At 47.7% G+C, this 115,343-nt stretch carries 92 protein-coding genes (2 of these 92 cut by a window edge); 61 read left to right on the top strand and 31 right to left on the bottom strand.

Going from position 1 to position 115,343, the window contains the following annotated elements; genetic code table 11:
• Window positions 1–1,148, top strand: the 3' portion of a protein-coding gene (locus AMJAP_RS13010; protein ID WP_019620107.1) for a methyl-accepting chemotaxis protein. It extends 841 nt beyond the left edge of the window; only the last 1,148 of its 1,989 coding nucleotides appear in the window; its start codon lies beyond the left edge, outside the window; its stop codon occupies window positions 1,146–1,148.
• A 166-nt stretch (window positions 1,149–1,314) separates the two neighbouring features.
• On the opposite strand, the gene AMJAP_RS13005 is transcribed toward AMJAP_RS13010, so the two are convergent.
• The 7 genes from AMJAP_RS13005 to ilvC form a co-directional block, all read right to left on the bottom strand.
• Window positions 1,315–2,340: an AAA family ATPase gene (locus AMJAP_RS13005; protein WP_019620108.1), complete on the bottom strand. Its 1,026-nt coding sequence runs from the start codon at window positions 2,338–2,340 to the stop codon at window positions 1,315–1,317.
• Complete coding sequence (locus AMJAP_RS13000; protein ID WP_019620109.1) at window positions 2,337–2,660, bottom strand: hypothetical protein; 324 nt, start codon at window positions 2,658–2,660, stop codon at window positions 2,337–2,339. The genes AMJAP_RS13005 and AMJAP_RS13000 overlap by 4 nt, the downstream gene beginning before the upstream one ends.
• Window positions 2,653–3,060 (bottom strand): PilZ domain-containing protein, encoded by a 408-nt coding sequence (locus AMJAP_RS12995; protein ID WP_019620110.1) that lies wholly within the window; start codon window positions 3,058–3,060, stop codon window positions 2,653–2,655. Before AMJAP_RS12995 ends, AMJAP_RS13000 begins: the two co-directional genes overlap by 8 nt.
• 340 nt (window positions 3,061–3,400) lie before the next feature.
• On the bottom strand, window positions 3,401–4,333 hold the full coding sequence (locus AMJAP_RS12990; protein WP_019620111.1) for an MBL fold metallo-hydrolase: 933 nt from the start codon (window positions 4,331–4,333) through the stop codon (window positions 3,401–3,403).
• Between the two features lie 427 nt (window positions 4,334–4,760).
• Window positions 4,761–5,768: an MsnO8 family LLM class oxidoreductase gene (locus tag AMJAP_RS12985; protein WP_019620112.1), complete on the bottom strand. Its 1,008-nt coding sequence runs from the start codon at window positions 5,766–5,768 to the stop codon at window positions 4,761–4,763.
• A 230-nt stretch (window positions 5,769–5,998) separates the two neighbouring features.
• Window positions 5,999–7,432: a molybdate ABC transporter ATP-binding protein ModF gene (modF, locus tag AMJAP_RS12980; RefSeq protein WP_019620113.1), complete on the bottom strand. Its 1,434-nt coding sequence runs from the start codon at window positions 7,430–7,432 to the stop codon at window positions 5,999–6,001.
• Window positions 7,433–7,615: 183 nt separating this feature from the next.
• Entirely contained in the window at window positions 7,616–9,091 is a 1,476-nt protein-coding gene (gene ilvC / locus AMJAP_RS12975) for a ketol-acid reductoisomerase (protein WP_019620114.1), read from the bottom strand.
• 377 nt (window positions 9,092–9,468) lie between these two features.
• Between ilvC and AMJAP_RS12970 the strand changes: the two genes are divergently transcribed.
• Window positions 9,469–10,296, top strand: a complete 828-nt coding sequence (locus AMJAP_RS12970; protein ID WP_019620116.1) for a tetrahydrofolate dehydrogenase/cyclohydrolase catalytic domain-containing protein — start codon at window positions 9,469–9,471, stop codon at window positions 10,294–10,296.
• 50 nt (window positions 10,297–10,346) lie between these two features.
• On the opposite strand, the gene AMJAP_RS12965 is transcribed toward AMJAP_RS12970, so the two are convergent.
• Entirely contained in the window at window positions 10,347–12,194 is a 1,848-nt protein-coding gene (locus AMJAP_RS12965; protein ID WP_019620117.1) for a sensor domain-containing diguanylate cyclase, read from the bottom strand.
• 378 nt (window positions 12,195–12,572) lie between these two features.
• On the opposite strand from AMJAP_RS12965, the gene AMJAP_RS12960 reads away from it, so the two are divergent.
• From AMJAP_RS12960 to AMJAP_RS12925, 8 genes are all read left to right on the top strand, one after another.
• A complete protein-coding gene (locus AMJAP_RS12960) occupies window positions 12,573–13,178 on the top strand; it encodes a cytochrome b/b6 domain-containing protein (RefSeq protein WP_019620118.1) in 606 nt (201 codons plus the stop codon).
• Window positions 13,165–13,560, top strand: a complete 396-nt coding sequence (locus AMJAP_RS12955; RefSeq protein ID WP_019620119.1) for a DUF1924 domain-containing protein — start codon at window positions 13,165–13,167, stop codon at window positions 13,558–13,560. Before AMJAP_RS12960 ends, AMJAP_RS12955 begins: the two co-directional genes overlap by 14 nt.
• 1 nt (window position 13,561) lies before the next feature.
• The gene (locus AMJAP_RS12950; protein ID WP_019620120.1) at window positions 13,562–14,113 is read left to right on the top strand and encodes a diheme cytochrome c; all 552 of its coding nucleotides are present in this window, start codon (window positions 13,562–13,564) and stop codon (window positions 14,111–14,113) included.
• The gene (locus tag AMJAP_RS12945; RefSeq protein WP_051088382.1) at window positions 14,067–14,369 is read left to right on the top strand and encodes a PepSY domain-containing protein; all 303 of its coding nucleotides are present in this window, start codon (window positions 14,067–14,069) and stop codon (window positions 14,367–14,369) included. Before AMJAP_RS12950 ends, AMJAP_RS12945 begins: the two co-directional genes overlap by 47 nt.
• Window positions 14,366–15,034 carry a response regulator transcription factor gene (locus AMJAP_RS12940; RefSeq protein ID WP_019620122.1) on the top strand — a complete coding sequence of 223 codons (669 nt, stop codon included), beginning with the start codon at window positions 14,366–14,368 and terminating at the stop codon, window positions 15,032–15,034. The genes AMJAP_RS12945 and AMJAP_RS12940 overlap by 4 nt, the downstream gene beginning before the upstream one ends.
• A gap of 22 nt (window positions 15,035–15,056) precedes the next feature.
• On the top strand, window positions 15,057–16,370 hold the full coding sequence (locus AMJAP_RS12935; protein ID WP_019620123.1) for a sensor histidine kinase: 1,314 nt from the start codon (window positions 15,057–15,059) through the stop codon (window positions 16,368–16,370).
• A gap of 44 nt (window positions 16,371–16,414) precedes the next feature.
• Entirely contained in the window at window positions 16,415–17,044 is a 630-nt protein-coding gene (locus AMJAP_RS12930; RefSeq protein WP_026339937.1) for a DNA-3-methyladenine glycosylase family protein, read from the top strand.
• A gap of 114 nt (window positions 17,045–17,158) precedes the next feature.
• Window positions 17,159–17,788: a tetratricopeptide repeat protein gene (locus tag AMJAP_RS12925; protein WP_019620125.1), complete on the top strand. Its 630-nt coding sequence runs from the start codon at window positions 17,159–17,161 to the stop codon at window positions 17,786–17,788.
• A 19-nt stretch (window positions 17,789–17,807) separates the two neighbouring features.
• On the opposite strand, the gene AMJAP_RS12920 is transcribed toward AMJAP_RS12925, so the two are convergent.
• Window positions 17,808–18,344 carry a DUF924 family protein gene (locus AMJAP_RS12920; RefSeq protein WP_019620126.1) on the bottom strand — a complete coding sequence of 179 codons (537 nt, stop codon included), beginning with the start codon at window positions 18,342–18,344 and terminating at the stop codon, window positions 17,808–17,810.
• Window positions 18,345–18,593: 249 nt separating this feature from the next.
• On the opposite strand from AMJAP_RS12920, the gene AMJAP_RS12915 reads away from it, so the two are divergent.
• Window positions 18,594–20,198, top strand: coding sequence for an ABC-F family ATPase (locus AMJAP_RS12915; protein WP_026339939.1), 1,605 nt, complete (start codon window positions 18,594–18,596; stop codon window positions 20,196–20,198).
• Between the two features lie 87 nt (window positions 20,199–20,285).
• Here AMJAP_RS12915 and AMJAP_RS12910 read toward each other — a convergent pair whose 3' ends face one another.
• The 3 genes from AMJAP_RS12910 to AMJAP_RS12900 form a co-directional block, all read right to left on the bottom strand.
• Window positions 20,286–21,740, bottom strand: coding sequence for an ATP-binding protein (locus AMJAP_RS12910; RefSeq protein ID WP_019620128.1), 1,455 nt, complete (start codon window positions 21,738–21,740; stop codon window positions 20,286–20,288).
• 177 nt (window positions 21,741–21,917) lie between these two features.
• A complete protein-coding gene (locus AMJAP_RS12905; protein WP_019620129.1) occupies window positions 21,918–22,889 on the bottom strand; it encodes a C45 family autoproteolytic acyltransferase/hydolase in 972 nt (323 codons plus the stop codon).
• Window positions 22,886–24,397 (bottom strand): amidase, encoded by a 1,512-nt coding sequence (locus AMJAP_RS12900; RefSeq protein WP_019620130.1) that lies wholly within the window; start codon window positions 24,395–24,397, stop codon window positions 22,886–22,888. The genes AMJAP_RS12905 and AMJAP_RS12900 overlap by 4 nt, the downstream gene beginning before the upstream one ends.
• Window positions 24,398–24,553: 156 nt before the next feature.
• Between AMJAP_RS12900 and AMJAP_RS12895 the strand changes: the two genes are divergently transcribed.
• Complete coding sequence (locus tag AMJAP_RS12895; RefSeq protein ID WP_019620131.1) at window positions 24,554–25,042, top strand: hypothetical protein; 489 nt, start codon at window positions 24,554–24,556, stop codon at window positions 25,040–25,042.
• 70 nt (window positions 25,043–25,112) lie between these two features.
• Here the strand turns inward: AMJAP_RS12895 and AMJAP_RS12890 are convergent, their stop codons facing one another.
• A complete protein-coding gene (locus tag AMJAP_RS12890) occupies window positions 25,113–25,604 on the bottom strand; it encodes a PACE efflux transporter (protein ID WP_019620132.1) in 492 nt (163 codons plus the stop codon).
• 118 nt (window positions 25,605–25,722) lie between these two features.
• Here AMJAP_RS12890 and AMJAP_RS12885 point away from each other — a divergent pair, with 118 nt between their 5' ends.
• Entirely contained in the window at window positions 25,723–26,622 is a 900-nt protein-coding gene (locus AMJAP_RS12885) for a LysR family transcriptional regulator (protein WP_019620133.1), read from the top strand.
• On the opposite strand, the gene AMJAP_RS12880 is transcribed toward AMJAP_RS12885, so the two are convergent.
• From AMJAP_RS12880 to AMJAP_RS12870, 3 genes are all read right to left on the bottom strand, one after another.
• Window positions 26,619–29,135, bottom strand: coding sequence for an EAL domain-containing protein (locus AMJAP_RS12880; protein ID WP_019620134.1), 2,517 nt, complete (start codon window positions 29,133–29,135; stop codon window positions 26,619–26,621). The two genes, AMJAP_RS12885 and AMJAP_RS12880, sit on opposite strands and share 4 nt — an antisense overlap.
• A gap of 4 nt (window positions 29,136–29,139) precedes the next feature.
• The gene (locus AMJAP_RS12875; RefSeq protein WP_019620135.1) at window positions 29,140–30,792 is read right to left on the bottom strand and encodes a FecR domain-containing protein; all 1,653 of its coding nucleotides are present in this window, start codon (window positions 30,790–30,792) and stop codon (window positions 29,140–29,142) included.
• A gap of 337 nt (window positions 30,793–31,129) precedes the next feature.
• The gene (locus AMJAP_RS12870) at window positions 31,130–31,939 is read right to left on the bottom strand and encodes an IclR family transcriptional regulator (RefSeq protein ID WP_019620136.1); all 810 of its coding nucleotides are present in this window, start codon (window positions 31,937–31,939) and stop codon (window positions 31,130–31,132) included.
• A gap of 439 nt (window positions 31,940–32,378) precedes the next feature.
• On the opposite strand from AMJAP_RS12870, the gene AMJAP_RS12865 reads away from it, so the two are divergent.
• On the top strand, window positions 32,379–32,978 hold the full coding sequence (locus AMJAP_RS12865; protein WP_019620137.1) for an MBL fold metallo-hydrolase: 600 nt from the start codon (window positions 32,379–32,381) through the stop codon (window positions 32,976–32,978).
• 523 nt (window positions 32,979–33,501) lie between these two features.
• Here the strand turns inward: AMJAP_RS12865 and AMJAP_RS12860 are convergent.
• A complete protein-coding gene (locus AMJAP_RS12860) occupies window positions 33,502–33,846 on the bottom strand; it encodes a cupin domain-containing protein (protein ID WP_019620138.1) in 345 nt (114 codons plus the stop codon).
• A gap of 680 nt (window positions 33,847–34,526) precedes the next feature.
• Between AMJAP_RS12860 and AMJAP_RS12855 the strand changes: the two genes are divergently transcribed.
• The 15 genes from AMJAP_RS12855 (at window position 34,527) to AMJAP_RS12785 (ending at window position 50,958) form a co-directional block, all read left to right on the top strand.
• Window positions 34,527–38,279 (top strand): nitrate reductase subunit alpha, encoded by a 3,753-nt coding sequence (locus AMJAP_RS12855; RefSeq protein ID WP_019620139.1) that lies wholly within the window; start codon window positions 34,527–34,529, stop codon window positions 38,277–38,279.
• A complete protein-coding gene (narH, locus tag AMJAP_RS12850; RefSeq protein ID WP_019620140.1) occupies window positions 38,276–39,844 on the top strand; it encodes a nitrate reductase subunit beta in 1,569 nt (522 codons plus the stop codon). The genes AMJAP_RS12855 and narH overlap by 4 nt, the downstream gene beginning before the upstream one ends.
• Before the next feature lies 1 nt (window position 39,845).
• A complete protein-coding gene (narJ, locus tag AMJAP_RS12845) occupies window positions 39,846–40,580 on the top strand; it encodes a nitrate reductase molybdenum cofactor assembly chaperone (RefSeq protein WP_019620141.1) in 735 nt (244 codons plus the stop codon).
• Between the two features lie 16 nt (window positions 40,581–40,596).
• A complete protein-coding gene (gene narI, locus AMJAP_RS12840) occupies window positions 40,597–41,271 on the top strand; it encodes a respiratory nitrate reductase subunit gamma (RefSeq protein WP_019620142.1) in 675 nt (224 codons plus the stop codon).
• 74 nt (window positions 41,272–41,345) lie between these two features.
• Window positions 41,346–42,167 carry a peptidylprolyl isomerase gene (locus AMJAP_RS12835; RefSeq protein WP_019620143.1) on the top strand — a complete coding sequence of 274 codons (822 nt, stop codon included), beginning with the start codon at window positions 41,346–41,348 and terminating at the stop codon, window positions 42,165–42,167.
• 20 nt (window positions 42,168–42,187) lie between these two features.
• Window positions 42,188–42,814: a carbonate dehydratase gene (gene can / locus AMJAP_RS12830; protein WP_019620144.1), complete on the top strand. Its 627-nt coding sequence runs from the start codon at window positions 42,188–42,190 to the stop codon at window positions 42,812–42,814.
• Between the two features lie 152 nt (window positions 42,815–42,966).
• Window positions 42,967–43,968, top strand: a complete 1,002-nt coding sequence (moaA, locus tag AMJAP_RS12825) for a GTP 3',8-cyclase MoaA (protein ID WP_019620145.1) — start codon at window positions 42,967–42,969, stop codon at window positions 43,966–43,968.
• Window position 43,969: 1 nt separating this feature from the next.
• Complete coding sequence (locus AMJAP_RS12820) at window positions 43,970–44,677, top strand: Crp/Fnr family transcriptional regulator (RefSeq protein ID WP_019620146.1); 708 nt, start codon at window positions 43,970–43,972, stop codon at window positions 44,675–44,677.
• A 49-nt stretch (window positions 44,678–44,726) separates the two neighbouring features.
• On the top strand, window positions 44,727–45,275 hold the full coding sequence (gene moaB / locus AMJAP_RS12815; protein ID WP_019620147.1) for a molybdenum cofactor biosynthesis protein B: 549 nt from the start codon (window positions 44,727–44,729) through the stop codon (window positions 45,273–45,275).
• Window positions 45,272–46,501: a molybdopterin molybdotransferase MoeA gene (locus AMJAP_RS12810; RefSeq protein WP_019620148.1), complete on the top strand. Its 1,230-nt coding sequence runs from the start codon at window positions 45,272–45,274 to the stop codon at window positions 46,499–46,501. Before moaB ends, AMJAP_RS12810 begins: the two co-directional genes overlap by 4 nt.
• 1 nt (window position 46,502) lies before the next feature.
• Window positions 46,503–47,096 carry a molybdenum cofactor guanylyltransferase MobA gene (gene mobA, locus AMJAP_RS12805; protein ID WP_019620149.1) on the top strand — a complete coding sequence of 198 codons (594 nt, stop codon included), beginning with the start codon at window positions 46,503–46,505 and terminating at the stop codon, window positions 47,094–47,096.
• A gap of 284 nt (window positions 47,097–47,380) precedes the next feature.
• Window positions 47,381–47,899, top strand: a complete 519-nt coding sequence (locus tag AMJAP_RS12800) for a CBS domain-containing protein (protein ID WP_019620150.1) — start codon at window positions 47,381–47,383, stop codon at window positions 47,897–47,899.
• 422 nt (window positions 47,900–48,321) lie between these two features.
• Complete coding sequence (locus AMJAP_RS12795; RefSeq protein ID WP_019620151.1) at window positions 48,322–50,055, top strand: ribonucleoside triphosphate reductase; 1,734 nt, start codon at window positions 48,322–48,324, stop codon at window positions 50,053–50,055.
• 32 nt (window positions 50,056–50,087) lie between these two features.
• On the top strand, window positions 50,088–50,237 hold the full coding sequence (nrdD, locus tag AMJAP_RS12790) for an anaerobic ribonucleoside-triphosphate reductase (RefSeq protein ID WP_019620152.1): 150 nt from the start codon (window positions 50,088–50,090) through the stop codon (window positions 50,235–50,237).
• Between the two features lie 16 nt (window positions 50,238–50,253).
• Window positions 50,254–50,958 (top strand): anaerobic ribonucleoside-triphosphate reductase activating protein, encoded by a 705-nt coding sequence (locus tag AMJAP_RS12785; RefSeq protein WP_019620153.1) that lies wholly within the window; start codon window positions 50,254–50,256, stop codon window positions 50,956–50,958.
• Window positions 50,959–51,032: 74 nt separating this feature from the next.
• On the opposite strand, the gene AMJAP_RS12780 is transcribed toward AMJAP_RS12785, so the two are convergent.
• The 4 genes from AMJAP_RS12780 to AMJAP_RS12765 all read right to left on the bottom strand — a co-directional run bounded on the left by AMJAP_RS12780 (window position 51,033) and on the right by AMJAP_RS12765 (window position 57,515).
• Entirely contained in the window at window positions 51,033–52,787 is a 1,755-nt protein-coding gene (locus AMJAP_RS12780) for a bifunctional protein-serine/threonine kinase/phosphatase (protein ID WP_019620154.1), read from the bottom strand.
• A gap of 84 nt (window positions 52,788–52,871) precedes the next feature.
• Window positions 52,872–54,344, bottom strand: a complete 1,473-nt coding sequence (locus AMJAP_RS12775) for a NarK family nitrate/nitrite MFS transporter (RefSeq protein ID WP_019620155.1) — start codon at window positions 54,342–54,344, stop codon at window positions 52,872–52,874.
• A gap of 675 nt (window positions 54,345–55,019) precedes the next feature.
• Window positions 55,020–55,685, bottom strand: coding sequence for a two-component system response regulator NarL (gene narL, locus AMJAP_RS12770; RefSeq protein ID WP_019620156.1), 666 nt, complete (start codon window positions 55,683–55,685; stop codon window positions 55,020–55,022).
• A 9-nt stretch (window positions 55,686–55,694) separates the two neighbouring features.
• Entirely contained in the window at window positions 55,695–57,515 is a 1,821-nt protein-coding gene (locus AMJAP_RS12765) for an ATP-binding protein (protein WP_019620157.1), read from the bottom strand.
• Between the two features lie 254 nt (window positions 57,516–57,769).
• Here AMJAP_RS12765 and AMJAP_RS12760 point away from each other — a divergent pair, with 254 nt between their 5' ends.
• From AMJAP_RS12760 to AMJAP_RS12745, 4 genes are all read left to right on the top strand, one after another.
• Window positions 57,770–59,062, top strand: coding sequence for an MFS transporter (locus AMJAP_RS12760; RefSeq protein ID WP_019620158.1), 1,293 nt, complete (start codon window positions 57,770–57,772; stop codon window positions 59,060–59,062).
• A gap of 111 nt (window positions 59,063–59,173) precedes the next feature.
• Window positions 59,174–60,778 (top strand): MFS transporter, encoded by a 1,605-nt coding sequence (locus AMJAP_RS12755; protein ID WP_019620159.1) that lies wholly within the window; start codon window positions 59,174–59,176, stop codon window positions 60,776–60,778.
• A 464-nt stretch (window positions 60,779–61,242) separates the two neighbouring features.
• Complete coding sequence (locus AMJAP_RS12750; RefSeq protein WP_019620160.1) at window positions 61,243–62,508, top strand: DEAD/DEAH box helicase; 1,266 nt, start codon at window positions 61,243–61,245, stop codon at window positions 62,506–62,508.
• Window positions 62,509–62,752: 244 nt separating this feature from the next.
• Window positions 62,753–62,989, top strand: coding sequence for a hypothetical protein (locus AMJAP_RS12745; RefSeq protein ID WP_019620161.1), 237 nt, complete (start codon window positions 62,753–62,755; stop codon window positions 62,987–62,989).
• 42 nt (window positions 62,990–63,031) lie between these two features.
• Here the strand turns inward: AMJAP_RS12745 and AMJAP_RS12740 are convergent, their stop codons facing one another.
• Entirely contained in the window at window positions 63,032–64,978 is a 1,947-nt protein-coding gene (locus AMJAP_RS12740; RefSeq protein WP_083935219.1) for a diguanylate cyclase domain-containing protein, read from the bottom strand.
• Window positions 64,979–65,270: 292 nt separating this feature from the next.
• On the opposite strand from AMJAP_RS12740, the gene AMJAP_RS12735 reads away from it, so the two are divergent.
• The 4 genes from AMJAP_RS12735 (at window position 65,271) to AMJAP_RS12720 (ending at window position 69,545) form a co-directional block, all read left to right on the top strand.
• Window positions 65,271–65,483, top strand: a complete 213-nt coding sequence (locus tag AMJAP_RS12735) for a cold-shock protein (protein WP_019620163.1) — start codon at window positions 65,271–65,273, stop codon at window positions 65,481–65,483.
• Window positions 65,484–65,663: 180 nt separating this feature from the next.
• Window positions 65,664–66,341 (top strand): M15 family metallopeptidase, encoded by a 678-nt coding sequence (locus AMJAP_RS12730; protein WP_040403989.1) that lies wholly within the window; start codon window positions 65,664–65,666, stop codon window positions 66,339–66,341.
• A 442-nt stretch (window positions 66,342–66,783) separates the two neighbouring features.
• The gene (locus AMJAP_RS12725) at window positions 66,784–68,064 is read left to right on the top strand and encodes an alginate export family protein (protein ID WP_019620166.1); all 1,281 of its coding nucleotides are present in this window, start codon (window positions 66,784–66,786) and stop codon (window positions 68,062–68,064) included.
• A gap of 71 nt (window positions 68,065–68,135) precedes the next feature.
• Window positions 68,136–69,545 (top strand): aldehyde dehydrogenase family protein, encoded by a 1,410-nt coding sequence (locus AMJAP_RS12720; RefSeq protein ID WP_019620167.1) that lies wholly within the window; start codon window positions 68,136–68,138, stop codon window positions 69,543–69,545.
• Between the two features lie 226 nt (window positions 69,546–69,771).
• On the opposite strand, the gene AMJAP_RS12715 is transcribed toward AMJAP_RS12720, so the two are convergent.
• Together AMJAP_RS12715 and AMJAP_RS12710 are read right to left on the bottom strand one after the other, a co-directional pair.
• On the bottom strand, window positions 69,772–76,161 hold the full coding sequence (locus tag AMJAP_RS12715) for an AAA family ATPase (RefSeq protein WP_019620168.1): 6,390 nt from the start codon (window positions 76,159–76,161) through the stop codon (window positions 69,772–69,774).
• A 3-nt stretch (window positions 76,162–76,164) separates the two neighbouring features.
• On the bottom strand, window positions 76,165–76,887 hold the full coding sequence (locus tag AMJAP_RS12710; protein ID WP_019620169.1) for a response regulator: 723 nt from the start codon (window positions 76,885–76,887) through the stop codon (window positions 76,165–76,167).
• A gap of 341 nt (window positions 76,888–77,228) precedes the next feature.
• Between AMJAP_RS12710 and peaA (AMJAP_RS12705) the strand changes: the two genes are divergently transcribed.
• The 7 genes from peaA (AMJAP_RS12705) (at window position 77,229) to qhpG (ending at window position 85,747) form a co-directional block, all read left to right on the top strand.
• A complete protein-coding gene (peaA, locus tag AMJAP_RS12705) occupies window positions 77,229–78,824 on the top strand; it encodes a quinohemoprotein amine dehydrogenase subunit alpha (RefSeq protein ID WP_019620170.1) in 1,596 nt (531 codons plus the stop codon).
• A 61-nt stretch (window positions 78,825–78,885) separates the two neighbouring features.
• The gene (gene peaB / locus AMJAP_RS12700; protein ID WP_019620171.1) at window positions 78,886–80,319 is read left to right on the top strand and encodes a quinohemoprotein amine dehydrogenase maturation protein; all 1,434 of its coding nucleotides are present in this window, start codon (window positions 78,886–78,888) and stop codon (window positions 80,317–80,319) included.
• Complete coding sequence (gene qhpC, locus AMJAP_RS12695; protein ID WP_019620172.1) at window positions 80,320–80,646, top strand: quinohemoprotein amine dehydrogenase subunit gamma; 327 nt, start codon at window positions 80,320–80,322, stop codon at window positions 80,644–80,646. It abuts the gene before it with no gap.
• A gap of 11 nt (window positions 80,647–80,657) precedes the next feature.
• Window positions 80,658–81,794, top strand: a complete 1,137-nt coding sequence (gene peaD, locus AMJAP_RS12690) for a quinohemoprotein amine dehydrogenase subunit beta (RefSeq protein WP_019620173.1) — start codon at window positions 80,658–80,660, stop codon at window positions 81,792–81,794.
• 101 nt (window positions 81,795–81,895) lie between these two features.
• A complete protein-coding gene (locus tag AMJAP_RS12685) occupies window positions 81,896–83,626 on the top strand; it encodes an ABC transporter ATP-binding protein (RefSeq protein WP_026339943.1) in 1,731 nt (576 codons plus the stop codon).
• 1 nt (window position 83,627) lies between these two features.
• On the top strand, window positions 83,628–84,365 hold the full coding sequence (gene qhpE, locus AMJAP_RS12680) for a subtilisin-like serine protease QhpE (RefSeq protein ID WP_019620175.1): 738 nt from the start codon (window positions 83,628–83,630) through the stop codon (window positions 84,363–84,365).
• Window positions 84,362–85,747 (top strand): flavin-dependent monooxygenase QhpG, encoded by a 1,386-nt coding sequence (gene qhpG / locus AMJAP_RS12675; protein ID WP_019620176.1) that lies wholly within the window; start codon window positions 84,362–84,364, stop codon window positions 85,745–85,747. Before qhpE ends, qhpG begins: the two co-directional genes overlap by 4 nt.
• Window positions 85,748–85,806: 59 nt before the next feature.
• Here qhpG and AMJAP_RS12670 read toward each other — a convergent pair whose 3' ends face one another.
• The gene (locus AMJAP_RS12670; protein ID WP_019620177.1) at window positions 85,807–87,306 is read right to left on the bottom strand and encodes an aldehyde dehydrogenase family protein; all 1,500 of its coding nucleotides are present in this window, start codon (window positions 87,304–87,306) and stop codon (window positions 85,807–85,809) included.
• Window positions 87,307–87,798: 492 nt separating this feature from the next.
• Between AMJAP_RS12670 and peaA (AMJAP_RS12665) the strand changes: the two genes are divergently transcribed.
• The 6 genes from peaA (AMJAP_RS12665) (at window position 87,799) to AMJAP_RS12640 (ending at window position 96,121) form a co-directional block, all read left to right on the top strand.
• The gene (gene peaA / locus AMJAP_RS12665) at window positions 87,799–89,397 is read left to right on the top strand and encodes a quinohemoprotein amine dehydrogenase subunit alpha (protein ID WP_019620178.1); all 1,599 of its coding nucleotides are present in this window, start codon (window positions 87,799–87,801) and stop codon (window positions 89,395–89,397) included.
• A gap of 78 nt (window positions 89,398–89,475) precedes the next feature.
• Window positions 89,476–90,909: a quinohemoprotein amine dehydrogenase maturation protein gene (peaB, locus tag AMJAP_RS12660; RefSeq protein ID WP_026339945.1), complete on the top strand. Its 1,434-nt coding sequence runs from the start codon at window positions 89,476–89,478 to the stop codon at window positions 90,907–90,909.
• A gap of 1 nt (window position 90,910) precedes the next feature.
• The gene (qhpC, locus tag AMJAP_RS12655) at window positions 90,911–91,237 is read left to right on the top strand and encodes a quinohemoprotein amine dehydrogenase subunit gamma (RefSeq protein WP_019620180.1); all 327 of its coding nucleotides are present in this window, start codon (window positions 90,911–90,913) and stop codon (window positions 91,235–91,237) included.
• Window positions 91,238–91,255: 18 nt separating this feature from the next.
• Window positions 91,256–92,398: a quinohemoprotein amine dehydrogenase subunit beta gene (peaD, locus tag AMJAP_RS12650; RefSeq protein WP_019620181.1), complete on the top strand. Its 1,143-nt coding sequence runs from the start codon at window positions 91,256–91,258 to the stop codon at window positions 92,396–92,398.
• Window positions 92,399–92,528: 130 nt separating this feature from the next.
• On the top strand, window positions 92,529–93,857 hold the full coding sequence (locus tag AMJAP_RS12645) for an alginate export family protein (protein ID WP_019620182.1): 1,329 nt from the start codon (window positions 92,529–92,531) through the stop codon (window positions 93,855–93,857).
• Window positions 93,858–94,159: 302 nt separating this feature from the next.
• Entirely contained in the window at window positions 94,160–96,121 is a 1,962-nt protein-coding gene (locus AMJAP_RS12640) for a sigma-54-dependent Fis family transcriptional regulator (protein ID WP_019620183.1), read from the top strand.
• Between the two features lie 26 nt (window positions 96,122–96,147).
• Here AMJAP_RS12640 and AMJAP_RS12635 read toward each other — a convergent pair whose 3' ends face one another.
• Entirely contained in the window at window positions 96,148–96,780 is a 633-nt protein-coding gene (locus AMJAP_RS12635) for an MOSC domain-containing protein (protein WP_019620184.1), read from the bottom strand.
• Between the two features lie 173 nt (window positions 96,781–96,953).
• Here AMJAP_RS12635 and AMJAP_RS12630 point away from each other — a divergent pair, with 173 nt between their 5' ends.
• Complete coding sequence (locus AMJAP_RS12630) at window positions 96,954–97,604, top strand: YceH family protein (protein WP_019620185.1); 651 nt, start codon at window positions 96,954–96,956, stop codon at window positions 97,602–97,604.
• Window positions 97,605–97,680: 76 nt separating this feature from the next.
• Entirely contained in the window at window positions 97,681–98,367 is a 687-nt protein-coding gene (locus AMJAP_RS12625) for a 2-hydroxychromene-2-carboxylate isomerase (RefSeq protein WP_019620186.1), read from the top strand.
• A 65-nt stretch (window positions 98,368–98,432) separates the two neighbouring features.
• On the opposite strand, the gene AMJAP_RS12620 is transcribed toward AMJAP_RS12625, so the two are convergent.
• Window positions 98,433–99,329: a LysR family transcriptional regulator gene (locus AMJAP_RS12620; protein WP_019620187.1), complete on the bottom strand. Its 897-nt coding sequence runs from the start codon at window positions 99,327–99,329 to the stop codon at window positions 98,433–98,435.
• A 185-nt stretch (window positions 99,330–99,514) separates the two neighbouring features.
• Here AMJAP_RS12620 and AMJAP_RS12615 point away from each other — a divergent pair, with 185 nt between their 5' ends.
• Window positions 99,515–100,621 carry an alcohol dehydrogenase family protein gene (locus AMJAP_RS12615; RefSeq protein WP_019620188.1) on the top strand — a complete coding sequence of 369 codons (1,107 nt, stop codon included), beginning with the start codon at window positions 99,515–99,517 and terminating at the stop codon, window positions 100,619–100,621.
• Between the two features lie 172 nt (window positions 100,622–100,793).
• Here the strand turns inward: AMJAP_RS12615 and AMJAP_RS12610 are convergent, their stop codons facing one another.
• Window positions 100,794–100,982: a hypothetical protein gene (locus tag AMJAP_RS12610; protein ID WP_019620189.1), complete on the bottom strand. Its 189-nt coding sequence runs from the start codon at window positions 100,980–100,982 to the stop codon at window positions 100,794–100,796.
• Window positions 100,983–101,161: 179 nt separating this feature from the next.
• Window positions 101,162–102,061, bottom strand: coding sequence for a DMT family transporter (locus AMJAP_RS12605; RefSeq protein ID WP_019620190.1), 900 nt, complete (start codon window positions 102,059–102,061; stop codon window positions 101,162–101,164).
• Window positions 102,062–102,693: 632 nt separating this feature from the next.
• Here AMJAP_RS12605 and hisI point away from each other — a divergent pair.
• Genes hisI through AMJAP_RS12585 form a run of 4 tightly spaced genes read left to right on the top strand, consistent with a single transcriptional unit; the run spans window position 102,694 to window position 105,955 of the window.
• Complete coding sequence (hisI, locus tag AMJAP_RS12600; protein ID WP_019620191.1) at window positions 102,694–103,113, top strand: phosphoribosyl-AMP cyclohydrolase; 420 nt, start codon at window positions 102,694–102,696, stop codon at window positions 103,111–103,113.
• A gap of 2 nt (window positions 103,114–103,115) precedes the next feature.
• Window positions 103,116–104,447 (top strand): dihydroorotase, encoded by a 1,332-nt coding sequence (locus tag AMJAP_RS12595; protein ID WP_019620192.1) that lies wholly within the window; start codon window positions 103,116–103,118, stop codon window positions 104,445–104,447.
• 27 nt (window positions 104,448–104,474) lie between these two features.
• On the top strand, window positions 104,475–105,392 hold the full coding sequence (folE2, locus tag AMJAP_RS12590) for a GTP cyclohydrolase FolE2 (RefSeq protein ID WP_019620193.1): 918 nt from the start codon (window positions 104,475–104,477) through the stop codon (window positions 105,390–105,392).
• Between the two features lie 2 nt (window positions 105,393–105,394).
• On the top strand, window positions 105,395–105,955 hold the full coding sequence (locus tag AMJAP_RS12585) for an LbetaH domain-containing protein (protein WP_019620194.1): 561 nt from the start codon (window positions 105,395–105,397) through the stop codon (window positions 105,953–105,955).
• A 98-nt stretch (window positions 105,956–106,053) separates the two neighbouring features.
• On the opposite strand, the gene AMJAP_RS12580 is transcribed toward AMJAP_RS12585, so the two are convergent.
• Window positions 106,054–107,115, bottom strand: coding sequence for an alpha/beta hydrolase (locus AMJAP_RS12580; RefSeq protein WP_019620195.1), 1,062 nt, complete (start codon window positions 107,113–107,115; stop codon window positions 106,054–106,056).
• A gap of 382 nt (window positions 107,116–107,497) precedes the next feature.
• Between AMJAP_RS12580 and AMJAP_RS12575 the strand changes: the two genes are divergently transcribed.
• On the top strand, window positions 107,498–107,803 hold the full coding sequence (locus AMJAP_RS12575) for a helix-turn-helix domain-containing protein (protein WP_019620197.1): 306 nt from the start codon (window positions 107,498–107,500) through the stop codon (window positions 107,801–107,803).
• Window positions 107,804–108,208: 405 nt separating this feature from the next.
• Entirely contained in the window at window positions 108,209–110,680 is a 2,472-nt protein-coding gene (locus AMJAP_RS12570; protein WP_019620198.1) for a toll/interleukin-1 receptor domain-containing protein, read from the top strand.
• A gap of 223 nt (window positions 110,681–110,903) precedes the next feature.
• On the opposite strand, the gene AMJAP_RS12565 is transcribed toward AMJAP_RS12570, so the two are convergent.
• Window positions 110,904–111,944: a GlxA family transcriptional regulator gene (locus tag AMJAP_RS12565; RefSeq protein WP_019620199.1), complete on the bottom strand. Its 1,041-nt coding sequence runs from the start codon at window positions 111,942–111,944 to the stop codon at window positions 110,904–110,906.
• Between the two features lie 894 nt (window positions 111,945–112,838).
• Here AMJAP_RS12565 and glyA point away from each other — a divergent pair.
• Window positions 112,839–114,101 (top strand): serine hydroxymethyltransferase, encoded by a 1,263-nt coding sequence (glyA, locus tag AMJAP_RS12560; RefSeq protein WP_019620200.1) that lies wholly within the window; start codon window positions 112,839–112,841, stop codon window positions 114,099–114,101.
• A gap of 91 nt (window positions 114,102–114,192) precedes the next feature.
• Window positions 114,193–115,343: the 5' portion of a sarcosine oxidase subunit beta family protein gene (locus AMJAP_RS12555; RefSeq protein WP_019620201.1), read on the top strand. Its footprint extends 103 nt past the window's final position; the window shows 1,151 of its 1,254 coding nt (coding positions 1–1,151); it begins with the start codon at window positions 114,193–114,195; its stop codon lies beyond the right edge, outside the window.

Below are 115,343 nucleotides of genomic sequence, written 5' to 3'. Positions count from 1 at the left end.
AATTAAAAAAGGTAGAAGACAGGCTATCAAAAGACCTGTTACAGCTGACAGCTGCTCAGAAATCTTCAGCAAATAGTTCAATTATCAATTCTGTCAGCGCTACTCTGATTGCAATTTTCCTGGTTCTCGGTATGGCTGGGTATACGGTTAAGCTACTAACTTCACAATTAAAGACCCTTGTTAGTGCTATTGATAAAGCAGGGAAAACCAAGAATTTATCTGTTCGTGCAGACATTATTACACATGATGAGTTAGGTAATAGTGCTGAGCATTTTAACGGCATGATGACGACATTCGAAGGGGCTATTAAGGATATAGATAAAGGAAGTATGCAGCTGGCTGCTGTAGCTGAAGAAACGTCGACAACTGTTGAGAATAATTTGCAAAGCCTTGATCGTCAGCGTGATGAAACGGTGCTGGTTGCTAGTGCAACAGAGGAAATGTCTGCAACCGCTCATGAAGTTGCTACGAGTACTATGACAACCTCTGAAGCGGCGAGTCATGTTGATCACCTTACCAGTGATGGCGTGAAACTAATTACAGGAACTGTCGAAAGTATAAATCGTCTGGCAAGCGTTATGGAAAAAGCCAGTGGTGCCATTGTCCAGTTAAAAAACGATAGCAGTGAAATTTCTGCAGTTGTTGATGTGATTAAGAGTGTGGCTGAACAAACTAATTTATTGGCTTTGAACGCTGCTATCGAAGCGGCCAGGGCGGGTGAACAAGGGCGTGGGTTTGCTGTGGTTGCAGATGAAGTTCGCTCTCTTGCACAAAGGACTCAGCGTTCTACTTCAGATATTGAGAGAATAGTGGGTAATTTCCAAAGCAGTGCTGAAGTGGTATCAACGACTATGGAAATGTGTGCGAAAGACGCAGAAGACTCGGTCGATCAAACTCACCTTATTGAACAAAAACTGGTTATTATTCAAGAGCAAACAACCCTCATTAGTAATATGTGCCTTCAAATTGCTACCGCCGCCGAAGAACAGGTTTCAGTTGCGAGTGAAATGGCAGAAAATACAAAGAACATTAGCGTACTTGCTGTTCATGGTATTGAGGGTGGGAGTCAGATTGTTTCAGCTGCTCAAGAGCAAGCTGAGCTGGCTAGTAAACTACAGTCCTTATCAGGATCCTTCAAAATCAGTTGAGAAAGAAGCTGTTTGTTTGTGAGCTCAGTGTTTTCTGAGACGAGGTTTCTCCAAGCGTGCAACTTGAATCGTTGCTATGCCTGAGCGTTTATATGAGCTACGGATCAGCAGGGGGCGGCGCTTGGACAGCAAGCTACGTTCTCCTCCAGGACGAGGCGTTGCTTTATTAACTAACCTCTGGAGTACCAATGGGGTTAGTGGGCGCGCCCAGTAGTAGATTCTTATTCCCGGTGATAGTTCTGACTAATGCACCATAATCCGCTGCGGCATCCCCATCAGGGTGAAATTCAAAAATTGTTTTACCATGGGAAGGGATCTTGCTGAGCTCTTCATCATAACGCACAGGTGTGCAGACATTATCACCATAAATAGTCTGTAATTTTCTGTATATATCCTTAGGCTGCTCGACCCGGGTATCCAGAAATGTTGGCAAAATGTATTTAAGATCGATCTCTTTATAGCGCTTAATGGCATGAAGATTTTTGATAAATTCTGCCAGTCCATGCAGAGATAATACTTCCAGGGATACAGGGGTAAGAATCTCATCGGCGTAAAAAAGGACGTTGACGGTTAACTGATCCCAGCCTGGTGAAGTGTCTATAATGACATAGTCATAGCCTTTATCGATCTTCTCCAGCGCTTCCGAAAGGGTCCATTCAGAGCCGAAACTTCGTTTATCAATAATACGCTTAGCGCCCGCCAGTGAACGGCCTCCGCCGAGCAGATCAAGATTAGGTCTGGCTTCAATTATAGTTTCTGCAGGGGGGAGCTCTCCGGTCAATAATTCAGTCAGGCCAGCCGGCGGCTTTTTACCTAAGAGAAAAGAGGATTGCCCTTGAGTATCGGTGTCGATCAGTAAAACCTTGTAGCCTGACATCGCCAGTCCGGCACTCAGGTTAACGGCGGTAGTGGTTTTACCGACGCCACCTTTACTGAGTGTGACACAGATTTTACGTGGAGTTTTCATGCCCAGGGTTGAGGCTGGAGTCTCTATCTGAGTTGCAGGCTGCTCATGAATGGCAGGCTTCAAAACGGGTTGTGTTACGGGCTGCGTTATTTGAGAGTCATCAAGACTGAAAACAAATTTATGTTCACAGGCTTTACAGCGCACCAGAAATTTCTTCTTGGCTGCAACCTTACTGGTATCGGCACGATGTTTTTTAGCGCATTTTGGGCAAACGATAATAGTCATGGTTTAGCCTTCTCTAGATCTTCCAGGATCGCTTTTAGTGCAACCTTTGCCAGCCTTTCTACCGAGTATTCAGAGTGAGATTTAGTGATAAATTTCAGGCTGACTTTCCCGTTGATTTTCCAAACATGAACGGCAAACTTATCATTTTCCGTTTGCCATATGAGCTTGCCCTGATCTGTTTCCGTATCTGCATTGTCCATCGGCAGATTCTCTTTATCACAGAAAATCAGATCATTGAGTTGCTCCAGCTCGTCAATGTCATCGCTCACATCTTCACTTAGTAACAAACCCATGATGTCGAGATTGTCGTTATCAGGCATTTTCAAAAAACTCTCTCCGAAGCAGTGTGAGTGTCGCGTTTAGTTCTGATTGAATATCATCATCGATTGCAGTCCACTGGATACCACTAATCCAGTTTCCTTCCCCATCGACCGATATATGAACAATCTCACCGACAAGGTTATCAAAGCTGTTATCACCCAGAACAAGCTTACACCCGGATAAAATTGCATCCTGGGGAAACTCAGTATCCGCACTCACTTCAACACAGATGCCACTATCGCTGATATCAATTAACGGGAAGCAGTTGTCTTCTAGCTTAAGAAAGAACTGTTCTCTGTTCTTAACCGGTAAACGATATGATTTACGTATTACTTGCTCCGACTCAGAGTCACTGGGGATCTCCTCGAGCTCTATGGAGTCATCACTAATTTTTTCCATTTACCAGCCTCATTGAGCATAGCTTCTCTTACCGTTTCTAATGGTGCAAATTCAGTGGAATCACCATCTGCAGGTAAAGAAGGAATTCAGGTAACCAGCTATTCATATTATTTAATGTATAGTTTCATTAAAACAGGTGTTCCAGATAAACCGCAAATAAACTACCTCTTATAATGGGTAATAAGCATTGTGGAAGATAGGATTAAGCTTAGATAGCTGTCTCAAATCAAATGATTACCAGCATTGATCACCCTCGATAATGGCGCTTCTGAAGGCTTAAAGGTAGGTTGTTCCAGAGACTCAGTGTCTCTTCTTTGTCAGCGTTCGGTTTTTATTTTTCTTATTCCCACTCCATCTCTTCGTAAACTCGCAGTGCATTTCGCTTATGAAGAGATTTATATACCTTGAGATAGCTGTATGCGCTTTGATCGATGAGGGTGGCGTCTTCCATATCCGCACCGGCTTCAATAAGCTGGGCTACTTCGGTACGCAGCAGTTGAAGGTAGTCACGGGTTTCTTTTTGTGCCTTGCTCAGGTCGGCTGGCATGCCGTGGCCGGGAACAATAGTGGTTGGGTTCAGAGCTTCAATAGTGGCAAAGGCAGCGAGCCAACTGAGGTGTTGGGATTGGCTTCCAACGCCGAGCATACGGTCCAGATAGACTGTATCACCGCTAAACAAGATCTTATGTTGGGGCAGCCATACCAGCGTTTCTCCGCCGGTATGTGCGGGGCCGACCGGGATAATCTGAATTTCAGTTACGCCAAAGGTTATTGACTGTTTTTCTGTTATAGCTTGCTGGGCTGGCTGAGGTGTTGTGCCTTGCCAACTGTCGCCGGTCAGCCTGGATGTTGAGCCGGACTGATTGTCTCCTCGGGTCGCTTGGTCAGTCTGGGTTTGCATTGATGTAAGTGTGTCTGCTCCCCGTGCGGAAAAGTAGCTATTACCAAACCAACGGTGGTCCTGCCCACCGGTATTGATAACCAGAGTGACTGGTTTGTCCGTTATAGTGCGGATATGGCTCTCGATATCTTTAGCACCCGCAAGCGTACCCCCGCTGTCGATCAGCAAGACCCCCTGATCCGACACAATAAAGCCGAAGTTGGCGTTGTTGGCGAGATTAGTCGGTGACCGCTGTTCCATCGGGCCGATGAGTGCATAAACATTATCGGCGACATTGATTAGCTTCAGTGGATTTGCTGACAAGGGAGCTGTAATCAGAGTGGCAAGCGCGAAGAGTGCGAGGGTAAGGCAGCGGGGCAGGTTAGTTTTCATTGTTATAATCCGGCTCAGAGGTTAAACCGATCATAGCGATGATGGGGGATTTACTCAATTATTCGATATATGTATATCGCTATAGATTATAACGGGTAGGGGGTGCTTCCAACTGCTTACTGGATATACGTATCACCAACATCAGTTCTAGATGGATGTTGGAGGCTTGCTGATAGAAATATGAAAGTCAGCGGGCTGTGAAACCGGCTTATAAGCTGTTTTGAACAGCAAGCTACGGTCATTTTTAGATGCTTACCACTGAAGACGCAGAGAGCACAGAGAGTAGCGAAGATGCTTTCTCCGTGTCCTCGGTGTTCTCTGTGGTGATATTCTTTAGGTGGTAAGTTACGTAGACGCTCTTTCTAGCAAGTCGCGAAGCGACGTCTAATCACTAGCAAGTCACGTAGTGACGTTCTAGCCACTGCTCTTAAAACCCCTTCATCAACTGCGTATAGCTATCTAACCGGTCTGCCTGACTATGGGTGACGGCAACGGTGGAGACTTCGTCACAATTAAAGGCTTTGGCAAGTTGGCTGATCTCTTCTGCGCACTGCTCTGATGTGCCGACGGTAAAGCCATTAAGAATATGATCGTAAGCAGCCTGGTGAGACGTTGGAAAATCTTTGTACCGGTCCTGTACTTCGGAGGGGGTCAGGAATGCTTCCCGAATGCCCAGTTGGGCGGCGAGCTTCCGGTATACAGCAGTCCCTGCTCTGAGCCTGGCTTCCTGCTCAGTTTCTGCGCAGAAACAGGCAATGGCTAACATCTTGTTCGGTGTGCTTTCGTGCTCCGCTCGTTTCCATTGTTCAAGGTATTCAGTGAAAATAGATGGGTGGCAGTTGTCAGGATCGATAAAGCGAGCCAGGGCGATGTTATAGCCCAGCTGGCCAGCAAGGCCTGCGCTTCCTCCGCTGGAGCCCAACATCCATAGTTCCGGTTGAGGGCTGTTGTCGGGCAGTACTTTAATTGCGTGGAAGGGGTTGTTTGCTGGCAGATTACCTTCAACAAACCCTTTTAGTAACTGGGCCTGATGGGCGTACTGGTCACCGTGGCTGGGTTGATGGGGGTAAGCCAGTGCATGGGATGTCACGTTGGTACCGCCAGGTGCGCGGCCGATGCCCAGATCGATCCGGTCCGGGAAAAGGGTTGCCATCATTTTAAAGCTTTCCGCCACTTTAAGAGGGCTGTAATGGGTTAGCATTACGCCGCCACTTCCGACCCGTATGTTTGATGTTACGCTAGCGATGGCAGTTGCCATTATTTCAGGGCAAGGGCTGGCAAAATGGATACTGTCGTGATGTTCAGCTACCCAGTAGCGATAGTAACCCAGCTCATCGCAAGTTTTAGCCAGTTCTACGGTAAGGCTAAGGGCGTCGATAGCAGGGTGGGAACCATGCACCGGTGATTGGTCAACAACAGACAGTTTTAAGCTCATTTAAATCTCCTTAATATAATTAACATATTAACTATTTTTTGTGTTGAGATCAATGCAAGATAGTAGGAAGGCGAAACCCAGTGTCATGCAAATCGCTTCTTAGCTATTGTTTCTCGGCAGTGGCTTCGGCCTGTCTGTCATATCTGGTTGAGTGTGATGCCCTTAATATAAAAAGCCCGGCTGTCATGCCGGGCTTTCTTTTATCTGTTTATAAGCAAAGTACAAAGCTATCAGCTATTTTCAGGCTCACGTTTTTCCAGCGCCAGATAGTTTTCAATGCCTTTGATCTTGTCTTCAGGGTGATGGTTTACATACAGAACTGAGGTTTCACTTCCGGCGCAGATTTTTTCAATCAGGGCCAATACCAGTTGTCGGTTCATATCATCCAGACCCAGGCATGGCTCATCCAGAATCAGCAGAGGAGGGTGCTTCACCATCGCCCGAGCGATCAATAGTAGACGCTGATCGCCATAAGAGAGTTTATTGAACGGGGTATCTGCCCGGTCAGACATGCCCAGCAATGCCAGCCACTCATCGGCGATCTGTTTCTGTCGGTCGGTGGCTTTGGTGTACAGGCCGATACTGTCGTAGAAACCAGAGATTATAACGTTACGCAGGCCTGTGCCGACTTTGTACTCCCATTGCAGAGCGGTGGAAACGTAGCCGATAAACTGTTTTATTTGCCAGATGCTTTCGCCGCTGCCACGTTTAAAGCCAAAGACGAAGATATCGTTGACATAGCACTGTGGGTGGTCGCCAGTGATTATCGATAGCAGGCCGGTTTTACCGCTGCCATTGGGCCCACTCAACTGCCAGTGCTGATTGCGTTCGATGGTCCAGTCCAGAGAATCGATGATCCGGTGGCCATCGTAGGTAATATTGAGACTGCTCAGTTTTACTAATGGCTGGGTTGGGTCAAGGGTAGGAATCGCTGTTTCTGGATCTGCAGCAGGGACCGCAAGATCGGTTGTTTTCAGGTGCAGTAGTTGATAAAGCTCGTTGTATGCTTTTGTATCACTTCGGTCAATCCGATGGTGCAGGCGGCCATTATCCACATAGGCGATATGGGTGATGAAGTCCGGGAATTCATCAAAGCGGTTTAGCACCATCACCATAGGGACTGTCTCGACTAGCGTTGCCAGATACGCTTGTAACATCTCCAGCGTGTGGGCATCCAGTCCGTCGAAAGGTTCATCCAGTACCAGCAGATCTGGTTCGCTGGCCAGTGCGCGGATCAGCATTACCTTACGGGATTCACCGGTGGACAGTTTACGAAAAGCCCGGTCGACCAGTGTTTGCAGCTGAAACTTCTCAACCAGCTCATCGATCAGTTGTTGGTTACTATCACCGGGATTGAGGATCTCATGCACCGGGGTGCCTTCGGCGATAACATCCATGATATCGGCGTCATCTTTTTTCAGTTCGGCTTCGATCAGTTCCGCCTGCGCTTCAAAAGAGACCAAGCCTACTTTTGCAGGTATGCCGTCGATGCTGCCGGACAGGTTTTCGCCGGCGCTGGCTAATACAGCCGCCAGTGCGGATTTACCCGAGCCGTTGGCGCCGGTGACGACCCAGTGCTGACTGTCATCCAGCTGCCAGTTGATCTCTTCTAATTGAAAGCGGTCGTCAAAGTTAACGGTCAGGTTGTCCAGGCGAATATTCATATGTCACAGTATCCGGTAGGCGGTGTAAATGTTTAATAAGCGGTTGCTAGGCTAAGCGTGTTTTATAAGCACAGAGTAAAGTGCATGTTTACTTAATGCTTATAAAGCAGACCTAATTAATAAGCCCGAAAAAAAAGGCCAGGCGATTAAGCCCGGCCTCTTTTTAAGAAGTAAGCGTCGTTATCAAACGATCTTCTTCATGTCAGCCATGTGGCCACGCAGGGTAGTACCGATCGCTTCAACCGGGTGAGCGCGCAGTGCAGCGTTCACTTCGATCAGGCGAGCGTTGTCTACGCCAGTGTCTTCCAGATCCAGACCTTTACCGATAACGTCGGTCTTGATGTCCTTCATGAAGTCAGCCAGCAGAGGCAGACAAGCGTGGTTGTACAGGTAGCAACCGTATTCAGCAGTATCAGAGATAGTTGCATTCATCTCGTACAGCTTCTTACGTGCGATAGTGTTAGCGATCAGCGGCGTTTCGTGCAGAGACTCGTAGTATGCAGAATCAGCGATGATACCCGCAGCAGTCATAGTTTCGAATGCCAGTTCAACACCCGCCTTAACCATAGCAACCATCAGGATACCGTTATCGAAGTATTCCTGCTCGGAGATTTCAACATCGCCAGCTGGAGTCTTTTCGAAGGCTGTTTCAGCCGTTTCTGCACGCCAGCCCAGCAGGTTAACGTCATCGTTAGCCCAGTCTTCCATCATAACGCGGGAGAATGTACCGTTGATGATGTCGTCCTGGTGCTTGTTGTACAGCGGACGCATGATAACTTTCAGCTCTTCAGACAGGTCGTATGCCTTGATCTTAGCTGGGTTAGACAGGCGATCCAGCATGTTGGTAACGCCGCCGTATTTCAGTGCTTCAGTGACAGTTTCCCAACCGAACTGAATCAGCTTGGATGCGTAACCAGCATCGATACCTTCTTCAACCATCTTGTCAAAGCACAGCAGAGAACCAGTTTGCAGCATACCGCAAAGGATAGTCTGCTCGCCCATCAGATCGGACTTAACTTCAGCGATGAAAGAGGACATCAGAACGCCCGCTTTATGACCGCCAGTACCAACAGCGTATGCCTTAGCCAGTGCCAGACCTTCGCCTTTAGGATCGTTGTCTTCGTGAACAGCGATCAGGGTAGGAACACCGAAACCACGTACGTATTCGTTACGTACTTCAGAACCTGGGCACTTAGGTGCAACCATGATTACAGTCAGGTCGTCACGGATCTTCATGCCTTCTTCAACGATGTTGAAACCGTGAGAGTAAGAAAGGCAAGCGCCTTGCTTCATCAGTGGCATAACAGCGTTAACAACAGGTGTATGCTGCTTATCAGGCGTCAGGTTCAGAACAACGTCAGCAGTCGGGATCAGCTCTTCATATGTACCAACAACGAAACCGTTCTCAGTAGCGCTCTTCCAGGACTGACGCTTCTCTTCGATAGCAGCAGCACGCAGTGTGTAGGAAACGTCACAGCCGCTGTCACGCAGGTTCATGCCCTGAGCCAGACCTTGTGCACCACAACCGATTACAACAATCTTCTTACCTTTCAGTGCTTCTACGCCGTCTGGAAATTCAGAGATATCCATGAAGCGGCACTTAGCCAGTTGTTCCAGCTGCTCGCGCAGAGGCAGTGTATTGAAGTAGTTATTAGACATATCTGATAGTTCCGTTTAATTGAGTTCTTGCCCAGTTGGCAAAAACTGGAAATTCTATTTTTACCTTGTAGATGTAATGCTGTCCGCAAGGCTCAAATTCAGCAGGCCAATATTATATAGAGAGCTAGATAGATAGCTATACAGATGGGCCACTGAAATTTAATAAGCAGTACTCTATAGATTTTATGTTCTTGCGTATATTGATATATTTTCACTGCTGTATTGCGTATTTCGCAATAATGGAATTTATTTAATTTTTGCATAAAATTGCCGTAATCAGGCAATTTGAATGCGTAGTCTGTTATCCATTCATCAATTATCCGGCTATCATAGTTACCCTTTCCCATTTTAAATGTATCTGGAATATGAGGTTAACGATGTCGGCACTGATTCTTGACGGTAAAACTCTGGCGAAACAACGCGAGCAGATGTTAAAGCAGCGTGTGGATAAGCTGGAGCTAAAGCCGGTGCTGGCAACTATTCTGGTGGGTGATGATCCTGCGTCAGCGACTTATGTACAGATGAAAGTAAATGCCTGTGGCCGGGTAGGTATGGGGTCTCGTAGTGTAACGTTGCCAGAAACCACCAGTACCGAAGAGCTGTTGGCAACCATTTCTGAGTTGAATAATGACCCGCAGGTTTGCGGTATTCTGTTACAGCATCCCGTGCCAGCGCAGATTGATGAGCGGGCTTGCTTCGATGCGATTTCGATTAGGAAAGATGTTGATGGGGTCACGACTCAGGGATTTGGTCGTATGGCGATGGGGGAGCAGGCTTTTGGTTCGGCGACACCAGCAGGGATTATGACACTGTTGGATCACTACGGCATCGAACTGGCAGGTAAGCATGCAGTGGTGGTTGGCCGCAGTCCTATCTTAGGTAAACCGATGGCTGCGATGTTACTCAACGCGAATTGTACAGTGACCGTTTGCCACTCTCGTACAGCGGACCTGGCTGATCAAATAGGTCGGGCGGATATAGTGGTTGGTGCGGTAGGTAAGCCAGAGCTGATTCGGGCTGCATGGATTAAAGATGGTGCCGTGGTGGTTGATGCCGGATATCATCCGGGAGGTCTGGGAGATATTGAAAAAGATGGTCTGGAATCCCGGGTTTCCGCTCTAACCCCGGTACCGGGTGGCGTGGGACCGATGACTATCAATGCATTGATCAGCCAGACTCTGGAAGCCGCGGAGCTGTTCGCGTAACGAAAGTCGTTACCCTGTCCGTCGAGCTAAGCTTCGCGAGGTGACAACCATTATATGGTTAGTGCTTCGATGCTTGATTTGTAATCGGTAACCACACAGTTTTTACCTTTCTGTTTTGCCCTGTACAGGGCTTTATCCGCCTGTAAAATGAGATCCACCTCGGAGCTTTCTTGATTGAATTCTGAAACGCCAAAGCTGGCAGACAGTGGCTGATTATTGATATCGATTAATTTGAGTTCGGTAACCCGTTGCCGGATGCGCTCAGCCACTACCGCAGCCTCCCATATATCTGTCGCGGGCAGGATAAGGATAAATTCTTCTCCGCCGTAGCGACCACAATAGTCAGCCTCTCTCATGCAGGCTTTAAGAATTTTAGCGATGTTAATTATTACGCCATCACCGGCCAGATGGCCAAAGCGGTCATTGACCTTTTTAAAATCATCTATATCCAGCATGATGACTGACAATGGCTGGATATATCGAACGGCAATATGCAGTTGCTGTTCAAGCAGATCGATCGTGGCATTATGTGTTAGCAGGCCTGTCATGCTGTCTTGAAGACTGAGTTTCTTTAAGCGGATATTGTTCTCTTCCAGCTCATGTGTACGAGCCTGTACTAACTGTTCAAGTTCTAAATTTTTCTGTTCCAGCGACTCGCCTTTCAGCTCACCAATTTTTACTTTTTGGGCTTGCCTTAGTATGGCGCGATCAATCAGCGCATAGCCAAGCAGAATGACTTCAATAATCGAGCCAATCTGAATTGAATACAATGTCAGGAATGTTTGTGGCACCAGACCAAAATAGAGCAATCCTGCTATAAAAATACCAAAGAGGAAGATGATCCAGGCCATTAGGAAGTAACGGGCAGGCCGGTAACCACTGCGCCAGGATGAGATAGCGGCGAACAGTATAACCGGTGGAAGGCTGAGTCCGGCTAAGGTGGATAACTTAACTCCCAGTGCGTAATCCCCAAACAAACTCATGACAATACCCAGACTGTCCAGGCTGATCAGAAAGGCGACAATAGTGATCAGCTGAACGCTGTGTCGTTGCCAGATCCGTAAGAACCCCCCAGCAAACAGATAGCCGCCGATGCCGACAAAACCAACTGAGGCTGCTGTTAGACGACCAGAGTATTCAGATAGCTCAGGCCAGAGGTATTGATAGCTCAGGCCGTTCAGGCTGAGCTGAAAGATAATATAAGTTAGTAGATACAACGAATACGTAAGAAACAGCGGATCTCTGAGCTTGAGATAGAAAGCGGCCGCTACCATCATCAGTAAAATCATAATGCCGTAGTATGCGCCTAGCAGTAAATTGCTATTATCCAGGTATTGAATGAAAGCATCGTAACTCCAAAGATAAAGAGACACCTGGATGCTACCTTCTGAATCCATGCGCAGATAGTACGTACGAGACTCACCTGGGTGATTGGGGAGCTCAAACATAAAATTTCTAAACTGATACTCACGTTCGACAAAGGGTTTTGATTCACCCGCCTCGCTCATATGATAGCTACCGTCTGATTGGGGCAGATAGAGTTCGATATTATCGATACGAGGATTAGCAAACTCCAGTAACAGGGGAGGGGTTTTTTCGTTTTGGTGTAGGGTGAAACGGATCCAGTATGGGGTTGAGGTAAAACCCAGATTACTCCCTGTTTTGGCGATGGGTGCGAACGAGACGATTGAATCCGGTGTATCAATATCGGTGATCAGAATACTACGATTGGCATCTGCCGCTAATTCTAGTGAGGAAGTTATGGATAGCTTGTCAGTAAAACGGTCAGCAATGATTGTATTTGCGTTAGTTATAGGGCTGCTCATGATCAGCAGTAATAACAGAAGACCGTATATCGATAGTAGAGCTCTGGGAGGGGACTTTTTTACAGCGTCCATAACAAACACCCCTGGTACTGAGGCTGAGTTCTAAAATCCCTGAACACCTGAGACCGATCATCATGTAGGTCCCTTTTTTGTACCTGTGGCGACATTAGCATACGGCTTTGCATATTTCATTGATCAAAAGCATAACTTCACAGGTCAAAATTGATAAATTTCGCCAGCATATAGGTGAAATTTAAAAGGGAGTAATTGTTTAAATTTATGGCGTTAATATGGATAGCCTATGTTGAAACATGGGCAGGCCGAATTTAATTAATTACTCTGCGTTTCTTTCTCTTCGGTAAGTCTTTTTAAGCTTCTTTTAAGTACTTCTCATTAAGATAGGCGTTATAGGAGATCGGTCATCGATATGAGCGATAGAGGAGAAAGAAGATGCCGAATTTAGATTCACCCCAGGTAATAAAAGTCTGGGACCCCTTCGTCAGGATATTTCATTGGTCATTGGCACTGTTTTTTACGGTTGCTTATCTGACTGAAGATGATTTTGAAGCGGTACATTTTTATATGGGCTATGCCATCAGCGCGCTGATTGGGTTTCGTTTGCTTTGGGGTATCGTCGGACCAAAATACGCACGTTTTGGTAACTTCATTACCGGGCGTGACAAAGTCGTTAGTTATTTGAAGTCACTGTTAACCGGCAACGCTGAACATTACGTCGGTCATAATCCCGCAGGCGGCATGATGGTGATCGCGCTATTACTAATGCTGGCACTGACCTGTTTCTTCGGTATGACGCTGTTAGCCATTGAGGGTGATGGGCCACTGGCAGGTACTTTCGTTACGGTATTTAACGAAGACCTGATAGAAGATGTGCATGAGCTCTGCGCTAACGCCACTTTATTTCTGGTCTTTGTACATATAGCGGGTGTCATTGTCAGTAGTTTTCTACACCGGGAAAATCTGATTCGAGCGATGGTCACAGGTGTTAAAAAGGTCGTGGCTAAGAAGGATGAAGGAGAGACATATGTGGGCAAATAGGTGGTTGTTAGCAGGGGTGTTATCCAGCTTAGGAGTGGCTGCAAACGCCGATGTCATGGCGAATATTACAGATCAGAAACTGGATCAGTATCGTGTTCAGGGAGTTGAGAGTTTCAGCCCTGAAGCCGGATTGGAACTATGGCGTTCAGATAACAATGGCCGCAGCTGCACGCAGTGTCACGGTGCTAATCCAACCGAAGTGGGTAAACATGCAAAAACCGGAAAGGTGATTAAACCGATGGCACCTTCGATAAACCCCAAGCGTTTAACTGACAGCAAAAAAATCGATAAGTGGTTTTTGAGAAACTGTAAGTGGACTTTAAAACGAGAGTGTACTGCGCAGGAAAAAGGCGATTTCTTAGTTTGGTTGAGGGAGCAATAAAATGCTGAAGTCAGGTACGAAAAAAGTGATGGGCTATATTCGTTGGGGCGTGGCCGGTAGTTTTCTGATCGCAGCCTGGGGATTGGGCCTGACCGGGGTAAGTATCGCTTCGGGGAACTATGGTGGGCGCTCCGATAACTCTGTTGAAGCAGAGTTGTACCGGGAGGAATGTGGAGCCTGTCATCTGGCCTATCCAGCAAGGATGTTGCCAGTCGATAGCTGGACTGAAATTATGGCCACACTGGAAGATCATTTCGATGAGAATGCGGAAGTTTCTGATGAAACCGCGACAATGATCAATGCTTATCTCACTGATAAAGCGGGTAAACCGGGACGTGGAATGTTAAAAAGAGTTAAACAGGATATCCCCCTGCGTATCACTGAGCTGCCATACTTTGTTCATGAACATGATGATGTTCCGGTGCGATTGGTCCGTGGCAATGACGAGGTGGGGAGTTTTAGTAATTGTAATGCGTGCCATCAGCGTGCTGAAAACGGAGATTTTGATGAGGATTCGGTTCGTATTCCTGGCTATGGTCGTTGGGATGATTAACCTGGCACATGCCGGGTCTGATATTAGTGATAAACAGGTGAGGGCCTGGGTGGCTGAAGGGCGAATTCTACCTTTCGAAGAGATCTACGCCCGCAATAAGGATCGTTTGTCCGGTCACCTGCTAGATCTGGAGATCGAGCAGGAAGATGGTCGTATTGTCTACGAAGCTGAGCTACTGGATGCTAAGGGTGATGTATGGGAACTGTATATCGATGCGGTTACCGGCGAGGTAGTTAAAGAGGAACAGGACGATTGAGAATCTTACTGGTCGAAGATGATCTGGATCTGGCCGAGAGCTTAAAGCGTCGTTTGCAAAAGGCGGGTTACGTTGTCGAGATGGCGCATAATGGCACCGATGGTCAGTTTCTGGGAGATGAAGAGGTCTTTGATGCGATTGTTCTGGATCTTGGCTTACCAGAAATCGCAGGCCTCGATGTGTTAAAACACTGGCGGGAGAGACGTAATACTGTTCCGGTACTCATTTTGACGGCCAGAGATGCCTGGCATGAGCGGGTAGACGGGTTGAACGCGGGTGCAGATGATTATCTGGGTAAGCCCTTTCATGCGGATGAGGTGATTGCACGGCTGCAGGCTATTGTCCGGCGTACAGTGGGTAAAGCTGATAATGTGCTCGAATGGAATGGCGTGCAGCTATTACTGTCTGAACAGCAGGCGATCGACCAAAATGGCCAGCTTATCGCGTTAACGGCCATTGATTTCAGACTGTTGCGTCAATTTATGATGCACCCCGATACAGTCCATTCTAAAAATCAGCTGAGCGAGCAGGTTTACGAAGAGGATCGAATTAAAGACAGTAATGTCATAGAGGTCTACGTGAATCGGTTACGTAATTATTTTGGTAAAGATTTTATCAAAACCCAGTGGGGCAAAGGTTATCGTATCGGCCCCGTTGATAAATAGAGTTGTTAACTGAAAAATTATAATGACAGTATCTATCCGTAACCAGTTAAGCCGAAGTCTGATTATCGCCCTATGCGTGACGATGGGGGCTTTGTTGGTGGTGATTAACTGGGGCGTAGGGCAAATATCCCAGGAATATATACTTTCCCGTCTGAAGCACGATGCTGAGTCAATAGTGGCCGCGTTGGAACAAGACCCACTCAGTCAGTCCTGGCAGCTTAGCCCGCGAGGGGCGAGTAACGTTTATCAACGAGCGTTGTCGGGGCATTACTACCTGCTCTCAGGCCCCGATGTTGAGATTAGAAGTCGTTCCTTATGGGATTACCCAGTTAGTTTTGACACGCTAACAAAAGGCCAGGAAAACAGCTTCCAAATGCCAGGGGCTAACGACCAGCATTGGTTGGTCTGGCAGCAGGCATTTAGTAAAAACGGTACCCTTTTTACTCTGACGATCATCGAAGATAGCGCGCCACTGGATGCCTTAAAATGGCGTTATACCCTCTGGGCTGTGCTGGTGGTAGTCCTGGGTGCGATCGCTCTGTTCTTTATGCAGCAGTGGAGTCTGACACGAAACTTTCGCTATTTGGATTCTGTCAGAAAGAAGATTCAAGCCTTCCGCTATTCAGAAGAAAAACCGGATCTGAGTGGTATGCCCTCTGAACTGGCGCCGCTGGCAGATGATATAGATAAGTTATTGCAGCAACTCAAGCAACGGGTGAGTCACTCACGTAATGCTTTAGGTAATCTGGCCCATGAGATTAAGCGGCCCTTACAAAGGCTGCAACAGCTCCAGGATGAATCAGACATGGAGTTTGGGGCGGATATTAAAGGTCTGTTAAATGATATCCAGTGGTTGATTCAGCGAGAGATGAAGCGGGCCCGAATTGTTGGGGTTTCTTCACCGGGCCGACAAACGGATCTGCTAATAGACCTGCCCCCGGTGATTAATATTCTGGGTAAGCTGTATCCGGCCATCAGCATTGAAACGGACTTCTCTTCTGAGCATATTTTGCCCCAGGACCGGGACGATATGCTCGAACTGATCGGGAATCTTTTGGATAACGCCTGCAAGTACGCGATGAGTGAAGTAAATCTCAGCACCGCGGTGGTGGATAACCAGCTTATGATTCGTATCCGGGATGATGGTAAGGGACTGCCGCAGGAGAGTATTGAACGGTTGATGCTACGTGGGCAGCGCCTGGATGAGCGAGAAGAGGGAGCGGGTTTGGGGTTGTCTATTTGCAGCGATATTGTTGCAAGCTATCAGGGTCGGCTAACCCTGGAAAACATTGCCCCCCATGGCATTGAAGTAACCATTGGATTGCCATTGCGGTAGTGTATGTCTAACAAGTGGATACCGGAGGTCATATTAATAATCTGATGGATCAGTCCCATATTGATCTGGCACTGGCGGAATTGGCCAAACGGGATGCGGATATTGCCCGGGCGCTACCGCAGATTGGTACGCCCCTACCCCGCCAGCGTCCTTTCGGATTTTCTGCACTGTTGGCTATCATTATCGGCCAGCAGGTGTCGACTGAAGCGGCAGCAGCAATCCGGGGGCGGGTTGAGACCGTTGTGTTAGGTGGTGTCCCGGACGGAGAGCTAACCCCGGAACGACTACAGCTTACTGAGGATCAGGCGCTGCGGGATGCAGGGATGTCCTGGCGTAAAATTGAGTATGCTAATGGGCTGGCTGAGGCACTACAGACAGGGGTATTAGACCTGGATGCTTTGCCTGATATGACAGATGAAGAAGCGATTAAAGCGATATCATCATTACGCGGCTTTGGGCGCTGGAGTGCAGAGATCTACCTGATGTTTTCGTTGCAGCGGCAAGATATCTTTCCCGCTGATGATCTTGCGTTGCTGGTGGCTTTAGGACGGCTTAAACGGTTGGAACAAAAGCCGACACCAAAGCAGGCTCGTCAGTTAATTAAACACTGGTCGCCCTGCCGTAGCGCGGGTTCCCTGTTTCTTTGGCACTATTACCGAGGGGCTCCGGCGTAGCCAGAGTTGATAATTATTTCTGAATCTATTGTGCTTTGCGTGGTCGACTAGTGAGAGCAGTATCGATTAGTACTGCCGTCGCGTAGCCAAATGATCTCTACTTGAGGAGTATTTATGACCGATAGCCCTAAGGCTCACAGTATGAAATTCTGGCTCTCAATGGGGGTATTTCAGGTTGTCTTTGGTTTGGCTGTTTTTGGCCTGACCCGTGAGTACTATCTATCAGGTACTTCTGTGGTTAATACGCCTGCTAAGCCTGGTCTGAACTGGCCAACTGCCGGACAAACACTGTCTGGTGATCTGTTAACCGGCCAGGGTATGCCATCGCAAAATATGGGGCAGGGTAGCGGGAATACGGTTGGTGCAACTTCCGATCTTAATATACTGCAAGATCCGGTAGAGATCTCCCGTCAGGCGAACGAGATGTTCGCCCAGCAGGATTATGTGAATGCGGCGGAACTCTATGCAAAGCTCCTGGAGTTTGATCCTGAAAATGGTAATACCTATAACAACCTTGGATTGACACTTCACTACATAGGGCGCTCTGATGAAGCGCTGAAAATGTTGGAAGAAGGCTCTATTATTGATCCTGCTAACCAACGGCTTTTGCTAACACTTGGTTTTGTGAGTAATCAGTTAGGGGATACCGAAAAAGCACGTAATGCGCTTAAGTCGGCTGTGGCTTTAGGCGCTGATACGCAGGTAGGGCAATCTGCGACAAAGATGCTGGATGAGCTGCCCTGAAGCTTCGAAAACAGTGTGCTTAGAAACCTGAATCGGGACTGGTTAAGAAAATCTTTTCTTCAGGGGTAGAAATGCGACCGAGTACCTCATTTCTGTGAGGATAACGTCCGAAGCGTTCAATAATGACTTTGTGCTTATGTTCAAACTCGGCTGAAGAGGGGTTACCCAACTGTGCATAAAGTCGCTCTGCCTCTGTATGAATCATCAATGATTCGCTATGCATAAAAGGCAGATAGAAAAACGGACGTTTCTCTTCGCTGAGTTCTGTATCAAAGCCTTTCTCAATAGCAGATTGCGCTAGTGCTAAAGCCAGAGTGTCATGGGCGAACGACTGTGGTGTGTCCCGGAACATGTTTCGTGAGAACTGATCTAATACAATAATTTCTGCCAGGCTTCCAGAGGCTGTTTTTCTCCAGGGGAATAGCTCGCATGCTACCGCTTGAGTATGTATCTCGGAGAAGCGTTCAATGATCAGCTGATCAAACTTTACGTCTTTGATAAACCACTGGGCGTTATCTATTTCACTGAACCAAAAATTAATAATTTCCTGATACATCATTACCCCTAAAATACTTAGTTCTATTCCCTATTCCCAACCTGATCGGGTCAGGATTCTGATAGGTTTATAATAGCCTAATCGCAGTATCGACAACTATTCATCTGAAAAACAATATTTGTTCAAAAAATGTACAGTTTTGGCTCGACTTTAGGGCCTTAACTCTTTACAGTTCGCGCTTCTCTAAAGACTCTGTATTGCTCTGCTTACCGATACTTTATTTACTGCTCTCTTTTAGGACTTATCCCTTTGATCTCCTCTGCGAACATCACTATGCAGTTTGGCGCTGAGCCTCTGTTTGAAAACATCTCCGCAAAATTCGGCAATGGTAACCGTTATGGTCTGATCGGTGCGAACGGCTGTGGTAAATCTACCTTCATGAAAATTCTGAGTGGAGAGCTCACGCCGACAGCTGGCAACATCTCAATAACACCGGGTGAAAAACTGGGTATTCTAAGTCAGGATCAATTTGCGTTCGAAGAGTACAGCGTTATTGATGCCGTTATCATGGGCGATGCTGAGCTGTGGAAGGTAAAGCAGGAACGTGAGCGAATTTACTCCTTGCCGGAGATGTCGGAAGAAGACGGCATGAAGGTTGCCCATCTGGAAACCGAGTTTGCTGAGATGGATGGCTACAGTGCGGAAAGCCGTGCCGGGGATATTCTGCTGGAAGCGGGTATTGCAGAGAAATATCATTTCGGCCTGATGGGGCAAGTAGCACCGGGCTGGAAACTGCGGGTGCTATTGGCTCAGGCATTGTTCGCTAATCCTGATATTTTGTTGTTGGATGAGCCAACCAACAACCTGGATATTCACACGATTAGCTGGTTGGAGACGGTGCTGAATCAGCGCAAGTGTACGATGATTATTATCTCTCACGACCGTCACTTTCTGAATGCTGTCTGTACCCATATGGCCGATATCGATTATGGCGAACTGCGTATTTATCCCGGCAACTATGAATATTTTATGGAAGCTTCTTCGCTGATCCGAGAGCAGCTGCTGACTGAGAATGCAAAAAAGAGTGCGGAGATGGATGAACTACAATCCTTCGTTAATCGCTTTTCTGCTAACGCCTCTAAAGCAAAGCAAGCGAGTTCCCGAGCGAAGAAACTCGATAAAATAGAGTTGGATGAGGTGAAAACTTCCAGTCGACAGGTGCCTTCCATTGCCTATAAACAGGATAAGCGTTTGCACCGTCAGGCACTGATTCTTGAAGAGATGGGGCATGGCTTCGAGGGAAGCACTCTGTTCTCTGGTGGCAATCTGATCCTGGAAGCCGGGGCTAAGCTCGCGGTGATCGGCGAAAACGGGGCAGGTAAAACGACTTTTCTACGTTGTTTGATGAATGAGTTAGCGGTAAATGAAGGCACCGTTAAGTGGTCTGAAAATGCCAGAATCGGTTACTGCCCTCAGGATAGTTCAGCTGATTTTGACTGTGATCTGACACTTTTTGAATGGATGTCACAGTGGCGTACGCCGAAACATGATGATCTTAAAGTACGGGCGATGCTGGGACGCTTGCTGTTTACCGCTGATGACTTTAATAAGAAAGCCCGCGTCTGTTCCGGTGGTGAAAAGAACCGCCTTCTGTTCGGTAAGCTGATGATGATGGATATCAACGTGCTGATTATGGACGAGCCGACTAACCATATGGATATGGAAGCGATTGAAGCACTGAATGTTGCCCTTGAAGGTTTTGATGGTACGTTGATCTTTGTCAGCCACGATCGCGCTTTTGTGTCTTCGTTAGCCACCTGTGTTATCGAAATTAAAGACAAGAACGTGGTCCACTTTCCAGGGACGTTCGATGAATACCTGGAAGATCAAACTAAGGCGTCCAGAGTTGCCTGATCGTTTATCTTGCTAAACTGTTTCTGACAGATGTAAAAAAGCCCCAGTTTCTTACGCAGAAGCGTGGGGCTTTTTTTTATGCCCTTATCAGAGCATTTTACGTACGTTGTCGGTTGGAATGTAGGGCACTTCCAGTTCCTCCAGCTCTTTATACTCAAACTCTTTGTTAATTGCGGTGACCCATTTACTTGCCCGTGGCAGTAACTGACGGTCATCAGACTGCATCCGGCCTCGTGCAATTAGTATCCCCATGTCAGCGCCCAGGTAGCTGTAATCTCCCTCGCCGTAAACCCGCAGATAGAATGCATCATTGTTATCACTGACGTTGCCCCAGTCGATGCTTTGACGAACATAGTTGATGTCGCCATCGTCGTCCATGCGCCAGATACCCGTTTTTGGTGCTTTAGTGATCATCCGTACTCTGTCTTCGGTGTGCTTGAGAACCAGTTGAGTCCAGGTATCAAAGTCAGCCCAGCGCTTCTGAATCTCTTCAATATCGATGTCGAACTCTACATCCATAAATTCCAGCAGGTGCAGCAGCATCAATGGAATGCCGCCGTACTTTGAAGTGACCAGGTTGGTAAGCGGGCTGGCACCACTGATACGCGGGTTAATTTCACCCAGATATACTTCGCCATCATCCGTATCTACCAGATAATCAAAGCAGAAAGTACCACGGTAGCCGGTTTCATAGAGTTTATCGCCCATCGCTTTAACCATTAAGATGATCTTATCGCGCTGCTCACCTTTGAGTATTTCAGGGAAGATATCATTACCACACCAGCCCCCTTTATAGGGAGTTAGCTCTTCATAACCTGTAATATCGGTCTGTAATGGCCCCACTAAAGTGCCACAGCGAGTAGCTACAGCTTCCACTGTACCTGGGATGTGGTTGATGTATTTCATCACCTTCAGTGTTTCGCCAACGATTTTATCGGCGTTTTTATCCCAGTCAGCTTCGCTGCTGATGAAATAGGTGGTTTTACCTGAATCACCATAAGGGGTTTGTACTACCAGCTTATTCCCCAGCTTTTTCTCATCCGCTAACGCTTGTAGTTCTGCGTAGCTGGAGGCTTCGACATCAACGATATTGGGAGCACTCGGAACACCGGCTTCATTCGCGAGTTGGGTGGTGACAATTTTTGAATCCAGGCGGGTTCGCAAGCTTGCAGGCGGCAGAGCTATTTCCATGCCTAAACTTTTAGCGATCTCTTCTGTTTTCTCATCAAACATAACGGTCAGAATCTTACCCTTACCGCCCGATTTTTCGAAAAGTTCTACGGACTCTTTGTGGCTCAACAGATAGTTGGCCATATCTTCCATTGACTGAAACTCTCGCTCGGTATTCTGTGTTGGATTGGTCACCCGGAAGTGGCCTCCATCGAAAGAGTCGAAGTGAGAGATATATTTGAAGCCCTGAATCCACTGTCCCAATCCCAGAATGTTATAGGCGGTCGGTGAAACGAAGTAGATAGGTGTCGTATTGTTTCGAAAGAATCGATAGATGTCAGATAGGCTTCGAAGAGTATCAGGTGTGCTCATAGTAGCGTCCTTTATATTATTATCGTTAGATAAGGTTGAGTCTGTTGGTTTTATCTCACTAACACTCTTCGGTGTTTGCGGGAAAATGATGCTGCGAATCTTGCATAAGATTGAGGTGAATCTATTTGTCAGGATAGTCATGCGCTTTTTAATACACCCCGGTCTATGGCTGCTTGGTTATACATAGTGAATATCCAGTGTCTGTTCAGGGAACAGGTCGAAGCTCAGGTTGAGGCTTTGATGTGGCCAGAGATAGCTGACCTGTCCCTCTGCAGGCAGATATACAACGGTATACAGCGTGCCTGATGAGTGAATGTCATGCTGCCGATACAGGGGGCTGTAGAGAAATTGAGCAGCGCTGTCCTGTAAGGTCGTTTCCTGTTGTGCAGCAAGCTTATTGAGCGCATCCAGGCGGGTAACAGAGTCCTCAAGAAACACAGGTTTCCCTGGCTCTACCGATCCCTGATGATTGGTTGAGGTGGTTGCATGACTGACACAGATATCCCGGTCCGGTGCGATAAAAACGGTAGAATGATTACCTGTCTTATCAACCAGTGCGATGTTGTAATCCAGGTGCACGGGAACGCGTCTGAAAACCTCTATTGCTTCTTCTACATTACTGCAGGTTTCCAGTACATAGCGAACCACGATGGTGATCCCAAATCCTTTTCCTTCCACCAGGCGACCGCCATAGTTAATAGAGATACTCAGACCTGCATCGTTGATACCGTCGAGCGCCCCCCAGATACAATCTGCCGTCGCGATGACTTTTTTATCCAGCCATTGGCTCTGCATAATGGTGCCTTCACAGAGAAACGCAGGAAAATCATAGTTGCGGATCAGGGCTGTCTGCTCTTTCTTATAGATCAGTTGTGAACAAGCAGAATAGAAGGTCGGAGGACAGTACAAACTGAGAAAGCGAGCTTGTAAATCATCGCAATCTAACAGTGTCGTCAGCTTTTTATACAAGGGGACCAATTCAGGCATGTGTTGTTTGAGTGCATTGATGCACTCCAGATAGCTGGGGCGTGCTTCCTCTCCTTCATCCAGATACCAGGCCCGGTAGGCTGGCCAGCTTTTACTAAAAAGTTCGCTGAACTTCTCACCGGGTGAAAGTTCACTGATGACGTCAAACTGCAAATTTTTCACTTAGATACCGTCCCCCGAAGCTGTGCCAATCGAGCGCGGGCGCGTTTCATCTGATTGATGATGCCTTTGCTGTCATCTTCGTCCGGGTTGCTGTCTGCTTTAGGTTCAGCCGCAGAATCTTTCGGTGAGTTGTCCCACCCAATGACTTTTTCTAATTGCTCGGCAATATTAAGGACAGAGGCATCCGTCCCCCGGGGGCCTTGAATCTGAATTGATAGCGGCAGACCTTCATCACCTAACCCCATCGGCATGGCACAAGCTGGCATACCTGTCAGATTGGCATCGTACATAAAGGTTGCCCAGTCGAGCCAGGGGTAGGTAATGCGGGTGGAACCTACATATTTAGGGTGGCGAAGGGAGTGTTTGAACGCTTCAACGCCTAGAGTAGGCGTAATAAAAGTTGTACAGTTATTGCGTTCGAACATCGCCTGGTAAGCTGTATGAATTGCTTCCCGGTGATCTTCAGCCGCATCAAATTCTTCTTCGGTAATACTGGCACCAAAGGTCATAGAATCCAGAGTGCCTTGTTCCAGTCCTTTAAGGGGCTGATCCTTATCTTTTTGAAAGCTCCAGGTATCGTACATGGCTGAGGTTGCCCAGGCGATAACGGAAGAGGGCAGGTGCGGATTGTCGTATACGACTTCAGCGCCCGCTTCTTTTAGCTGAGCGACAACCCAGCGAAAGGTCATTCGCACATCATCGTCAATAGGTGCATGGCCTAGGTCTTCAGAGATAATCACTTTCTGGCCGGCCAGTGACAAGGGTTGAAGCGTGTGGGCATTCAGGGAATCAATATAGGCGTGTTCATCGTTATTTGCAGCTATGACTGAATACATCAATCGGGCATCAGCCACCGTCCTGGCCATAGGGCCATAGGAGACAATGGTGCTCCAGGATGGGTTGCAAGGTTCTCTCGGCACCGCTTTATAGGAAGGTTTAAAACCGACAATACCGCAAAAAGCGGCAGGGATGCGGATTGAACCGCCACCGTCACCTCCCAGAGATAAAGTGCCGGCACCTGCTGCTACAGCAGTGCCAGCACCGCCGGATGAACCACCACAGGTACGCTCTCTATTCCAGGGGTTGGTTGTTGTGCCAAAAAGTTCTGATGATGTTGTTCCTGTGAGACAGTATTCCGGGCAGGTGGTTTTTGCAAAGATAACCGCCCCGGCTTCTTCCAGACGTTGAACTGCTGCGCTGGTTTCCTGGGGGATAACGTCTTTTTCGGTGCGTGAGGCACTCGTCACGGGAACGCCTGCAAGCCACTGTGATTCCTTTATAGTGATCGGTAAACCGCACAGAGGTCCGCCCAGACCCTGGGCTAACAGTTCATCAGCTTTAGCGGCGGCCTCACGTGCACGATCGTATAGTTTTACAGAAAATGGATTATAGGTTTCAGCGACATACTCTGCTCGTTGAATCGTTTGCTCAAGCAGCTCAATGGCCGTCATACGGTGAGCGCGAAGGTCTTCGAGTAGTTCAATTGCTGTTTTATTACCTGAATCCATCTGACTTCCTTCATTATTTTGGGTGTTTAAGGTTCTGTGATTCGACCCTGTTTCGAGCTGTTCTATATCAATGTTGTCGAATCTAATTTGTTGTAGAACCTTACATCATGACCCATAATGTATGTCCGTATTTTTCAAAAAGCAACACCATGGATCATGATGTTTACTAATGAGAGTTTAGAAGTCTATCTGGAAATTGCCGGAAGTGTGACACAGGCAGAGCTCCCAATCTGCCGTGAGCAGGGGCGCCTGGGTGATTATGCTGTCGCTTATCGTATCTTTAGAAACAAGCAGGGCGGAGGTTTTGGCGATCCTGATAAACATCCTTATGCCTGGGCTGCATTAGTTTATGTGGATGGATTACCGTTACGATTAAACAGTGCCAGAGGTGACTGTCGTGAGTGGTCAACGCTGGATCGTATAGGTCAGTGGATGGTGGATAACGGTTTCAGGTACTGGTGGACCCGCAACGATCTTGAGTATGTAGAGGCTCCTTTGGCGGCAGAGGCACTCGCAACCATTCCAACCGTTGACACTGTAGTGGGAGCTACCACGGCTGATGTAACGGATGCAGAGTCTGAGGGTGTCCCGGCCGTTGAGTCTGGACTGTCAGCGGATGTTGATTCAGGCCCACTGGCGACGTAGGTTCAACCATTGCCAGAGCGGGTGTTGCCCGCTGCCGTCTCACACGATCAGAGGCCCTGGTATGGGGGAGTTATAAGCCCTCCGCCTGACAAGGCTTATCGGATATCTGATCTGTTAAGGGGCGTGTATGTTGGATAACAGGAAACACCCGGTCATATCCAATATTGAATAATAGCGTGTAAGTCATAACGGCGAACACCATCACAATGTCTACCATGAGTGCCTGTAAAAAGGTCACATTAAGCCACCAGATAATCAATGGCAGCGATGTGGCTGTCAGTGTTACTTCGAATCCAATCGCATGCAGTATTCTTCCGGCTAATTTCCGTTCGGTTGGAATCTTTCCCCGCTTCACGTCATAACGATCAAATCCATAGTTGAAAACTGGATTGATCAGCATCGCTTTAAGGCTGAGAACGATAGCCAGCATTCCCACATCAACAATATCCCGATTCAACATAAGCGACATCATGGGTGCCAGTAATGTTAGTAATAGCGCTTCAAACATGAGGGTATGGCGGAGCCGGTCTAGCGGTGTACGAGTGATAATGGCCTGATTCATGATGGCTCCTGACGGTAGATATAGGGTTGCAGATGATTAGATGGAAGTATTCTAGTCTTTAAATAGATAGATAAAAGTTAGATAATATCTAAAAATCAGATAGGTGGAAGGGTGGTACATGGCGGTAATCGATCAACTGGAAGCCTTTATTCTGGCGGCTGAGACCGGGTCATTTTCTGCCGCTGCCCGACGGTTGGGTAAAGCCCAGTCAGCCGTCAGTACTGCAATCAGCAATTTAGAGTTAGATAGCAATGTTGTGCTGTTTGATCGAAGTCATCGTAACCCGGTGCTCACAGAAAGCGGGGAAGCTCTGCTTGAATATGCCCGGACAGTTCGACACAGCCAGCGTGAGTTCCGAGTGCATGCACACGCCTTAGGGCAGAGCGGTGAGATTAAGCTTTGTCTGGCTGTTGAACAGAGTGTTTCTAACCCTCAGTTGCTGGATATTCTGCATCGGTTCGAGCAACGGTTTCCCCACATTCAACTAGAGTTACTCGATCCTGGTGGCAGTGATGTTGCCGAGCTGATTCGTACAAATCGGGCAGACATTGGTTTAATGTTAGAGCGAGAGGCATATCCACAAGGGTTTGGCTTTAGAGGAATCGGCTATTCAGAGCTGGTAGCAGTTTGCCGGCATGATCATCCGATGGTCGCAAAACAACCGGTCAGTCATGCCAACCTGCGAGGCCATCGGCAATTAGTATTAAGAAGTCTGGATCTGCACGATCAGAGTCATGAGCGCCTGACGTTCAGTCCGAGTGTCTGGTTCTCTGAAAGCCCGTATATTATTCTTGAACTACTCTGTAGTGGCTTAGGTTGGGCGTTTTTACACCGTAATGTAGTGCAGGCAAAGTTACGGACGGGGGAGTTGCTAATTTTGCAGCGGGATTACCAGAAAGTAGCGTCATTACAGGGGGTAGATGTGGTATGGGCGGAGAACCGTCCCCTCGGTAGTGCTGGTAGCTGGTTACTCGAAGAGCTTTCGCATCTGGATCTGACTTTATCGTCTGATAATTAAACGGATTCACACTCAGCTGATTTCAGGTTAATTCCAATCGTCGCACCGTCTCGTAACAGCTGGGTCATTTTGTCGGCGGGCAGTGGATGACTGTACATAAATCCCTGAAATTCGTCACACCCGTTATTGCGCAGGAAAGTAGCCTGCTCCTGGGTTTCTATTCCTTCGGCGATAACACTCATACCCAAACGCTTTCCAATGGTAAGAATTGTGAGGGTTATCTCTGTAGAGCCGCTACTGGTTCCTATTTCCTGGGTAAAAGACTTATCAATTTTCAGACGATCCAGCGGGAAGTGTCTAAGATTACTCAATGATGAATAGCCGGTTCCGAAATCATCAATGGCTAAAATGATTCCCTGCTGTTTGATCTGATTCATCATTTTAATCGCAGTTTCCATATCCCACATGAGAGAGCCTTCGGTTATTTCAAGCTCAAGATCTTCCGGCTTTATCCCGGTCTTCTGAATGATTCGTTTAACAGCGTTCCCCAGATCAGGGTCGATAAACTGGAGGGGTGATACATTCACGGCCAGTCGTAATGGAGGCAACCCTTCATCTTGCCAGGCTTTGAGTTGCTTACAGGCATTGTTCATTACCCACTCCCCGATCGGGCGGATTAAGCCGACATGCTCTGCCACGGGGATGAATTCTTCAGGAGAAACCGAACCCAGCTGAGGGTTGTTCCAGCGTAATAATGCTTCAGTGCCGATGATTTGGCCGCTATTTGCCAGAATTTGCGGCTGATAATAGATCTCAAATTCGTCTCGTTCGAGCGCGTGTATCAGTGCTTGTTCCAGTTGCGAGCGAATTTTGAGCTGTTGACCAATATCGGCGGAGTAAATGCAGAGATGCTCGCTATCATCTATTCGGGATTTAAACATTGCGGTATAAGCATTTCGAAGTAACTGATTATCTTCGTTGTCATCCCCGGACCAGACACTGACCCCTATCTGTGGGGACAGCAAAAGAGACTCTCCATTTACCTCTATTGGTTGTTGTAGTTGCTTTAGCAGGGCTACAGCGGTGTCTTCAATGCTTTCTTTATCGTTTGTTTGGGTTATCAGCACCGCAAAATCATCACCATTCAGATGAGCGATGAAATCATTCTCGGATACTTCAGACCTCAGGCGCTCTCCAATGGACTGTAATAATAGATCACCTATCGGTCTGCCCAATGTTGTACTGGCCGATCCTGGCCACTCAAAATGAATAATCATCAGCCCCGTGATCTGATTAGCTGCTTTTTTGAGCGTCAACTGGTTCAGCCTGTCTTCCAGCATCCCACTGTTGGGCATGCCGGTTGCGCGGTGGTGCTGTGCCTGATACTGAAGCTGCGTTAGAAGCTTCTTACGTAAACTGGTATTCAGATTTAGCTGCCACATGGTCCAGACTGGCCAGATAGCGGCGATAGTTATGACTGTTGAAACCGGCGAGAACCACAGCTGATAAAAACTGAGTAGCGTCAGCGTAGTAATCAGAGCGGCGCCTATCATGACGGCAGAGGACAACAGGCTGATCCGCAGAGGCAGTAAAAGAAGAATGACAACACTGCTGATTAGTATTAATGCTGAACTGAGTAAAAAGTGCTGTGTACGAGTGAGTGAATAGATCGCTTTACCTTGGATCAGAGCATTGAGAATATGTGCATTTACTTCCACCCCGGGCATCCGCTCATGGTCTTGGGCCGCCGGTGTAGCTAGAACGTCGCCTAACCCTGTTGCAGTTGCCCCTACCAAAATATATTTATTACGGATGAGCTGGCCTGGAACTGACCCATTGACCAGATCAATCCAGGAAATGATGGTTGGTTTTTGATCTCTTGCCGCAAAGGGGATGAACATGCTTTTTTGTCTCACCCAGCTTTCGGATTGGTTACTGTCTGTCGGGTGATTTTCTTGAAAATCGGACGGTAAGCTAAGAGAAGGGTCTTTACCTGCGGTCTGAAGCATTGCTAACGCCAGGGCTGGCCAATGAGCATCATTGATCCCACCATAAAGAAATACACGACGACAAAGGCCGTCTTTATCGAGTTCAGTATCGACATGGCCAATACCTGCAGCGTTGATGGCCAGCTCTGGCAAGGGGAGTAACTCGGTTATCATTCCGTCTTGTTGGATGCCGGGTGCGGCAGCTAATACAACTCGGTTACTTTGGTGTAGTGCGATGGCGAATGCTTGATCCGCACCGGGGTCATCTCTTTGGGGTTCAGTAAAAAGAATATCAATGCCGATGGCTGCTGCGTCCATCTCTGTCAGTCGATCAACTAATCGAGCGTGCTCCCGACGAGACCAGGGCCATCGGCCAAGCTGTTCAATGCTGTTGTTATCTACCGCAACAATGACAACCTCGTCGCTCATCTCTCCGGCATGAAAGGGATACATCAGGTCATATGTCATGAGATCCAGCCGTTCAAAGATACGGCTGCTGTTCAGGCCTGTGTTAAGCAGTATCAGCAGCAGTACTAATAGGCTGGCGTACAGCTGGGGACGGTGTGATTCGATCAACAACTTCATCTGTTTACAGCAATATAAGCAGCATAATGGAACCCCAGATAGCCACAGGCGTATAGTCGGTAACTGGTACCACTTTTTGAGTTGCTCCCCAAGGCCCGATATAACCATCGGTTGCAATTGTGCGTACTCTTAAATAACGAGGAGTATTTTTAACCGGCTGGAAACTCATTTCTGGTTTTGTGAGTATTGAATCGGTTTGAATATTATTAAATGCTTTATCGTAAGCCAGTTGAACCTGGTAGGTCTCTCTGTCATTGGTGGATGGCCAGCTGGCAACCAGCATTCCATCTTCCGACGCACTCATCTGTGCATCAACTTTAGCGGGAATTGGTTTGGTCTCCCATTCCCGAATAAGGCCTGCTGGCCCGAATTCATTATCCGCAGTGACACTCGTTAAACGCCAGAAATAGTTGCCCGGAACAGGCAGTGCTGAACTGTCATATCGGTTACCACTAATACCCTTATCATCCACAATTAAATTGTTAAATGTGGCATCGGTAGCTATCTCCAGGTGATAACGAGCGGCGTCTTCTGAAGCTGTCCATTGCAGTTCAGGTGATTGCCCCCGCAAGAGTTTTTTATCTGCGGGTGATAGTTGAACCGGGGGTTGTGGTCTGGCGTCCAGGGTGAACGCGAGAACACTGCTTTGTCCCTCAAGCCCCAGTTGGTCGATTCCGCGAACACGGGCAAAGTATTTACCGTCGGGGAGATCAGGTAAAGGAGCCCGGGAATATTCGCTGATCTGTTGCCATAGCAATGTATTAAAACTGGCGTCTTCTGATACTTCTATACGGTATTCGCGTGCATCTTCGTTAGTTTGCCAGTTGATTATCCAGTTGATGCTACGAATAGGGCCGTCAGGTTTTTTAAACGGTGGTGGCGGTAGTAATTTTTTGGGTGGGATAGGGGCCGTGCCGGTAGCAATCTGGGTGCCGTAGCCTGCTTTAATGAGTCTTTTCTTGTCGGCACCGCTCACGACTACTTTGCCGTGAAGCACCTCAATATTAGACAGCTGACCTTCATCAGCGACGGTTGCGCGGTATTCAGTTCCCCTGACCGCACTAATGGCTGAAGGGGTTTCAATTTCAAATCGAGAGCCAGGCCCTGACGCAGGGGTTACCCGGGTATCCATTCGACCTTTCAGCAAGTTTAATCTGGAATCAACCATCCCAGTTGTGCCGTGGGCACTGAGATGGTCAAATCGAATCAGACTGTCGCTGTAGAGTGTCAGCACGGTGTTATCGGCAAAGCGAATCGCCAGCGTGGTATCTGCACCGGAGCGAATCCGATCACCTAACTGAATCTGGCTGCCCTCTGTAAGAGGGATAACACTGTTGTCAGCCGCTCGCAGTAGTTCAGCTTCGCCACGTAACTCGGATATTTCAGCTGGTACCGGATTGCTTCGAATCCATTTTAACGGTACTCGCAAACGTGTGCCGGGCTGAAGCTGACGCGGGTTTTTAATATTATTGAGCTTCTGAAGCTGCTGAAACCGTGTGACCCGGTCCAGGTGCTTTTCACTGAGGTTCCAGAGGTTGTCGCCTTCAACCGTAGTATAAACCCACTCTTGTGCCTGGCTCAGTGATGAGTGGAGTGAGGTTGTAAGTAAAACGATTAAGCAAAAAGAGAAGTTAAGTGCTATCCGGCTGACAGTCATCGTTTGGCATTCCTTTCGTAATGGTTAGCCGTTATTGCTACATCCGAGCAGGAAGCTTCATGGCTACAAAGCCTCTGCATAGTCTTGTCTATAACGTAGACTAACTAAGGAAAATGCGAACCAGCTCTTGATGTCTTTGCGTGTTGGCAGAGAATACCCAGAGATGCTTTGCAGCTTCCTATAATTCAATGAATTATCAGAAACCTGTGAACCGCAGTTAACAACAAAACAATAAATTACAAAAGGTTAACTTCATTCAGGTTATTAACACTTTAGATCAGTTGACTGGAATACTACAGCCTATATGAGTGACATTTTTCTCAAAATGGTGATTCTCTTATATTTTCTGCGTTGAGCTGACAGATGGGTGTGAGTCTGAGAGTCTGGTTTCTTTATAACCTAACTGAACCGAGATCATTTTAGCGGCTTCTTTTAGCTCTTTAGTCCATTTCAAATTACGCCTTTCTATCGGCGCCGAAATAGATAGCCCTGCAACGGGCAGGTTCGTCTGATCATAGATCAGCACACCGATGCAGCCTACGCCGATCTCCGCTTCTTCATTATCCAGAGCATAGCCGCGCATGGCTGACTGCAGACACTCTTCGGTCAATAATGACAGCGAGGAGAAGGTATTCTGAGTATAGGATGGCAAATTGGTGCGTTCTGCATAACGACTGATCTCTTGTATGCCGCCCATGCCTAGCATCAGCTTTCCGACACCGGTGACATGCAAAGGAGCTCTACTGCCGACCAGTTGATGTACATGCATCATCCGATTCGGAATCGCTCGCTCAAAATAGATGATGACATCACCTTCGCGAATCGTCAGGTTAATACTCTCCCCCAGTTTGTCCCGTAATCGTTCCATATAGGGCAGGGCAACTGCTCGCAGATCAACGTCGGTATGACGTTTATTAGTGAGTTGCATTAGTCGGTTTCCCAACCAGTATTCACCGTTGCTGTTGCGATCGACAAAACGATTATCGATTAGCGAGTGGAGTATTCGGTGAGCAGTAGAAGGGTGGAGTCCTGTTTCGGCACTCAGTACCTTAAGCGTAACCGGTTGCGAGTAACGCGAGATGGCATCTAGAATCTGAGCTGCGCGATCGATTACTTGAATTCGGGTAGCGGGTTTGTTGTCTGACATTGAACGGGGTCCTGAATTTTCATATCTCGTATTCTAATAAATAATGGTCTGATTTCATATTGTGAAAAAGGTGGGCGTTTACTCCTGATGTTACAGCCTCATTGTTAGTCGTCATAAACAGGCCGAAAAATGACCGCTGCATTAGAGGTATTTGATTGGGGAATTTTAACGAGGTTTGAGCCACCCTTCCCAGGTGATCTTTGTTACTGAAGCGTCAAGGGGGGGATAGTGATCGGTTAGTAAAAGCTAATGTCGTACTTTCTTATACTTTGCATCGAGATGCATTGTATAAGGGGATGAAATGGAGCGGTGCTATACTGACATTCTGAATGAGGTTTACGGCTATAAGAGCGTCAACAGTTCATGGCATAACCGATGATTTTTCCCCGGCAGGACTCATCATTATAATTATGTTGCTGCAGTATAGAGAGAATAACTCATGAAATTACTCCACAAGAAAAATCTATTTTGCTGGACTCAGTTTGATGAAGACAGAGATATAGACTTTCACAGTTACCTTTGGGTGAGGGATGGCGGTAATGTGATTTTTGATCCGCTACCTTTAACAGCCCATGATGAAAACCATCTGAAATCATTGGGAAGTGTCAGTCACATCATCATTTCTAATTCTGATCATATTAGGAACGCTAAGGTTTTAGCTCAACAAACCGGTGCTGACATTTGGGGGCCAGCTGGTGAAAAGGCTAGCTTCCCTATTCCATGTACACAGTGGTTAAGTGAAGGCAGAAGTGTTATTGATGGGCTTGATGTCTATGCTTTGAATGGCTCTAAAACAGAGGGTGAGCTCGCCTTCATTGTTGAAGGAAGCACGCTTATCACGGGTGACCTTATCAGAGCGCATTCCGGTGGTAAGCTTTGCATGATACCGGACGCTAAACTACAACATCTAGAACAAGCGAAAGCCTCTGTAAAAAGGGTTGCATCAATCAAGGGTATTGACGCTATTCTGACCGGTGATGGCTGGCCTGTCTTCAGAAACGGTGAGCAAGCTTTGTCAGAGCTGATTGCTTCACTTTAACGAGTCACAAAGAAGAGCCTAAGCCTTTATATACATCAACCTCGGTGTTCTTTGTGCCCTCTGTGGTAAGCCGTTCTTAATGCTATTAACGGCAAAGATGCACCACCGAGAACACCGAGAACACCGAGCTCACAGAGAAAGACAAAAGCTTTTTAATTATTCCACTCGGTGCTTTCCGTGCCCTCCGTGGTAAACCGCTCTTAAGGCTTTTAACGGTAAAGATGAACTACCGAGAGCACAGAGTTCACAGAGAAAGATAAAAGCCTTTTAATTATTCCCTCGGTGTTCTCCGTGCCCTCTGTGGTAAACCGTTCTTAATGCTTTTAACGGCAAAGATGAACCACCGAGAACACCGAGCTCACAGAGAAAGACAAAAGCCCTTTAATTATCCCCTCGGTGCTCTCCGTGTCCTCTGTGGTAAACCGTTCTTAATGCTTTTAATGGCACAGATGCATCACCGAGAACACAGAGTTCACAGAGAAAAGCTAAAGCCTTAACCCTAATCTACGATCTGTCAAAGCGCTTAGGCAAAGACGAAGTATTTGCGCACGGTCTCTACTACTTCCCAGGTGCCTTTCATGCCCGGTTCAATAACGAATACATCGCCGCCTTTCAGGTGCACGGGTTCTTCGCCTTCGGGTGTGATGATGCAGTAACCTTCAAGGAAGTGACAAAACTCCCATTTATCGTAATCTACTTCGAATTTTCCCGGTGTGCAGATCCAGGTACCCATTATCTTGCTGCCATCTTCGGAAAGGTAGGCGTTAAGGTTCACTGTGTGTGGATCACCGCCAATACGCTTCCACTTGGTAGCGTCAACAATTGGAGTGGGGCAGGTTTCGCGCATGACTGTGATGAAATCGGACATATCAGCTCCATAAGATTGATTGAAAGATCTGTCATTGTAGGTTCGCTGGATATTCAGAGTTGTCCGGCTCCGACCTGATTGATGCCAAAACGCGTCGTCAAAGCACTAGATGATTAAAGGATCGGAAGAAGGCTATCGAGCTTCGGTCTTAAGGTGAATTCTCTTATAGGTGCTTTGAGCATTCGCTGCGGCAAAATAGCTGTTATCTGACCTTGTCTGAATCCCTGTTTTTTTCTTGCTGGAAGTTTCTTGCTCACCTTTCACTGCATGATGTTTCGCAGTAACCAATGCTGATAATGATTTTCTCAGATGGCATACCCATAAAGAACTCGAACAATGATTTTTTCTGTCTCAGTAAGGCGCTTAAACCTATTATCTTTTATAAAACATAGTGTTATGTGTTTTTTGAGGAAGTATCACTTTGGAGGTATAGTGCGGTTTTTGCCATTTTCGAGTTCCCCGGCTGTTGATCTGTGTCAACAGATCTAAACCCGTTATCACGTAGTTTGAGCTCTACATTAACCCGCAGGCGATCTGCAACCCCGCAGCGTCACTTGCAGCCAGACCGTTGGAATCCAGGTTAGCAGCCTATTAAATGTCTGCTTTTCTGGGGAAATATTCAGAGAGATTCATCATCCGGTGAATCTTGTCCTGACCAAGAGGTTTCAGGAGATAATGACATGAGCCATTTGCTTGATAGACTAAGATATTTAAAGAAAAAGCCGGAAAGCTTTGCTGACGGTCACGGCCAAACCACCACGGAAAGCCGTGATTGGGAAGATGGCTATCGCCAACGCTGGCAGCACGACAAAATTGTACGGTCTACCCACGGGGTTAACTGTACCGGCTCCTGCAGCTGGAAAATTTATGTCAAAAACGGCCTGATTACCTGGGAAACCCAGCAGACCGATTATCCACGTACCCGACCTGATCTACCGAACCACGAACCACGTGGTTGTCCGCGTGGTGCCAGTTATTCCTGGTATATCTACAGTGCTAACCGACTGAAATATCCGACTATTCGTAAGCGTCTGCTGCAACTTTGGCGTGAAGCTCGTAAAACCCATACAGATCCAGTGGATGCCTGGGAATCAATTGTCGAGAATCCAGATAAGGCTAATTCATACAAGTCTATCCGTGGTCTGGGTGGTTTTGTTCGTTCCAGCTGGGATGAAGTCAATGAAATCATTGCTGCTTCTAACACGTACACTATTAAACAGTACGGTCCGGACCGGGTTGTTGGTTTCTCGCCAATTCCTGCTATGTCCATGGTCTCCTATGCAGCAGGATCCCGTTATCTGTCACTGATCGGCGGTTCTTGTCTGAGCTTCTACGACTGGTACTGCGATCTGCCGCCAGCGTCGCCAATGACCTGGGGCGAGCAGACCGACGTACCGGAATCGGCAGACTGGTACAACTCAAACTACATCATCGCCTGGGGTTCTAACGTACCGCAGACGCGTACTCCGGACGCTCACTTCTTTACAGAAGTACGTTATAAGGGTACTAAAACCGTCGCAGTAACGCCGGATTATTCCGAAGTTGCTAAGCTTTGTGATCAGTGGATGAACCCTAAGCAGGGTACCGATGCTGCACTGGCGATGGCGATGGGACATGTGATCTTAAAAGAGTTCCATGTTGATAATCCAAGCGAATATTTCCAGGACTACGCCCGCAAATACAGCGATATGCCATTCCTGGTACAGCTGGATAAGCGTGAAGATGGCAGCTTTGCTCCGGGTCGCTTTATTCGTGCCGCTGACTTTGATGCGTCGCTTGGCCAGGAAAACAATCCTGAATGGAAGACCGTTGCTTTTGATGCTGGCAGCAATAGCTTTGTGGTGCCAAATGGCTCTATCGGTTTCCGTTGGGGTGAGAAAGGTAAGTGGAATATTGAAGAGAAAGAGGGCGGTGAAGGTAAAGAGACTAAACTGGCTCTGAGTCTTATCGAAAACAATGATGAGATCGTCTCTGTTGGCTTCCCGTACTTCGGCGGAGTAGAGCACGAGCACTTCCCTAACAACACCTTTAATGATGTGATTCACCATAATCTGCCGGCTAAGAAGATCAAGTTAGCCGATGGTGGTGAGTCTCTGGTTGTTACCGTTGGCGACTTGATGCTGGCAAACTACGGTGTTAACCGTGGTTTGGGTGGCGATTTTGTTGCTGAAAGCTTCGATGACAATGCACCGTATACGCCTGCCTGGCAGGAACAGATTACCGGCGTTGATCGCAAGGTAGTTATTCAGATCGCTCGTGAGTTTGCTGATACTGCGAATAAGACCAAAGGTCGCTCCATGATCATCGTGGGTGCCGGTATGAACCACTGGTATCACATGGATATGAACTATCGTGGCCTGATCAACCTGCTCGTGATGTGTGGTTGTGTCGGTCAGTCTGGTGGTGGTTGGGCTCACTATGTAGGGCAAGAGAAACTGCGCCCTCAGTGTGGTTGGTTGCCGCTGGCGTTTGGTCTCGATTGGCAGCGTCCACCCCGTCATATGAACGGTACCAGCTTCTTCTACAACCACTCTAGTCAGTGGCGTTATGAGAAGCTTGAAGTGGATGAAATTCTGTCGCCGCTGGCAGATAAGTCCAAGTATACCGGCAGCCTTATCGACATGAACGTACGTTCTGAAAGAATGGGTTGGTTGCCATCTACACCGCAACTGAATCAGAACCCGCTGGGTATTACTAAGGCCGCAGCAGCTGCCGGTGTATCGCCGCAGGATTATACTGTTGATCAGTTGAAATCTGGTGGTATTCAATTCTCAGCTGAAGATCCTGATAACCCAGTAAACTTCCCACGTAACATGTTTATCTGGCGCTCGAACCTACTGGGATCATCCGGTAAGGGCCACGAGTACATGCTCAAGTATCTGCTGGGCACCAAACATTCTGTGCTGGGTGAAGACCTGGGTGCAGGGGGCGGACCTAAGCCAGAAGAAGTTAAGTGGAATGACAAAGGCGCTGAAGGCAAGGTTGATCTGCTGGTAACGCTGGACTTCCGTATGTCCACTACTTGTCTGTATTCCGATATAGTCCTGCCGACCGCTACCTGGTACGAGAAGGACGATCTTAATACTTCAGATATGCATCCGTTTATTCATCCGCTTTCAGCGGCGACTGATCCTGCCTGGGAAGCTCGCTCTGACTGGGATATCTATAAAGAGATTGCGAAGAAATTCTCTGAGGTTTGTGTGGGTCATCTGGGCGTGGAAGAAGATCTGGTCAGCGTGCCTCTACTGCATGACTCACCGGGAGAACTTTCTCAGCCGTACGATGTTAAAGATTGGAAAAAAGGCGAGTGTGAACCGGTTCCTGGCAAAACTATGCCGAACCTGGTGGTGGTTGAACGTGACTACCCGAACACTTACGCCCGCTTCTCATCAGTCGGACCATTGCTTGAAAGCATGGGTAACGGCGGTAAGGGTATTAGCTGGGATACTAAGGATGAGGTTGAGTTACTGAAGAACCTTAACTGGACGCATACCGAAGAGGGTGCCAGTAAAGATCGCGCCAAAATAGAAACGGCGATTGATGCTGCGGAAATGATCCTCAGTCTTGCACCGGAAACCAATGGTCAGGTGGCCGTGAAAGCCTGGGCTGCGTTGAGCGAGTTTACCGGTCTGGATCATACTCATCTGGCGAAACCGAAAGAAGAAGAGAAAATTAGATTCCGTGATGTACAGGCGCAACCTCGTAAGATCATCTCCTCACCGACCTGGTCAGGTCTGGAAGACGAGCATGTTTCCTACAATGCGGGTTACACCAACGTTCACGAGCTGATTCCATGGCGCACCCTGACTGGCCGACAGCAGTATTATCAGGATCACCAGTGGATGCGTGACTTTGGAGAAAGCCTGCTGGTTTATCGTCCGCCGATCAATACCAAGACGGTTAAGCCGATGATGAACAAGGTGACTAACGGCAACCCTGAGATCGCACTGAACTGGATCACTCCGCACCAGAAATGGGGTATTCACTCTACCTATAGTGACAACCTGCTGATGCTGACGTTGTCTCGGGGTGGTCCGATTATCTGGATGTCCGAAGTGGATGCAGAGAAGGTTGGCATCGAAGATAACGACTGGGTTGAAATCTTCAACACCAACGGTGCAATTGCAGCCCGTGCGGTGGTGTCACAGCGGGTTAACGAAGGTATGACAATGATGTACCACGCTCAGGAACGTATTGTGAATATTCCTGGCTCGGAGACCTCGGGTACCCGTGGTGGTATTCATAACTCGGTTACTCGTGCTTGTCCTAAACCTACCCATATGATTGGTGGTTATGCACAGCAGGCGTACGGGTTCAACTACTACGGAACTGTGGGTTCCAACCGTGATGAGTTCGTCGTCGTACGTAAGATGAAGAACATCGACTGGCTGGATGGCGAGAATAACGATTATGTTCAGGAGGCGGTAAAATGAAAATCCGTTCTCAAGTAGGCATGGTGCTTAACCTCGACAAGTGTATTGGTTGTCACACCTGTTCGATTACCTGTAAGAACGTCTGGACCTCCCGCGAAGGTATGGAATACGCGTGGTTCAATAACGTTGAAAGTAAGCCTGGTATCGGCTACCCGAAAGAGTGGGAGAATCAGGACAAATGGAACGGCGGTTGGGTGCGTAAAGCCGACGGTAGTATTGAGCCGCGTATCGGTGGTAAATGGCGGGTATTGGCAAATATTTTTGCCAACCCGGATCTGCCAGAGATCGACGATTACTACGAGCCGTTCGACTTCGATTATCAGCATCTTCACAATTCACCGGAAGGTAAGCATCAGCCGGTAGCACGTCCGCGTTCGTTGATTACCGGCGACCGGATGAAGAAGATCGAGTGGGGTCCGAACTGGGAAGAAATTCTCGGTACTGAGTTTAAGAAGCGTTCTGTTGATAAGAACTTCGATAACGTTCAGAAAGAGATCTACGGCGAGTTCGAGAACACGTTCATGATGTACCTGCCGAGACTTTGCGAGCACTGCCTTAACCCGGCTTGTGCTGCATCCTGTCCATCGGGTGCCATTTATAAGCGTGAAGAGGACGGTATCGTTCTGATCGACCAGGACAAATGTCGTGGCTGGCGGATGTGCGTCAGTGGCTGTCCTTACAAAAAGATCTACTACAACTGGAAATCCGGTAAGTCCGAGAAGTGTATCTTCTGTTACCCACGGATTGAGTCTGGTATGCCAACCGTCTGCTCTGAAACCTGTGTTGGCCGTATCCGTTACTTAGGCGTGATGCTGTATGACGCAGACCGCATTCAGGAAGTTGCCGCTTCTGGTAATGAGCAGGATCTGTATGAGAAGCAGTTGGAAATCTTCCTGGATCCATTTGATCCAGCGGTGATTGAACAGGCGCGCCGGGATGGTGTGACCGACAACGTACTTAAGGCTGCGCAGAATTCACCGGTGTACAAACTGGCGATGGACTGGAAACTGGCTCTGCCACTGCACCCTGAGTACCGTACCCTGCCAATGGTTTGGTACGTGCCACCATTGAGTCCTATCCAGTCTGCTGCTGATGCTGGAAGTATCGGCATGAATGGCGCGATTCCGGATGTCGAGAGTCTGCGTATCCCAGTGAAATATCTGGCTAACCTGCTTACCGCGGGTGATGAGAAACCAGTCATAAGTGCTCTGAAACGTCTGTTGGCCATGCGTGCCTATAAACGTGATGAGCAGGTAGAAGGCAAGATCAACCTGGAAGTTCTGGAAGAAGCCGGTTTGACCGAGCACCAGGCGAAAGAGATGTACCGCTACCTGGCGATTGCCAACTATGAGGACCGTTTCGTTATCCCGACCAGTCATCGCGAGTTGGCTAAAGAAGCGTTCCCCGAGCGTAACGGTTGCGGCTTTACCTTTGGTAACGGCTGTGCCGGTGGCGAAACTGAGTTCAACCTGTTTGGCGCGAAGAAGCAGAGCGTCACCATGGTTGAGAAGGTCAGCGGCGTACAGCAAGTGGATCCCCAGTTACTACAGGACGAGGAGGCTTAAGATGCGAAGTCTAAAAGTAATCTCGGCTCTATTGAGTTATCCGGAAACGGAACTGTTTGAGGCACGTCAGGCGCTGATTGATGAAGTGCGCTCTGATACCTGTTTGGCTGGTGCACAGCGGGATCTGCTGATTGAGTTTATTGAACAGCTCTGCAGCCAGGATCTGATGGATGCTCAGGAGAACTATGTGTCGCTGTTTGACCGGGGTCGTTCGTTGTCGCTGCTGTTGTTTGAACATGTTCACGGCGAAAGCCGTGACCGTGGCCAGGCAATGGTGGACCTGATGGCGATTTACGAAGAACAGGGGTTTGCAATCGGTGTACGTGAACTACCCGATTATATCCCGCTGTACTTAGAGTATTTATCGATGCGGTCAAACTCGGAAGCACAGCAATGGCTGGTAGATGTAAGTCATATTCTGGTCTTGCTGGAAACTCGTCTGCACCAGCGGGAGTGCAACTATGCTGTGCTGTTTGAAGCTTTGCTGAGCCTCACTGGTTTACCGGTTGAGCGCGAAGAGTTGCAGAAAAAAGTGGCTTCGGAGGTACGTGATGACACGCCCGAAGCGATGGATGAAGTTTGGGAAGAGGAGATGGTGCGGTTTACCGAAAACAGCGCCCAGGACTGTGGCGATAATGCTGTTGCCCAGCGTCGTCGCGAGTTGGATCAGGTACAGCCGCTGAATATTCAGCCGGCGTCACCATCTGCTCCTTCTGAATCAGCCGGTTCATTCTGAGCCTTGGAGAAGAACAATGTCTTATTTGAATGATCTGTTTTTTGGTGTTTATCCCTACATAGCTGGTGCTGTATTTATCATCGCCAGTTGGATCCGATATGACCGTGAGCAGTTTACCTGGCGGGCAGGTTCCAGCCAGATGCTGAACTCAAAGGGGTTCCGCCGGGCCAGTAACCTGTTTCATGTTGGCGTATTGGCGATCTTTTTTGGTCACTTAGTTGGCTTGCTGACACCGCATGCTCTGTATGCGCCGTTTATGTCTGCCGGAACTAAGCAAATGATAGCAATCATCGTCGGTGGCACAGCAGGTTTAGCTTGTTGGGTTGGCGCGTTGATGCTACTCAAACGTCGTTTGGGTGATGCCAGAGTACGGGCAACCAGCACCAAGGCGGATATCTTTATTCTAGTGCTTCTGTTTATTCAGGTGAGCCTGGGGTTACTGACTATTCCGTTTGCACTGGGACATCTTGATGGCGGTGTGATGCTACTTCTAGCCGATTGGGCTCAGGGGTTAGTGACCTTTCAGGCTGATGCCGCTTCGCATCTGCTGACTGTTGGTATTGTGTACAAGCTGCACATCTTCGTTGGCCTGACTATGTTTGTGGTGTTCCCCTTCACCCGCATGGTTCATATCTGGAGCGTGCCGGTGAAATACCTTGCTCGTAACTACCAGGTAGTACGTCAGCGTTAAGCTAACAGCGGGGGGACTCTGTCCCCCCGATTTTGCTTTAATGATCTAATTCAAGACTATATGAGGTACCCCGCATGGAGATGATCGATCATGCAATGGTAAGTGGCGAAGCACCTGAGTTTACACCAGTGATGGTGAATGGCACGTTGCTTGAAGAGAAGCGAATCGTAGAAGAAACTCAATATTATCCCGCTGAATCCCTGGAAATGTCACGTGCGCAGGCCGCCCAGGCATTGGTAGTACGTGAGTTGTTGTTACAGCGTGCGGATGTACTGGAGCTAGCGGTTGAAATTCAATCTGATGAAACTGAGGAAGAAGCACTGATTCGCCTGCTGATTGCACGCGAAGTAGAGCTGCCTCAGGCAACCGAACAGGTTTGTCTTCACTACTATGAGGCCAACCAAAACAAATTCTGTACTCAGCCACTATTGGCTGTTTCCCATATTCTGCTGCCAGCGGCCCCGGAAGATCATGAAGGCCGGGTTGAGCAAAAGGCGCAGGCCGAGAAATTAATAACGACCCTGCAGCAAAATCCAGAGTTATTTGCTGAACTTGCACAGCAACATTCTGTCTGCCCCTCGAAAGAGCTTGGCGGTCAATTGGGACAGATTGATAAGGGTCAGACAGTAGCTGAGTTTGAACGTCTGATTTTCAGCCTTCCTGAAGGTTTGGCTCAACGTCCATTGGAAAGCCGCTACGGTTTTCACGTTACCCGAATTGATAAACGAGTCGAAGGTGAGCAACTACCTTTCGAAGCAGTTGAAGATCGGATTCGAGCTTATCTGATCGAACGTAATTATCGCCGTGCCGTCAACCAGTACATTCAATTGCTGGTATCGGATGCTGACGTAGAGGGCATTGAACTACAAGCAGCAGATTCTCAACTGGTGCAGTAAGGCGACCGGAGAAGCAGGCGATGCTATCAGATTTGTTAGACAATAATCGTAGCTGGTCGGAGCAGATTGAGCGGGAACAGCCAGGTTTTTTTAAGCAACTGGCTGCCCAGCAACATCCCGAATATCTCTGGATTGGTTGCTCCGACAGCCGAGTTCCGGCTAATCAGATTGTTGGTATGTTACCCGGTGAACTGTTTGTGCATCGTAATATCGCTAATCTGGTATTGCACACCGATCTGAATTGCCTTTCCGTCATCCATTTTGCCGTTCAGGTGCTCGGGGTTAAACATATTATAGTGTGTGGTCACTATGGTTGTGGTGGTGTCCGTGCTGCTTTGAGTAATCAGCGTTTTGGACTGATTGATAACTGGTTACGGCATATTAAAGATATTGGTTACCACTCCCGGGAAGAACTGTTGGCTGAAGCTGATGAAGAGTGTCGGGTTAATCGTCTTTGCGAATTGAATGTACAGCAGCAGGTGAAAAATATTTGTCACACCGGCATCGTACAAGAAGCCTGGAAAAGAGGGCAGTCACTGTCGGTACATGGTTGGATCTACAGTATAGAAGACGGCCTGATTAAAGATCTTGAGGTGGATACAGATAGCGATGGTGATATGCCCGGTATTTATGCCATGCAAAGATAGTTAGCCAGGGCTGGCTCAGAGTATCGAGTCTTATCGATCATCGAGCAGATACCGCATTTAATTACGTTAATACTTCCCCAAGGGAACCGGTTGGTTACCACTACGTAGTAATAGATCAATGAAAACTGGATTTATTGCAGAGGATCTCAGCGATGATACAAACGCCACAAGGCCTGGTTGACGGACTGGGAAGAAAGATTGATTACGTACGGTTATCGGTGACTGACCGCTGTGATTTCCGTTGTGTCTACTGCATGGCTGAAGATATGGAGTTTCTTCCTAAGGCTAAGATTCTATCGCTGGAAGAGATAATTTCGTTGGGAGAGTCGCTGGTTAATTTAGGCATTCGCCGAATTCGGCTCACTGGCGGTGAACCTTTGGTACGCGGTGGGATTGTCGAATTGGTTCGAGGCTTAGCGTCGCTGCCAGGGCTCGATGAAGTGACACTGACCACTAACGGCTCGCAACTGACTAAACTGGCACAGCCATTAAAAGAAGCGGGCCTGAAACGAATCAATATCAGTCTCGACAGTCTGAACGGGGAGCGATTTTTACGCATGACACGACGGGACATGCTGGCCCGCGTTTTGGCAGGTGTTGATGCTGCTGTGGCGGCTGGATTTGAACGTATCAAGCTCAATACTGTAGTGATGCGTGGCTACAACGATGATGAGATTTTTGATCTGCTGGAATACGCCCAAACACGGGATATTGATATCAGCTTTATTGAAGAGATGCCGTTGGGAGAAATTAGCAGCCATGATCGTAAACAGGCTCGTTTTTCCAGTGACGAAGTAAAACAGTTTATCGAACAACGTTTTCAACTACTGCCCAGTGCTGAGACGACTGGCGGGCCTTCCCGGTATTACCGCATCCCTGGCCAAGCTGGTCGGATCGGCTTTATTTCCCCTTATAGCCATAATTTCTGTAGTAGCTGCAATCGCTTGCGGGTTACTGCTGAAGGGCGTTTGTTACTCTGTTTGGGTCAGGAAAACTCAGTGGATCTCAGGTCGGTTTTACGGGGCTACCCAGGTGAGCCTGAGCGGCTTGAAAACCTGATACGTGATGCGGTTTGTCGTAAGCCGGAAGGCCATGGGTTTACCGATCCCGATGCACCTCAGGTGCTTCGCTTTATGAACATGACAGGTGGATAGTATGATTATATTACCTGGTGGGGCCAATGTTTCTTACCACTCGTTGGAAAAAGTGCGACAGAATGCACTGCTATCAGCACTGACTGATGGTCAGTTCTACAGTTTGATGAAAAAAGCCAAGCTCATAGAGCTCGATGATGGTGATCATCTGTTTATGCAAGGCGATGAGGCTAAGCGCTTTTTTATTGTGTTGCAGGGAAGTATTAAGTTTTTCCGCCTGACATCGGGCGGTAAAGAAACTGTTATTAATGTCTTTGGTGAGCAGGACCCTGTTGGTGAAGCCGCTATGTTTATGGCGGAGAAACATTATCCGGCTAATGCTATGGCGATTAAGTCAGCTGCTGTGTTGTCTATCTGTTGTCAGGATTACCTGCAACTGCTTCATCAGTCGTATGAAAGTTGTTTTGGTATCTTAGGCTCCATGGCGAGCCGACTGAAGCGAAGCATTAGTGATATTGAAGTTCTGACACAGCAGAGCGCTGTCCATCGCGTCGCCCATTTTATTCTGAGTCTTATTGATGAGAAATCCCCTGATCCAGTGGTTGTCAGACTGCCTGCGACGAAACAGTTGATTGCGTCAAGGCTGGCGATGCAGCCTGAAACATTATCCCGGGTTATGCGTGAACTTAAAGAGAAAGAGTTATTAGATGTGCAGGGGCGAAACCTGACGATACACAGTGTCGCCGGTTTAAAAAGGCTCATTCAATAAAACGCCCAATCTGTTGTCTGCATTTGGAATTGATTTAAGGAATATTGCCATGGGGCATGCGAAAAAAGATGTACGATTTCAACCTTTGAACATAGCGCTACTGACCGTTTCAGATACCCGGACATTTGAAACAGATAGTTCGGGTGATACTTTGCAACAATGTCTGCAGGATAGTGGACACCGGCTGGCTGACCGGCAGATCAGGCCTGATGATATCTATGAACTGCGTGCTGTAGTATCCGACTGGATTACCCGGGAAAATGTGCAGGTTGTACTGGTCACCGGTGGTACCGGTTTTACTGCCCGTGATACCACGCCGGAGGCGTTACGACCGCTGTTTGATAAGGTGATTGAGGGTTATGGGGAGTTATTTCGTCAGCTCTCCTTTGCTGAGATTGGCACCTCTACAATTCAATCCCGGACCGTCGCGGGAATTGCCAATCGGACTTTGATTTTTACTATGCCGGGTTCTCCCGGGGCTTGTCGTACTGCCTGGGAAAAAGTGATTTGTGAACAGCTTGATGCCCGTCATCGTCCCTGTAATTTTGTTGAAATGGTACTGCCGGATGTTAGCAGTAGTTGCGGGCCACGATCATGAGTGGGTGTAGTTGTGACAGTGATGCGCTAATGCCCTTTGCTGAGGCTTTAGAAACATTATTAGCGTCGGCTCAATGCATTTCAGAAACTGAAACAGTGCTTCTTGACCAGGCTAATAATCGAGTCCTGGCAGAGCCTGTGATTTCGAAGATTTCGGTACCCCCTGCGGCTAACAGTGCAATGGACGGCTACGCGGTGAATATCGAGTCTCTGACAGCGGGTCTTTGCCTACCCATTAGTCAGCGTATAGCTGCTGGAGAGCAGGGGGTGGTATTACAACCGGGGACCGCAGCGCGGATTTTTACCGGCTCTGAAATCCCACCCGGCGCTAATGCGGTGGTCATGCAGGAACGCTGCATTCGACAGGGAGATAACGTTACTTTTGAGGGCATACCTGAAGCCGGCGCCAATATTCGCCCGGCAGGGCAAGATATACAGCCCGGAAGATGTGTGGCAGAAAAAGGAGCCCGATTGGATGGTCGCCACCAGGGCGTAATAGCGTCAGTTGGCATCAACCGTGTGAAGGTCTATCGGCGTTTACGGGTTGAGATTATCACCACCGGTGATGAACTGGTCATGCCGGGAGAGATCTGTGCGGGTGGGCAGATCTACAATTCCAATTATTTTGTCCTCAGGGGCATGCTTGAGGCGCTCGGTTGCGAGGTGATATTCACTGGTATCATCGGTGACACGTTGACGGAAACCCGTGAGGCGCTCAGTTTAGCGGCCGAACGTGCTGATTTGATTATCAGTAGTGGAGGTGTGTCCGTAGGCGAAGAAGATTATGTAAAGGCCGCGGTTGAAAGCCTTGGTGAACTGGACCTCTGGCGTTTGGCAATCAAACCAGGAAAACCGCTGGCATATGGTCGGGTGGGCCAGGTTCCTTTTCTGGGCTTACCCGGTAATCCCGGTGCAGTACTGGTTACATTTCTGATGATCGCACGCCCTTATCTGCTTAGCATGCTGGGCAGTAACTCGGTAGAGCCCGCATGCTTCCCCGTTAAAAGCGGTTTTACACGTGATAAGCCGATAGCCCGGGATGAATTTTTGCGGGCTAGCCTGGAGTGGTCAGAGGGACAACTTTATGCTGCACCGGTTCATAGCCAAAGCTCGGGGGTATTAAGTTCGTCGGTGCTGGCGCAGGGGTTTCTGCGGATACCGGCGCAGCAGAAGGTTTGTGAAAACGATCTATTGCCCTTCTATCCCTTCGACGGACTGTTGAGCTGATATGGCTGATACTGGATTTACCCGGTTAGCGGGGGTTGTTCTTGCCGGTGGGCAGGGCAGTCGTATGGGTGGACAAGACAAAGGATTGGTACCTTTTCGTCATGCGCCAATGATTAGCTGGACGTTACAGCAAGTCAGGCCTGCGGTTGATCATCTGATGATTAGTTGTAACCGTAATATGCATCTCTATTCCCGCTTTGGAGAAACCCTGGTGAGTGATCATGAGGTGGGGTATTGCGGTCCGCTGGCCGGTATTCAGGCTGCTTTGGCCGAACTGGATACAGACTTCAGTCACTTGTTGGTACTTCCCTGTGATACCCCTCTGTTGAGTTTACAGGTGATCGATCAATTGGTGGATAGCGCCCGGCAGTACCCCGATCATATTGTTTTCCTGAAAACGGGAGACCGTGAACATTATCTGCATGCCGTCATTCCGGTATGCTATCAGACGGCATTGAAACAGTGGCTGGCCGCTGGTCAGGGGGCTGTGGGACGTTGGTATCGGCAGTTTCCACACTATGTTCTGGATGCCAGCAGGGATGGCGATTGTCTACTGAATATGAATACACCCGAACTGCTGGCTGTGGGAGCCTGACGTGCCCTTAGTCACCCGATAGCTGAGAATAGCGGATACAATTCGTAGCTAAGCTAACGCTTCGTGTCCTCCTTCTCAGGCTGCTGATATTAAAATCAGCCTGGGGAGTATTAACTGAAAAACACTTGACTGGGTTTCTTAGCTTAGCCTCGTTTCCGGGGTATTAATGGCTCAGGCCAGCTGATGATAAATGTCGAGATCTAACATGATTTAGTTTACAGGTATAAATGTAGTTCCAAGCCTAAAAAATAGGTAATCAAAACTGATATAGAGGATTAAATCTTATGAATACCCGCTCAGAAATGGTCGCCAGCGATATCATGTCAAAAGATTTATTAACCGTGTCAGAACACTGGTCCATCCAGGCATTAATTGAGTTTTTTAATCGGCACAAGATCACCGGTGCTCCTGTACTGTCTGCACAAAAAGAGTTTTCCGGGGTGGTAAGCCTGAGTGATATTCTCACATTTGACGGTAAACCTAAGCATTCCATAAATGAAAACCCAACTACTCAGTACTATTACAATAGTCTTGAAGGGTATTCACCAGATGAATTGGGTTTTTCTGAAGGCAGCCAGCATAAAAACCATCTGGTCGCGGAGATTATGACTAAGTCTATTATCTCGGCCCCTGACACAACCCTTGTCACTGAGCTTGCAGAAACGATGCATAGCAAAGGAGTACACAGGATTTTTATTACCAGGGATGAACAGATCTGCGGTGCGGTTTCGACTCTGGATATCCTGAAGCTGTTATCAGGCATAACGCTTTATCGGACTGAAAGTAACGCGTCAGCTAAATAATAACGATAGGGTTAGTCTTCAAGGAGGCTGTCACTATGCCTCCCTTGTTTTGTTTCGTCTGTTTGTTGATCAATTTTCCTGTTTCCTCCTCGTACTAACATTACTTTTCGATACCCGATAGTTTGTATGAATCGTCATATTTCTTCGTTTAACAAAAGCCTTTGTATTGGCTCCATCTCCGCCTGTTTCAGGCTAAATCACCTAGAAGATTAGCTGCGTCGAATCAACCTGAACAGAGATGTACAGGGGCATTTGGACAAAGATAGCATCGTAAAACGCCTAAAACCTTTATCAGATATCCGTAAAAAATAATTGATGGCCTTGATATCTATCAATGTCTCGAGAGGAGTTGTTTATACATAATGCACTACATCTTGTGTCTTAATTTAATAAATAGCACTATATATTGTATAGGTTAATAAATGAGCAGGAATGACAGTGTTGCCGTACGTAGTACCATCGATGAATACCTGGAGCGTAGTGACTGGCGGGTTAACGCTAACGCTAATCAGGGCTATTCTCTGGGTGGCCTGATTCTGAATGTCTCCGGCAAGGTGATTGCTAACTACTGGTTGAACGAGGTGTATACCCCGCAGATTGGCGTAGCGCACCGGGAAGGTGATCTGCACATCCACGATCTGGATATGCTCTCTGGTTATTGCGCAGGATGGTCTCTGCGTACTTTGCTATATGAAGGTCTGAACGGTGTTCCAGGACGCCTGGACAGTGGGCCGCCGAAGCATCTCAGTAGCGCTATGGGCCAGATCGTCAACTTCTTTGGCACTTTACAGAATGAGTGGGCCGGGGCTCAGGCATTCAGTTCCTTTGATACCTATCTGGCACCCTATATCCGTAAAGATAACCTTAGCTATGAACAGGTGCTGCAATCGATGCAGGAGCTGATATATAACCTGAATGTGCCATCGCGCTGGGGTACCCAGACACCCTTTACCAATCTGACGTTTGACTGGCACTGTCCAGATGATCTGAAGGAGCAGGTGCCGGTTATTGGTGGTGAGGAGATGCCGTTTGCCTACGGCGAACTGCAGCGGGAGATGGATATGATCAACCGTGCGTATCTGGAAGTGATGGATGCGGGGGACGCCAAAGACCGGGTCTTCACCTTTCCGATACCCACCTACAACATCACAAAGGACTTTGACTGGGACAGCCCGAATGCAGACCTGTTATTCCGTCTGACTGCTAAATATGGTCTGCCGTATTTTCAGAACTTTATCTGCTCAGATCTTGAACCGAGTATGGTGCGCTCTATGTGCTGTCGCTTGCAGCTTGATTTGCGAGAACTGCTTAAGCGGGGTAACGGGCTGTTTGGCTCGGCGGAGCAGACCGGTTCGCTCGGTGTGGTGACGATTAACTGTGCCCGGCTGGGCTATCAGTGCCAGGATGATTCCGAACGCCTCTACGAGCAATTAGATCACTTACTGTTGCTGGCCAGGGACTCGTTGGAGCTGAAGCGTCAGCGCATACAGCAATTGATGGATGAGGGACTGTTTCCTTATACCAAACGCTATCTGGGCACTCTGCGTAACCATTTTTCCACCATCGGGGTGAATGGCATTAATGAGATGCTACGTAACTTCAGTGGGGATACGTTTGATATCAGCAGTGATCAGGGACAGGAACAGTCGTTACAACTGCTGGACCATATTAATATGCGGCTGACTGAATTTCAGGAGCAGACCGGGCATCTATATAACCTTGAAGCGACCCCGGCGGAAGGCACGACTTATCGTTTTGCCCGTGAGGATCGCAAGCGTTGGCCGGATATTCTTCAAGCTGGCACCCGGGAACATCCTTATTACACTAATTCCAGCCAGTTGCCGGTGGGCTATACAGACGACCCTTTTCTGGCACTGGAGAAACAGGATGCCCTACAGACCCGTTATACCGGTGGCACCGTATTACACCTGTATATGCGTGAGCGGATCTCCAGTGCACGTGCGTGCAAGCAGTTGGTGAAGCAGTCGCTGAGCCGTTTCGCGCTGCCATATCTGACTATTACCCCGACATTTTCAATCTGTCCTCAGCATGGTTATCTGGCGGGGGAGCACGAATTTTGTCCGCGCTGTGATGAGGAACTGATGCAGCAAAAACTTTCAGAAGAAAAGCAAACAACTGGCTGTGCCCTGGCGTAATCAGGTCAAAACTATATCAAGGAGCAAAAACCATGAAAGCAACGTACGTATTGAAAACAGAAGAGCGCCAGCGGTGTGAAATCTGGACCCGGGTAATGGGCTATCACCGTCCGGTATCTCAGTTTAATGCCGGTAAGCAGTCGGAGCATAAAGAACGTCAGCATTTCATCGAAAAGAACTAGCTTAGAGGAGTAGCGGATGGTTGCAGGTCTTCAGGTCAGTGGCATGACGCCGCTGACGACCATCGATTTTCCGGATCACCTTGCGTGCGTACTTTACACGCAGGGTTGTCCGTTGCGATGTGGTTATTGCCATAATCCAGAGCTTATTCCGTTCCAAGCCGATACTGTGCCTGTCAGCTGGGACGATATTGATGACTTTCTCCTGCGTCGTCAGGGGTTGCTTGAAGCGGTCGTGTTCAGTGGCGGCGAACCGACCCTGCAAGCAGGGCTGCCCGTAGCGATACGGAGGGTAAAAGACAGGGGCTATAAAGTAGGGCTTCACTCTGCAGGAGTACAGCCTGCCCGCTTGAAAACGATACTAAACCATCTGGATTGGGTTGGCCTGGATGTGAAGGCGCCATCCCATCTCTACGCCCGGGTCACTGGGCGAATTAATCAGGCGGTCAAAAATCGTCAGTCACTACAACTGCTGCTGGCGTCCGGTATTGCTTTTGAGTGCCGGACCACCGTCAGTTGGCAGCAACTGCAACCCGAAGATATTCTGTTGTTGGCACGGCAACTGGCCGCTGAAGGGGTAACTCGCTACGCCCTGCAGGTTAGTCACGGACAAAATTGTCTTGATCCTCGATTGCGAGGGACGATCAGTTTGGGCGCTGAACCGTTAGCGGATCTGCGCCGGGATCTGGAATCACTGTTTTCGGTGTTTGAATGGAGGGGGTAAGAAACCCTCAGAACTTTGGCCGCTTGTAACTTCCCTGTCAGGGTTTCACCGGACAGTATTGTGTATGTGCGGTTCTACTTTAACCAAAAAGCGATCAGTGTGAACAGGGCGGTCATAAACCACACCAACGACATCAATTGCCAGAATAATAGTGCGTTGGGGGTCTTTTGTACTTTCTCCCGAGGCACCAAAAAATCAGGGCTGGGCTCTGTCAGGTCCTGCATCATCTGGTCGATGCTATCGTAGCGTTGAGTAGGGTTTATCATCATAGATTTCTCCAGCGCACGATCAAACCAGATAGGAATAATCGGGTTGTAACGATCAGCTGGAATATAGTTGAGTTTTTCGAGTTGTTGGGGGGTTTCACAACTTTCCAGCGCGTTGCCGAAAGGCAGCTTATGGGTGAACATTTCGTAGGTAATGGCAGCAAGGGAAAACATGTCGCCCTTAATACCCGTGTTCTGGCCTAACCGGAATACCGGGTCGGAGTAATTCATGGTGCCAAGAATCCGGTCTCTTTCCAGGGGAACGAATATCTCATTGATACCCGCGACGAAGACGGAACCAAAATCGACAATGACCGCGCTGTTGTCGGGACGCACTACTATATTGCTCGGTTTCAGATCCTGATGCAGGGTTTCACGCTGATGAAACGATTTCAGCCCTTCGGCCATCTGTTTGACCAGTTTAATAACCAGAGCTGGTTTGGGTGATGGGTTCTCGATCATCCAGGTGTCGAGGGCTACCCCCTCAATAAACTCCATCAGGTAATAGAGAAAGTTTTTTGCCCGGTTAGGGATGTGAACGGGAACTACATGGGGGCTTTGAATACGGCTGCCTACCCATTCCTCCATGATGAAACGTTCAATATAAGCAGTATCGTCTTCGTAATTACGGGAGGGGGTTTTCATTACCCATATTTGATCCGTTTCCAGGTCACGTACCCGGTATAGCTGACTGCGATTGCTGGCATATAGTTCTTTTTCAATCAGGTACCCGTCAATCTTCATACCCTGCTCCAGTTCTGGAGGGAAGGGTAGTAAGGTCAGGCGATCGTTCATCTGATTGATAGATTCATCATTAAGCTGGTCCACCCGTACTAACTGACAACTGAGGTTGTCGGTACTACCTGCTTCGTAAGCGGCTTCTAACAGTTCTTCACAGTTCTGCTGAATATCTTCAGAGGCGAGGGACAGCTGTTTTAACATAGCGGGTGTCAGACTATCGTGCACACCATCGGTGGATAGCAGGAAAAGGTCTCCCTGCTGGATTTCCATGGAGAGGTAATCTATTTCCAGGTGGGTATCCATGCCCATGGCACGGGCCAGACAACTGTCTTTACGGTTGAGCTGAGTTGTATGGTCGGTGGTTAGTAATTCAAGTTCGTTGTTGCGAATAAGGTAAATTCGGCTATCGCCGATATGGAATAGATGCGCTGTTTTTGATTTGATGACCAGTACCGAAAGGGTACAAATGTGGCCCCGGGATGTAGACAGATATTCATGACTGCGGGTATAGAGCAGGCGATTGATCGCCGTTAGTACCTTTTGCGCCGACTTACTAACGGTCCATATGTCCGGAGTGTCAAAATAGTCGCTGAGAAATTCCTGAACACAATAACGTGCGGCTTCGCCCCCGGCTTCAGCTGTACTAACGCCATCAGCAATAACGGCAGCAGCGCCTTTGGTTGCCAGTAGGTTACCCTCAGGGTGGAAAAAACCGAGACAGTCTTCGTTTTGCTCCTTACGTCCCTGGTCGCTGCGCTGGCCAGCCGACAGTTTTATAACGCTGTCTTGCAGGTAGATAGTTTGCGACTCAAGATCATTCATCGATTCGTCCCTTCTCTTCACAAGGTAAAGGGTGGTGGTGTCGTTAGCAACACCCCACCCCAGAACTATCCCTCGACTTGTGGATTATTCAACATTGATCAACTGTACAGTGCCATCCGGTAGCACTTCGGCTATCTGACCACTGGGCTCGTCCATAAATTGTACCAGGAAGAATACTACGGCAGCGGAGGCGCCGATCACCATAAAGAATGTAGAATAATCAACGAAGCTAAGTACGGTTAGGTAACACACCGCGCCAACGTTGCCGTAGGCTCCGGCCATACCGGCAATCTGACCTGTCATGCGACGCTGAATCAGTGGCACCACCGCGAAGACAGCGCCTTCGCCGGCTTGAACAAAAAACGAACAGGCCATAGTGGCAATAACGGCCAGCGGAATCCACCATTCACCATCAATCTGGCTGAGGACGAAATAGCCCACCATCAGACCCAGAATCAGCACGCTCAATGTTTTACGACGTCCGATAGTATCACTCAGATGGCCACCGGTAGGCCGTGCGACTAAGTTCATGAAGGCAAAACCTGATGCCAGTAGGCCTGCTTTGACCGGATCCAGACCTTCGAAGGTTTCCAGAAAGAACAGGGGTAGCATCGATACCACCGCCAGCTCGGAGCCAAAGGTAACGAAATAGGCAATATCAAGTACCGCAACCTGTTTGAACTTATAGCGTTGAATTTCAGGTACGCCGTTTTTGAGGTTCTCTTCATTTACATGATAGATGGCTCGCAGTTGCACTACAAAAAGAACCGCCAGTACGACATAGATAGCGTAGGTAGAGAACTGATCCAGTAGGCCAATGTTGCTGGGTGATAGTTTCCAGGCAAGCACCGCGAGTGCGGCATACATCGGAATGTTCATCAGAATGTAGAAGACAAAGTCTTTCTTGCTGGTAACTTCCAGACCACCGTGTTTTTTGGGTTTGAAATAGGTAGAACCCTTCGGTGTATTACGCGCTACTTTGTAGAATATAAAGCCGTAAATTATCGCGATTATACCGATGGATATCAGGGCATAGCGCCAGCCGTTTTCACCACCGTACATCAGAGCGATAGTCGGCAGTGTCATGGCACCGGCAGCGGAACCAAAGTTACCCCAGCCACCGTAGACACCTTCGGCAACACCGACCTGTTTTGCCGGGAACCATTCACCAACCATACGAATGCCGATAACAAAGCCAGCGCCGATAAAGCCACTGAGAAAGCGCATAATGGCTAGTTGTTCATAGGTCTGTGCCAACGCAAAACCGATACAAATAAAACCGCCTATGACCAGTAGCATGCTGTAGACGATTCTGGGTCCATATTTATCTACCAGCGTGCCGACCACAATACGTGCGGGAATAGTGAGTGCTACGTTGAGTATCATCAGCGCCTTGACCTCAGCACCGCTAAGGCCGAATACATCTTTGATGTAAGCGAGCATTGGAGCATGGCTGAACCAGACCACAAAGGTCAGGAAGAAGGCAAACCAGGTGATGTGTAATGTTTTAATTTTGGGGTCGCCAAAATTAAGTAAGCTAAATTTGCTAGTGGACATTTGACTGCTCCGGAGGTGTTAACCTCTGCCCTAAAGATGTAAGGATAGAAAAATTTAGGTTACAAAATAGGCCTTTTCACGATAAAAACCGTTGATACATATCAACGATAGGGAGTCTCTTCTATGCCTGTTTATGCTGATATACTCCCTTGGTGGTAGGGTATGATATTTTTGTTAACTATATGATTTATAATATAAAAATGTATTTTAATGAGTTGTGTTTTATATGCTTTTGCTGAAATGACCTCTTAGGAGGTATCTAAGGCTGAATTGGCAGATATCGGAGGTATTTAACCGAGAAGAAAATAATTTTGCCTTCAGAAGTGGCTGTATCATTCCATGATAGAAGTCAAACTTTGAACGTGCAGAGGAGGTAAGGTTATATCACTTCAGGATGATTTGTTTTCATTGGGTGCTGGGTTAGCCTGAATGACGTTGTTGTGCCGATATATATCAGCGACACCTCCAAAACCCGTTTGTGGACTGATTCAGGTTTGGTGTCAGTGGCATGCAATAATTCAGGCTCAAATAGACAGAAATTTTGCCCCTCGTTACTTCTGTCCGAGGGGTTTTTTTGTATCTCGATGGGAACTACTTCGTCGTAGTTTGATTCATTAAAGAATCAGTAAATCCCGATGGCATATATACAGACATAAGGCCGATCCTGGTTCTTTATCAGCCAAGCCCTTCCTGAACGGCCAGTACCGCGACTTCTACCCGAGAGCGCAAGTGAAGCTTTTTAAAGAGATGTTTTACATGAACCTTCACGGTGCCTTCAGTAATATTTAGTTTACGGGCAATTAACTTATTAGGCAGGCCGCCGGCGATTAGTTTAATGATCTGCTTTTCTCTGGGGGAGAGACTATTGATGTCCGGTCCTGTTCGTTTACGGTTGCTTTGTAGTGCCTGGGCCAACACGGTAGACAGACGTTCACTGATAACCATCTTTCCATTAGCAGCCTGATTCAGGTTGGTCAGCAGCTCTTCAGGTTCCATATCTTTGAGAAGGTATCCATCTGCGCCGGCTTTCAGCGCTGCAATGACGTCTTCTTCATTATCAGATACGGTAAACACCACAACCCGGGAGGTGATGCCTGCATCTCGTAATAGCTTAAGAGTTTCGATACCGTTGATTCTGGGCATGTTCAGGTCTAGCAGTATCAAATCGGGCTCTAGTTGAATCGCCTTCTCAACGCCTTCTTCTGCATCGCTGGCTTCACCTGTCACTAAAAGCTCAGAGTCCAGCTCTATCAGTTGTTTTACCCCTTTGCGTAATAGGGGGTGGTCATCAATCAGAAGAATTGATGCGGGTCCGGATTTATTATTATCTTCTGTATTCATTACTATCTCTTAAGTCTGTTTAGCCGAAAATTTGAGGATCACCCGGGTGCCGCTTGATTCTCTATTTTCCACTTTAAGTTCACCATTAAGGGTGGAGCTTCGGTCCTGCATGATGACCAGGCCGTAGTGGCCGGAAGTATCTTTATTTACAGGCAAACCGATGCCGTTATCTTCTACGCAGACTTCCATGTGGTTGCCGCTTTGGGTTACCTGTACAGAAGCCTCAGTCGCCTGACTGTGTTTTACCACGTTAGCGAGAGCCTCCCGTACTAATTGTAATACATGAATTTCTTGGTTGGCGGTCAAACTCTGCGGCAATAAATTGTATTTTAGCTTGATCTCAGAGTTTAATCGGTCAGAAAATTCTTTAACAGTAGATTCAAGAGCGGGTCGAAGTCCAGGCTGATCTAAAGTCAGACGGAAAGTGGTGAGTAGTTCCCGTAACTGGTAGTAAGCATTGTTGAGTCCTTCTTTCAGCTCATTAACAACATCATCGATCTGTTGTTCACTCTGATGTTTTTTTCGCAAGATTTGAAGTCGGCCAACCTGCATCTTCAGATAGGAAAGCGATTGCGCCAGCGAGTCGTGCAGTTCGCGGGCGATAACGGCTCGCTCCTCCATCAGGGACATGTGCTGCTCCTGTGAGGCTTTCAGTTCCAGTGATAATACAGTTCCCAGGTTATCAACCAACGTTTCTATCAGGGTTTTCTGGTCTTCTGTGAGTGGAGAAGAGAGTGCGTAAGCTATGGTGAGCTCACCAAAATATGCCTCTCGGGTTTGAATAGGAAAGTTAGCCGATTTATACGGACGGTTTTTCAGTGAGGGTACGATACAGTCGCTACAGCTTGTCTGCATGCAGTCTACTGGCCGTTTCTCTTGCTGGGTGGTTAGTAGTCGATAACTGCTGGGCTGACTTGGATCGCATAACGTAACGCTTACAGGGCCAATTGGCAGCGTTTCTTCCAGTTCTTTCATGACGGGCATCAGACGGCGACAGATGTCCTCATCCTGGTTGAAGCGTCGGGTTGCTTTGTACAGCAGTTGTAGTCTCTGGTTAGTATCACGGAGCTCCGTCGTTTTCTGCTGTACACGGTTTTCCAGGTCGGCATAAATTTTAGACAGCTCTCCTGCCATGTGATTGAACGTTGTGCCCAACAGGCCCAGTTCGTCATCACTCTGATAATAAACCCGGGCGGTAAGTTTACCTTCACTGGCTTCTTTGGATGCACGCAATAATTGTCCAAGGGGCTCAACCACATTGCACTTAATATCATATAGGGCGATAAAGATGATGATTACAGTCATTAATAAGCTGATGCCCTGTACCAGACTGAGCAGTTTGATTTTTGACTCAGTACTGTGTTCCAGCAATCTGACCATATGATCGATACGGGTTACAAAATCTTTAAGCATCTCCAGATTTTTAGCGCCATTAACTGGGCTTTGTTGTAGCTCCATTTTTAAACGTGGAGATAAAGCGCTTTGCCACTCTGACATCAGAGACTGATAAACCTGATAGAGTTTGTGATCCTTACCCTCGGGAATAACATCTGTCAGCACCGTATCATTGATACGAATGTCAAACTCGTCGATGGAATCTAATACTCGGGTTAAGGCTTTATTCGATGGGGCGCTTTCGTACTGTTGGGTTTCAGCAACGATTCGATAAGACATCATACGCAGAGAACCGGCCAGATTTATACCCGCGGCGTCTCCCTGAGTGCTTTCTGCCACTATCACCGAGCTGATCATGCTGATGAGTGCCATCAGGCTGATCGCAAACATCGCCGTACCCAAACGGGTGATGATAGACTTTTTTAGAAAATTCATTTGGGCTCCTGTCCTCAGAAAACGTCTGTACTCACAAAGAACCTGTGTGTTATCTGGTGTTTCTTCAGGATTGAATCAGGGTATCAAAAATACAAGGTAAAACATAAAGTTACAACTATTGCTGGTGGTACTACTAAAGAGGTATTTTGAGAAAAACGCACTAATTTCAGTGAGTTGTGTATTGATTTGGGTCAATACCCGTATGCGGTAGAGGGTTTAGCTTAGCAACAAGTCCATAAACCGGATAGTGACCAATGCCTGCCCAGGAAACCCAAAAACAGATATCAGCCCTGATCATGAGTACCTTGCTCTTTGCGGCCTGTTTTGCCACCTGGACGCTGATTTCGGTTATTGGTTTGCAGATTAAACAGGATTTGCTACTGAGTGAAACCGAGTTCGGTTTACTGATAGCAACCCCGATTTTAAGTGGTGCGTTAGCTTGTTTACCGATGGGTATTCTGGCGGAACGTTTCGGCGGCCGTAGACTGATGTTAGGCGTGGTATTGCTCGTGAGCATACCGTTGTATGGTTTCGCTTATGCACAGTATTACTGGCAATACCTGACGCTCGGACTATGTATCGGCTTTGTGGGTAGCACCTTTGTCATTGGCATTCATTACGTTTCATCCTGGGCTTCACGGGATAATCAAGGTCTGGCAATGGGAGTCTTTGGTGCTGGTAACCTTGGTGCAGCACTGACCAACCTGGTTGCCCCGCTGATTATTATTGCTTACGGCTGGCGTATGGCGCCTATTGCCTATGCTTTTGTGCTGGTATTGCTGGTGCTTTTTTTCTGGTTGTTGACCCAGGATGATCCCGTACATCAGCGTCGCAGCGAACAGAAAAAATTGCTATCTCTGAGTGAAATACTGACTCCGCTGCTGGAGCTACGGGTGTGGCGCTTCGGTTTGTATTACTTCTTTATGTTTGGTGGTTATGTCGCACTGACACTCTGGCTGCCAGATTATTATGTCCATCATTATGGGCTGGATCTGAAATCAGCTTCTTTCATTACTTTGTTGTTCACGGTGCCGGGAGCGTTAGCCCGGATTCTCGGTGGCTGGTGCGCAGACCATCTTGGCGCGCGTCAGGTTAACTGGAGCGTGTTCTGGGTCTGCTTGTTTTGTTTGTTCTTCCTATCCTATCCCCCAACCACGATGACTATTCATGGTTTTGAAGGAGACTTCACCTTTGCGCTGGAAATGCCTGTTTGGTTGTTTACTGCGTTGATTATGGTAGTGGGCATCGCTATGGGGTTCGGGAGTGCCAGTGTGTACCGCGTCGTTTATGACTATTACCCGGACCGGATGGGAACGGTTGGAGGCGCCGTAGGACTGCTGGGTGCAATCGGCGGTTTTGTCCTGCCGATTATGTTTGGCCTGGTGACAGACCTGTTTGGGATTCGTAGTTCCTGTTTCATGTTGCTATACGGATTACTAGCGCTGTGTATGACGGTTATGTATTACGGCATTAACCGGCAGGAGAGCCAGAATCGTTTACAGGAAGCGATTCGAAATAACTTTTTACAAGAAAAACTTGATTCCTGATTGTTGGGCCAGCGCAGACGTATAAGTCAACGCTAAGCCAGCACAGGTAGGGTTTGAAATCGTAGGCAGCAGGAGACGAACTCCTGACTGCTTTATTCTGGAGAGTCAGTCATGTCTGATCTAAAAAAATGGGATGTCGAGAACGATAAGTTCTGGGAAGAAGAAGGGAGGAGGGTAGCTAACCGCAACCTGTGGATTTCTATCCCAAGTTTGTTGTCTGGATTTGCTGTCTGGTTGTATTGGGGCATCATTACCGTACAGATGCTTAATCTGGGGTTTGATTTTGATAAAGCGGAACTGTTTACGCTAGCGGGTATTGCGGGTCTGACCGGAGCAACACTGCGTATACCCAGTAGTTTCTTTATCCGGATAGCGGGTGGTCGGAATACTATCTTCTTCACGACGGCATTGTTGATGATACCTGCTGCAGGTGCTGGCTTTGCCTTACAGGATAAGGATACTCCACTGTATGTATTCCAGATTCTGGCGTTCTTGTCGGGTATTGGTGGTGGTAACTTCGCTTCTTCAATGTCCAATATCTCTTTCTTCTTTCCTAAAAAGAAGCAGGGTCTGGCACTGGGTCTGAATGCTGGTTTGGGTAACGCAGGTGTTACCACAATGCAGATTTTGATTCCTCTGGTGATGACTTTTGGTATCTTCGGCGGTGAGCCGATGATTCTGGAAAACACCTCCGGTACGCTGATTGGTAAGATTCCTGCCGGATCTGAAACTTATATCCACAATGCTGGTTTTGTCTGGCTGGTGCTGCTGATTCCTCTGGCAATTGCTGGTTGGTTCGGTATGAACAATATTCGTACTGATGCTGTATCGCCTGATATTGGCTCTCCGATCGGTTCTATGGGTAAGATTGCAGGTCTACTGTTGATCGGTTTCTTCACCGCCGCTTGTGGCTTGTACATTATCTTGCCAGCCCCTGTTGGTATTGGTGCACCGGGTTGGGCGAAGTGGCCTGTTATCGCGGGTATCCTGTTCTCAACTATCATGCTGATGAAGATGATTCCAGGTGATATCAAACCAAATCTTCAGCGTCAGTTTAAGATTTTTGATAACAAGCATACCTGGGTGATGAGTATCATCTACACCATGACCTTTGGTAGCTTTATCGGTTACTCAGCAGGTTTCGCACTGGCGATCAAAGTAGTCTTCGGTTATCAGCATTTGATGGTTGATGGCTCAATGACGCACAACGTTGTTAATGCGAATGGCCCATCTGCATTGATGTATGCATGGATGGGGCCCTTTATCGGTGCCCTGATTCGTCCAATCGGCGGCTGGATGGCCGACAAGATGGGTGGTGCTAAGGTTACTCAGTACTGCGCAATTATCATGATTGGTAGCGCACTGGGCGTAGCTTATTTCCTTAAAGCAGCTTACCAGTCAGCGACTCCGGAAGAGTTCTTCGTTCCGTTCCTGCTACTATTCTTGCTACTATTCGCTGCAACCGGTATCGGTAACGGCTCAACCTTCCGTACTATCGCGATGGTATTCCCGAAAGAACTGGCGGGTCCTGCCCTGGGTTGGACTTCGGCTGTTGCTGCATACGGTGCGTTCTTGATTCCTAAGATCTTCGGTGAGCAGATTAAACTGGCGACACCTGAAAATGCGTTGTACGGTTTCGCTGCGTTCTACCTGGTTTGTCTCATTCTGAACTGGTGGTACTACCTGGGACCAAAAGCTGAATATAAAAACCCGTAACAGGGTCACTATCGGGGCCTTCGGGCCCCGTTTTTTTTGCTCAACTAAAGGTTGCAACAAAGTCATCGTCAATGAGCTACGTATATAGTTGCTAACCCCTTATCCTCTCGATGTTTAAGACTTCTTCGGCTATATAGTTCCTCCTCAGCCAAGGTTTCTGCACACCTTCTATCGGTCTATGTGGATTACTGAACTCAGCATAAGACAGTTAAATTCTGATTTCTGATGTAATTGAACATACAGACAGTCAGGTTTCTACGGTTTAGTGCTGCTTTACTAATTTTCTCTAAAACAGGAATGAACTGTAATCATCCTCACTAAACTGTCTAAAATCCTTTATCATATGCGCCCGAGAATTTTAGGGAGGTGTGGACCGGCCGCTAATGGCTTAGAATATCCGCAAAGAATAGCGTGAAGCTATTCGCACTTTCCTTAGCTATAGCAAGGCATACAGAGGATTTATCATGAAGTTTTCAGCATTAGATCTGGCTCCTGAGATTCAGCAGGCTCTGGATGCCTGTGGCTATAGTCAGATGACCCCTGTGCAGGAAAAGGCCATTATCCCTGCACGACGGGGCCGAAATCTGTTAGCGAATGCCCAGACGGGCACAGGTAAAACGGCTGCGTTTAGTCTGCCTATCCTGCAACAGATACATGATCGACCTAAAGCAACCGAATCTGGCTGTCCACGGGCACTGATCCTAACACCCACACGAGAGCTGGCCGAACAGCTGGCGGACACTATTAAGCGCTATGCTCAGTTTCTACCCCTGACAGTGACCGCACTTTATGGCGGTGTGAACATGGATGGTCAGCGTAAGAAGCTGAAAGCTGGCGTTGATATTGTGATCTCTACACCGGGTCGTTTGCTGGAGCATGTGGTGCAATGCAATGTCAGCCTGGCTAAAGTTGAGTTTGTAGTATTGGATGAAGCTGACCGAATGCTGGATATGGGCTTTATTGCCGATGTTAGTGCATTACTGCAGCAAACCCCTGAAAAACGTCAGACGTTGATGTTTTCAGCAACCGTTACCCCTACGGTAAACGAGTTTGCTAAAAAGCTGATGACTCGCCATGACGTGATTCGTGTCGCCAAACAGAATGCGACGGCTGATACTGTGGAGCATGTAGTCTACCCGGTTGAGGAAAAGCGTAAGGCTGATCTCTTTGCAGAGCTAATTAATAAGCATCAGTGGTACCAGGTTCTGGTGTTTACCAGTACTAAGGCTCAGGCTGATTCATTGTTGGTTGACCTGAAGATCGATAATATTCCGGCGGCTATCTGTCATGGTGATAAGTCTCAGGGATCGCGCCGTCGTGCGATTGCTGATTTCAAAGCGGGTAAAATTCAGGTACTGGTAGCGACTGAAGTGGCAGCCCGGGGGCTCGATATTCAGGGACTTGAATTGGTCGTGAATTACAATCTACCCTATCTGGCGGAAGACTATGTACATCGTATTGGTCGTACCGGCCGCGCAGGCTCAGAAGGTAAAGCGATCTCTTTTGTAAGCCGCGAAGAGGAACGGGCTCTGGACGATATTGAACGTCTGATAGGAGCGCGGATTCAACGCATCTATATGCCGGGTTACGAAGTAGGCAGCCGGGATAACTTGCGCAAGCAGCTACATAAAAAAGCCCATAAACCCCGTACTAACAAAACAGGACGCACTAAAATTATTCGTGCAAAAGGCGGTACGATAAACTCGACAGCTAAGAATAAGAAGAAGTAAAGATAAAAGATAACAGTGGCTGGAATGTCGTAAAAGCTACGGCTTGCTAGCCACGTTATATATTCCCTCCTGACTCTCTCCTTAACGTACCGTTAATATCTTAATAATGGTTGAAGACTTTAGTCTTATGGTATACAACTAAGGTATGAAGATTAGCTGGCGGCTTGCCAGCTTTTTGGTCTTTATCAGCGGTAATAAAAAAATAATAATAAAGTAGCCGGAGTGGTTACAGGAGCACGCGAGAATGATGTCTGTATTAAACAATCAGAATGACTTCTATAATTTTTTAAAAGGCTCAGGAGTCCCGTTGAAGCATAGCTGGACTCCTCGTCAGTGCAGTCAGGCGACTCTTGCCTGGTTAGTTGATCAAAACGATATTGTTCGGACTCAGTTTGCCGTAACGGTGACCGAGCTTCAGGATAATACCGAGGTACTACAACCCGAGATTAGAGAAGCCTTATCGATTCTGGCTGAAGAGTGATCCTGGTCTCGTAGCGTTTTAAAATCTCTTCTTTGTCATAGTTCAGTCAGTCTCATCCGTATTATCATACTGAAAAAAACTGATACAGTTTTTTCCTTTCTTTTTAGCTATATACATAGCGTGGTCAGCCCGACTTAACAGACTTGATGTATCCCGGCCGTGGTCGGGATAAAGCGCAATACCAATGCTGGAATCAACTTTTAGAGTGAGTCCGTCCTCAGTTGTAAAATTACGTTTTATAGATTGTTTGATTTTTTCAGCAAGCTCAAGCGCAGACGTAGTATTGTTGATATCGGGCAATAAAATGACAAACTCGTCTCCTCCCAGTCTGCTAACCGTATCTTCTTCGCGTAATAGTTTACGCAGCCGCTGGGCGGTTTCAATTAGCAGCTGGTCGCCAGCTTTATGGCCATACTGGTCGTTGATCTCTTTAAAATAATCCAGATCGATGAAGAGTACTGCCAGCTTTGAGTTACGACGGGCTGAGTTTTGCAACGATAGCTCAAACCGGGCATCCAGTAATAGACGATTAGGGAGGCCGGTGAGAGGGTCGTGATGAGCCATATGCTCAAGCATCTCTTCCTTAGCTTTCAGGGCAGATATATCCGATATAGCACCGACGAAGTGAGTGATCTTTCCAGCAGGGTTTTTGACCGAACTGATTGAACTCCACAACGGGATTATTTCACCGCTCTTTTTCTTGTTCCAGATAACACCTTTCCAGCAGCCTTCTTTTATAATCTGCTGCCACATTGATGCGTAGAAGCTCTGATCTTGCTGGCCGGATTTAAGAAATCGTGGGTTTCTCCCTAATACTTCTTCTTGCTGATAACCGGTGATCTGCTGAAATGCACTGTTTACTGAGACAATCTCAGTATTGGCATTGGTTACAATAATTCCTTCTTCGATATTTTCATATACTGTCCTGGCAAGTAGTTTCTGCGCCTGAGCCTCTCTTTGTTGAGTGATGTCCGCAATCAGTATGACGGCACCGATACATCGATCATCTTTGACTATAGGAGAGAGCCTGATTTCAGCGATAAAGTTTCTGTCGGATTGATCGCTTAAAGGTATCTCGTAATGAAGATCTTTCTGCGTTGCCTGAAAGGCTTTCAGAATAGTCTGGACTGAGGTGTCATCCGCATATACACCTGATAGCTCAGGTTGTTTCAGTACTTCAACCAGAGGTTTTCCCAGTAACAGTTTTTTTTCGGAGTAACCAAACAGCTTCAGGCCGGCGATATTTGTAAAAGTACAGTGTCCGGCTATATTGATACCGAATACCCCGTCAGCGGTTGAATTGAGCAGTAAGCGCATTCGATACTCACTTCGGTGTATGCGGTTCAGGAGGGGAGTTGTGATCAAATGAAAGCCGATCGCGCCGATGAATATTAATATTACACCGATAGAGATACTGATTACTGATGCCCGGATAAAGGGTTTGCGAAATTCTGCAAGATCTATCTTGGCGACGATGCCATAGTTCAGAAGTTTTATTGGTTGATAAGCAGCCAATACCTGTACCCCCCGGTAATCTTCAGTGACGAGGGTCCCGGATTTACCGGCAAGTGCAAGCTGCATAGGTATAGCTACATTTTCATATTGGTATAGCCGTGTCTGATTATGTATGTTGTCTGGACTTGTATGTAGATGACCGAGAAGAAACTCAATATTACCGTTAATCTGCTTAGCTAAGGCAAACTCACCTGTGTCCCCAAACCCCCTGTGATCCTTATAGGTATTAAGAAGTAAAGCCAGGGCTGTTGCTTCTGTCTCAGCGGAATAGGGCTTAGCTTTACCTTCTAGCGCACTGAATGTGATGGATTCAATGAGCTGGGCCTGGCTTCCGACTGTTTCTGTCAGTCGTTCTGATGCATGCTGAAAAGCCGTTTCATAAAGCTGTTGGATTGTGGTGATGATAACTATCAACATCACCGTAACCAGGATGGCTATCAGCATATGTGTGCTTTTATAAAGCGAAAATCTCATTCCTATTTACCCTTCATTTCTCATTACTCAGTTTAGTTGAGATAGCTAGGGAAGCTTAGTGGGGAGAATGTTCATAGGTATTTCAACGAGATATATCAATGATTACGGCGAGTTGATATAGGAAATAGCCGGTGTGTTTGATCTGGGTCGCTTTTTTATAAACAGCGGCATGATATTAGGACTTTTTCTTATATACCCCTCAGTCTCAATTTCTGAAAATAGTCACAGAGAGTTGTTTTAATCTGATTGATGTTGAAATGCTCTGACTGTTAATAATTCTAAGGAGCTGGGCATGTATACGGGTACAGTGAAGTGGTTTAACAATGCGAAAGGGTTTGGGTTTATAGTGTCTCCAGATTTTAATGAGGATCTGTTTGTCCACTATTCATCGATTGTTAGCGAAGGCTATAAAAGTCTGAAAACGGGTCAGGAGGTGCAGTTTGAAGCCGCACCGAAGACAGAGGGCGTACACGCTGTCAATATAATGCCGCTGGCAGCAAGTTAAGCTTTAATAAATTTAGCATGAAGCCTGGGGGGGAGTTCATGTTTAGATGATTCATCTGATAACGTTGCGCTGTTGCTTCTCCGCACGCTGAGCTGAGAACAGTTCAGATACGCCCATCCTGTTCACAATTCTCATTGTCAGCCGTTATACTTCTATATGAAAATTATGACGGAGAGCCTGATGCACAGATTGACACCTTCCTCCGCTGACGTGCTTGCTATCCCCGTTCGTGAATGTGGCGAACCACTTGTTGATATTCGTGTTATGGCGGGGCTGCAATACGGGCCCCCACCGGAATGCCCCGAAACGCAGAATGACTATACCTTTGTCCGGCAAGGGGTTTATGAACGCTTGCTGCATGCACAGTCACTGTTACCAAGAGGGGTTGCTTTGCGGCTATATGAGGGTTATCGAAGTCTTAACGTTCAACGTATGTTATTTGCCGATGAGCTTGATAGAGTGCGTGAGCGCCAGCCAGAGCTGCCTGAATCAGAGCTGTTTGAAGAAACGACCCGGATGGTATCAGCGGTCGCTTATCCGGATGGAACGCTCAATATTCCTCCGCACAATACCGGTGCAGCAGTCGATCTGTTTCTGGTTGATGAGAGTGGCCAGGCGCTGGATTTCGGTATGGATATTTATAAGTGGATAGAAACAGAGCCTGATCTTTGTTTGACTCATGCGCCGGGAATTAGCGATGTCGTCGTGCAGAACCGTCAGATGCTGGTGGACGCTATGACGAGTGCCGGCTTTGTGAATTACCTTCAGGAGTGGTGGCACTTCTCATACGGCGATCGATTCTGGGCCTACCTGAGCGGCCATGATCATGCGATATATGGTGGGGTAAGTCACCAGTAAACAGCTTGTTCATGGTCGTTGTTACCAGAAATGTGCCAAGTCATTACAGACCCAGAGTGTTAATGAATGACGCTTATCAAAGAGAGCATAACTCAGATGAGGGACGGAGATTCACGTTATAAATTCATCTGAGTTAGCGTAAAGGTAGGTTATATCCCCAGGAAGTAATATGTACTTCTACAGCCACAGGTTTGTTTGGCTAACTTATGCGCGTTAAAAGTCAGCGATTACATCTCATTACATTTACAAACAACTTACTACATTTCCCCGGAATCAGGTTTACACCCTGCAGTTAGTCTATTTCCTGTACTCAGTTTATCTGTCAGCCCCTCCAGAACTATTCCCCTTATGTTTTGGTTGATTGGCAGTGGTTATAAAATCCTGGACAGATTTCAGGGCCTGAAGATTATAAAAATATCGCGCGCTAGCGGAGGAAATATCGATGAAGAAATCAAATGACCGGAATGTGTCTGGTTATCTGCTGACAGCAGCTGTTGCAGCAGCAACCGCAGCAATGGCTATGCCAGTACAGGCGTACAATCTTTATAGTGAAAATGGTTCTGAACTGAACCTGGATATCGAAGCTGTAGTAGGTACGTTCAGTAGTGATGAAAACTATTTCGGCAAAACGGGTGATGGTTCCAGCTGGCAGGAAGGTTATCTTAAAGCCGGCTTGAGCGGTAGCCATGCCTTAAGCGAATTAAACTCTGTATACGGCGGACTTAACTTTGTTTCTTCAGGTACCTGGGGTGATGGCGATGCTGGCGGAAATACTGACGGTAGCGAACGTCGTACCGCAGTCGAAGATGCTTATGTCGGTTTCCGAACTGATATGCTGGACCTGTCTTTTGGTCGTCAGAACTTCTCAATCGGTGACGGGTTCCTTATCAACGGCGATGCATTAAATCTGGGTGAGGGAGTGTTTCCTGACTCAAACCGAGGTGGCGCATATTGGTTAGCAGCCCGTAAAGCATTCAACCAGACAGCGATTGCACGTATTGGCGGAGAAGATGGCCTGCGCGGCGATCTTTTCTATCTTGAATCAGATAATAAAGCACAGTCTGAAGTTGAGCTTGGCGGTGCAAACATTGAGTATGTTACTGAAACAGGTACTTTCGGTGCTACGTATATCAAAGGTCTTGATGCCGTAGATAATGCTAAGCGTGATGGGCAGAAGACTGTCAGTGTTCGTTTTCAGGGTAATGCCGGTGTCGAGAACCTGTTCCTGTCAGCGGAGTATGCTGATCAGTCGCAAGGTGACAGCTCTGATGATGCAAACGCATGGTATGCAGAAGCGGGCTGGACCTTTTCTGATGTAGCCTGGACGCCACAGCTGACCTATCGTTATACGAAGTATGAAGAGAATTTTGACTCGTTGTTCTTTGGCTTTAACCGTGGTTACGGAACCTGGTTCCAGGGCGAAGTGGCAGCCAACTATGCTGGGCCATTTGGTTCATCCGCATCTATTCAGCATGTTGCCCTGAAAGCATCTCCAACCGAAATGCTATCAGTCGGAGCGTTGTATTTTGACTTCAGCGACTCAACAACTTTTGGTGCTAACTCTGAAGGACAGGAATTAGATCTTTATGCCGAATGGGTTGTTAATGAGCATCTGATTATTAGCCCTCTGATTGGTGTCTATTCTCCTGATAGTAGTAACCAAACTCAGAATACTACTTCTGATAACTTTTATGCTCAGGTTATCGCGATTGTACCGTTCTGATTGTGTAACATAACTATAATATAGGCCGGGATTCTAGGATCCCGGTATTTCGGTAATGAAGGAATATGAGAATGAAAGAGTATTCACTGATTATTAAAGGTCAGAAAGTCGCCGGTAACGGTGGCAATTTTGACGTTTTGAACCCAGCGACTGAAGAAGTTGTTGCTCTCTGTCCTCAAGCCAGTTTAGAGCAGCTTGATGAGGCAGTAGTTGCGGCACAGGCCTGCTTTGAAACCTGGCAATATTCTAGTCATGATGAGCGTAAAAAATTGTTACATGACATAGCCGATCGTATTGAAGTCAATGCTGCTGAATTGGCTCAGATTGTTGTTGAGGAGCAAGGTAAACCTATGTTTCTTGCACAGGCTGAAGTGGGCGGCGCTGTTGCCTGGACCCGTGCGACAGCAGACCTCGAGCTACCAATCGATATTCTTGAAGAAAACGAGAGTAAGCGAATCGAAATCCACCGTAAACCGCTTGGCGTTGTCGGTTCTATAACGCCGTGGAACTGGCCGCTGATGATTGCTGTCTGGCATATTATGCCGGCTATCCGTTCTGGTAATACTGTCGTTTCTAAACCTTCAGGTCTGACACCGCTAAACACGTTGCGATTGGTCGAAATTATCAATGAAGTGGCGCCGCCAGGGCTGGTCAATATTGTTACCGGAGAAGGTGATATTGGTAACGGCATGACGAAGCATCAGGGCATCCGTAAGATTGTATTTACGGGCTCTACTCCAACAGGTCAGACCATCATGCGAGGGGCCGCTGATAACCTCAAACGCCTGACGCTTGAGCTAGGCGGTAACGATGCAGGTATTGTACTAGCGGATGCCGACCCAGCTGCGATAGCTGAAGCTATCTTCCAGACCTCATTCCTTAACATGGGGCAGACTTGTGCTGCATTGAAACGCCTTTATGTTCATGACTCTATCTATGAAGAGATGTGTGAGAAATTGGCAGAAGTGGCTGCTAAACAGGTGGTGGGCAATGGTCAGACAGAAGGCGTTACTTTTGGTCCTATTCAGAACAGGAAGCAATTGAATCTGGTTAATGGGTTAGTCGAAGATGCCCGTGCTAATGGTGCACGAGTTCTATGCGGCGGCTCTCCGATAGAAGGCGCCGGATATTTTTATCCGCCAACCATTGTTGCTGATGTTACTGATGGCTGCCGTCTTGTTGATGAGGAACAGTTTGGCCCTGTATTACCTGTAATTCGTTACAGTGATGTTGAAGATGCGATTAAACGGGCAAATGCGGCCGATGTAGGGCTGGGAGGCTCAGTCTGGTCTTCTGATACTGCTAAAGCGGCAAAAATAGCAGCCCGTCTGGAATGTGGAACCGCTTGGGTGAATGGCCATGCCGAGTTGCTACCATATGCGCCATTTGGCGGCTGTAAAATGTCGGGATTTGGTGTTGAATTTGGTCAGGAAGGTTTATTGGAATACACATCGGCTCAGGTTATTAATATTAATAAATGAGCCGTATTGATAAAAAGCCTTCAGGCTATTGCAGTAGAGTGATCAGTAAGATTTAAACAAGTATTAATGTTTCAGGCTAGCCTATCGCTGCTGATGGGTTAGTTTGAATAACGTTTAAAGCGTTCTTTCTCACCTGCCGGGAGGTCCCCGTGCACATGCTTCCTGGCTAGAATCGGAAGTTTTGCCCCTCGATCGAGGGGCTTTTTTATTTACACGATGAGGGCTCTCAGTTGCCTGAACGGCTCTGTTGGGTATGTTGGTGTAGTTCTTTTAGGCTTATTTCCAGAAGAGTATTCAACTCCGCGTGTGTACCCTCCGTTATCGCTTCGTTTTCCTCCTCTAATGCTTTGGATTTTAGTGACAGGGCCAGAAGACCAAAATTCGCCGATGCCCCCGCCAACTGGTGAGCAATATTTCGAAATTGTTCGTCATTGCCCTGCAGGCGCGATTGTTCCATCTTAGTTGTAAGTTGTTCGCATTGTTGCTGTAGCTGATCGATCAGTTTGGTGAATTTTTCCTGCCCAAGCATGGAGCAGTGTTGGTCAACCAGGTGTTGGTTCAGCAGAGGAACCTCATTACGCGTGGCAGTAGTCAATTTCGAACTGGATCCTTCTTCAACAGGGTTTGTCATAAAGGTATTAGCGGTCTCAAGGTTAGTATTGTGCTTACCGATTAGCTGTTGCAGTTCTTTGTATTGAAGCGGTTTACCTACCACCGCATCAATACCCGCAGCATGATAGTTATTGATTTCCGCCTCAGTAACGCTAGCGGTGAGAGCGATTACTCGAATATTGGCTTTTTTAGGGTTTAGGTGTGCCCGTATTCGGCGTGTGGTTTCCATGCCATCCATATCGGGAAGATGAATATCCATGAGTATCAGATCATAGTTATTTTGATTATGTTTTTGCAGGGCGGTATAGCCGTTTTCTGCAATGTCGACCTGATGACCATCGCTTTCCAGTAGTCCCTGAGCAACCAGTTGATTGATGACCGTATCCTCAACCAAAAGAATGTGCAGGGGTTGTCCGGGTTTTGGTGCTGACACCGCTGTAGTATTACTCTGGTCTGCAGAAGTTAATACATAGGGGATACTGAACCAGAACTGGCTGCCGTGTCCCTCGGAGCTGCTAAAGCCGATCTGTCCCTGTTGAAGTTCAACAATTTTTTTACTTATGGCAAGACCCAGTCCGGTACCGCCGTAGCGACGAGTAATGGAAGAGTCAGCCTGCGAGAAATGTTGAAAAATACGATGATGTGACTCTTCTGGAATACCGATACCGCTATCTTCAACAATGAAGCTGATGTTTGCTGATTGAACCGTTTGGATGCATTTGACTGATATTTTAACAAAACCTTGTTGGGTGAATTTAATCGCATTGGCGCAAAGGTTCATCAAAACTTGTCCCAGGCTCCGTCGGTCACCGAATATGGTGTCAGGTAAAGGGTCAAGAATATTCAGTTCAAATGAAAGGTGTTTTTCCTGCATCATGGGTCGTAGCATCAATTCGAGTTCATCGAGTACCTGACTGACAGAGAAGGGGGTCTGGTCCAGTTCAACCTGGCCGGCTTCTGCTTTGGTAAAGTCGAGTACATCATTGAGGATAGATAACAGGGTCTGCCCGGATTGATAAATTGCCTTCACTTGTTTCTGTTGTTCAGGGTGGAGATGGCCTTTCTCAAGTAGTTGAGCCATGCCGAGAATGCCATTCATAGGCGTTCTTATCTCGTGACTAATTGTTGCCAGGAACTCAGACTTCGCCTGACTGGCGGCCTCAGATTTTTGAAGGTTTAGCTGAGCTTGCTCTTTTGCTTTACGTTCAGTGATATTAGTAAGAGAGCCTTCGTAGTAGAGGGGTTTGCCCTGATCATCTAGTTCTCTTCGTGCCGAAATGGAGACATTGACCGGTGAGCCATCCCGCCGTTGCCACTCTGTTTCGAAGCCTGTCACCCGGTTATCATCAGACAAAAGATTCAGGAACTGGTGCAGGTCCTGGCTGTTGATAAAGCACTGACTACCAATATCAGTGATGGTGTTGAGGAATTCTTCAGGGTTTCGGTATCCGAGTAGTTCGGCTAAGGCGGGGTTGGCTGAGATAAAGTGACCTTGTGCGCTGGCTCTGAAAATTGCTTCCACAGTATTTTCAAACAGTGAGCGAAACTCCTGTTCTGAATGCTCCAGACTTGAGTAAAGTTTTGCATTCTCGATGGAGATTGCCGCCTGTGCTGAGAGAATTTGCAGGGTTTCCATTCGGGAAGGGTCAAATACATTTCGGCTTTGGTTATTTTCTAAATAAAGAAGGGCGGTTAGTTCACCGTGATACAAAATTGGCATGCAAAGTAACGAACGGGGTTTGTGCTTGCGGATATAACTATCCTGCATAAACATGTCGTGACGGTGGGCATCACTGAGTACCACAATCTCTTTGGTACGGGCGGCGTAATGAACAATGCTCACCGGCAAGGTTGTATTGTTATCCAGAGCCAGACTGTTGAAAAACTGAGGCGCTCTTTCAAGGACTGTTTCCGCTTCTATATAGAGATTACCTTTTTCTTTAAGAATAAGAATTGCCCGCTGGGCGCCGGCACTTTCCAGCGCCAGTGCCATTAGTCTTCCCAAAAGTTTCTCGAGCACTATTTCATCTGAAATAGCCTGGGAGGAACGGATAACCGAGATAGTGTCCAGTTGTTGATTGGAGAAATGCTCAGCCTGATCGACGCTGACAAGTGTGTTGTTTCTGTTATTCTCGCTGAGATTCCGACCACCGAATAACTCAGGATATTGCGTTTGTAGTTGGTGTAGTTTTGGTTTGAGTTGTAGGTGGAGGTAGCCATTCCAGGCCTCGTTTAGGTAGGTGCGGGCAATATTCTGTTTATCCCATTCAATATAGCAACGACCAGCCAACTCCCGGGCCAGGGCGGCGATAAGGTAAAAGTGGTTCTTTTGGGCAGCATTGATCGCGCTATCGTAAAAGTCCATCGCTTTACTGAAGTGGCGATTAACGCGATACAATTCAGCCTGTAGAAGATGCTCAACGTGTTGATGGTTTTCTGGACAATGGCGTGCCCAACGTTTAAATCGTCGTAGAATTTGGCGTACTTTTTTTAACTTATTACTTTGTTGCAGAATACTGGTTTCAGGAATAAGCGCTATCTGGGAAAGTGCGATTATAAATTCGAAGCAGGGGGCCGTATAGGTTCCGCCAATGTGTGGCAGGTAAGGGCTACCTGTTTCACAATGGTGATTTGCCTGTTGATAGCTCCCCATAATAAAGCAGAGTATTGCACTGTAATAGTGGTACAGACAGATCGCTGTGCGGTGATCTTCCTGGTGGATTTCATCTAATAATTGCTGGCTGAAGAAATCTCCAAATAAGCGGGTTGGATCATCGCTATTACCTAGTAGGTTATCTATCGCTTGCAGGGCCAGCAGTGAATATTGAGTGGATTGTTTCTGGCCATATTGCCGGAGAGAAGCCGTGTGATTCTCTATGATGGGTTTTAGTTCTGCGAAATTAGTTGTTTGATTAAACGCAAACTGAATCCAGGCTGCAAGACAGTAACTACCCCATTCGATATCCCCGCAGTCTAACGCTTGTTGATGTCCGTCGAGTAAGGATTCGAGTGATAGATTCAGAGGTTCTTTCCAGTGCCGTACATAGGTATCAAACAGAGAGCTGGTTCGGTGGTGAATTAGTCTATTCGGCTGGCGCTGGTCAAGCTCCATGGCGATTTTACCTAACGCATAACCCTGATTGATGGCTGAATATGTACCACACAAAATACCGCCATACCCGGCAAAAGCCATAGAGGAATGCGCTGTCAGTCCACGAGTCAGTGTTAGCTCTACTTCTTTAGCCATAACCAGGGGGCGTAAGGCCGAACTGGAAAACTTCACTACTCCGAACATACTGGCCAGAATTGATAATGCTGCCAGGTCGTAGGGGTCTTGCATCGGTTTGGCTTCCAGGATCTGCTCCCGGCTACGTCGATGTAACAGCCATTGGGTACGAAGTACTCCCTGCCAGGTCTGCCTTTTACTGGGTTTGACGGGTAGCTCAACGCCTAGCATGCGTAATATTTGCAGAGCGACTTGCATCGCTTGCTCGAACTGATTTCTGGCAACATGAGATTGAATTCTTATCTCATAGACTTTTACCTGATCCAGAATATTGTTGCTATTCTCAATAACCTGATCGATCAGATAGTTCATCTGTTCGAACTGAGAGCTAATGTAAGCGGCTTCTGTTCCACTGGTATAAAGCGATAATGTTAGATCGTAATGTTGTTGCCAGCGATCCTCTGAGAGTAACTCAATACCCGTCTGAAAGTACTCCTGGGCAGCATCAAAGGCAGCTGAGTCCAGCGCCTGTATGCCTGATTGACAGTTAAGCGAGGCGAGCTCTATCAACTGATCTTCTGACTCGATCAGGTTTCGGGCACTGTTGAGGTGATTAGTGACCTCGAATACCGGAATGTTGTGCCGATTTGAAACGCGCTGCTGCAAAAGCTGGCCGATCTTCAGGTGTAATGCTTGTCGCAGGTTTTCCGGAATCAGAGAGTAGGCGGCTTGTTGAATTCGGTCATGTATAAATCTAAATCGATGGCGATCAAATGTCAGGCCAGAACTGCTGGCATAGTTGATATCCAAAGGAATTAATAAACCTTCGCGAACAGCATCCATCAGGTTCTTTGTCGTGGTGTTTTCACTTTGTTCTAACACAACAGACAGGGTATTAAGATCAAACGGGCTACCGATACAGGCAGCCATTTGCAGGGCTTTCTGGCTTTCATCTGAGAGTTTTTGAATCTTACTGACCATCAGATCGATAACGTTATCGCTCATCTCCCGAGATTGAATCTTAGTTTCGTCCCATTGCCAGCGGTTTTGATGGAAGCTGATTAGCCCTTCGTCATAAAGTGAGTAGAGTAGCTGGATTAAAAAGAATGGATTTCCCTGGGTTTTCTCCATGCAGATCTGAGCGAGTGCTGTGCAATGCTGAGGCTCAGTGCGTAAAGTATCAGCGATCAATCGGGTCGTTTGAGTTTTGTTAAGCGGTTCAAGGAGAATCTCGCTAATGCGACAATTTCCCTGTTTCAATCGATTTATTGTCAATGCCAAAGGGTGTGAATGGCCGACAGCCTGATCACGATAACTACTGACAATCAGTAGATTAGGCATATCGCCATCTTCACATAAAGAAGAGATCAGGTTGAAAGATGCCAGATCACCCCAGTGTAGATCGTCAAGAAACAGAAGGAGTGGGGTTTCAGGCGTCGCAAATGCACTAATGAGTGCTTTGACCAGAATAGAGAAACGGTTCTGTTCTTCAAAAATAGACAGTCGCTGAGACGTTAATGGTTTCCCAATGATCAGTTCAAGTTCTGGTACCAGACTTATAAGAGTGTGTGCGCTTTGTCCCAGTGCTTTACATATAAGATCGCGATGGACAGAGATATCCTGATCGCTTTCAGTCAATAACTGTCTGATTAATCCCTGTAAGGCGAGAAATATACCTGAGTAGGGTCTGTTTCGGCGAAATTGATCGAACTTACCACTGATAAAACGACCATTTTGCTCATGGATATAGTGGCGCAGCTCGTGCACAAGGCTTGATTTTCCAATGCCCGCATAGCCGGTAATTAGAATTAACTCCTGGCTTTGAGGGGCTCTGTGATCAAAGCTACTGCGTAGTTTCTGAATAATTGCGGCACGTCCATAAAGACGTTGCGGTACGGAAAAGTTTTCAGAGATATCTTTGCGGGCTATGTTAAAGAGTGGGATGTTTTGTTGCTGATTCCAGCAATTAAGACATTTCCTGAGATCTTCGGTGATACCAAAACTTGACTGATATCGTTCGGATGCATCTTTGGCCATTAGTTTTAGAATAATCCGGCTTAGCATCTCAGGTAATGCTGGATTAATATCATTAGGGGCTTTGGGTTGTTTGGCTATATGACAGTGGATCAGTTGTAGCCGATCTTCCCCCCTAAAGGGAGGGCGTCCGCAGAACATCTCATACAACACCACTCCCAGACTATAAAAATCACTGCGATAATCGATATGACGATTGATGCGCCCGGTTTGCTCCGGTGCCATATATTGCAGATCATCGATGGATAGTTGCTGTGAATTCCAGCTGGCTTGCTCTCGGGCTAGCCTGGTAGAAATTGCAAAGTCGATTAGCTGAACATCTTCGGTGTCAGGTAACCAAAGGATGTTATCGGGTGATAGTTTTTTATGGATAACCCTTTCACTGTGTAACCGACCCAGCAGCTCGCTGAGGCAGATCACCATGGGTAATACCTGCTCCCAGGGGTAGCGCTTTTTTTGCATCATCTGTCTGAGGGAAAGGCCGCCCAGGTCAGGGAGTATGAGCGTTGTTTGGTTATCAATACTGTTTAGGGGTAATGGCGTGGCTACACCCTCGATATCCAGTGAACTGAGTAACTCATACTCATGTTCAAAACGACCGATATCTTCCGGGGTTGTGATATTTCTATTGAGTTGCTTAATGATGACCGGTTGAAGGTCACTGTCTCGAAGAGCGCGACTGACAGTGCAGTGTTTACCACGGTGAATAATTGTCTGGATCTGAAAGCCAGGAGTATGCTTCATCAATTATCCGATCTCACCGGCAAACATGTAGCCGGCCCCATGGGCTGTGAGAATGAAATGGGGATCGTTAGGGTTGTCATAAAGTTTACGTCGTAGCCGGCCTATCAGAACATCGACAGAACGATCATTTGGCGTCCATTCACGATCATGAATGGCGTCCATCAACTGATCTCGGCTGAGTACCTGTCCACGACTGGTGATCAGTGCGTGGAGAAGTTTGTATTCCCCTTCGGGTAAGCGTTCAGATCCGTCTTCAGGGCTTTCCAGCAGTCGTCGACTGCAGTCCAGCGTCCAGCCTTCAAACTGGATTAATCGGTTAATTGGGCTTTCTGAAGAAGAGGGCTCATCGGTTACCCGCCATAATAAATTCTTAGCTCTTACCAAGAGTTCGCGGGGATTAAACGGCTTAGTGACATAGTCATCAGCACCAAGTTCCAGACCGACGATACGATCAATTTCATCCCCTTTACTGGTGACTAAAATGATACCTACTTTTGAATGAGTTCTGAGCTCGCGGGTTAGCGTAAGCCCATCTTTTCCAGGCAAATTGATATCCAGTAGTACCAGGTTGATATTTTCATCTATAACCCTTTGAACCAGGCTTTCGCCATGATCGGTTTCACTTACCCGATAACCTTCGTTTTCGAAATAGCTGACCAGCAAAGAGCGGGATGCAAAATCATCCTCTACGATTAAGATATGTGACTGTTCAGTATGAGAGATCATGATCTGCAACTATTAATGTGTTTTTGTAATTCCAATGCTTTGAGTCTAGCAAGCAGTTAAGCCCGATGACAGTGGTCCTGAATAAAAGCTTATGCGGATAGAAAACTGTAGAAATTCTTTATCAGACAAAGGGTTATAAAGATGCTGATGCAGCGTTTGTTACATCCTGTTACATTAACCAACAACTTAGCACAAATTCCCAGAAACTCATTTACACCGGACCGTTAGGTTAGTGTAAGTCGGAAAACCGGCGAATATAAAAATTAAAGATGAGGGCCTGCATCTGTTCTGGTTTATAGCGACAGATGCTGCAAAGAAAATTCTTACAGGAGTGATTGGCCTTGAAAATTAAGAAATCCAAGCATGCACTGCTTAGTGTTAGTGCACTGGCTCTGATGGGGACTATGCTGACCCCTGCGGCGTCTTGGGCGACGGATGGTGAGACGCTAATTCAGGAAAAATGCCTGATTTGTCACACCAATACCGGCAACCCTGAAGCGCCATATTCCAGAATAAGCCAACAGCGTAAGACCCCTGAAGGCTGGCATATGACGCTTAATCGTATGCAACGTATGAATGGTCTGGTGATCTCTTCTGACGAGGTTCAGGCTGTTATTAAGTATCTTTCTGATACGCAGGGACTGGCTCCCTCTGAAACCGCCCCGTTTCGTTATGTGCTTGAGCAAAAGCCGAATGTAGTTGAAGACGTTGATCCTGCGTATGTTGAGATGTGCGCGCGTTGTCACTCTAATGCTCGTTTTGGACTTCAGCGCCGGACTCTTGGTGAGTGGCAGCTACATGTAAATACGCATATGGCGATAAACCCAACAACTGAACTGCATGCGCTGGCTCGAGACCGGGATTGGTATGACATCGCCTATAACGATGTCGTGCCAAAACTGGCTGTTGATTATGCGTTCAATGATCCCGCCTGGAATCAGTGGCAAGCAAAAGCTAAGCCTTCGCTGAGTGGCACCTGGAGCGTTGCTGGCTTTATGCCGGGTAAAGGTGATTACAGTGCTGTTCTTCAGACTAAAGAGACGTCTAAAGATAACTTTAGTGTTTCGATGAAGGGTCATTATGCCGATGGTACGCCATTGCAGGGTGAGGGTAGTGCAAAAGTATTCGCCGGTTATGAATGGCGTGCAAGCCTGACAATTGATGGCATAAAGATGCGTCAGGTGATGGCTGCTACTGAAGACGGCTCTTCTCTGTCAGGTCGGATGTTCCAGAGTGCTCATGATGAGATTGGTGGTGAGCTGACCGCTGTCAGTGGTAGCGCAGTCGTTGCGTTGTCTCCTTCAGCCATAAAGCAAGGGCAGCAAAAAGAGATCACTATTGTGGGGGCCGACCTCAAAGGTAGTGTGAACCTTGGTAGTGGCGTTCAAGTGGTTAAAGTCCTCTCCCGTGATGCTGACAGGGTGGTGGTGTTGGCAAAAGCGACAGGTTCCGCCTCTGTAGGCATGAGGGATGTATCGGTCGGTAAGAGTAAGGCCAAAGCACAACTGGCTGTTTACGATGAAATTGCTGCAGTTCAGGTATTGCCGAATGAGTCTATTGCTCGAATAGGGGGTAATGGCGGAAAGATTCCGAAGATGCAATCAACCTATCGTGCGTTGGCATTCAGTGCTGGTAAAGACGGCCAGCCAGGTACGGCTGATGATTTGCGCCTGGGCTATATGCAGGCACTCTGGTCTCTACAAGCTTTTGATGAAGCTGCAGAGCATGAGGAAGATCTTAAATACGCAGGCTCAATTGATGGCAATGGTGTATTCACACCGGGCGATGCCGGTCTCAATCCTGAACGTAAGTTCTCCACCAATAATGTGGGCAATCTGAAAGTGATAGCTCAGGTTTTGGATGGTGATAAAGCGATTGAGGGTGATGCGCATCTGCTGGTGACTGTACCTGTGTTTGTCAAACGCGCAATTCAGTAACAGTGATGTTGATAACAACTGCCAATTGTCGTTGTGCTGATATAAAGAAAAGAGGTTGATTATGGGATCTTTAACTCTGGTAAAACCCAACCTGCATCTTGTAGATGTGGCGGAACGGCGGATGCTATTCCATGTGCCAACCAGCAGCTTGTTTGAGCTGGATGATTTGGGTCGAGAGCTTATTGAACTGTTCTCTTCGGAAGCAGAGGTGTCTGCACCACAGATCCGTGAACGGTTTGATGGCCGGTTCAGTGCCGGTGATGTAGTGGATACTCTGGAAGAGTTAAAGACGCTGAAGATCGTTGCTGAAGCGGGTACCTGGGCTCAGATTAATAATGAGCCTCAACCGGTGAAACAGTTTCCGTTGACCACGATCGTATTGAATACCAATACGGGTTGTAATCTCAGTTGTACTTACTGCTACAAAGAGGATCTGACCACCCCGTCAAAGGGTGACAAGATGAACTTTGATACAGCGGTGAAGTCGGTGGAGATGATGCTGAAAGAGTCTCCTGACCAGCGTCAGTACAATGTCGTGTTCTTTGGTGGTGAGCCACTGACAAATATGTCGCTCATTCGTAATGTTGTGGCTTATTGTGAAGAGCGCTTTGCAGCGCTGGAAGCGGATGTGAGCTTCACGATGACCACCAACGCTACCATGCTCACCGAAGAGCTTGTGGACTGGTTTAATGAGCATCGTTTTGGCCTGACTATCTCGATGGATGGGCCTAAGGCGATGCACGATAAGAACCGGATTACGGTAGGTGGCCAGGGAACTTACGACGTGGTGAAGAAGAAGGCGCAGATGTTACTGTCTCGCTATAACGCTCGTCCAATTGGCTGTCGGGTTACGCTGACCCGGGGCATCACTGATGTGGAATCGATCTTTAATCACCTCTATCACGACCTGGGTTTCTCCGAAGTCGGATTTGGCCCGGTAACCTCTGGCGATATCTCCTCATTCAATCTTACCGCTGACGAAATGGTCGAGGTGTTTGCAGGGATGAAGCGTTTGGGTCAGAAGTATCTGGACGCTGCGCTGGAAGGCAAAAACCTGGGTTTCGGCAATATGCATATGCTGATGACCGATATTCATGAGGGCAATAAGAAACAGCTGCCTTGTGGTGCTGGAGTCGGTCTGCTGGCAGTAGATACTCAAGGGGGTATCAACCTGTGTCATCGGTTCACTGGCTCTGATCAGTCACTGTTTGGTGATGTCAGCGAGGGGCTGGATAAACCGGCTCTGGCTGAATTTATTGAAACCCGTCTGGATCGAGCTGATACCGGCTGCGAAACCTGCCGTATCCGTAATATCTGTTCCGGCGGTTGTTATCACGAAAGTTACGCAAAATACGGTGATGCGACCGTACCTTCATACCACTACTGCGATCTGTTACGTGACTGGGTCGATTTTGGTGTCGAAGCGTATACCCGCATCATGATAGAGAATCCGGGCTTTTTTGAAGCTCATGTCTCTCCTAGAAGGAGTGCTTAAATGAAACATCTAAAGTCGTTTAATAAGAAAGCGAAAATGCTCGATCAGACTACTTCTCCGGATGAAGTAGAAGAGGTTGTAGCGATGCAGTCAGTTGTTGGCTGTACCTCCACGAATGATCCGGGCTGGGAAGTTGATCCTTTTGGTGGCCTGGGCTCGCTGTGTCAGCCAATGGAATCAGATCTTTATGGTTGTGCCGATGCTTGCTGGTGGCCCGCTCAGGTGCCTGACACCATGAGTAGCCAGCCTAACTGGTCAATGGATGTATCCAAGGCTAATGAGGACTGGCGTAAGCTGGACGGAATCTTTCCGGAAGAGCAGAAGTAACGGAGTAATAGATGAACATTTCGAATATTTTTAAAACGGCCACGTTATTGTGTGCTGCAGGGGCTGTAACCCTGATGTCGGGCTGTGCTGCGAATCAGGCTGCGTCGGTCAATGGTATGGCTGCGGATGGGCATGAATACCTGCTGACCGTAACCCGCCCTAACCAGCTACATGTGATTGACACTGAAACCAAGCAGGTTGTACGCAGTTGTGATGTGCCTGGAAACTTTGGTACCGGTGCGGTTCAGCCGTCGCCGGATGGCCGTATCGCTTATGTACTGACCAACGGTGCCGAAGATGTCTATGGTTTTGATATCACTAATTGCGATATTACGTTCTCTGCTAAGCAGTCCCAGAACGGTGAAAAGGTGAAAACTTTTATCTCTCTGGCGATCAGCAATGATGGTAAAGAGCTGTACACGGTACAGAATCCTACCCGTAAGCTGAATGATCGTTATGAAGTGCTTGCACCGCGCCTGGCTGTTTTTAATACAGCGGATGGCCTGGATGCAAAATCGGTACGCAATTTTCCGGTTGACCGTCGTATTACCAAAATCATGACGATGCAAAATGGCGAAGTGATTCTGGGTGGCGCTGACATTAAGGCGATCAATCCCGAAAACGGTGACATACGGGTGCTGAGTGCTCTGCAGAACTGGGCACGCGGTGCAGACTGGATTCCGCCAGATGCGTTTGCCATGTTTACTCAGGGTGAACACGTTGGCGAATACATCATGCCGTACTTCACTATTAAGTGGAATGGTGATCCGGGTGATATGGAGAAGGCTGAGTTTTGGTGGGGTATGAGCCGCATCGATATAGCAACCGGTGAGGTTGATGAGCGTGAGACTGTGCCTTTTGAATTTATTGTATTCAACTGGATTACTGATCCGAATGATAGCAATATTCTCTATGGTGCTTTCAATCAACTGTCTAAGCATGATCTCTCGCAGAATAAGACGGTCGATGTAATAGATCTGGATCATACCTTCTATAGCATCAATATGGACCGTAGCCGGACGATCTATATAGGCGGTACTTCAAGCGATATATCCATTCATAATCCGGATACACTGGAGAAGATCGGATCGATCCAATTGACCGGTGATATGTCTACTTCAGATTTACGTATTGCGCGACTACTTTAAGCCATGTAGTTTAGGGTTAACCCTTATGTTTGGTGTTAATGGTTAACCACTAAGGGCTGTCGATGACAGCCCTTTTTACGTTTGGAAATAAAGAGAAGCTAATGTTCAGATGGTTAAGTGCTGCAATTGATGGGCAGGATCGGGGACGTTTAGAGGACGCGTTTCGCTGGCTCTATACTTTTGTCCGGCCGCAGTCGAAGGCGATAATGGGCCTGATGTTGCTGTCTGTTTTTGCATCTGCTCTGGTGTTGTTACAACCCTGGCTGACCAAGCTACTGATCGATGATGGTCTGTTAGCAAAAGATTACGGCATGTTGGTGACTATGTCGGTAGCGATGATTCTGGTTGGGGTTATCAGTACCGGACTATCCGGAATTAACCGTTATCTGCACACTCAGTTGTCAGGCAAGATCCTCTTTTCTTTGCGTGAACACCTTTATGCGCATTTGCAAACCTTGTCGCCACAGTTTTTTGGTGGCCGTCGAATCGGCGACATTCTCTCCCGTCTGGATGGCGATGTATCCCAGATTCAGCGTTTTGCTGTTGATAGTATGTTTTCTGCTCTCAGTAGTGTACTGGGGCTGGTGGGAGCATTGGTTTTATTAGTGACCCTTTCGTGGAAACTATCGCTGCTGGTGTTGGTGCTAATTCCATTGGAAATACTCTGGTTACGCTGGATGCGCCGCAAAGTAGAACGTCAGACCCGAATTATTCGCGAGCGCTCAGCTGACCTTAGTTCGTTTCTGGTAGAAACGTTGCCAGCAATGAAATTTATCCAGGCGGTGTCTCAGGAGAAACGTGAGTCCCGTAAGCTGAACCGCCTGAGCGATAGCTATCTGACCGACCTGCTAAAGCTGCAGGTGACTGAATTCTTTACCCAGGCTATACCTGGAACGCTAACCTCTCTGACCCGCGCAACTGCGTTTTTAATAGGTGGTTACTGGGTGATAGAGGGGCAGTGGCAGCTGGGCTCTCTGATCGCTTTTTCAACCTATCTGGGGATGGCGACCGGTCCGGTACAAAGCCTTCTTGGCTTGTATGTGGCGATTCAGCGAATGTCAGTGAGTCTGGACAGGGTGATGGATCTGCGCCGTGCAGAACCGGATATAACCGCCCCAGAACATCCGGCTAAACTAGCTGATGATATGTCTGGCGAGATCTGCTTTGATCGGGTCAGTTTTAGTTATCAGGGTAGAAGTGCGCCTATTCTTGATCACGCAAGTACAGTGTTTCCCGCGGGGGCAAGTATTGCTCTGATCGGGCCTTCCGGAGTGGGTAAGTCCACCTTGATTGACCTACTGATGCGTTATTATGATCCCGAGCAGGGGCGTGTTTTGATAGATGGCGTAAACCTTAAACAACTGGCACCGATGGAGCTGCGTAAGCGGGTTGCTCTGGTAAGCCAGGATATCACGCTATTTCGCGGCACGCTGATGGAAAATATTCGTTATGCCGCACCCGAAGCCAGTGATGCACAGGTGCAGGCGGCTACAGATCAGGCACAGTTAACTGAGTTGATCGAGTCACTGCCAATGGGGCTGGAAACACCATTAGGGGAGCGTGGCAGCCAACTGTCGGGTGGCCAGAAGCAGCGGGTGGCGATCGCTCGGGCGATTCTGCAAAAGCCGGCAATCCTTATATTGGATGAGGCAACCTCTGCGGTGGATGAAGCGACTGAAGCTGAAGTGATCGCTAATGTGAATCGTATCTTTGCCGGTAAGACTCGTATCCTGATTAGTCACAGGGCTTCGACACTAAGTGGTGTAGATCTGCGAATAGAGTTAAACAGTGGTTTGTTAGTTGCCGAAAATACCTTGCCTGAGGCTGAGTAATATGGGTTTGAAGACAACCGGTAGAGTGACTATTGGTATTGTAGACAGCGGTTATGGTTTTGAATCATCACCGCCCGTTGGAATCGATCGGGTTGTTGCCTCGCAGGCATTCAGATTTGACCAGGGTGTTATTTTAGCGCCAGTTGTTAATGACCGTCTGGGTCACGGTTCCGCTTTGTTAGAGGTGATCGCAGAACAGGCTCCTCAGGCTGAGTTTGCTATCGCTCAGATCTTTACTGAACGACTGAGCACTACGCCGGTTCAGGTGGCTGCAGCAATAGATTGGCTAGTAGAGCAGCAGGTCGATCTGATTAATTTGAGTCTGGGGCTGCGGAATGATCGTGACATTCTGAGAGTCGCCTGCGAGAACGCGATTAAAGCAGGCGTTATTATCTGTGCCTCTTCTCCCGCTAAAGGTGATCCGGTTTACCCCTCGGCGTATCCTGGTGTTTTTCGTATGACCGGTGATGCCCGGTGTACCGGCCCCAAACAGCTTTCCTCTCTGAAAACTCAATATGCCGACTTTGGTGGCTATGTTAAAGCCCGTAATGGCGTCATTGGTGCAAGTGCTGGCTGTGCTCAGTTAACGGGGCATATTGGTCGTTATCTAACGACCGGTGGAGCCTCTGATTTGAATTCTGTGTCCCATTGGCTGGAAAGTCAGGCGGACTACTTTGGTGTTGAAGTCCGCTTTCCACCCGGTTCAGTAGAGCAGAAAGATGGAGGGCAGGAAAAGTGACAGATGAGACCTCTATAAATAACGATCTTAGTAATAAAGGTCACTTTAACAGGGCTGATATTGTTATTCTCGGTGGAGGGCCTGCCGGTGGTGCGACCGCTCTGGGGCTGAAGGCGTTGGGCTATGAAGTGACAGTCATCGCGGAACCAAGACCCTTCAAAGCGGTTGAAGGGATCTCTGAACGGGTGTTAGAAGGGCTGCGCAATGCCGGGTTTAAACTGGCGCTGGCGAATCTGCCGGATCCCTCTCCACGGGTGGCCAGTTGGAACGGTGCAACGAACAGCGCAAATACCGAGATGCTGATTAATCGCAGTGAGCTGGACAACGGGATCTGCAAGGATCTGATGTCAGCCGGCGTTACCGTTATTAATGACAGAGTGGGTAAGGTTAGCGAAGAGCGTAGTGGCTTCTCGATTCAGTTTAAAAACTCCGAGGCTGACCCGGTAAAAGCAGGTTTTCTAGTAGAAGCCCGTGGGCGCAGTGCACCGGGGGCCGGGCTTGAACGTTTACGCGGTAGTGAAACGGTTTCCCTGCTGCAGTACTGGAAGGGGGAACCCTGTCAGCCACAGTCTGCCGCCGAAAGTTTTGAGGATGGCTGGGCCTGGATGGCCGCCTGGTCGGATGGCACACGTTATCTGCAGCTGACATTTGATGTGGCTACCGCCAATCTGCCGGATAAAGCAGGATTGATTGACCACTGTAATAGCATATTAGCAACGTTGCCCAGCGCTCAGCCTTTTTTGGAAGATGCTCAACCGACCGGTATTATCCACGCCCGTACCAGTACGCCGATATTGTGCCGCGAAGCGGTCGGTGACAACTGGATCAGAATAGGGGATGCCGCGATGGCGGTAGATCCGCTTTCTGGTAATGGTATTTTCCAAGCGCTATCCAGTGCTTTGCAAGCGCCTGCAGTGATCAACACACTGCTACAGCGTCCAGAAAATGCCGCATTAGCGAAACAGTTTTATCAACAGCGGGTCGATCATCTGTTTCACCGTTTTGCACGTATTGGACGTGATTTTTATGCCTCTGAAGAGCGTTGGTGGAATAACCCCTTTTGGGCCACTCGTAGAAACTGGCCGGACAATGAACCACTGCATCAGGAAACTGATCCTGACTCGCTGAAAGTGGTGAAAATGCCGGTGGTTAACAACGGCCTGATAGAGGAACATGAGGTGGTGATTACCAATGATCAGCCGCTGGGCATCTGGCACCTGAATGGCATTCCGATGGCGCCGGTGGTACGTGTACTTCAACAGAAAGAGATAGAAATAAGCCCGCAGTCCTGCCTGCAAACTCAATTAGGGATGAGCCCTGAAAATGCACAAGGGCTGACTCGCTGGTTATTTCAAAATGGTTGGTTAAGCGCAGAAAATTAAAACTAAAAAGGAGGCCGAGGCCTCCTTTTTACTAGATTTATGTTACTGCTTGTTCAATGTTAAATACTCATTAGTACCGATTTAACTTCGGTGTAATGCTCAATGACATCGCTACCCATCTCCCGGCCCAGACCGGATTGCTTATAGCCACCAAAAGGCAGTGCCGGATCAAGTGCGGTATGGCAGTTCACCCAGATCGACCCTGACTTAATACGGGGAATCATCCGATGTACCTGAGACAGGTTATTCGACCAGATGCTGGCGCCTAGTCCGTATTGGCTATCGTTGGCGATGCGTACAGCTTCTTCAATATCATCGAACGGCATTGCGACCAGAACCGGGCCAAAGATTTCCTCCTGAACCACACTGGAATTCTGATTCACATCAACCATAACGGTAGGCTTAACATAGAAACCGGGGCCTGCCAGAGCACTGCCACCTGCGGTAATAGTGGCACCACTGCTGCGACCTTGCTCTATGTAATTACACACACGGTTCTGTTGTTTGGCTGAGATTAAAGGCCCCATTTGTGAATTAGGGTCGAGGCCATGACCCAGCGTCATACCCTCGGCGATGGCAGAGATATCCGCGACAACATTATCGAAATGCTTCTTCTGCACATAGAGGCGGGAACCGGCGCAACAGACCTGTCCCTGATTGAAGAAAATTGCATTGGCTGCACCTGCTGCAGCGGTCTGCATATCTGCATCTTCGAGTACGATGGTGGGTGACTTGCCACCCAGCTCCAGGGTGACCCGGGTCATGGTATCCATCGCGGCTTTGCCGATCAGTTTGCCTACTTCCGTAGAGCCCGTAAAGGTCAGCTTATCGACATCCGGGTGGTGCGCCAGGGCTGAGCCTGCCTCGATGCCAGTACCGGTTACAACATTCAGAACGCCCGGTGGATAACCTGCTTCCAGTGCCAGTTTTCCCAGCATGAGTGCGGTAAGTGGTGTTTCATCAGCCGGTTTGAGTACCACGGTACAACCCGATGCCAGTGCCGGACCCAGCTTCCAGCAAGCCAGTAGCAGAGGGAAGTTCCAGGCGACTATAGCACCCACTACACCGACCGCTTCCCGGCGGGTATAGCCATGGAACTGAGCGTCCGGCATAAAGGGAACGGATACATCAACGCTCCTGCCTTCGATCTTAGTGGCAAAACCCGCCATATAGCGGAGAAAATCAATCGCCAGACGAATATCGACGTGCTCAGCGATAACAACGCTCTTACCGTTATCCAGTGATTCAATCTCTGCAAGAAGGCCTGCATTTTTTTCAATCAGATCGGCGAAGTTCCACAATAGTTTTTGGCGATCTACCGGTTTGATACGACTCCAGTCAGAGTCCTCAAACGTTTTACGAGCCATCGCGACTGCTTTATCAATATCCGCTTTATCGCCACTGGGAACAGTGGTGATTTGTTCGCCATTAGCTGGGTTGATAACAGTAAGGGTTCGGCCATCTTCCGCGTCCACCCATTGGTCTCCAATCAGACATTTATGCGGATGCTGAATAAAATCCAGTGCAGCAACTGATGGTGAAAATTGTGAATTACTCATATTAATAAACCTACTTATAGTTGTAATGATAGAGACTGAGATGCCTGGATACTGCTCAGGCAAACCGACACTTAGTAGTTATATATCGCAAGTGCTGTGCCAGAGTGTTGAAATCATTTTAAGCTGTTGATTTATAATGGTTATGTTGATTTTTGTGGGTAATAACAGGAGCCTTCGCAGTGTTTTACTATGAGACAGGGTGTTAAAAAATAAGTCAGTTGCAGGGGCTTATAACTAATGTAACAGGGAGTGGTTGGGCAGATTGCGTTTCACTTTTAGCGGACTGTTGCATTTCTGAACAGCGGTGTTGCGTAATAAAACAGTGCAACCTGTAAATTTTCTAAAGGATTACCCCTATTTTTTTATATCTTATTGAAAAATAAGAAATTATCTATCTTGGCATAAGCCGTGCAATATATTTCTACAGGTTAGAACTTTGGGCTGCGCTTAGCTGCTCAACGATATAAACAACAACTAAGGAGTCTGGCCTTGATGAAGAAATTTAAACTACCCCGGTTGACGGGTGGGCTTCTGCTGGCAGGGATGATCTTGCCAACAGGAGCCGTTCAGGCGAATGATGCTGAAACCATTATTCAGAGTAAGTGTGTGGCATGCCATACCGAGGAAAAAGCGGAACCACTGCAGATGAGCCGTATGAGTCATCAGCGGAAAACCCCGGAAGGCTGGTTGATGACCATCGCCAGAATGCAGGTGATGCACGGTCTTGAAGTCACGGATGATGAACGGCGTACGCTGGTGAAGTATTTTGCAGATAAGCAGGGTCTGGCGCCGGAGGAAACCGAAGGCTCTCGTTACGCGATGGAACGTCGCCTGAATACAATGGAAAGTTTTGAATCTGCCAATTTTGAAGAGATGTGTGCCCGTTGTCATTCCGGTGCGCGGGTGAAACTGCAGCGCCGTCCGGCATCAGAGTGGGAACATCTGGTTCATTTCCATTTGGGGCAGTGGCCAACGCTGGAGTATCAGGCGATGGCACGGGACCGTGACTGGATGGATCTGGCATTCAAAAAGATGGTGCCTGAGCTAGCCACAGACTTTTCGCTTAAATCGGCCAGTTGGGACAAGTGGCAAAGCGTTAAGAGCGTTCCTGTCAGCGGCAGTTGGAGCTTTAGTGCCCAAATGGCCGGGAAAGGTGATGTTCGAGGGGTAATGTCTATCTCCGGCGGTAAGGATGATCAGTACAGCGTTAGCATTGATGGCGAGTACGCGGATGGTTCTGCATTTAAAGGTAGTGGTACCGCTATCGTCTATACCGGTTATGAGTGGCGTGCCAATCTGACAGTTGATGGTGTAGCAATGCGTCAGGTATTTGCGCTGTCTGCTGATGGTTCTGAGCTCAATGGCCGCATGTTTGAAGCGGTGCACGATGAAGCGGGGATGGATTTCTCAGCACTTCGTAGCGGTAGCAAGGCTAAACTCCTTTCTGTCCAGCCTGGGTATATTCGCGCAGGTAGCACTGAAGTGCTGACGATTGTCGGTGCAGGTCTGGGTAAAAAGATCTCACTGGGCGATGGCATTAAAGTTGTTAGTGAAATGTACCGGGATGATAACAAAGTCGTAGTTCAAGCAACGGCGAACGCTGCAGCTAAGCCTGGCGCTCGTGATGTTAAAGCGGGCAAGGCCGAGGGTGCTTTGCTTAACGTTTATGACCGGATCGATAGCGTAAAAGTTGTACCTGACTTTGCGGTAGCACGCGTCGGAGGCAACGGAGGTTCCACACCAAAATATAACGCCCATTTCCAGGCGGAAGCATGGATGAATGGAGTGGATGGTAAACCTGGTACCGAAGATGATATGCGCATCGGTTTTGTGCCTGCTAAATGGCATGTAGAGCCATTTGATGCTCAGGCGGAAGCGGATCGAGATACTCATTTTGCCGGACGTATGGACGAAAAATCGGGTCTGTTTACCACCGGTGCTTCAGGACCGAATCCTGAGCGTCGTATGTCGACCAATAATGCCGGTAATCTGAAAGTGATTGCTGAGGTTATGGAAGGCGCTAATGCTCTGAGTGCTGAAGGTCAGATGATCGTGACAGTACAACGCTGGAATAATCCGCCGCTGCCATAAGTAGTTCCTGACTATCAAGAGGGATGCTGTGAATCTGTGCAGCATCACGAAAATAATAAAAGTGAGGAGGGTCGTTCTATGGGCGCCCAATTAAATCTGGTAGAGCAAAATCTACACCTGGTGGCTGTCAGCACCCGGCAGATGCTGTTTCATATTCCGTCCAGCAGTCTGTTTGAACTGGATGGTCTGACCGCACAGTTAATTGAACTGTTACGTCAGCGGCCTCAGCAAACAGCAGAGCAGTTGATTGGAGAATTATCAGAGCAGTTTCCGGTTGATCAGGTGGCTGAAACACTGAAAGAACTGATTGCACTGGAGCTGGTGAGCGATGGTTCGCCATTAACGCCTGAGATTGCATTGAAAAAGATCACTGAGTTTCCGCTCAATACCTTGGTGTTGAATGTGAACACCGGTTGTAATCTCAGCTGCAGCTACTGCTACAAAGAGGACCTGGATAAGCCCTCTGAAGGTAAGAAGATGCAGTTCGACACCGCGAAGCAATCGATCGAAATGCTGATAGCGGAATCACCTAATGAGGCACGCTATAACATTGTCTTCTTTGGCGGCGAGCCATTGTCAAATTTCGGACTGATAAAGGATGTTGTCGCCTACTCGGAACAGCGTTTTGCTGAACTGGGTAAGCCGGTGGATTTCACGATGACTACCAATGCAACTCTGCTGACTGAAGAGATTGCCGACTGGCTTAATGCGCATCGTTTTGGGCTTTCCGTCAGTATGGATGGCCCAAAAGCGATCCACGATAAAAACCGGATCACCGTCGGTGGGCAGGGGACTTATGATGTGGTTAGCCGTAAAGCCAAAATGTTGTTGTCCCGTTTTCGTGCCCGTCCGATTGGTGCCCGCGTTACGTTGACTAAAGGAGTCACGGATGTGCGTCAGATCTGGGATCACCTGTTTAATGAACTGGGATTCTCTGAAGTCGGTTTTGCGCCGGTGACCTCCGGTGATATCAGCTATTACAACCTCAGTGATGAGGAGCTGAAAGAGGTTTTCCACAACATGAAGGTGCTCGGTAAAGAGTATCTGGAAGCCGCACTGGAGCACCGTAATATCGGTTTCTCCAATATGCACCAGCTGATTACTGATCTACACGAGGGCAATAAGAAAGCGTTGCCCTGTGGCGCGGGTGTGGCATTACTGGCGGTTGATAACGAAGGTGGATTAAACCTCTGTCATCGGTTTACCGGTTCTGAACTTGGCACCTTTGGCGATGTACAGACGGGTATCGATAAAGAGCGACTGGGTGGTTTTCTCGAACAACGCCTGGATCGTACCGATACTGGCTGTTCAAGTTGCCGCATCCGTAATCTCTGTTCCGGTGGCTGCTATCACGAAAGCTACGCCCGTTTTGAAGACCCTACTCAACCTGTTTATCACTACTGCGATCTGATGCGCGACTGGGTAGATTTCGGTATCGAAGTCTACAGCCGCATCATGGCCGAAAATCCGGCCTTCATCGACAGTTACATATCTCCCCGGAGGGCTCACTGATATGAAGCATCTCAAGCCTGTTAATAATAAAGCACACACTCTGACTAAGGCCGTAGCCGAAGATCAGGTAGAAGAAGTTGTAGCGATGCAGTCTATCGCTGGTTGTACCGCCACCACCGATCCAGGTTGGGAAATTGATGCCTTTGGTGGTGTCACCTCTCTCTGTCAGCCGATGGAATCTGATCTGTATGGTTGTGCCGATCCATGTTGGTGGCCAGCACAGGTACCGGACATGATGAATACTTACCCGGACTGGAATGAAAAAGCAGCTAATTCAGCTGATAACTGGCGCAATCTGGGAACGGTGTTCCCTGCTGATAAAGACTAACTAAACAGGATGCTAACGATGAGAAAAAGAAATATGCTTCCTCGCAGCATGACTGTCATGCTGACGACGTTAACGCTAGGTTTGGCCACACTCACCAGTGGCGTAGCTATCGCCTCAAAGGGGCCTGCGCTTAAGTCAGGCAACGAGTATATGGTGGTGGCAAATTATCCAAATCAGATGCATGTGCTGGATCTGGCAACCGATACCGTCTATAAAACCTGTGATATGCCGGGACGTTTTGGCCCTGGTGCACTACAGGTTGCTCCGGACAATAAAACCGCTTATATCCTCAATAACGGTTATGAAGATATCTACGGTGTGGATATGGACACCTGTGATGTTAAATTTCATGCAAAGATGGCACAAAGTAAAAAGGAGCGGACTAAAACCATCTACGCTTTTGCATTGAGCTATGACGGTAAAGAACTGTACACAGTGCAGAATCCAACACTAATGGAACGCGATCATTACGTTGTGCAACCGACTCGTCTGGCGGTGTATAACACCGATGCTGGTTTGGAGGCTAAACCTGAACGTATGTTCCCTTCGCCGCGATTGGTGACGGCTATGCAGGTGGGTAAAGATGGCGGTTTGTATATGGCCGGTGCAGATATCTACAAAATGGATGTCAAAACCGGTAAATATGAGGTGGCCGTTCCAAGTCGTAACTGGCAGCGGGAACGTTATGTTCAGCCGGATGTGCTTAACGTCTGGGCGGTGCAAACACCAACTAAAGACTTCACTATCCTATACACCACGGCACGTTTTCAGGAAGGTTCCGAAGACCTGAATACCGCTGACTGGCTTTACGGGTATTTCAATATCAACCTGGAAACCGGCGAAACAGAAACTAAAGACTTCGGCCCGATCACCGAGCTGTATTTTACTGGCACTCGTTCGCCTAAGGATTCCAACATTATGTATGGTGTTCTTAACCGCCTGGCCAAGTATGACATCGAAAAACAGACGTTGTTAAAAGCTGCGGAGCTGGATCACTCCTACTATTGTGTCACCGTTAATCAGACCGGCAGTAAAGTCTATCTGGCGGGTACCCACAATCATGTTGCGGTATTCGATGGTGATACTCTTGAGCGTTTGAATACTATCGAGCTGCCGGGTGGTGATATGTCCACTACGACTGCTCAGGTATTTGTTCGCTAAACCACTCTCTCTAATTGGCTCACTGTCCTTCAGGCAGCTTCTGATGAAGCTGTCGGGGGGACTTTTGCCCAAAGAATGACGTTATAAAGTTTTAAGCATAATTTTCTATCGAGTTTTATGGAGTTTGAGCATGAAAAAAAATAACACGATGTTCTGTAAATTTACCGTACTTGCTTCTGCGCTTATGACTGCTGCAGTCGCCCAGGCCGCACCGGTCTATGATCAGGACGGAAAGTCTCTGGAGTTTAATGTTGAGAGTATGGTCGGGGTTTTCTCTACCGATGAAAACTATACCGGTGTTGATGGCGGTAATAATTGGCAGGAAGGCTATATAAAAGGCGACCTGGTTGGGCGGAATTCAACGTCTCATGGATCCGTTTACGGTGGCCTGGGAGTGATCGCTCTGGGTACCGGTGGTGATGGCGATGCCGGTGGATACACCTCAGGTAATGAGAGCGAACTGAAGCTTGAGAACGCATTTGTCGGTTGGCAGAGCAGTAACGGCATGTTTGATCTGTCTGTTGGTCGTCAGCAGTTTACTCTGGGCGATGGCTTCATCATTGCTGGTGATGCAATAAGTCTGGGTGATATGGGGATTCCGGGAGTCGATGTTGACCGGGGTGGTGCATATTATCTGGCAGGTCAGAAAAGCTTTGATAAAACCGCTGTACTTAAAGTCGATCCCGACGGTGCTCTGCGGGGTGATCTGTTTTGGTTGCAGTCTGATAATCCATATCATCAGGATACTGAGCTTGCCGGTGTTAATCTTGAGTTAGTCGATGACGCAAAAGGTACTTTGGGACTGAGCTATATGTCTGTGCTGGATGTGGATCAGGGGGCGGGCTTCGGTCTCTGGGATCAGCGCAAGGGTATGGATATTGTTAGCCTGCGCGGTCAGGGCAGTATGGGCGTTGAAAACTTATTTTTGTCATTTGAATATGTAGATCAAACCGGTGGCGATACTGCCGTTAAGAATGAGGGTAATGCCTGGTATGCGGAAGCGGGCTGGACTTTTGCCGATCTGCCCTGGTCACCCACCGTTAACTACCGTCATGCGAAGTTCTCCGGAGATGACAGTTCAACCACCGATAATGAAGCGTTTGATCCGCTGTTTTTTGGTTTCACTCGAGGATTTGGTACCTGGTTTCAGGGTGAAGTGGCGTCAAACTATGCCGGCCCTGCTAACAGCGGCAACACTGTTGATCGTATAGAACTGATGGTTCAGCCTCGTGATGATTTGAGTGTTGGTTTGCAGTACTGGGATTTCGGAACGGAAGATGATGCTGCAGACCTGGCGGGAACTGAGGTAGACCTGTATGCACTCTGGTCAATCAATGACAATTTTGTCTTCAGCCCGATGGTGGGTTATTACAAGCCTGATGGTACGAATGTTATCGCTAATCAGGGTAATGATGATGCCAATTTATATCTGCAAGCCGTATTGATGTATTTCTACTAAATAGGGATTAATTAACTTTTTTTGTAAGGAAGGTCCTGCTCCTTCAGCTGCGATATAAGGTGGTTTTCACGGCCTTCTTGAGAAGGTATGAATGAGTCTGGTGCGCTCTAAGGCCTGTTCTTATCTTCTTCTTATATCGCTTTCCACGGCCTGGTTTCCGGTGCCGTGGTTTTTTTGTTTCAGACATATTTTTTGGGTAAAAAGGGTGAAATCTATTGGATTGCTATAATCACACTGATGCGGTAAAAAATAGATTGCCTGTATTTAAAGCCTTCAGTTAAAAATAGTGAGTGATCAGCATAATGAAGAAGTCGACAGATTCTACTCACTTCGCTGACCCTGTTAACCTGGTCAAGGATGCCCGTAATCGTCTTATTGAAGAGGGCGAGGTTCCTAGTGGTGTGTTGCGTAGTGAAATCGAAGATTCCTGGTTGCGTAGTGTAAATGCCGGACTTAACTGCGAGTCTCCATTGGATCTTGAAAATCTCTCACGAGATCGTATCGATGACCTCAGGGACAAAAATCGAGGGCTGATCGAAGCTGCACATCCTGAAATCAAACAACTAGTCGACTATTTCAGACCGGACGGTGGACTGGTTATGCTGACCGATGAGTCAGCCACTATTCTTAAAATAAAAGGGGAAACGCAGAATCTGGATTCCGCTACCCGTTATGCTCTGGAACCGGGGGCTAACTGGGGTGAAGAGCTTCGCGGAACTAATGGTCCGGGCACCGCAATTGTTAATTGTTCCCCTCAGATGATTCGCGGTAATGAACATTTTCTTGATTCAATTGGATACCTCTCCTGCTGTTCTGCGCCCATTACCGACCCTAAAGGGGAGTTGCTGGGAGTTCTTGATCTGACGTCACCGACCGATAATCGTGATCTGCCGCCTAATCTCAGCCTGGTTCAACAGGCCGTCCGTTCAATTGAAAACCGGATGTTCAGTGGACAGTTCCAACAGCACATTGTGCTCAGTGTGCACAGCCGGCCAGAATATCTACGTTCCTCGTGGCAAGGTTTATTAGCACTGGAGCTGGATGGGCATATTCATGCGGCAAATGAACAGATTTGCCAGCTACTTAACCGTAAGCGTTCACAGCTGGTTGGGCGCAATCTCGAAGAGTTATTCGGCGTTCGTCCTGAAGCCTTGCTTACTGCTCTCCATCGTAAAGGAAGGGGAGAACTGCGTACCCGCGGTGGTGATTTCTACTGTGAACTGCTGCACTTTCCGAATAGCCTTCCAACCTCTTATAAAGCGCCACTAAAACCGAGCCGTAATAAGCTAGCTCCGGTACCGTTAAATGCACCGCCGTTGAATGAACTAGCCGGTCAGGATCCTCGTTTACAAAAGGGCGTGAGGATGGGAAGCCGGGCGCTTGCCCATGAGCTGCCAGTATTGATTCAGGGGGAAACCGGCACGGGTAAAGAGGTCATGGCCAAATCACTACACCTGGATAGCCGGCGTAGTAGCGGTCCTTTTATTGCTGTTAACTGTGCCTCTATCCCTGAAGGCTTGATTGAGTCGGAATTGTTTGGCTATCGTGAAGGTGCTTTTACGGGCTCCCGTAAAGGCGGAATGATCGGGCGGCTGGAACAAGCTCAGAACGGTACCCTTTTTCTGGATGAAATCGGCGATATGCCACTGGCTCTTCAAGCCCGATTACTGCGTGTCTTGCAGGAGCGGATAATAGCTCCGCTGGGTGGTGGTGACGAGATTGCTCTGGACATTGCCGTTATCTGCGCATCCCACCGGGATCTGAAGGCATTAGTTGCTGAAGGTCTTTTTCGGGAAGATCTATACTACCGCCTCAATGGTGTTTGCCTGCGAATCCCCTCATTTCGGGATCGTACGGACAAGAAAGATTTTATCCGTTACTTTCTTCACCAGTTGACGCCAGATGGACGTCAGATCGACATTGCTCCGGATATGATGAAGCAACTCCTAGCCTATAACTGGCCGGGAAATATTCGTCAGCTTGAAACTATATTGAGAGTAGCTATCGCCTTTATGGAACCCGATGAAGTACAAATAGATAGTTGTCATATCAGCGATGATTTCTTGGAAGAACTCAACAGTAAGAGCGGGCTTTCTCAGGGAAGTATTCCCCCCAATCAAGCTTGCGGCACTTTGAAAAACAGTGAGCTGCTAACTATTCAGCAGGTATTGGAAGAGAACGAGGGTAATATTTCGGCAACCGCTAACGAGTTAGGTATCAGCCGCGCAACGCTGTATCGAAAACTAAAGCAAATTGAAGAGTGAGTCTGTACTTAATTCAGGGCTGTTTATTATTCGAAACGCCACTCATCTGAAAGCCCTGGGATTTTTGGAATAGGCTCTTTGCCGTCTTTTCTTTCCAGTCGTTCCATAAAAATCTGCCAGATATCGGCTACCGGTACGCTGTTATCCAGTCTCGCTAAAAATTCAATCGAATCCCCGGTTTTCAACTGGCCGGTCTCCAAAACACGGTAATACCAGCCTGAGATCGCTTCCGACATTATAAAAGGGGCTATATGAGCATTGCCGTATTTTTGATTGATTTTCCAGCAGGGACGGCGGGGCTGGGATACCTGTACTATCGCACTACCGAGGCGAAAGGTATCGCCAATATGAACCTCGGAATCTAATAAACCATGGGTGGATATGTTTTCACCGATAGATCCCGGTACAAAGCTATCGCTCAGGTGGGGCAGGGCTTGTTTGAAGAGAGCGTAATGTTCGGCGGGGTAATGATAGATCGCTTTCTCAGTCCCTCCGTGTACCCGTTTGTCTACCTGAATATCACCGCTGAGCCCAAGCTCGGTAACTTCATGTTGCTGCTCAGAGAACACTTTATATATCCCGGTTGAGGTTTTATCGGGGCCGATTGTTGCCAATTGACCGATGTATATACCTTCAATCTGAGCGGAATTAATATTCATTTTTATTACCCCATTTAGGTAAACGATATCACCAGTGTAGGAGGGAGCTATACAAATAACTATTCTCCGTTGGAACTAATTAAAATTGCATCTGCCCGATTAAATTAGGGTGCCATTTGTAAAAAATAGGGTAACCTTATGAAAGCGTTAATTGTTTTTTACAGAGGTAGAGCATGGATATGGAACTGAGTCTTTTGCAAACACGGGTCATTGGTTGTCTCATAGAGAAAGAGGTTACAACCCCGGATCAATACCCTCTCACCCTTAACGCCCTCACCACTGCCTGTAATCAGAAAAGTAATCGTGATCCGGTCATGAGTCTGTCTCAAACGGAAGTACAGGAAGTGCTCGATGAATTGAATAAGAAACATCTGATCCGTGAAGAGGGAAGCTTTGGTAGTCGGGTGCAAAAGTATAAACATCGTTTCTGTAATACTGAATTTTCTGAGTTGAAGCTGAGTGAGCAGGAACTGGCTATTGTTTGCACGCTGTTCTTGCGGGGGCCGCAGACCCCGGGAGAACTGCGCAGTCGTACTAATCGTTTGTGTGGCTTTGGTGATGTCCATGAGACGGAGTCGGTGCTACAGAAAATGAGTGAACGGGAAGAGTTTCCGCTAGTGGTACGCATGCCTCGGGAGCCGGGAAAGCGGGAATCTCGTTACGCGCATCTCTTTAGCGGCGAAGTAGAAGCGGCTGATCCATCTGACTATAGTCCGCCTGTCCCGCGCGCTAGTGCCGCCAATGATGCGATTATCGCATTGGAAAAGCGGGTCACCGAATTAGAAAAAATCATCGCTGATTTGCAGGAAAAGCTGGGCGAATAAAGGCTTTTTCATAATAGACAAACAGCTCACCTCAGTGTCAGACTGCGTTCAGCCTGTTTGATACTGAGGAACATATATGCCTGCTCGCAGCCTGGATTTCTACTTTGATTACATCTCGCCGTATGCCTATTTCAGTTGGCGTAAAATTCATGAGCTCTGTGATCGTTATGATATTGTCCTGAACGCGCATCCGGTGGTGTTTGGTAAGTTGTTAGATCACTGGGGGCAGCTGGGGCCAGCGGAAGTTCGGCCTAAGAAAACGGCGCTGTATAAGTACTGTGATCGTTACGCAAAACTGCATAATTTTGAGTTTAACCCCCCGGCCTGTCATCCCTATAATCCGCTACCGGCGTTGCGTTTATCGTTGCCAGAGGTGAGCGGTAAAGATCAGCATCGCGTCATCAGCGCTATTTTTGAGGCGGGCTGGTCAAAAGGGGCTGATCTGTCTTGCCGGAATACCCTGGCTGAGATTTTGGATAACCTGCAACTGGACAGTGCCGCGTTACTGGCTGCGATTGAATTCCCCGAGATTAAAGCCGGGCTCAAAAAGGTAACTGAAGCAGCGATCAGTCGTGATGTGTTTGGTGTGCCGACCTTTATTATTGAGGATGAACTGTTCTGGGGAAATGATCAGCTGGAGCACATTGAACTCTATCTGCAGGGCAAGGACCCGCTTGATGCCGAACGAGTTGAAAAAATGCTTGCCCGGCATCGGGGTATCGACCGTAAATCTTTTGTACAACGTAAGTCAGAGGCGGGTTAGAAAGAGATTGGCAGAGCGCGATACGCTCAGATGCTAATTTACAGTAAAGCTCGTTTTTGGCCTGATTAATTTTTGACAGGGCTGACAGACTTATCGGCTATTTTTTGTTGGCTTATCGACGCTTGTTGAAAGCATTCTGAAACTCTTCTTAAGATCGGCGTATCAATGCCCGGTGAGCTGATCATATTCATACGCATGACCAGATTACTATGTAATATATCGGTAGGCAGCGTTCGTGTCTTATGACCGGGTAATAGTGATTCTGGCAACAGGGATATGGCAAAGCCTTCTTCTACAGCGGTAACGATATTGTCCAATACCGGGCTGCCGAATACTATCCGATAGGGTTGGCCTGATGTTTTTAGCTGTGTCAGACAAAGATCCCGCACAATACAACTATCTTCATACATCGCTATGGGCAGTGGTGATTGTTCTTCCAGCCTGGCACTGCTGGGTGCCACCCATAACAGTCTTTCGCTCCACAGCAGAGTCTCATCAGAATGTTCGGATTCGCCTGCAACAATGGCAATATCCAGTTCCCCTGCAGAGATCAACTCCCTAAGGTTGCGACTGCGATCACAGATAATACGAGCTTCGAGGTTAGGCAGCTCGGTGGCGAGTATTGGCATGAAAAAACTCAGAAAACTCTGGGCGTAATCGGTCGGAATTCCAAAGCTGAGTTTTCCGGCCAGGTCTGTATCACTAAGTGCTGCCAGGGCTGCACTGCTGAGTTTCAGTAGTTGTTCACTGTAACTGAGCAGGGTCTGGCCAGCTTCAGTCAGACGGATGCCCCTATTACTCCGCTCAAGCAGGCAGTTACCGGTGAGCTCTTCCAGCTTTTTGATTTGCATACTGACCGCTCCCTGGGAACGATACACTTTCAGCGCAGCTTTTTTTAGTTCACCGGTACGGGCCACCATAACAAAGGTGCGTAGCAGTTCAAGGTCGAGTATCTGTTTCAAAAGAGGCTCCGTGAATACTAAACTCAATTTAGAAAATCTAAATCAGTGCTTAATTAATATTCGTTTGCCTGAAGTATGCCTTTTTTTTAATCTAACAGGCAAGTACCTGGCTACTGACTATAAACGACTATCAGATAACCGGGATAAATTATCGGGAAGCTCCCTTCCCAGCTATGGAGCGTTGTATGTCTGTTTCTGAAACACTAAAGCAAATGTCAGGGGTGGCTCTCACGGGTCATGGTGGTCTGGAAATGCTGCAGTATAAAACTGACCTGCCGGTGCCTGAGCCAAAAGCAGATGAGGTACTAATCCGGGTTGGTGCCAGTGCGGTTAATAATACTGATATCAATACCCGGATCGGTTGGTATTCAAAGAAAGTGAAAGAAGATACTAATGCCGGTGCAACAGATGGCTTTGGTTCAAAGGTCGATGACGATGCCAGCTGGTCTGGAGTGCCATTACAATTACCCCGTATTCAGGGCGCGGATTGCTGCGGTGAGATAGTTTCAGTGGGTGAAAATGTCAGCCCTGATCGGGTGGGAGAGCGAATATTAGTCAGGCCTATGCAGGAGGCATTTGGCAGTGTAAGAAAGTATCAATGCAGCACTTACGGTTCTGAATGTGATGGTGGTTTTGCTCAATATGCGATCGCTCGCAGTAATGAGGTGCTGAGAGTGGAGAGTGATCTTACTGATGCACAGCTGGCTTCATTTCCCTGCGCATATTCTACCGCCGAGAATATGATCGATCGGGTTAATGTTCGGGCCGGAGAAACGGTTCTGATTACGGGGGCATCCGGTGGTGTGGGGTCAGCCGCTATTCAGTTGGTGAAACGACGGGGTGCAAACGTCATCGCAGTCTGTGGTGAAGAAAAGATGCAACAGATTAGTGAATTGGGGGCTGACAGGGTAATCCCGCGGGGCTCTGATTTACTATCAGAGCTGGGACCTGATGCCGTGGATGTAGTCATCGATCTGGTTGCCGGGGAACAGTGGCCGCAACTCCCGGACCTGTTGTGCCGTGGTGGTCGCTATACCGTTGCCGGTGCTATTGGTGGTCCGTTGGTCGAGATGGATGTTCGGACTCTGTACCTGAAAGACCTGAGTTTTTTCGGCTGCACCTATCAACCTCGTCATGTTTTTGAAAACCTGATCGGCTATATCGAACGGGGAGAGATTAAACCGCTGGTGTCACAAGAATTTCCCCTGTGCGAGATAGGTGAAGCGCAGCAAGTATTTATGGCTAAGCAATTCATCGGTAAGTTGATATTGCTACCGCCGGAGGATAAGTAATATGAGAATTATTGACGCTTCAATGTTCCACCGGCCGTTACCAATTAACGGATAGCCTTATCGAATCGCTTGGCAGAGTCTGACCAGCCTTGAATCAACTCTGGACAGGAACGCAACTGATACTGGTGTCTCTGGTTTTGGCGAGCTTTGTTTACCGGGATCAAAAGGCTTATCAGAGCAGTAGCTTTTTGCCGGATCTTTGTTGAGGCCCCTGCATTCGTGGAATACCGCTGTAGCCTGAAGGTAGCACGGTAATCCTGCCGCCCTGTTGCAGAAACTGACTGGTTTGGCTGTGAATTGTTTCGTGGGTTTCATGGGCTGGCGGTGGCTTTGGAACGTTTCGCAAACGCAGGGCTTTCATCTTTTCTCTCGCTGTACTTTTTATCTCAGGGATAAACAGTATAGGAAAGGATTATTGAATTGGTTAATAAATAACCAGAACATACTGTATATAAAGGCCAGATTTTCTCTTTTAACCCTCGTAGTTGAGAGTTAACCAATCTGAAGGCTGTTACTCGAATAAATTATTTAAAGCGATGATCAGCGCTTTTGACGGACGAGCAATAGTGCAGCGCATACGACCATAACGCCACCGGTGATGGTCGTCCAGCTAAGCGGCTCGCCTAACAGTGATACGGCAATGACGACAGCCACAACAGGCTCCATCGTTGACAGAGTAGAGGCGTTGGCCGCTCCAATACGATGCGCACCACTGATGAAAGTGGCAAGAGGAGCCAGTGTGGCGAATAGTGCCAGCCCGATAACGGCACTCCAGCCAGTAGCTGTTTGGGGCATGGTGATGTGGTGGAACTGTGCAACCACGATAAAGATCAGGCTGCCCGCTATCATAATCACAGCTGCACTGGCGATCGGGTTCTCTGGTTTAGCCTGGTGTGACGCATAAATGATGGCAGAGCCGTAACTGAGGGCCGCAAATAGCGCCCACAAGATACCGGTGATATCGCCTTTCAAATCTATTCCAGCCGCAAATATCACGCCGCTGATCGCTAAGGTGAGGCTTGTTACCCTTAGCCGGGTTAGTTTCTCCTTGAGAAAGAGTATGGCAAACAGTGTGACAAAAGCCGGAAAGGAAAACATTAATATAACCGCGAGACTAAACGAAGCGCTTTGACTTGCGTTGTAATAACCCAGGCCTGCACCGGCATAGCCAGCACCAATGGCTAGGTTCTGAATGAATAGCTTGGGCTTTGGCAGCGAGATACCACGAAGTTTAAGCCAACCCAGTAAGACGACCGAAGAGATACAGAAGCGGGACAAAAGCAGCCCGGTGGTGTTGGTGCCATCGTTATAGGCGAAAAAAGCGAAGAAAGGTTGCAGGCCATAGCAGACAGCAGATATCAGGACGAGAACGCAGCCGCCAATATAATGCTGCCGGTCCAGTGTTAGCTGATCAGCGATCGATGTTGCAGATATAGTCATCGCTACTACTCCTGATAAAACAGGCACGCTAATAGCTAATTTATGGCGAGACAAGCACATCCGGTGAAGATGTCGTGATCAATGCATAGAAGGGCTTAAATAGACAATTAATGAGACTCTGGTGGTCAGTACTGACTGAAGAATGCTCTTTTTTGCCGCCAACGTTATCGTAGCCAGAGTCTCAATAACTCTGCCCTTTTGAGGGCATGTTTTTGACTCAGGCTTTCTCGTATTGTTCTGCCTGAAATTATTGATAGGTTGAGAATGAATGCCGTATGTCAGGCATTACATTTTTCAATGACTTAACGTGTGATAAAAAGGTGAAATTATGCTGTCTAACGAAGAAATGGAAGATATCGAAGTAGCAATCGAAGAAGGTCAGGATAGTTTATAAAGAAGCGCTTCACACAAAGCGCTTTGTTTAAAGCGCTTTACTAAATAGCCAGACGTGACTTCGTCACTTATTAGCGGCTAGATATACGCAATTAATCTTTGATTACGACATGAGCTTATATTCCTGATTCTGCTTTATTATGAAATTGTTATGTTATAACATCTTTTTTCGTTGAAGTTGCTCAAAAGAATAAGTAGCTAATCATTGAATCAAGGTTAAAAGTAGGAGATACCATCTAATGGCTAAGGCGTTTTTTCAGAGTATCGAAAACAGCGCTCATAACGACAGGCTACCTTTGGCTGAGGTGGTGGAGAACCTCAGTTTTAATGAACAGGGATTGATTCCTGTGATAGCGCAAGATGTCAGCAGTAAGGCTGTATTGATGCAGGCCTGGATGAACAGTACGGCGCTGGATAGAACCCTGGCAACCGGGCGCATGGTGTATTGGTCCCGCAGCCGTAACTGTTTTTGGGAAAAGGGCGCGACCAGTGGTCATACGCAGACGTTGGTGAGTATGTCTTTCGACTGTGATGGCGATGTTATTCTCTGTCAGGTGAATCAGCAGGGTGCGGCGTGTCACACCGGCCGTCCAAGTTGCTTCTATCTGGCCGTGAAACCGGAGCAGGGCGAGGTAGTCGTGATTGGAGAAGCCTCTTAGTGATGAAGACAACACTGATAAAGCATGCCCGGCTATTTAATGAGGGCGAGGCGTTTGTTGCAGATGTACGGATTTGTGGTCAGAGAATTGATCAGATTGCCGCTGAAATTTCTGCGACTGGCAATGATCATATTATTGAAGCCGAAGGTTGTTGGTTACTACCAGGAATGATTGATGATCAGGTTCATTTCCGTGAGCCGGGTATGACCCATAAGGGAACGATTGCCAGTGAATCCCGCGCAGCCGTTGCTGGCGGGATAACCAGCTTTATGGAGATGCCCAATGTAGACCCTTCCACAACGACGCTGGCTGCACTGGAGCAGAAGTACCAGTTGGCAGAGCGGCACTCAGTGGCAAACTATGCGTTCTATCTGGGGGCGACGCTGGATAACCTGGAAGAAATTAAACGCCTGGATCCATCTCAGCATTGCGGTGTAAAAGTCTTTATGGGCGCATCTACCGGGGACCTGTTGGTCGAAGCACCAGCGGTACTGGAGGCAATCTTCCGTGATAGCCCGGTATTGATAGTGACTCATTGCGAGAGCGGACCGATTATTCAACGTAATCTCAATGACTATCGTTTGGCTGGTATCGAACCAACCATTAAAGATCACCCGATCATCCGGTCTGCAGAGGCTTGTTATGCATCCTCTTCCTACGCCGTCGCGTTAGCAAAGAAATACCAGAGTCAGTTGCATGTTTTACATATCACGTCTGAGCAAGAACTCTGCCTGTTTGACCCAGGGCCGGTGGCTGGTAAATCGATTACTGCCGAGGCTTGCGTTCACCATCTCTGGTTCAGTGATCAGGATTATCCAACGAAGGGAAACCTGATTAAGTGTAATCCGGCAGTAAAATCTGCCAGTGACCGGGCCGCCCTGATCCAGGCATTGCATACCGGGCAAATCGATATTGTCGCGACAGATCATGCGCCCCACACCTGGACTGAAAAGCAGCAGGATTATATGCAGGCCCCAGCGGGTTTACCTCTGGTGGAACATGCACTGCTGAGTATGCTTGATCATGTGAAAAACAAACAACTGACCCTGCTACAAGTAGTCGAAAAAACCGCTCACAATCCGGCGATACGCTATGGCATTGCTGAGCGGGGTTTTCTACGCGAGGGATATTTTGCCGATCTGGTATTGATCGATCCTGAAGGCAGCACTGCTGTGAGTCCGGCTTCAAATCGTTATCTCTGCGGTTGGTCGCCTTTTGATGGTCACCGCTTCAGCTCCCGGATTCTCTCAACATGGGTCAATGGAACACAGGTGTTTGATGGCTATCAGCTGAGCTCAGAGCCGGCTGCCATGCCACTTAATTTCGCTCACTGATTTTTTCTCACTTACGACAAGATAACTATGCAAAATATAAAACCGCTTCCGGATGTGGCATCCCAGCATTCGGCTTCACACTCTCTGATGCTGCAATGGGTGGGAATGGAAGGTATCGCTTTACCGATAAAGCTAAACCTTGCTGATGGCAGCCCGTTACCGGTCAGTGCACAGGCCGATCTCTATGTCAGTCTGGACCGCCCCGATGTAAAGGGTATTCATATGTCACGGCTCTACCTGCAGATGAATCGTCATTTGGCGAACGAACCCCTGAGCCTGAATTCGGTAGCGCAGTTATTGTCCTTTATGGTGGAGTCCCAGGAGGGTATCAGTCAGAGTGCACGGCTTAACCTTAAGTTTGATCTGCTGTTGCAACGGGATTCCCTGCAGAGCAACGAACAGGGGTATCAATCCTATCCGGTCGCCTTAAATGCTGAACATCATAATGGCCGCCTGAGTATCCAACTAGAACTTACCCTCCCTTATTCCAGCACCTGTCCCTGCTCGGCATCCTTATCACGCCAGTTATATGGTGAGGCGGTTGACCGTCAGTTTGCAGGGGCTTCGATAGATAAACAGGCGCTCTTACAATGGATCCAGTCTGAGGCAGGCTCCATCGCCACACCCCACAGTCAGCGCTCCTATGCTTACCTGAAGTTGCAATTAGCTGATCAGACTTTTCCTGAATTGCCTGAGCTTATTGATGGTTTTGAACAAGCGCTGGGTACACCGGTGCAGACAGCAGTGAAGCGTAGTGATGAGCAGGAATTTGCACGCCTGAATGCTGAAAACCTGATGTTCTGTGAAGATGCTGCACGGCGCATTAAAACCCGTCTTGAGGGGATGGAACAGATAACTGATTACTGGTTTAAGGTGGAGCATCAGGAAAGCCTGCATGCGCACAATGCGGTCGTCATCGATCAGAAATACAACAGGGGAAGCTGAGCATGCTACGTAAAAATCCATCAGGGTTTAGTCCTGTTGTTTCTGAAAAAGCCTTTATTGATCCGACGGCAATCATCTGTGGTCGGGTTGTTATTGAAGATAATGTATTCGTTGGACCCTATGCGGTTATCCGGGCGGACGAAGTGGATGCTGAAGGCAATATGGAACCGATTATTATCGGGCGTGATTCCAATATTCAGGATGGTGTGGTGATCCACTCTAAATCTGGTGCTGCGGTGACCATAGGGCAGCGGACATCCATTGCCCATCGTTCAATTATTCATGGTCCCTGTGAAGTGGGGGATGATGTGTTTATCGGCTTTAACAGCGTGGTGTTCCGCTCGCATATCCATAATGGCTCTGTTATCCGCCACAACTGTGTTATCGATGGGTTGGACCTGCCGCCGCAGATGCATGTGCCGCCGATGACCAATATCGGGCCGGAGTTTGATCTTAGCGCTATTGAACAGGTGCCACCGGATTATTCCTCGTTTTCCGAGTCGGTCGTGGCCGCCAATCACTGGCTGGTGGAAGGGTATAAGAAACTGGCTAACGAGCTTTAACAGTTTTGCCGAAAAAGTGGCCAGACCGCTGCTTTGCGGCTGGCCAGACGGGGCTTTACTCTAATTGGTAAGGGGCTTAGCCCCAAGTCCAAGACCGATTAACTATGTTTGTCCAAAAATAGTCTGATCTGCTCAAAAGCATCTTTAGCTTCATCTAATTCAGGTTCAAACAGGTGCCAGTCGTGCATCATCTCCTGCCATATTTGCAACGTGACCTCGTTACCCGCCAGACGTGCTTTATTGGTATAGCGCCGGGCATCATCGATCAGGCATTCAGTATCACTGGCTTGTATCAGCAGTGGGGGGAGTCCGGCGAGGTCGCCGTGAATCGGTGATATAACAGGGTCACTGGGCCGCACCCGGGCACTGATCCAGCCAGTTAATAACAGCATGGTTTTGGGGACTTTAACCATCGGTTTAAAGAAGCTTTGTAGCATCACATCGCGGTTTAAGTTGTTGATGATGCTAGGGCTGGAAACTGTGCTGTCCGTTGTCGGGCAGAGTGCCACAGCGGCAGCAGGTGCTAGTAACTGGTTATCGCGAATCCAGGCCAGCAGACAGAAAGCCAGACTGGCCCCGGCAGAATCGCCAACAAGCAGGAGCTGTCCGGCAGGTTTCTCGCCTTGCGGACCGTTATTCAGCAACCAGCGATAGATATCCTGACAGTCTTCAACACCCTCAAGGCGGGCATTCTCAGGTATCTTCCGGTAGTTAACCGCAAACACTGCCGCACCCGTGATCTCGGCCAGCTTGCTGGTGATGATGCGGTGACTTTGTGGGCTGCCCATCATAAAGCCACCCCCGTGAATATAGAGCAACCGCTTATCCGGGTCTGCGTCCGGGGCCATCACCCATTCCCCCTCAACCGGGGCGGTATCAGCGCTGACGAAGTTAGCCGTGGTTGTGCCTCTCAGACCAGCTTTATCCATCGCTTTACGCATGGCCAGTAACTGCTGCTGTTTTGATAGCTTGGCAAAGGCAGGGTCGACATTAGTGAACTGCTTCTCAAGCTCAAAGTGGGGTGGCGAAGCTGGCTTATCGTAAAACAGCGGCTCAACCGGCGTGTCATATTGCGACAGATCTTCACCGGTGACAGCGACCTTAATGAAAGCCCAAAGCGCGATCAGCGAGAGGATGATAAACAGGGTAAACCAGAGCATAAAAGTCCCGTTGTTGTATTGGTCGTACAGAAAGACCAAGTACTTAATATATTGAAGTGTATAGCTTGAAGCTGGGCTAGAACGTCGAACAAGTTCGACTCGCCAGACGTCGCTTCGCGACTTGCTAGTAGCTAGAAAAAACCTAAAGCCTTCTTTAAATACTTGCCTATACTAGCAAAGTTGTACCTTCGTAAGGTAAGACGGGTCTAAATAACTTCCCTTTTTGTACAAGTGAGGGGCAGATTTTTATATATAGCACTAAGCGCTATGCTTTATTCAGCTCCTTACTTGAAAGCAGGAAGGATGATTATGCGAATATTCAAGAGCGGGGCGTTTAATAAATGGGCAGTTAAAGCAGGCGCATTGATCGAGGTAAAAGGTAGTGGATAAATCAATTTTAGAAGTAGTACATGAGGGTGTAAAAGACCTCAATGATGCAGGGGTAATGGACGAGATAACCCTGCGTGAATTTGATGCTTTATGCCTGCCGCCAGTGAAGAATTACAGTGCTCTGGAAATCCAGCAAATCCGTAAAAGAAACAAAGCCAGCCAGGGCGTATTTGCCGCCTACCTTAACACCACCAAATCAACGGTACAGAAATGGGAACAAGGTCAGAAAAAGCCCAGCGCTCCCTCGCTAAAACTGCTGAATATGGTAGATCAGAAAGGCATAGAGATTCTCGCTTAGACGAATCGCTTCGCTCAGTTGCTCGATCGCTGAACAAGTTAAGCTAGCTAGACGTTGCTTCGCAACTTGCTCGTGGCTAGCAAAAACGTAAAAGGCCACATCTAACCTATATTGCCTATCAATGGATAAATCCCTTTTCAGACCAGTTGCCCAGCACTCATTGATAAGGCATTATCAAGTCAAAGGATACGCGCAGTCACAAGCAACAAAGACTGTGCAACTGATCAAATGAGTTTACTCATTTTCAGTGGACGAGAATGAAGTAGCTTATTGAAAGCTTTTCTCTGAATTTTACGCTTGACAGCTGATTGATACCTTGCGATATAAGTGAGCAAGTTTTGTAACCTTGTAAGGCCGTACAATAAATTGTCATGACTCAGCCAGCCATTTTAACCGGAGATATAAATGATCAAGGCTTTTTTATCACACTCAAGTAAAGACAAAGACGGATATGTAAGAAATGTCGCGAAATGGCTGGGTAAAGATAATATAATTTATGATGAGTTCACCTTCGAAGAAGGTGAAAAGCCATTGGATGAAATACTCAAAGGGTTGGATAATTCGAGCATTTTTGTGATTTTTCTATCTGAAAGTGCATTATCATCGTCTTGGGTTCAAAGGGAAGTCGTTGAAGCTAAGATTCGTTTAGATGATGAAAGCTTAAATAAGATATTCCCTATTATTATTGATGACAGGCTAACCTATGAGGATGTTCGTATTCCTGACTGGCTAAGAGATAACTATAATCTAAAGCCTATTAAACGAGCGCAAGTTGCATCTAAAAGAATTCACAATAAATTAAGAGAGCTTAGTTGGTCGAAACATCCTCAGCTTAAAAAGAGAAATACTATATTCGTTGGAAGGAACGATCATCAAGAAAAATTTGAAGAGAGAATTCATGACTTTGATAAAGAAAAACCTACAACAATAATAGTCTCTGGATTTTCTGGCGTAGGAAGACGAACATTTCTTCACAGAGCATTATATAAAACAAATATTACAGAGTGTTCCAATAAACCCTCCTCAATACTTCTTGATAGAAATGTTTCGATTGAAGATTTCATTTTGAAAATTAATGACCTTGGTTTGGTTGATCTCGATAAAAATATTTTTTCATTAGCTGATAAAACGATGGAAGAAAAAATACAGATCATACACAAAGTAATGGACTCGGCTTACAACTCAAAAGAGTTGATTTATCTTGTGGACGATGGCTGCATAGTAAATTATGAAAGGTGCGTATCAGACTGGTTTGTAGAGGTTGTTGATTCTTATAAAAAGAACGGATTTCCAATTTTTTGTATATCATCAAGGTACAATGTCAACTTTAAAAACAGACCAAGAAATGAAAGTTTCTATTTTGTAGAGTTAAATGAGCTTAACTCCAATGAAAGAAAACGGCTGTTTAAGCAGCTCTTGGAGTTGTATGAAGTTAGTCTTGATAAAGTAAGCTTTGAAGACATATCTGCCTTATTGTCAGGGTTTCCAGATCAGGCAATGTTTGCTGTTGATGTATTAAAAGATGATCCGGCGACCAAGATAATAGATAAAATACCAACAATTTCTGAATTCAATACTGATAAAGCATCCATTCTTCTTAATAAGTACGAGAATAAAGAAGATGTTCTAGATTTTATTAGGCTTTTGGCGCAGTTTGAGGTTATTAGTTCAGATTTTATTTTTTCTTTAGTTTCAGAGGAGAAATATTATCCTATTCTGGAAAGATTGGCTGCTGAACACATAGTTGAGTTAATTGGCCTCGATGGGGAAATTATTCGCCTTAACGATATAGTTCGCGACTATATTAAGAGAAATAGAATTAAGTTAAAAGAAGAAGTTTTGGAGGTGATTCAGAGTCAAGTTAAGTTAATAGTCGATTCCGATGATGTTTTCGAAAGGGATTCATCAGAGTATATATTTACACTAAAGGAAGCCCTTAAAAATAATATCGAAATTGATGAGAAGTTATTAATACCCTCACATTACCTTCGTTGCATGAAGGACCTTTATTACAGTAAGGGGAACTTAGATAGAATAATTGAACTGGCTGATATAATTCTTCAGAAAGAAAAGTCTCTTGAGTATCGAGTTCTACAAGACATTAGATACTACTTGTGCCTAGCCTTGGCCAAAAAGAAAAATCGCAGAATGCTCTCGGAAGTTCAGAATATAAAGGGTGACGAGCATACTTTCCTGTTAGGTTTCTACTACAGGCTTAGCGGTCGCCTGAAGGAAGCCTTGGAGAAATTTGAAATTATTGTTGATGCCAAATATGTTAGTGATCGAGCTAAGCGCGAAATTGTGCAAATTTATGTTCAGCTTGAAGAATATGATCTGGCTTTAGGTTATGCAAAGAATAACTATGAAGGGCATAGAGGTAATCAATTTCATACTCAGGCGTATTTCAACTGCCTCGTGAACTCTGAGAATGCCCAAAAGCATGCTTCCACATTGAAAAGCCTGATAGAAAACTTGAGAATTATCGATTCAGAACAATCTAATGAAATAGCTGATATATCAGAAGCCGTGTTTCTAGCTAAAGTAGAAGGAAAAGAGGTGGAGGCCCTGGATAAGATAGGTGACTGTGTAGATATGCGGCCAGACAACCACTATCCCTTATTAGCAATGTGTGACTTGGCGATTAAGTACAAAAACATTGAACTACTTACTGAAGGTGTTTTAAGGCTTCGGAATATTAGGAAGAGAAAAAACGTATCCTCAAGGACATTTAATAAATACGAGTCCTATGTTTTTGCTCTCAATGGTAATATTACAGATGCTATTAAAGTAATTGAAAAGGATCTATCTAGATACCCTCAAGAAAGTAAAGATAGAATAATACGAAGCATCAGGGAATGCGCTAAAGAAAAGTCATAACAAGCGCATGTTGTCGGACTGGTTTTCCGCTGCGCTCCAAAACAGGTGAAAATTCGGGCGTTATGACTCAAAAGATAAATGGGGTCAGAATAAAATTAGTTCTGGCCCCATAAATCAACCTTACGAAGGCACCAATTCCAGCCCCATATCCACGCAACATTAAGAAGGCCCTTGCGAGCAACGAGCAAGCAGCTTGCTGCGTTCGATCAACGAGCGACGGCCCTTATTTCTTAGCCCTTGCAGCCGTCGGCGATACGCCAAAGTAATCTTTATAACAATTCGAAAAGTGACTGGTGCTGACAAACCCACTCGCCAGGGCGACATTGGTGATGCTTTCATTGGTTTGCAGCAGTAGTCGGCGGGCATGGGTGATCCGCAGCTCTAAATAGTAGCGAGAAGGGCTGGTTTCAAGATGTGTTTGAAAGAGTCTTTCCATCTGACGGCGGGATATCCCAACATGCGCAGCCAGTTCTTCCAGGGTTAAGGGCTCTTCAATATTGTTGTTCATCAGCTGCATGAATGAGCGAAGGTTTTCCGGGTGTGTTGGATTATCCCCGGCCTGTAGCTTCATTTTTCCGCCACTCTCGGCGACCTGATCACAGCTGAGAATTTCACGAATCGCTCGTGTGGTATCTTCACCATAATACTGATCGACCAGCGTTAGCATCATCTGCAGAGCGCTGACGGGGCCCGCACAGGAGGCGCGTTTATCCGCCATGACTAAGGCGGTATCAGCCAATTGCACTAAGGGAAACTGTTCGCGGATAAAGGCGTGGTTATCGGGGTGGGCTGCACAGGGCTGATCATTAAGCAGACCCGCATGGGCGATAGCGATACTGCCGTTCCATATCCCCCCCAGGGTTAATCCCAGCTTATCTGCGGCCTTGAGTGTTTCGGTAAGTTTTGAATTTTGATTGAGTTCACAGCGGAAACCGCCACAGACGATGAGGATATCGATACTGCCGCGATGCTCGATAGCGAAGTGTTCCAGGGTGGCATTGGTGGCGATCTCAATACCCAGATCACTTAAGGCTTTGCGCGAATCGACCCCCAGGGTGATGTGCTCGAACAGCGGCGCCGTACGGACAAGATTTGCCGTAACCAGCGTATCGACGGCGGCGGTAAAGGCCATCAGTGAGAAATGTTCTAATAAGACAAAACCTACTTTAACAGGACGTTCCGGCGCGTGATCTGACGGCAGGAACTGGCTGTTACTGCTACGCATGGTTGAACTGAAATCACGTTTTTTTTGAATATTGGCCATTACTGCCTGCGCCCTGTCTTATTTGTGCGGACTATAGCCTGCATCTGGTCTCAATTCTAGCACCTGAGTTTCTCATCATCAGATAGGCATTATCTTGTAACAACGGGATAAGTGAATCTTGTTCTGGTTTTTAAATAGTTATCGGTAGGATTGCTTAACTTTTTGTTCCGCTTTCGCTAAGCACTCTTGTAAAAAAAAGGGGACCTTTGAACGGCAAAGGTCTTAACAATCTAAAGCCGTCGCCCGCTGCTTGGTTGGCTGCGCCAACTTCCCTGTGCGTTTCGTTTATAAACAGCGCTGCGACAGGCTTTGCCTGAACAGCTTTAGCTGGCCCGAAGGGTAGACGTTTGCGTCTATAAACTCACGGGCTTCGCCCGCTCAGACGGTCCTCGCTTGACCTGTTTATAAACTCCAATGCTCGGCTGCATAGAAGGGGAAATGCTTCCGTGCTAGCCGAACCTTACGGAGTCATTACTGGGTTGATATATAAGCGTGAAAAGAAGGCTTTTACGTTTTTTCTAGCAAGGAAAACGCAGTTTTCCGTCTAGCCACTAGCGAGTGACGTAGTCACGTCTAGGAGAAAAGCGAAACTTTCCGTTCTGACGACTGTCGTCGTTGCGACTTTATTTTTTAGTTTTTATGCCCTGTCGTAAATGGACATTCCCGAGGCGTGTTCGAGCATAGCGCTGTGCCGGTGAGCCGTTACTATCGGTCTTATGGGATATGTTCAGGCATGACAGGGAAGGGCAAACACTGCTGCAGAGCAGGTTTGGCCATACCGGCTTTACTTCCCAAACGGTGTTTAGTGCGTAAAAGAGTTTACGTATCTAACCCACCTACAATAACTAAAAATTGATTTTTGCTCGCCTTAGTTGGCTTGGCGTGGAGGTATAGATGTTTACGAAAGAAGACCAGATCCAGGGATATGATGACGTTCTGTGGGCCGCGATAGGTAAAGAGGAAGTTCGCCAGGAAGAACATATCGAACTGATCGCTTCTGAGAACTACACCAGTCCACGTGTCATGCAGGCGCAAGGTACCGCGCTGACTAACAAATATGCTGAAGGTTATCCTGAAAAGCGTTACTACGGTGGTTGTGAATACGTTGACGTTGTTGAGCAACTGGCGCTGGATCGTGCTAAAGAGTTGTTTGGTGCTGAATACGCAAACGTACAGCCACACTCTGGTTCTCAGGCAAACGCAGCGGTATACATGGCGCTGTGCGCACCGGGCGATACTGTTCTGGGTATGAGCCTGGCACACGGTGGTCACCTGACTCACGGTTCTCACGTAAACTTTTCCGGCAAGATCTATAACGCTGTTCAGTACGGTCTGAATGAAGCGACCGGTGAGATCGATTACGAAGAAGTAGAGCGTCTGGCGGTAGAGCATAAGCCGAAGATGATCGTTGCGGGTTTCTCTGCTTATTCTCAGATTGTTGACTGGGCGCGTTTCCGCGAGATTGCTGACAAAGTTGGCGCTTACCTGTTCGTTGATATGGCACACGTTGCCGGTCTGGTTGCTGCAGGCCTGTATCCGAACCCGGTTCCTTTCGCTGATGTTGCAACAACGACAACACACAAGACGCTGCGTGGTCCACGGGGTGGTCTGATCCTTTCCCGTGATAACGAGCTGGAAAAGAAACTGAACTCTGCTGTCTTCCCCGGCGGTCAGGGTGGTCCTCTGATGCACGTTATCGCTGCTAAAGCGGTTGCGTTTAAAGAAGCGCTGGATCCTGAATTCAAAGAGTACCAGTCGCAGGTTGTTAAGAACGCCAGCGCGATGGCTGAAGTGCTGATCGAACGTGGTTTCGAGATTGTATCCGGCGGTACTAAGAACCACCTGTTCCTGCTCAGCCTGATCAAGCAGGGTCTGACAGGTAAAGATGCTGATGCGGCGCTGGGTCGTGCAAACATCACTGTAAACAAGAACGCTGTACCGGGTGACCCACAGTCTCCGTTTGTCACTTCAGGTCTGCGTATCGGTTCTCCGGTTATCACGACTCGTGGTTTCAAAGAAGAGCATTGCCGTACACTGGCAGGCTGGATCGCTGATCTGCTGGATGTGCTGAATCAGCCAGAAGCACTGGAAGCGAAGATTACTGAAGTGAAGCAGCAGGTTGTTGCGCTGTGTGCTGACTACCCTGTTTACAAGTAATTTGATTCTTAACTCTAATTGAACACCTGGCAACCATCGCTTCTGACAGAGATACTTTCAGAGCGGGTTGCCCCTTACGGGAGCTGATCCTATGCAGCATTATTCAGGCTTCGGACTGTTCAAACACAGTCTGACTCATCACGAGAACTGGCAGCGCGCCTGGCGTAACCCTACGCCAAAGAAGAAGTATGACGTCATCATTATCGGTGGCGGCGGTCACGGTCTGGCGACTGCTTACTATCTGGCGAAAGAGCACGGTGTCACTAACGTAGCGGTTATCGAAAAAGGTTATCTGGGTGGCGGTAACACGGCCCGTAACACGACTATCGTACGTTCTAACTACCTGTGGGATGAGTCTGCTCATCTGTATGAGCACGCGATGAAATTGTGGGAAGGCCTGTCTCAGGATCTGAACTACAACGTTATGTTCTCCCAGCGCGGTGTATTGAACCTGGGTCACACCTTGCAGGATATGCGTGATATCGAGCGTCGTGTAAACGCTAACCGGTTGAACGGTATCGATGGTGAAGTACTGGATCCGCAGTCGATCAAAGAGATCGTACCGCATATGGATTGTTCAGCTAACAGCCGTTACCCGGTGATGGGTGCTTCATGGCAGCCACGCGGCGGTGTAGCCCGTCACGATGCGGTCGCCTGGGGCTTTGCCCGGGGTGCTGACTCTTTCGGTGTTGATCTGATTCAAGAGACCGAAGTGACAGATCTGATTATCGAAGACGATACGATTATTGGCGTTAAGACTAACCGTTACGGCGATATTATGGCCGATCGTGTGGGTTCTGTTGTTGCCGGTAACTCGGCGGTTGTCGCTAAGATGGCCGGTTTTGAACTGCCGCTGGAATCGCATCCGCTGCAGGCGCTGGTATCTGAGCCCATTAAGCCGGTTCTGGATACGGTGGTTATGTCTAACCATGTACACGGTTATGTCAGCCAGTCCGATAAGGGCGACCTGGTAATTGGTGCGGGTATCGACGGTTACACCGGCTACGGTCAGCGGGGTTCTTACCCAACCATTGAGCACACCGTGCAGGCGATTGTTGAGCTGTTCCCAATGTTCAGCCGGGTACGCATGAACCGTCAGTGGGGCGGTATTGTTGATACTTGTCCTGATGCTTGTCCGATCATCAGTAAGACACCGGTTAAGAATCTGTTCTTCAACTGTGGTTGGGGTACCGGTGGCTTTAAGGCGACTCCGGGTGCAGGTAATGTTTTTGCAGCGTCTCT

The sequence above is a fragment of the Amphritea japonica ATCC BAA-1530 genome (genome assembly GCF_016592435.1).
GTDB classification, from domain to species: domain Bacteria; phylum Pseudomonadota; class Gammaproteobacteria; order Pseudomonadales; family Balneatricaceae; genus Amphritea; species Amphritea japonica.
Note: the sequence above shows the minus strand (reverse complement) of the source record. Positions and strands in the feature narration are given on the sequence as shown.

Excerpts from the sequence above, each read along its gene's own strand:
- AMJAP_RS13005 (WP_019620108.1), bottom strand. The coding sequence starts at position 2,340 with ATGACTATTATCGTTTGCCCAAAATGCGCTAAAAAACATCGTGCCGAT.
- AMJAP_RS13000 (WP_019620109.1), bottom strand. The coding sequence starts at position 2,660 with ATGCCTGATAACGACAATCTCGACATCATGGGTTTGTTACTAAGTGAA.
- AMJAP_RS12995 (WP_019620110.1), bottom strand. The coding sequence starts at position 3,060 with ATGGAAAAAATTAGTGATGACTCCATAGAGCTCGAGGAGATCCCCAGT.
- AMJAP_RS12990 (WP_019620111.1), bottom strand. The coding sequence starts at position 4,333 with ATGAAAACTAACCTGCCCCGCTGCCTTACCCTCGCACTCTTCGCGCTT.
- AMJAP_RS12985 (WP_019620112.1), bottom strand. The coding sequence starts at position 5,768 with ATGAGCTTAAAACTGTCTGTTGTTGACCAATCACCGGTGCATGGTTCC.
- modF (WP_019620113.1), bottom strand. The coding sequence starts at position 7,432 with ATGAATATTCGCCTGGACAACCTGACCGTTAACTTTGACGACCGCTTT.
- ilvC (WP_019620114.1), bottom strand. The coding sequence starts at position 9,091 with ATGTCTAATAACTACTTCAATACACTGCCTCTGCGCGAGCAGCTGGAA.
- AMJAP_RS12970 (WP_019620116.1), top strand. The coding sequence starts at position 9,469 with ATGTCGGCACTGATTCTTGACGGTAAAACTCTGGCGAAACAACGCGAG.
- AMJAP_RS12965 (WP_019620117.1), bottom strand. The coding sequence starts at position 12,194 with ATGGACGCTGTAAAAAAGTCCCCTCCCAGAGCTCTACTATCGATATAC.
- AMJAP_RS12960 (WP_019620118.1), top strand. The coding sequence starts at position 12,573 with ATGCCGAATTTAGATTCACCCCAGGTAATAAAAGTCTGGGACCCCTTC.
- AMJAP_RS12955 (WP_019620119.1), top strand. The coding sequence starts at position 13,165 with ATGTGGGCAAATAGGTGGTTGTTAGCAGGGGTGTTATCCAGCTTAGGA.
- AMJAP_RS12950 (WP_019620120.1), top strand. The coding sequence starts at position 13,562 with ATGCTGAAGTCAGGTACGAAAAAAGTGATGGGCTATATTCGTTGGGGC.
- AMJAP_RS12945 (WP_051088382.1), top strand. The coding sequence starts at position 14,067 with ATGAGGATTCGGTTCGTATTCCTGGCTATGGTCGTTGGGATGATTAAC.
- AMJAP_RS12935 (WP_019620123.1), top strand. The coding sequence starts at position 15,057 with ATGACAGTATCTATCCGTAACCAGTTAAGCCGAAGTCTGATTATCGCC.
- AMJAP_RS12930 (WP_026339937.1), top strand. The coding sequence starts at position 16,415 with ATGGATCAGTCCCATATTGATCTGGCACTGGCGGAATTGGCCAAACGG.
- AMJAP_RS12925 (WP_019620125.1), top strand. The coding sequence starts at position 17,159 with ATGACCGATAGCCCTAAGGCTCACAGTATGAAATTCTGGCTCTCAATG.
- AMJAP_RS12920 (WP_019620126.1), bottom strand. The coding sequence starts at position 18,344 with ATGTATCAGGAAATTATTAATTTTTGGTTCAGTGAAATAGATAACGCC.
- AMJAP_RS12910 (WP_019620128.1), bottom strand. The coding sequence starts at position 21,740 with ATGAGCACACCTGATACTCTTCGAAGCCTATCTGACATCTATCGATTC.
- AMJAP_RS12900 (WP_019620130.1), bottom strand. The coding sequence starts at position 24,397 with ATGGATTCAGGTAATAAAACAGCAATTGAACTACTCGAAGACCTTCGC.
- AMJAP_RS12895 (WP_019620131.1), top strand. The coding sequence starts at position 24,554 with ATGATGTTTACTAATGAGAGTTTAGAAGTCTATCTGGAAATTGCCGGA.
- AMJAP_RS12890 (WP_019620132.1), bottom strand. The coding sequence starts at position 25,604 with ATGAATCAGGCCATTATCACTCGTACACCGCTAGACCGGCTCCGCCAT.
- AMJAP_RS12885 (WP_019620133.1), top strand. The coding sequence starts at position 25,723 with ATGGCGGTAATCGATCAACTGGAAGCCTTTATTCTGGCGGCTGAGACC.
- AMJAP_RS12880 (WP_019620134.1), bottom strand. The coding sequence starts at position 29,135 with ATGAAGTTGTTGATCGAATCACACCGTCCCCAGCTGTACGCCAGCCTA.
- AMJAP_RS12875 (WP_019620135.1), bottom strand. The coding sequence starts at position 30,792 with ATGACTGTCAGCCGGATAGCACTTAACTTCTCTTTTTGCTTAATCGTT.
- AMJAP_RS12870 (WP_019620136.1), bottom strand. The coding sequence starts at position 31,939 with ATGTCAGACAACAAACCCGCTACCCGAATTCAAGTAATCGATCGCGCA.
- AMJAP_RS12865 (WP_019620137.1), top strand. The coding sequence starts at position 32,379 with ATGAAATTACTCCACAAGAAAAATCTATTTTGCTGGACTCAGTTTGAT.
- AMJAP_RS12860 (WP_019620138.1), bottom strand. The coding sequence starts at position 33,846 with ATGTCCGATTTCATCACAGTCATGCGCGAAACCTGCCCCACTCCAATT.
- AMJAP_RS12855 (WP_019620139.1), top strand. The coding sequence starts at position 34,527 with ATGAGCCATTTGCTTGATAGACTAAGATATTTAAAGAAAAAGCCGGAA.
- narH (WP_019620140.1), top strand. The coding sequence starts at position 38,276 with ATGAAAATCCGTTCTCAAGTAGGCATGGTGCTTAACCTCGACAAGTGT.
- narJ (WP_019620141.1), top strand. The coding sequence starts at position 39,846 with ATGCGAAGTCTAAAAGTAATCTCGGCTCTATTGAGTTATCCGGAAACG.
- narI (WP_019620142.1), top strand. The coding sequence starts at position 40,597 with ATGTCTTATTTGAATGATCTGTTTTTTGGTGTTTATCCCTACATAGCT.
- AMJAP_RS12835 (WP_019620143.1), top strand. The coding sequence starts at position 41,346 with ATGGAGATGATCGATCATGCAATGGTAAGTGGCGAAGCACCTGAGTTT.
- can (WP_019620144.1), top strand. The coding sequence starts at position 42,188 with ATGCTATCAGATTTGTTAGACAATAATCGTAGCTGGTCGGAGCAGATT.
- moaA (WP_019620145.1), top strand. The coding sequence starts at position 42,967 with ATGATACAAACGCCACAAGGCCTGGTTGACGGACTGGGAAGAAAGATT.
- AMJAP_RS12820 (WP_019620146.1), top strand. The coding sequence starts at position 43,970 with ATGATTATATTACCTGGTGGGGCCAATGTTTCTTACCACTCGTTGGAA.
- moaB (WP_019620147.1), top strand. The coding sequence starts at position 44,727 with ATGGGGCATGCGAAAAAAGATGTACGATTTCAACCTTTGAACATAGCG.
- AMJAP_RS12810 (WP_019620148.1), top strand. The coding sequence starts at position 45,272 with ATGAGTGGGTGTAGTTGTGACAGTGATGCGCTAATGCCCTTTGCTGAG.
- mobA (WP_019620149.1), top strand. The coding sequence starts at position 46,503 with ATGGCTGATACTGGATTTACCCGGTTAGCGGGGGTTGTTCTTGCCGGT.
- AMJAP_RS12800 (WP_019620150.1), top strand. The coding sequence starts at position 47,381 with ATGAATACCCGCTCAGAAATGGTCGCCAGCGATATCATGTCAAAAGAT.
- AMJAP_RS12795 (WP_019620151.1), top strand. The coding sequence starts at position 48,322 with ATGAGCAGGAATGACAGTGTTGCCGTACGTAGTACCATCGATGAATAC.
- nrdD (WP_019620152.1), top strand. The coding sequence starts at position 50,088 with ATGAAAGCAACGTACGTATTGAAAACAGAAGAGCGCCAGCGGTGTGAA.
- AMJAP_RS12785 (WP_019620153.1), top strand. The coding sequence starts at position 50,254 with ATGGTTGCAGGTCTTCAGGTCAGTGGCATGACGCCGCTGACGACCATC.
- AMJAP_RS12780 (WP_019620154.1), bottom strand. The coding sequence starts at position 52,787 with ATGAATGATCTTGAGTCGCAAACTATCTACCTGCAAGACAGCGTTATA.
- AMJAP_RS12775 (WP_019620155.1), bottom strand. The coding sequence starts at position 54,344 with ATGTCCACTAGCAAATTTAGCTTACTTAATTTTGGCGACCCCAAAATT.
- narL (WP_019620156.1), bottom strand. The coding sequence starts at position 55,685 with ATGAATACAGAAGATAATAATAAATCCGGACCCGCATCAATTCTTCTG.
- AMJAP_RS12765 (WP_019620157.1), bottom strand. The coding sequence starts at position 57,515 with ATGAATTTTCTAAAAAAGTCTATCATCACCCGTTTGGGTACGGCGATG.
- AMJAP_RS12760 (WP_019620158.1), top strand. The coding sequence starts at position 57,770 with ATGCCTGCCCAGGAAACCCAAAAACAGATATCAGCCCTGATCATGAGT.
- AMJAP_RS12755 (WP_019620159.1), top strand. The coding sequence starts at position 59,174 with ATGTCTGATCTAAAAAAATGGGATGTCGAGAACGATAAGTTCTGGGAA.
- AMJAP_RS12750 (WP_019620160.1), top strand. The coding sequence starts at position 61,243 with ATGAAGTTTTCAGCATTAGATCTGGCTCCTGAGATTCAGCAGGCTCTG.
- AMJAP_RS12745 (WP_019620161.1), top strand. The coding sequence starts at position 62,753 with ATGATGTCTGTATTAAACAATCAGAATGACTTCTATAATTTTTTAAAA.
- AMJAP_RS12740 (WP_083935219.1), bottom strand. The coding sequence starts at position 64,978 with ATGAGATTTTCGCTTTATAAAAGCACACATATGCTGATAGCCATCCTG.
- AMJAP_RS12735 (WP_019620163.1), top strand. The coding sequence starts at position 65,271 with ATGTATACGGGTACAGTGAAGTGGTTTAACAATGCGAAAGGGTTTGGG.
- AMJAP_RS12730 (WP_040403989.1), top strand. The coding sequence starts at position 65,664 with ATGCACAGATTGACACCTTCCTCCGCTGACGTGCTTGCTATCCCCGTT.
- AMJAP_RS12725 (WP_019620166.1), top strand. The coding sequence starts at position 66,784 with ATGAAGAAATCAAATGACCGGAATGTGTCTGGTTATCTGCTGACAGCA.
- AMJAP_RS12720 (WP_019620167.1), top strand. The coding sequence starts at position 68,136 with ATGAAAGAGTATTCACTGATTATTAAAGGTCAGAAAGTCGCCGGTAAC.
- AMJAP_RS12715 (WP_019620168.1), bottom strand. The coding sequence starts at position 76,161 with ATGAAGCATACTCCTGGCTTTCAGATCCAGACAATTATTCACCGTGGT.
- AMJAP_RS12710 (WP_019620169.1), bottom strand. The coding sequence starts at position 76,887 with ATGATCTCTCATACTGAACAGTCACATATCTTAATCGTAGAGGATGAT.
- peaB (WP_019620171.1), top strand. The coding sequence starts at position 78,886 with ATGGGATCTTTAACTCTGGTAAAACCCAACCTGCATCTTGTAGATGTG.
- qhpC (WP_019620172.1), top strand. The coding sequence starts at position 80,320 with ATGAAACATCTAAAGTCGTTTAATAAGAAAGCGAAAATGCTCGATCAG.
- peaD (WP_019620173.1), top strand. The coding sequence starts at position 80,658 with ATGAACATTTCGAATATTTTTAAAACGGCCACGTTATTGTGTGCTGCA.
- AMJAP_RS12685 (WP_026339943.1), top strand. The coding sequence starts at position 81,896 with ATGTTCAGATGGTTAAGTGCTGCAATTGATGGGCAGGATCGGGGACGT.
- qhpE (WP_019620175.1), top strand. The coding sequence starts at position 83,628 with ATGGGTTTGAAGACAACCGGTAGAGTGACTATTGGTATTGTAGACAGC.
- AMJAP_RS12670 (WP_019620177.1), bottom strand. The coding sequence starts at position 87,306 with ATGAGTAATTCACAATTTTCACCATCAGTTGCTGCACTGGATTTTATT.
- peaA (WP_019620178.1), top strand. The coding sequence starts at position 87,799 with ATGAAGAAATTTAAACTACCCCGGTTGACGGGTGGGCTTCTGCTGGCA.
- peaB (WP_026339945.1), top strand. The coding sequence starts at position 89,476 with ATGGGCGCCCAATTAAATCTGGTAGAGCAAAATCTACACCTGGTGGCT.
- qhpC (WP_019620180.1), top strand. The coding sequence starts at position 90,911 with ATGAAGCATCTCAAGCCTGTTAATAATAAAGCACACACTCTGACTAAG.
- peaD (WP_019620181.1), top strand. The coding sequence starts at position 91,256 with ATGAGAAAAAGAAATATGCTTCCTCGCAGCATGACTGTCATGCTGACG.
- AMJAP_RS12645 (WP_019620182.1), top strand. The coding sequence starts at position 92,529 with ATGAAAAAAAATAACACGATGTTCTGTAAATTTACCGTACTTGCTTCT.
- AMJAP_RS12640 (WP_019620183.1), top strand. The coding sequence starts at position 94,160 with ATGAAGAAGTCGACAGATTCTACTCACTTCGCTGACCCTGTTAACCTG.
- AMJAP_RS12635 (WP_019620184.1), bottom strand. The coding sequence starts at position 96,780 with ATGAATATTAATTCCGCTCAGATTGAAGGTATATACATCGGTCAATTG.
- AMJAP_RS12630 (WP_019620185.1), top strand. The coding sequence starts at position 96,954 with ATGGATATGGAACTGAGTCTTTTGCAAACACGGGTCATTGGTTGTCTC.
- AMJAP_RS12625 (WP_019620186.1), top strand. The coding sequence starts at position 97,681 with ATGCCTGCTCGCAGCCTGGATTTCTACTTTGATTACATCTCGCCGTAT.
- AMJAP_RS12615 (WP_019620188.1), top strand. The coding sequence starts at position 99,515 with ATGTCTGTTTCTGAAACACTAAAGCAAATGTCAGGGGTGGCTCTCACG.
- AMJAP_RS12610 (WP_019620189.1), bottom strand. The coding sequence starts at position 100,982 with ATGAAAGCCCTGCGTTTGCGAAACGTTCCAAAGCCACCGCCAGCCCAT.
- AMJAP_RS12605 (WP_019620190.1), bottom strand. The coding sequence starts at position 102,061 with ATGACTATATCTGCAACATCGATCGCTGATCAGCTAACACTGGACCGG.
- hisI (WP_019620191.1), top strand. The coding sequence starts at position 102,694 with ATGGCTAAGGCGTTTTTTCAGAGTATCGAAAACAGCGCTCATAACGAC.
- AMJAP_RS12595 (WP_019620192.1), top strand. The coding sequence starts at position 103,116 with ATGAAGACAACACTGATAAAGCATGCCCGGCTATTTAATGAGGGCGAG.
- folE2 (WP_019620193.1), top strand. The coding sequence starts at position 104,475 with ATGCAAAATATAAAACCGCTTCCGGATGTGGCATCCCAGCATTCGGCT.
- AMJAP_RS12585 (WP_019620194.1), top strand. The coding sequence starts at position 105,395 with ATGCTACGTAAAAATCCATCAGGGTTTAGTCCTGTTGTTTCTGAAAAA.
- AMJAP_RS12580 (WP_019620195.1), bottom strand. The coding sequence starts at position 107,115 with ATGCTCTGGTTTACCCTGTTTATCATCCTCTCGCTGATCGCGCTTTGG.
- AMJAP_RS12570 (WP_019620198.1), top strand. The coding sequence starts at position 108,209 with ATGATCAAGGCTTTTTTATCACACTCAAGTAAAGACAAAGACGGATAT.
- AMJAP_RS12565 (WP_019620199.1), bottom strand. The coding sequence starts at position 111,944 with ATGGCCAATATTCAAAAAAAACGTGATTTCAGTTCAACCATGCGTAGC.
- glyA (WP_019620200.1), top strand. The coding sequence starts at position 112,839 with ATGTTTACGAAAGAAGACCAGATCCAGGGATATGATGACGTTCTGTGG.